Here is a 113839-nt window from a genome sequence, read left to right on the forward strand (position 1 = left end):
TCACCCGGGCCGTCGAGACAGGCAGGCGCGATCACTCGGGAGGCGTGCCGAACCAGGCCGCCTCTCCCGGATTCAGGGCGCACTCGATGCGGTGCTGGCTCAGCGGCTCCAGCGGTGGCAGGTCGCTGAGCGGGAACCACCCCACGGCCAGCGACTCGTCGTCGTTGACGCGCGCCTCGCCGCCGACCGCCCGGCACCGGAAGGCGATGTCGACGTACTCGCACTGGTGACCGTTGCCGTACGTGTGCGGCGGTTGCGTGAGCACACTGGTCACCCGTTCGGGGATGACGTGGACGGCGGTCTCCTCGAACACCTCCCGGACCACCGCCTCGGCCGGCTGCTCACCCGGGTCCATCACACCGGCGATCAGCGACCAGCGGCGGTTGTCGGCGCGTTCCCCGAGCAGGACCCGCCCGCGATCGTCAAAGACGATCGCGGACACCCCGGGCAGCAGAAGCAGCCGCGGCCCCACCTCGTCACGCAGATCCTTCAGGTACGGCGAGATAGCCATAACGGACAAGATAGGGCGCGCCCAAACCGTGTCAGTCGACCAACGGGCGGACCTCCCGGGCGACGAAGCGGACGTATTCCTCGGGGTCGGGCTCGTCCGGCGGGGGCTGGAGGATCACCTTTGTGGCGCCGGCGTCGGCGAACTCGCGCACGCCGGCGGCGATGTCCTTTGCCGAGCCGGCGAGCCCTGCATACTCGAGCTGGTCGTAGCGGGTGGCGGTCATGGCCAGGCGAGCGGCGGCCTCGTCGCCGGTCACGGCCAGGACGAAGACGACGATCTCGTGCGGGACGGCGGCGGCGATGTGTTTCTTGGCGGCCGCGACCGCGTCGGGTGACGTGCCGCCGGCCAGGACCGTGCCGTCGCCGATCGCGCCGGCCAGGGCCAGCGTCTTCGGGCCGCCGGCCGCCACGTACAGCTGGGGTGGTCGGCTGGGAGGCCAGTCGAGGCCGACGCCGTCGAGCTTGACGTATTCGCCCTGGACGGTGACGGTTTCGCCGTGCAGGAGAGAGCGCAGCGTCGTCCCGTACTCGCGTAAGAGCGTGAGCGGCGACTTCGGGCGGGCGCCGACCTGACCCATCCAATCCTGTACGCCGTGGCCGATGCCCGGCAGCGCCCGGTCGCCGAACATGCGGGCCATGGTGGCGATCTCCATGGCGGAGAGCGCCACATTGCGGAACGGGACCGGCATGATGCCGATGCCGACTTTGAGATTCGTGGTCCACGCCAAAGCCGCGGATGCCGCCGCCACGCCGCCGTTGAGGAAGCAGTCCTCCCAGAGCCAGAGCTCTTCGAGACCGGCCTCGTCGGCCGCGCGGGCGATGCCGCGGAGAGCTTCCGGCGGGTTCTGCGGCAGGGAGATCGCACCGAGGATCGTCATGGGGGTCATTCTTCCGGGACCCACCGACATTTTTCTGCCGTGCTCGTCAGCGCCTCCCGGAATTTCGTGAACTCTTATATAAGCCGCCACTTAGTTTCTCGGCAAAACTGTCAGAGGCGGCCGATAGCTTCATCACGCGGATCGGCGCCACGGGGGCGCCGATCCGTCCAAACCAGTCCGACCGGCGGGGAGAGACGCCGGTCAGGCGGCACCGCGGAGCAGGGTCTCGCCCGCGGCGCGGACGCGTTCGCGCAGCTCCGGCGGGGACTCGATGGTGAAGGGCGCGCCCAACACCCCGAGGACCATGACCGGCCAGCCGAGGTCGTCCACGCTCATCCGCAGCCGGCACGCCTGCCGCGTGCCGGCCGGCGTTCGGGGGTCGGCGGGCGTTCGGGGGTCGGCGGGCGTTCGGGGGCCGGCCGGCGTTCGGGGGCCGGCGGACTTGGTGGGATGGGCGGAGGATGCGGCTTCGCCGGCCTCGGGCAGGGGTTCCACCGTGCCCCAGTGCCCCACCACGCTGCGAACGCTGTCCGCGTCGGTCTCCAAGACGAGGGAGACCTCGTACCTGGTGGCGATCCCGGCGATCCGGGCGCGCAACCAAGCGACCGGATCCCCGCCCGGGATCTCGCGCGGCCGGAAGCGGGCCCCGGTCAACGCCGGCGCCGACAGGCGGTCCACGCGGAAGCTTCGCCAATCCGCGCGGTCCACGTCCCAGGCGATCAAATACCACCGGCGGCCCAGCGGGACCAGCCGATGCGGCTCCACCAGGCGCGCGGCAGCCGCACGATCAGGCGCGGCATACCGGAACCGCAAACGCTCCTCGCCCCGGCAGGCCAGCGCGATAGTGGTCAAGGCCGTGGCGTCCAGCGTCGGGCCGCCACCGAAAACCCCGGGCGTCGTCACCACCCGCAGCGCGTCGATCCGGCGGCGCAAGCGCGGGGGCAGCAGCTGGATCACCTTGGCCAGCGCCCCCACCGAGATCTCCTCGAAGCCGGACACGGCCCCGGCCGCGGCGGTCCGCAGACCGACCGCGATCGCCACCGCCTCGTCGTCGTCGAGCAACAGGGGCGGAACGGCGGCGCCCGCCTGCAACTGATAACCCCCGGCGACACCGCGGCTGGCGTCCACCGGGTAGCCCAACTCGCGCAACCGGTCCACGTCCCGCCGCAGCGTGCGCGGGCTTACCTCCAGCCGGTCGGCCAGCTCCGAGCCGGGCCAGTACCGATGGGTCTGCAGCAGCGACAGCAGGCGGAGCATCCGGGCGCTCGTGTTGGCCATGACCCAAGACTTTCGTGAATTGCGGTCAAGAACTGTCCGCAACGAACCCTAGCGTGAAAACCATGATTGAGACGCGAGGACTGACGAAGCACTTCAAGGACGTCCGCGCGGTCGACGGCATCGATCTGTCGGTCCGGCGCGGGGAACTCGTCGCGCTGCTCGGGCCCAACGGCGCCGGCAAGTCGACCACGCTGCGGATGCTGACCACGCTGATACCGCCCACCGCGGGCACCGCCACCGTGGCCGGGCTCGACGTCGTGAAAAAGCAACGAGAGGTCCGGCAGCGGATCGGCTACATCGGGCAGGGCAACGGCGCGGGCCACAGCCAGCGCGGCCGGGACGAGCTGATCAGCCAGGGCCGGGCGTACGGGATGAGCGTGCGCTCCGCCCGCACCCGGGCCGCCGAGCTGACCGAGTCGCTGGGCCTCGGCGACGTGATAGACCGGACCGTCTCCACGTTGTCCGGCGGGCAGCGGCGCCGGCTGGACATCGCGATGGGCCTGATCCACGAGCCGGACATCCTGTTCCTGGACGAGCCGTCCACCGGTCTCGATCCGCAGAACCGCGCCAACCTGCAGGACCACATTCTGCGGCTGCGCGCCCGGCACGAGACCACGATCGTGCTGACCACGCACTACCTGGACGAGGCCGACTCGATGGCCGAGCGGGTGATCGTCGTCGACCACGGACGGATCATCGCGGACGACACCCCGGAGCGGCTCAAGGCCAAGCACGTCGGCGACAAGATCACTCTCGGGTTCGCCACGGACGAAGACGCGGCCCGAGCGGCACGGAAACAGGGCGGCGAGGCGTACGGGAGGGAATTGCAGATCACCACCGAGCAGGCGCCGCGGCAGGTGCTCGAGATCGTCGACGACCTGCGCGCCGACGGCCTGACACCGACCGAGGTCGAGGTCACCCGGCCGACGCTCGACGACGTTTTTCTCACCCTGACCGGGCGTAGCCTGCGCGAAGGAGCAGCATGATCACCGACACGCTGACCGTGTTCAGCCGCGAACTCAGGCCCACCCTCCGCAACCCGTTCACGATCATCATCTCGATGGTCCAGCCGCTGGTCTTTCTCGCGCTGTTCGCCCCGCTGCTGCCGAAGACCGACGGCGGCGCCCTGCAATGGTTCGTGCCCGGCATCGTCGTCATGTCGTGCCTGTTCGGGGCGTCGATGACCGGCTCGAACCTGCTCTTCGAGATCCAGACCGGCTCGCACGAACGCATGCTGGTCACCCCGCTGCGCCGCCCGGCCCTGCTGGTCGGCCGCGCGCTCAAGGAGATCGTGCCGATGTTCGCGCAGGCCGCCCTGATCGTGCTGGTCTGCCTGCCGTTCGGCTTCGACCTGCATCTCGGCGGCGCCCTGATCGGCATGCTCATCCTGGCCGTCTTCTGCACCGGGCTCGGCGCCCTGTCGTACACGCTCGCGCTCGCCTCGAAGAACCAGGAGTGGCTGTTCTGGACGGTTCAGCAAACGCTGCTGTTCCCGCTTCTGCTGCTGGCCGGCGTGCTGCTGCCGCTCGACGACGGCCCCGGCTGGCTGCGCACCCTCGCCGCTTTCAACCCTTTGCGGTACGTGGTGAACGCCGAGCGCGCGTTGTTCTCAGGTGACGTGTGGGCGTCGACGACAGCGACCGGTCTGGTGGCCGCGGCCGTCGTGGGTGTCCTGGGAATCGCCGTCGGTGTGCGAGCGATGCGCCGATCGGACTGAGGCGGATACCGTCACCCCGGTCACACGAGACAGGGGGCGACGGATGTGGGGAAAAAGGACGATAGGGCGACTCCTCGAGGGGATCGCCCCTCGCCCGGAGCGCACGCCGCAGCGACGCCACAATCCGGACGCGGTGGTGGACTGCGCGGTCTACACCGGCGGGACGCGCGGAACCGGGACGAAGCACTACGCGGAAGCGGCGAAGGAGGCCCGGCGGCACCGGGACGCGTTCCTCTGGCTGGGCCTGCACGAGCCCGACCGGGCGACGATGACAGCGGTCGCGCGGGTCTTCGGCCTGCACGAGCTGATCGTGGAGCAGACCGCGGGCAGCGGCCACCGGCCGGCGTTGGAGACGATCGGTGACGTCACCCGGCTGGTCCTGCGCACCGCGCGTTACGTCGAGCACGACGCGCTCACCGAGACCACCGAGGTCGTCGACACCGGCGACGTCACCGTCCTGATCGGCCCCTGGTTCGTCATCACGGTGCGCAACGGCGGGGCGGGCGCGTTGTGGCCGGTGCGTCAGGACATGGAGAATCGGCCCACGGTTCTGCAGCAAGGGCCATGGTCGGTCGCGTACGCCATAACGAGTCGGATGGTTGACGAATACCTCGGCGTCGCGGCTGCCGTAGAACGTGATTTGGAGCGCTTGGAAGAGGAGACCTTCACCACCGAACGCACCCCGGAAATCGCGCACTTCTATCAATTGAAGCGCGAAATGGTGGAGTTCAAAAGAGCGGTCCTGCCGCTCGCCGAACCGATCGACCAACTGCTCGATCAACCGGCCGCCCCGGCGTCGCTGCGGCCCTATTTCGTCGATGTCCGCGGTCGGCTCGCGCGGGCCACCGATCGCATCAGCGCCTTCGACGACCTGCTCAATTCCATTCTTCAAGCGCGCCTCGCCCAGGTGTCGCTGGACCAGAACAACGACATGCGCATGATTGCCGCGTGGGCCGCGATCGCCGCCGTGCCGACCGTCATCGCCGGTGTCTACGGAATGAACTTTTCGCACATTCCGGGGCTGGGCTCGCCGTACGGCTTCGCCGTGACCATCGCCGTGATCGTGGTGATCTGCGGAACTCTTTATTGGCGGCTCAGGCGGGGCGGATGGCTTCGATGATTTACATCACCCTACGTGACCGTAGCTTAATGGATAGCGTGGAACCCGGCCGAAAAACCGGGGCCTCATAAGCGCACAGCGACTGAGCAGCCCATTACTTTGCGTAAGGGAGGCTCAGTGACCGCCGAGGCCGTCGGTTCCCGGAAAGCCCTCCTGACGGCTCTTAAGGGACATCTCGATCTGTTCCTGAACGCCGGATCGCTGATGGCGACCACCGCGATCACCTCGCTGTTCGGCTTCGCGTACTGGTGGGTGGCCGCCCGCACCGCGTCGCCGGAGGCGGTCGGCCAGGCGTCCGCGGCGGTGTCCGCGATGACGCTGATCGGCACCATCGGGATGTTCGGGATGGGCACCATGCTCATCGCCGACCTGCCCGCGCTGCGCGGACCCAAATGGGAGCTGATCTCCACCTGCCTGCTCGCCGCGGACGCGGCGGCCACGGTCGGCGGTCTCGTCTACGTCACGGTGGCCCGCCTGGCCATCCCGGGTCTGCAGGACGCGCTCGGCGGCAGCTTCGGCACGATCCTGCTGATCGCCGGCATCGCGATCAACGCGGTCACGCTGGTCCTCGACGAGGCCCTGGTCGGCCTGCTCAAGGGCCCGCTGCAGCTGATGCGCAACGCCTGGTTCTCGCTGATCAAGCTGGCGCTGCTAGGTCTTCTCGCGCTCGCGCCGTTCACGCTGGACGGCGACGAGCTGCTGCTCACCTGGGTGGCCGGGATCGTGCTGTCGACCGCGGTGCTAGGCCGGGCGTTGCGCCGCCGACACCTGATCGACTCGCTGCGGCCGCGGATCTCGCTGCTGCGCGGCCGGGCCCGCGCGACCGTCGACCACAACGTGCTCAACCTGGCGGCCTACCTGCCGCGGGCGGCGCTGCCGCTGGTCGTGACCGCGGTGCTGTCGGCCCAGGCGAACGCGTCGTTCTACACCGCGTTCATGGTGCTGTCGTTCCTGTCGATGGTTCCGGGCAACGTGGCGCTGACCCTGTTCGCGGTCACCAGCGGGGACAAGCAGGCGCTGCGGTCCAAGGTGCGCGTCGGGCTGCTGATCTGCCTCGGTCTCGGCCTGCCCATCTCGCTGCTGGTCGCGGTGCTGGCGCATCCGATCATGCGGGTGTTCGGCAGCCAGTACGAGGCGTCGGCCGGCACCGCGTTGTCGATCCTCGCGCTGACCTACGTGCCGTTCGTCTTCCACCACTTCTTCCTGGCCATCTCCCGGGTGCAGAACCGGGTCCGCTCGGCCGGCGTCTTCTGTGCCATCGCCGGCCTGGCCGAGCTGGGCGCCGCCTGGTACGGCGGGTCGCGGGGCAGCCTGACCGACCTCGTGGCGTACGTGGCAATTGTCATGGGTGTCGAGACCGTGCTGGTGGCGCCCAAGGTTCTCGGCGTCGTGGTGACCCGGACGAAGTCCACAAAGGATGCCAACGCCACGATCATGACGTTGCACGAGCGCGCGTGGCTGCCGCTGGAGTACATCCGTACCGTCGGTCCTTTGTACGGGGTCACCGTCGACGGCCTGCGCCGCGCGCTGATCGGGCTGCACGCCGCCGACCCGAGGCATCGCGCGGTGTCCAAACTGGACCGCGACGGCGCGCGCTGGGTGCACATGGACGCCGCCGAGTTCGCCGCGTTCATCACCCGGGCGATCACCGACTCCGGCGACTGGTCCCTCGACCACGACGGGATGACCCGCAAACTGCAGTCCGAGCCGCGCGGCGCGTACCCGATTCGGATCCTGGTCGGCGCCGGCTACGTGGCCATGAAGGTCTCGCACGCGTACGGCGACGCCGGCCCGGTGAACGATCTGCTGCACGAGCTGCTGGCCGCCGCCGCGCAGGGCCGGGCCGCGTCGATCCCGCCGCTGGCCCGCAGCCGGTTCGCGCTGCCCAAAGCGTGGTGGAAGCAGTTCGGCACCAAGCCCGGCCGGTGGCGCGACGGCCTCGACATCAACCGCGTGCCGGCCCACCCGGAGACCCGGACCCGCAGCTGGGAGCCGGCCCTCACGGTGCGGACCGCGCGCTCGGCCGAGGTGCTCGACATGATGCGCGCGTGGCGCGACGAGCACGCGCCGGGCGTCACCACCGCGGCGATCACGTTCGCGGCATTCACCTCGGCGCTACGCGAGATCGGCCTCAACCCGGACACCGGCGGCGCGACCTTCCTCGCCGACGGACGCCGCTACCTCGACAAGAACGTCCGGATCGACAGCAACTTCTTCTGGGGCTCGTATCTCTCCCCCGACGACATGACCGACCCGGCGTCGATGCACCGCACGATGAAGGCGGAGCTGGCCAGCGGCCGCATCCTCACGATGATCCTGTTGCGCGAGGGCCGCATCGCTCTGGACGGCGCGCCCGGCATGCCCGAGCCGTATCCGTCCGAGCTCTCGGTGCCGCCGCGCCCGCGGCTCACCTTCAGCAACCAGGGCCGGCACGACCTGCTGAAAGACCTGCCCTGGTCGGTCGAGCCGGCCTGGCGGATCAACCTGAGCGTGCCGACCCTCAACGTTCCGGAGGGCGTCACGCTCACCACCAGCGAGATGAACGGCGTCCTGCACCTGGAGGCGACGTTCCACCAGTCGACCTTCGATCCGGCGCTGATCGCCCGTGCGCTGGAGATGGTCTGCCAGGACCCGGCCCGGCTCGTCACGGCCGGCCGCGAGTTTCAGCCTGTTGCCAGCGGGCTGAATTAAGGTCTGCGCCCGGCCGGTTTCGTTGCCACCGGCCGGCCGGGCGCAAACCTGTCCCTCTTTATGTATCGGCGAGTTGATCGCCGCTATCGCGCTCCGCAGAGCGTAAAAGCAATGCCGCTGTCGCGCGGCCTTTCCGGATTCCTCAGGCGCCGGGGCGGGTTCCGGTTGCTTTTCCCGTACGCCCGTACGCCCGTACGCCCGTTCCCCGTACGCGGTCAGCGACGGTTACGGTCGCCGCGCTGGTGATCGCCGTCCTGCTGAGCCGGCGGCGCCACGGTGAGGCTGGTCGTGGGCGTCGGAGCGGTCGTGGTCGGCGTGACCACGGCCGGGGTCGTGGTCGGAGCCGTCGTCGTCGGCGTGGCGGTCGGCGTGGCGGTGGGCGCCGGGCGGTTGTTCGAACCGGGGCGACCGTTGTCGTTGCCGTGCCGGTCGTTGTCGTTGCCGTGCCGGTCATTGTCGTTGTCGTTACCCGGGCGGCCGTTGTCGCTGTCGTTGCCAGGGCGGCCATTGTCGTTGCCGGGACGCCCGTTGTCGTTGCCGGGCCGGCCGTTGTCGTTACCCGGACGGCCGTTGTCGTTGCCAGGCCGGCCATTGTCGCTGTCGTTGCCGGGGCGGCCGTTGTCGTTGCCCGGACGCCCGTTGTCGTTGCCCGGACGCCCGTTGTCGTTGCCCGGACGCCCGTTGTCGTTGCCGGGGCGGCCGTTGTCGTCGTCGTCGCCGCGGCCGGGGCGGCCCGGGCGGTCCTGGCGCTGCTGCACCGGCAGCGTCAGCGTGAACGAGCGGCTGCTGAGCCGCGCCTTGCGCCCGCACGTGTTGTACGTGATCACAGCCCGCAGCTTGGCCAACGTGGACCGGTCCACGTCGGGGTTCACCTGGATCGTCGTGTAGTCCACCCGGCCCGGGGCCAGCGAGACGCCCCGGGAGAACGTCGCCGAGCGGCGCTTCCCGCCGCGGTAGTCGATGTCGACGTCCTGGCTGTAGTACTTCACCGACGCGTCGCAGATCCGCTGCCTCGTGCGCCAGCTGATGTCGATCCACGTGTCGGTGTGCGCCCGCACCGGACGCAGCCAGGCGGAGACCGGCTCGGGCCCGCGCGCGTCGGCGGTCGCGGGTGCGATCGCGCTCGCGCTGATCATGCCGATGGTGGCGGTCGCCAAAGCGATGACCGCTCCGATTCGCCGGCTCTTGTTCATCCGATTCCCCCTCGATGACTGATGAGACGGCCGGTCCGGGAAGCCCCCCTCAGACCGACAAAACGGACACTAGGGGCAAGAGCGCTGCTTTTGGTGGGTTTTGTACGGTGTTTCGGGCGTACTTATTCTTTATTGGACAAAATTGCGAGTTATGCCCGACCGAAAAGTTGATGTTGGTACGACCGGAGGAGGAGACCCGATGTCACTCAGCGGAGCCCACAAAACGGCGTTTCACCGTGAGGTGACGCAGGAGGGGCGGGTCTACACGATCCGCGACGGGACGGGCTTCCCCGCCCCCGCGGACGCCGACGGACGCCGCGCGGTGCCCTTCTGGTCGAAGACGACGCGCGCTCAGCGGGTCGTCGCGCTCGTGGAGGCGTACCGGGAATTCGCCGTTGTGCCGATCTCCATGCGCGAGTGGCTGGACCTCTGGATGCCCTCGCTGGAGCGCGACGGGCTGCTCGTCGGGGTGAATTGGGCGGGCGCACGGGCGACCGGATACGACATGACGCCGGCCGAGATGATTCGATGGTTCTCCGAGACGGAAGTCGCCGTCGAGCAGACGACCCGCCGGTAGTTGGCGCGGGCCCGTGCCCCTATGCTTGCGACACGGCAAATAAAGGGGGCCAGAGCCGTGCGCAGTCTTCAAATCCTGGTTGTCGACGACGACGACGCCGACGCCCTGATGATCTCCGAGGCGCTCGAGGCCACCGACAGCAACGCGACGGTCGAGCGCGTCTCCGACGGCCGGGAGGCGCTGGACTATCTGCGCCGCGAGGGCAAGTTCGGCGACGCGCAGCGACCCGACCTCATCCTGCTGGACCTCAACATGCCGCGGATGGACGGGCGCGAGACGCTCGCCGCGATCAAGGCCGACGAGCGGCTCAAAGCCATCCCGGTGGTCATCCTGACCACCTCAGGCGCCACACCGGACATCGTCTCCAGCTATCAGCACCGCGCGAACGCGTACGTCACCAAGCCGTTCGGCCTGGACGACTTCGAGCAGACCGTACGCCAGATCGACCGCTTCTATCGCGAGGTGGCCACCCTGCCGACGAGCAACGACTGAGCCGTGTACGGGCGGGGATGCGCGGGTAACCCCCGTACATGACCGACAAGCAAGCTCCCGAGGATCTCGGCGCGCCGGTGGCGTACCTGGTGCTCAAGGACGGGGTGCCGGTGTACGACCGGTCCGGTGATCGGGTGGGCGAGGTCGAGCACGTGCTCGACGACGAACGGGCCGACGTGTTCCACGGGCTGATCATCGCGACCGGGGCGGGCCACCGGTTCGCCCGCGCCGGCCAGGTGGACGGCCTGTTCGAGCGCGGCGTGATCATCTCGGTGCCGGCCGATCAGCTCGCCGAACCGAGCTCCGACCCGGCCGCGCAGCAGTCCGAGGACGAGAACAACGTCCTCAAGCGGGCGTGGGAGTGGCTCGTCCGGCCCCGATAGGCAGCCCCGCGGGGTGCCACCAGCGCAGCAGACAGGCGCCGACCGACATGCCGCCGCCGAACCCGGCCATCAGCACCAGGTCGCCGTCGGCGAGCGCGCCGGACCGCGCGGCCTCGTCGAGGGTCACCGGCACCGAGGCGCTGCCCAGATTGCCGTAGCGGTCCAGCGTCAGATGCGTGCGCGCCGAACCCAGACCGGCCTTCTCCACCAGGTCGGCCAGCATCACCCCGTTGGCCTGATGCGGCACGAAATGCCGGACGTCCTCGGCGGGCACGCCGGCGCGCTTGAGCATCGTCTCCAGCGCCGGCGGCACCTCGCTGGACACGAAACCGCTGACCGCCCGGCCCTGCATCCGGAAGTAGTGGTCGCCGTGCGCCACCGTCTCCGCGGTGGCCGGCATCCGGCTGCCCCCGGCGTCGACGTGGATGAGATCGGCCGCGTCGCCACGCGAGACCAGTTCCAGCTCGCGAATGCCGTAGCCGTCCGGCACGGCACCGAGCACTGCCGCGCCCGCCCCGTCGCCGAACAGCACCGCCGTGCGGCGATCCGCAAAGTTCAAGATGCGCGAGTACACGTCCGAGGCGATGACCAGCACCTTGGCGCCCGGGTTCACGGCGACCAGGCTGTTCGCCACGCCGACCGCGAAGACGAAGCCGGCGCAGACCACGTTGATGTCGAAGCAGGCGGCCCGGGTCGCGCCGATCGCCTGCTGCACCAGCGTGGAGGTGGGCGGCTGCGGCGAGTCCCCGGTCGAGGTCGAGACGATCAGGAAGTCGATGTCGCGGGCATCGAGTCCGGCGTCGCCGAGCGCTTCGCGGGCCGCGGCGGCCGCCAGATCGGAGGCGGCCTCCTCGGGAGCGGCGAAGTGGCGCGCCTCGATCATCGTCTTCCGGCTCACCCACTGCGGGTCGGCGTCCGGCACCAGACGCACCAGGTCCTCATTGGTCACCACCTCGGCCGGCAGATACGACCCGGTCCCGAGAATGCCTGCGCCCATTCCTCGCCCCCTAGATCAATTCGTCCCGGCCTCGACGTTAATCAGGACGCAGAGTGACGGCCAGTAAAAGATCCGACGACGTGAGCGCGGTTACGGCCTTAAGACATTCCCGACCATGACTACCGAGAGTGAAGTCACTGAAAACGAAAGAACGCGGTAACACCCGGCTGAGGGTGTTACCGCGTTCCGAGTGGATCAGCCGGGTCAGGGCGCCTTACGGACCGGTGAGTGGTAGGGCGTACCCGTTACCACCCGGCCGGGGTTGATGACGATCGTCGCGTTGTCGTTCGTCTTGTCGATGTCGTGAGAGAACCGGGAACACTCACACGGCGGGTTGACCTCGATAAGCCCTTGCGCGTTCGTGACGTTCGCGACCAGCTTCACCCGGAAGTCGTACGTCACGACCGACCCTGCCGGGAACAGCGAGGAGCTGTAGCAGGCGTACTGGACGGCCTTCGGGTTGGTCTGCTGGCTTCCGTCGGTGGACCGTTCGCAGCCGGCCGGGACGGTCGTCACCTGAGTGCCGGCCGGAATGGTGACGATGACGGCCGCGGCGGGATCCGCGGACCGGCTCCAGTCCAGGGTCGCCGGACCGTTGTTGCGCACGCCGACCGGCAGGTCGACCGTGCCGCCCATGGCGCCCTTGGCGGTGACGGGCATGGCGCTGAAGTCGGTGCCCTGGTTGCCGACCGACGTGACGGTCACGTTCTGCCAGTTGTCGTCCGGGTTCGTGTCGGTCTGCTTCGTCAGCGCGCGCACGGCCGGCTTCGCCGCCAGCGGCAACGCGTCCCCAGTGCCCGGGTCCCCCAAGCCGGGGAGGCCACGGTCGGCCAGCAACTTGACCAGATCGTCGTAGTCACCGGCGGTCAGCCACTGGAACTCGCCGAAGACCTCGTCCGGGGCCGCCGTGTCCTTGCGCAGCAGGTACGGCACGGTGACCTCGTACGTGGCACCCGGCTGGAGGTCCTGGCCGAACGTGCAAGCTCTGAGCTGATCGGCACGGTAGAGGCAGTTCGAGAACTCGTTCGGCGCGGCGTACCCGTAGTCGGTGGCGAAGATGAGCGAGGCGCCGTGCACGACCTTGTCGGTGTTGTTGGTGACCTGGAGCTTCGTCGTGAAGTTGTCGCCAGGTTTGGCGCTCACCGTCGCCTCGTTGCCGGCGACCAGGTCGACGCCCTCGGCGACGGTCAAGTCGGTGCTGGTGGTCACCGTGGTGATCCCAGCGCCGGTGAACGTCGCGGTGAGCTTGCCGGTCCTGCCGAGCGCGGCCTCGGACGCGGCGATCTCCGGCGTGAACGCGGTCCCGGTCACCGTCGTGCTGAGGTCGAACGTGAAGGGATCCGTGCAGGTCAGCTTCTGCGGGCTGTCGACCTGGCAGTCGGCGAACTCGTCGGCCGGGTCGACGAACGCGACGCCGTCGAGGTCACCGGTCAACTCGAGGGTCATCGCCCAGTCGTCGACACTGACCTCGCGGTCCGCCCACAACAGGGGTTCGACCTGGGTGGCGGCTCCCGCGGCGACAGTGACACCCGGGACGAGCAGGCTGACGGTGGGGGCGGCGGCGTGTGCGGGGGCGGCGAAGGTGATTGCCGCGGCTGCGGCGACGGCGCCGAAGCCAAGGCGCCGGCCGAGGGAGCGGTGCATGAAGGGGCCTCCCGTGAAGGGCTCCGTGAATGGAGCGGATCGCAGCCTAAGTGCGATCCGCTCCCCGCGCCGCCCCGTGGGGACGCTCCCGTATCGTCGGTGCCGAATCTTGATCTTGCTGGCCGGCAAGCATTCGTTCAGCGGCCGGCGGAGCGGTCCCGGTAGGTCCAGGAGCCCGAGCTCAGGCCGGACTTGTTCGGTCGCGCGGATTCCTGCTGCGATTCCCGGTTGCCGCCGAATGTGGACTGCGAGTCCCCGTTACGGCCCGACCGGTTGCCGCTGCCGTCCCCGTTGCCGCCGCCGTCGCGATAGCTGCCGTCGCGATTGCCGCCGTCGCGATTGCCGCCTTGACTTCCGCCGCGCCAGCTGCCGGCATGGATGCCGCCCTCGCGGTTGCCGCCGAAGGTCTCGCGTGGACCGCCGAACTGCGGGCGTGCCTGCGCCTGCGCCTCCGCGGCCGCTTCGGCGGCGGCCAGGCCGTCGCGACGCGACGCCAGGTAGGCGGCCGCCGCACGGTCCTCTTCGGTGGGCGCGGCCAGCAGGGCGTACGCGAGACCGATGATCGCGAAGACCACGCCGAGGCCGATGGCGATGATCATGCTGGAGGCGGACGCGCCGCCCGGCTGGCTGGCGGTGGCCTCCACCTGGACGCCCATGGCCGACATGCCGGTGAAGTGCATGCCGTTCACCGCGACGCCCATGACCAGGGCGGACACGAAGATGATGAACGGGGTGTGCACGGTCACCGCGAGCCACAGCGCGACCGTCGCGGCGACCACCGCGATCGCGATCGACAGGCCCACGCGCGCCATCCCGTACGAGATCTCGCCGTTGAGATGCATCGCCGCCATGCCGGTGTAGTGCATGCCCGCGACGCCGAGCCCGGAGATGACGCCGCCGGTGACGATGCGGGCGTTGCGGGCGCCGGTGCCGAGCGCCGCGATCGACAGCCCGACCGCGACCGCCGCGACCGCGATGATCGCGCTGGCCGCGGTGAGCCCGACGTCGTAGCGGATCGGGCTACCGTCCACACTGAAGCCCAGCATGGCTACGAAGTGCATGCTCCAGATCCCGGTGCCGCCCAGCGAAACCGACGCTAAGACGAGCCACCAGATGCGCTCGCCTCGTGTTTTCGCCGCGCGCAGCCGGACCGCGCAGGTGAGTGCCAGCATCGAGCCGAGCACCGACAACACGTAGCTGATCGTCGGGGTGATCCACCCGTGGTCGAAGTGATGGATGTGGGCCATCCCGGTTCCCTCCACGACGCTGTCGCGGCCTGAGTCATCGGGATGCACCTTGCGTCACGAATCGGATTCCCGGCACGAACAACGCGAGTCGTCTTCGCGTTGCAAGCTATCCCAGGTCAATGTGCATAGACACCGATCTTCCGGCAATCGATCTAGACGGTCCGGACCAATGATCACAAGATTTCGGCCAGACATCGATGACCTCGCGGTGCATGCGCGAATCATCCCAACGGCGTTGTCCATAGCCGACTCGGACGTTTCTCACGACCCGCGGGTGAACACTTCGAGGTCAGCCCGCCCGCAGCGGCCCGCCACTATCGTAAATTTCCGATATGTACGCAGGGTCGGTATTGATTCCGGCATCGGGAGTCAGCGTATTCTCAGCGACTTCCCAATTTCCCGTCAAGCGCGGCGCCTTTGCCGGGTGGGGCGAAATTCCGGCGTACGGGGGACGGAAAAGGCCCGGTCGTCGCCGACCGGGCCTGCAGAACTCAGCGTGCCGATGTGCTCAGAGGTATGAGCCCTTCTTGTACTGGTCCCAGCTCATGTTCCAGTCGGTCCAGCCGTCGCCGTTCTTCAGTTTTTCCGGGGTGCCGGCGACGATGACCGGGTCGCCCATCAGCGTGCGGTCGAAGAGCCACTTGCCCATCGCCTCCGACACGTTCACGCAGCCGTGCGAGACGTTGACGCGGCCTTGCTGACCCTCCGACCAGGACGCGGCGTGAACGAACTGGCCGCTCCACGTGATCCGCTGGGCGTAGTCGATCGGGGTGCGGTAGCCGGCCGCGCCGTCCGTGTCGGTGGTGTCGAAGACGGTGTGCTCCTTCTTCTCCATCACCACCATGGTGCCGCTCGCCGACGGGGTGCTCGGCTTGCCCAGGCTCACCGGGATCGTCTTGATGACCTTGCCGTTCTGGGTGACGGTCATCCGCTTCGTCTTGTCCTGCACCGTCATGATCATCGAACGGCCGATCTTCAGATCGACGGTGACGTCGGAACGGCCGTAGTAGCCGCTTCCCAACGGCACGCCGGCCAGCTGGATCTTGTAGAAGACCTTCGAGTTCGCCTTCCAGTAGACCTTCGGCCGGTAGTGCACCTCGGTCGGGCTGATCCAGTGCCACGTGCCCACCTGGGCCGGGGTGGCGGTGACCGTCATCCGGCGCTCCACGTCGTCGCGGTAGCTCTCCGGAATCGAGCGGCTGAACTTGACGATCAGCGGCATGCCGACGCCGACCGTCTGCCCGTCGCCCAGGAAGCTGGTCACCCGGATCTGCTTCGTCGGCTTCGACATTGTGGTGAAGCTGCTGGTCGTGGTGCCGCTCTTACCCTCGGTAGCGGTGCCCTTGACGGTCACCGTGTACTTCGTCTTCCAGGCCAGCGCCTTCGCCGGTGTCCACGTCTTGGTGTCCTTGTCGAGCGTGCCATCGACCTCCTTGCCGTCCGGCCCGGTGACCGTGACGGTGGTGTTCGATGGATCGTCGCTCGTGTACTTAACGTCGGTCGCGGCGATCACGTCGGTCGCCTCCGCCTTGGGTGACGTGACCGCGACGGTGCTCTGGGTCGGCGCCGGCGCCGGATTGCTCGAGGCGCCGCCGGTGGCGCCCGCCTGCCAGGACGACGACTTCTTGTCGCCGCCGCCGCAGCCGGAGCTGAGCAGCACAGATCCCGCGATCAACGCAATCGCGGCGATCCGCCACCGCTGTTTCACTCCGTTGATGTTCATGGTCTCCTCATGGCGTCGTCGTTCCAGGCGCCCATCTTGCTCTATAGATTGCCCTGTCAAAAGTCCCGGAATCGTGCCGTTCTAGGGTCTCTCGTATCCCAGACGTAACCGAGGTCACTCTGGTTGCCTGTCATCGCAAACTTTCCGGAACCGGAAGCGCGCTGCCCTTGATGAACTCCGCCCAGCTCACGTTCCATGCGGTCCAGCCGTCGCCGTAGGCCAGCTTCACGCCGGTCCCCTTCACCACCACAGGATCCCCCACGAGGGACTTGTCGAACAGCCATCGGGCATTCGACGGGGACACGTTCACGCATCCATGAGAGACGTTGGTCCGGCCCTGGGAACCGACCGACCACGGCGCGGAGTGGATGTACTGTCCGCTCCAGGTCAGACGCTGTGCGTACTGGATTTCGGTGCGGTAGCCGTTGACCGGCCCGAGCTCGGCGGTGGTGTCGAAGACCGTCTGCGCGAGCTTGTCCATCACGACCATCGTTCCGCTGTCGCTCGGCGTGCTCTTCTTGCCCAGGCTGACCGGCATCGTCTTGACCGTCTTACCGCTGTCCTGGACGGTCATCTTCTTCGTCTTGTTGTCGACGGTCATGACGAACTTGCGCCCGATCTTCGAGGTCGCGGACCGGTCGCGGTCGCCGTACCGCCCGCCGCCGGTGGGCAGGCCACCCACGGCGATCCGCACGGTCAGCTTGGTGCCGGTCTGCCAGAAGTCGCGGGACCGGTAATAGGCCTGGGTGCCGTTCGCCGTCCACGCCCAGACGCCCGGCTGCGGCGGGTCGGTCTGCACGAACATCCGCTTCTGCACGGCGGCCCGGTCGGCCTTCTTGATGCCCGGGTTGAACTCGACCACCACCGGCATGGCCACGCCGTACGTCTTGTTGTCGAAGAGGTAGAGCCCGGTGCCGGTCTTCTTGCCCGGGGCGCCCATCGTGGTGAAGCTGGTGCTCGCCGTCTTGGTCTGACCGTTCTCGGCGGTGGCGACGACGCTGGCCGTGTATTTCTGCTTGGTCTTCAGCGGCGCCTTGGGCACCCACGAAGACCCGTCCTCGCGCAGCCCGCCGGAGACCGCCTTACCGGCGGAATCCTTGAGGGTGACCGTGGTCACCTTGGCGCCGGACACCTTGAAGCCGATCTCGGTGCTGACGGGAAGGTTGGTCTTTCCCGCGGCCGGAGTGACGGCCAGCTCGATGGGGGCGGCGGCGACCCCCTCGGTGGCCGGCCCACTGGACGTCGGCGTGGCACCGGCCGCCGCGTTGGGCGTGTCGCTCTTGTCGCTCTTGCCACTCTCGTCACCGCCGCAGGCGGACAAGGTGAGCGGCGTGATCACCGCTAACGCCACGATCGCCACCAGCGTGCGCCGCATGCTGACCATCCCTGTTGATTTTGATGGGGGACATCTGTTCGGGGGTGTGCGGGGGACATACTGCCTCATGCATGCAAGGACGCGAATCCATCCCAGGGTGGATTCCCGGCCCGGGCGGGGCGATTTCGGGGCGCGCCGGGGCGCGTGCTAACGTTTCCGTCGTTGCCAGAGAGCGCGCCGCTAGCTCAATTGGCAGAGCAGCGGACTCTTAATCCGCGGGTTGTAGGTTCAAGTCCTACGCGGCGCACCACGCTTCACCAGGCCGTATAGCTTCCGGGCTATGCGGCCTTGATGTTTGCGGGACGTGTGTGGGCGCCCCGGTTTCCCACCTCGGCGGTGCCCCGGTTTCCCACCCCGGCGGTGCCCCGGTTTCCCACCCCGGCGGCGGCCCGAATTCCTGCTCACCGGCCGGCTCGCGCCCCGGCCTCGCGCGAAGTAAGCGATCGCTGCCGCCGCGAAGCCCGGCTACGGTGATCACGGGCGCACCACCACACCATAAACACCACACGGATGAGACTGATCAGCAAACCGCGCACCATGCGGCGGACCCGTGCACCTGACCATGAGTGGCAGACCGACCTCCCCGCTAGCTAGCGGCCGGGGGGGTGGAGTCCTTCGCGTCAGAGGCCTCGGCGCCGGTCGAGTTGTTGCCACGCCCGCTGGTTGTTGCTCGTCGTCGGGGCGGGGTCGGCTCTGCCGATGGCAGCCCAGGGTCGTTTCGTGCCGCCGGCGACCGGGATCGGGGCGGGCATTGCTGCGCATCGCCGGGCGGGTCGCGTCCCACCGTCGACCCGACCGGAAGCGCCATGGAAGCCATGCAACGCCCCCCTTCAATGCCATCATGTGGGATCCCCGTCCGCTGTACGGGATTGGCGACCACATGGTGGCAGCGGGTCCACAACCTGAGAATTACATCCACAGTGGAGCATCGTTTCTCAACTTTTGTCCCTGTTTGGTCGGCCGCCTTCCCTGCCGTTTCGTAGACCTTGGATACTTAGGGCTCGCATGTGGGCGTAACTCTCCAAGGTCTCGACCAAATCCAGAATGTGGAACTGTTCAGCTGGTTCTCGCGCCGCTCACCCTCCGATGCGGTGGCCTTCCGTGGCGGACCTGAGGGCCGTCGCTGTGGGGAGCGGGGACGTTCCGGCCGTGACGGTTCCCCACACCCGCTGTGGGTCGCCACGGTGTGGGGAGCCATCGCCTCCCCGGCGTCGCGACTTTCCACACGTGGGTGAGGGTGGCCGCGGTGTGGGGAGCTACCGCCTCCCCGGCGTCGCGACTTTCCACACGTGGGTGAGGGTGGCCGCGGTGTGGGGAGCTACCGCCTCCCCGGCGTCGCGACTTTCCACACGTGGGTGAGGGTGGCCACGGTGTGGGGGGCTATCGCCTCCCCGGCGTCGCGACTTTCCACAGGTGGGTGAGGGTGGCCGCGGTGTGGGGGGCTACCGCCTCCCCGGCGTCGCGGCTGCCCACACCCGGGTGGGGGCGCCCGCTGTGGGGAGCTGGGACCTGGCCGGGCCTGGCGGCGTCGCCTCGCACGGGGACTCCCGGCCGACGGAACCAGCTGAACAGTTACAGAATGTGGTCAGAATCGCCACATAGTGGGATGGATGGACGATGCGCGCGTCCCGCCAGGCACGCTGCGCGTCGATCTGCGGACATGTGCGGCTCGTCGGGCATCTCGGCGGCGGATCTCGGTCGCGAGCTGCTAGTCGCAGAACGAGTTGGCTGCCCGGGGCCCTCGCGGCAGCACAAAGCCAGGAACGAGATGTCGCATGCGGGCCAGAAGCGGGAGACCGGGTCGGTGCGGCGGCTTGCCCTTCGCCATCAAATGCCTCCTTGAACGTGACGCCCGACTCCGGCGGGCGGGTCGGGCGCCGGGCGACGCACGCTCCGGACTTGTATGAAGACCATGCACGAGCGCGTCCTTCTCGGCGTCGATGTCGGGACCACCGCGGTCAAGACCGCGGCCTTCACCGCCCGGGGCGAGTTGCTCGCCGACCACACCGTGCCGATCGGGACGGCGCGCCCGCGCGAGGGCTGGGTGGAGCAGGACCCGGAGGAATGGTGGCGGGCGGTCACGGCCGGCATCGCCGCCGTAAGCAAAACGCTGCCGAGCGGCTCGGTCTCGTCGATCGGCGTGGTCAGCCAGGTCAACACGCACCTGCTGGTCGACGCCGACCTGCGGCCGCTCGGGCCGGCGATCGTCTGGCAGGACCAGCGCTGCGCGGCCATCGCCCGGGAGCTCGACGGGCGGTTCGACGCGGCGGCCAAGACGCGGCTGTGGGGTGCGCCGGTGACGTTGGACGCCTCGTTTCTGCCGGCCCGCGCCGCCTGGTTCGCGTCTCAGACGCCGGACGCGTGGGCGGCGGCGCGCTGGGTGCTGAGCCCGAAGGACTTCATCAACGCGCGGCTGACCGGCCACGTCGCGACCGACATGCTCGCGTCGGTGCGGTTGGTGGACGGCTCCGGGGCGTACCTGGAAGAGGTTTTGACCCTGGTCGACGGTCTGGCCCGACGGCTGCCGCCATTGCGCGACCCGACGCACCCGCTCGGTGCCGGCGTGGTGGTCGGCACCATGGACGCGTTCGGCAGCATTTTCGGCTCGGGGCTGACCGTGCCGGGCCGCGCGATGGTCTCCTGCGGCACGTCGCTCGTGGTGGCGGGCTCGTCGTCCGGCACGACCGGGCGCGGCCGTGGGGTGGTGGCGTTCCCCGAGGTGGGCGGCACCTACATCCATGCCGGTCCCACTCAAGCCGGCGGGGATGCCTTGCGGTGGTGGGCGGCGACAGCGGGCGTACGCGTCGAGGACGTCGTCGCCGAGGCGGAGCGCGCGCCGGCCGGATCGTCGGGTGTCGTCTTCACCCCGCACCTCGCGGGCGAGCGTGCCCCGCTCTGGGACTCGGCGGTGCGCGGATCGTTCTTCGGGCTGGGGTCGGACACGACCCGCCCCGACATGTCGCGGGCCGTCCTGGAGGGTGTGGCCATGTCGGCACGCCAGGTTTTCGCGGCGGTGGCGGAGGCCGGTGACCATCCACTGCCGACGGTGCGGTTCTGCGGCGGCGGGGCGCGCAGCGACCTCTGGGCCCAGATCCACGCCGACGTACTGGGTGTGCCGGTCGAGCGGCTCGCCGTGCGGGACGCCGGGGTGCTCGGCGCGGCTCAGCTCGGCGCGGTGGGCGCCGGGATATACCCGGACGTGAGCGCGGCCTCCGAAGCCACCGTGCGAACCGAGCGGATGGTGGAGCCGGACGCCGGCGCGGTCGAACTCCTCGAACCGCTGTTCCGTGTTTATACGGCGTCGTACACCGCACTGCGCGAGGTGCATCGAATCCTGGCCGAACGCACGATGAAGTCGTCTATTTAACGAGGCGAAGTCCTACCTAGACGAATATGTAATCAGCGTCTCCAGGTCCATCGGCTATCCTCCGAACCCTCGCGATCATTGTGGAGGACCCGGGTGCCGAAAAAGCCTCGTAGTGAACGCCGGAAATCGCCGGTCTGGGCACGTATCTCGCTGGCTGCCGGGATAGTCATCGCGCTTGCCGGTGGCGGCACGGCGACGTCACTGACCGTGGCGGAGCACCAGGTGAACGCCGCTCTGCCGGACCAGGATCTGCTCGGCTCGGTGCAGGGATCGAGTCAGAAGGCGCACGCGGACGTCAAGGGCGCGAAGAACATCCTGCTGGTCAGCCTCGACACCCGGCCCAGTTGGACGAAGTCGCACGAGCCCAGCCGCTCCGACTCGATCATCATCCTGCACATCCCGGCGGACCACTCGACCGCTTACATGCTGTCGATCCCCCGGGACACGCTGATCGACATTCCGGCGTACGACAACGGCGCCCAGAAGTACGGCGGCGGCGCCAACAAGATCAATTCGGCGTTCGCCTTCGGCAGCCGGGGCCTCGACGGCGACAAGGCCATCCAGGACGGCACCAAGCTGCTCGCTCTGACGATCCAGAAGAAATTCGGCATCGTGCCGGACGCCGCCGCGATCATCGACTTCTCGGGTTTCCAGAAAATCCTGCAGGTGCTCGGCAAGGTCTGCATGTACGTGGACGAGGACGTGACATCGATCCACGTGGGCCACGACAAGAACGGCAAGCAGGCGGTGCCGTACACGACCGACTCGGCGGGCGCCCACCCGAAGAAGGTCCCCGGCGTCACCGCGAACAAGTACACGGTTGGCAACCACTGCTTCACCCCGGTCGAGGCCCTCGACTACGCCCGCCAGCGCGACCTGCTCGCGAAGGGCGACAGCGACTACGGTCGCCAGCGCCATCAGCAGCAACTCCTCAAGGCCATCATGAAGACGGCCGTCAGCAAGGGGCTCAGCTCCCCCACCAAGCTGCCCGGCCTGATCAGCGCCGTCGGCAAGGCGATGGTGGTCAGCACCGGGGGCGTCTCCCTCGAGGACTGGGTGCTGAGCATGAAGTCCATCAACCCGGACAACCTGATCACGCTGCGGACGAACGCCGACTCCGGCGGCTTCCGGACCGTCCCGCAGGATCAGACCCCGCCCGGCGTCGGCGAGGCGCAATATCTGGACGACCAGAGCCTGCAGATGTTCCGCGCGGCCAAGAACGACACCATCGACGAGTTCGTCATCAACCACCCGACCTGGCTGGCCGCCAACTGACCGGCCTACGTCCCGAGGGCGCGCGACCGCAACGCGCGGCGACCGCGCGTCCGGCGAAAGCCCGCTAACGCCGTGCCGCCTCGCCGGGAGGCGGCACGGCGACGGCTCAGGCCGGGACGTTCCACTTCTGGTTGGCGGCGCCGGTGCAGGTCCAGATCCGCACCTTGGTGAGGTCGGCGGACGTGTTGCCGGTCAGGCCGAGGCACTTGTTCGCGTTCGGGTTCACCAGGTCGCGCCCGCTGGTGTAGAGCCATTGCTGCGCGGCCGTGCCGTTGCAGTCGTACAACTGCACCTTGCTGCCGCTCGTGGTGCCGGCGCCGGCGACGTCGAGGCATTTGCCGCTGTTGCGGATCGTGCCGTCGGTCGCCATCGTCCATTGCTGGGTCGCCGAGCCGACGCAGGCGTACAGGTCGACCGCCGTGCCGTTGCTGGCGACGCCGCCGGCCGCTCCGATGCATTTGCCGGCCAGGCCGGTGATCTGCCCGGTCCGTCCGGCGGGCGGCGGCGTGCTGCCCCCGCCACCGTTCCCATTGACAAACTGCCAAGTCAGATTGAGTACGCCCGGAGTTGTCGCCGGATCGGTCGAGGCGAACTGCCCGAACGCGGCCTGGCTGAGGTCGATGTGCGAGGCGTCGCAGGACGGGCACTTGTCCTTCACCGGCACGGTGATCGTCTTGCCGTTGTACGTGACCTGCACCGAGACACTGCTGCATAACGGGTCGGCGTTCGGGTTGGCGGCGGTGAACCACTGGTACGAGACGGCGACCAGCATCTGCGTGGCGGCGTTGATCGAGGTGCCGCAGGCACCGAACCCGGAGTCGTTGTAGAACGTGGCGATGCCGGACTGGGGTTGCCCGAAGGGAATGGCCGCGGCCGCCGCGTTCGCGGGCGCCGAAGCGATACCCAGAATTGTCATCAGGCCGATGGTGACAGCGAGGACAAGCTTGCGCACGGAAAACAAATCGAGCCCTTCTTGGTATAGATGTCCAAGAATATTGATCATCACGATAAGGCTGAGTGTTGATCTAGGTCAACGGCGACTTGACCAGGCACCACGTTGGTGAATATGGACAAACTGTCAAAAATGAACCGTCCCGGCCACCGAGCGTAAATATGTCGTTCACCAGCCCGGCCGGGCGACCACCCCGCACTGGATGGCCGCGCGAATCTGAGTCGCGCGTTGGCGGGTGCCGTTGCGAACCTGACGCGACGGCACCACCCGCATGGGGACCGATGACCGATTCACGAGTTTTCGACCTTGCTTCGCGGCGTTCCAGAAGAGCCCCATTAATGCGAAACCGCACCGCTTTAAATCGCTCGTCGAGCACTGCGGCATTTGTTTCATCGACGATCCCCGCAAGTGGGCTGACCTGCGATTCTCGCGGTTAGCTGCCGGACCTCGTGGGTATGCGTCGACAATGCGGCATTGCAGCCGCTCCAGGTGATCATCCTCTTTGGATGAATGGAGCCTACCGCGTTAGGAGACAGCGATGGGATCTAACGCACGAATCGCTATGGCCGTCGGATTGGGATATCTACTGGGTCGGCGCAAGAAATTGCGTACGGCGATGGCCGTCGGCAGCGCGCTTGCCGTCGGACGCTTCAGCCGCGATCCCGCTTCACTGTTGAAAGCCGGCGGTGAGTTGCTGGGCAATTCCCCGATTCTGGGTCAGGTCAGCGGGCTGGCCAAGCCGCTCACGGCCGCGGGCAAGGCGGCCGCGGCGGGCGCGGTCACCCGCGGAATCGACTCGATGGGCGACCGGATCAAGCGGCGCACCGACGCGTTGCGTACGGACCAGCAGGCCGAGCCCGACGAGCAGGATGACCAGGACCAGCAGGACGACGAGGACCGGCAGGACGAGCGCGCGCCAGCCCGGTCGCGCCGCGCCACGGCGGACGCCGAGGACGAGTACGACGACGACTACGAGACCGACGAGAACGAACCGGACGACGAGCCGGAGGAAGAGCCTCGCCCACGGCCGCGCAAGGCCCCTGGCCTGCGTCGCAGGCCGGCTCCCGCGGACTCCGGAGGCGACAACGGCAACGGCGCCGGGGCGCGCGCACGCCGATCCGACGGGGAGCAGGCCGACGGAGGCGGCGCACCAGTACGTCGGCGGGTGAGTAAGCGATGACCGACACGGCGAAAAAGGTCGCTGGTGGCGGGCTGCGCAAGCAAGCCACCGACATTCTCACGAACGAGCTCCGCAACTTGGTCGTGGCCATGGGAGAACGCGCCGCCAACAACGTGGTCGGCCGCATCGGCGGTCTTACCGACCGGTTGACCGACATCGCGGAAGGCCGTGGGAAGCCGGGCGAGATCGCCGCGGCGACCGGAGCCAAGGCCATGGCCGATGGCAAGTCACCCGTGAAGTCAGCGTTGAAAGCGGGACTGGCCGGCGTCAAAGCCAAGATCACCGGTGCCTTCGGCGGGGGTGGCGGCGGAGGAGGCGGAAAGAAGATCAAGGTAGTGAACATCATCGAGTCCGTCGATGTCGGCGTGCCGGTGCGGGTGGCGTACGACCAATGGACGCAATTCTCGGACTTCCCCAGCTTCATGAAGAAGGTGGAGAGCGTCGACCAGGAATCGGATGAGAAGGCGAACTGGAAAGCACAGGTGTTCTGGTCGCACCGCACCTGGGAGGCCACCATCGTGGAACAGGTGGCCGACCAGCACATCACCTGGAAGTCGAAGGGCGCGAAGGGCTCGGTCGACGGAACGGTCAGTTTCCACGAGCTCGCCCCGTCCCTGACCCGGATCCTGGTGGTCCTGGAGTACCACCCGCAAGGCCTCTTCGAGCGCACCGGGAACATCTGGCGCGCGCAGGGGCGCCGGGCCCGGCTCGAGCTCAAGCATTTCGTCCGCCACGTGATGACTCACACGATCATCGAGCAGGACGAACTCGAGGGTTGGCGAGGCGAGATCCGCGACAGCGAGGTCGTCGTCAGTCACGAGGACGCCATCCAGCAGGAGCAGGAGCAGGAGCAGGGGCAGAAGCAGGAGCAGGGCGAGGAAGACCAGCAAGAGCCGGAAGAAGACGAATTCGAAGAGGAAGAAGACGAAGAGGAAGCGGAAGACGAAGAGGAAGAGGAGCGTCCCCGGCATCGACCCGCACGACCGCGCAATGGTCAGCGAGCGCGCCCGGCGCGCAGCACCACCCCCGGGAGGTCCCGCCGATGACAACCGCAGTCCAATCATCCTCGCCGCTCGGTTCGGGTGACTCCTCCTCGCTGGTCGACGTCATCGACACCATCCTCGACAAAGGTCTGGTGATCGATGCGCAGGTCAACGTTTCCATCGTCGGGATCAACCTGATCAGCATCGATGCCCGCGTCGTCATCGCGAGTGTCGACACCTATCTGCGATTCGCCGAGGCGGTCAACCGGCTCGACCTCACCGAGAACCAGGGCGCGGGCCTTCCCCAGGTCGTCGAGGGCGTCGGAAAGAAAAACATGATTTCGAAGGCCGGCGACATTCTCGGTGAACTGACCAACAGCAGCGAGACCCGCCGACGGGAGCGTTAGCCATGACCGAGCAAACAGCCACTTTCCTGTACGGCGTGGTGCCCTCCGACATCGAGCCGACCTCGGACGCGCGGGGCATCGGCGACCCGCCGGCCCGGGTCACGATGGTGACCCATGGCGACGTCGGTGCCCTGATCAGCGAGGTGTCACTGGACCGTTCGCTCGGGCGTCCGGAGGAACTGCGCGGCTACCAGAACCTGCTCGACGGCACGGCCGCGTTGGCGCCGGTGCTGCCGGTGCGTTTCGGCACCGTGTTCACCGACGAGGACGCGGTCGCCGCATTGCTCGCCGAGCATCACGACGATTTCCGCGCCGCGCTGGACGAGTTGGACGGCCGGTTCGAATTCATCGTGCGCGGCCGTTACGACCAAGCCGCGCTGCTGACCGAGGTGCTCGACGAGAACCCGGAATTGCGCCAGCTGCGGGACGAGGCCCGGCAGCTGCCCGAAGAGGTATCGGTCGGGGTGCGTACCCGGTTGGGGGAAATCGTCAACCAGGCCGTCGAGGCGAAGCGAAACGTCGACACCCAAGCCCTGGCCGACCTCCTGCAGCCGGTCGCCGGCCAATTGCTGATACGCCAGCCGACCAGCGAGACGGACGCGGCGAACATCGCCCTGCTCGTCGACACCGAGCGGCAGGACGACCTGGAGAAGGCGGTGCACCGGGTCGCCGAGGACTGGTCGGGCCGGATCAATCTGCGACTGCTCGGCCCGCTCGCGCCGTACGACTTCGTGGCCACGCTGCAGCCGCCGACGGAGGGATAGGCATGGGCGGAATCATCAGCGGAATCGTGACCGCTCCGCTCGCCCCCGTTCGATTACTCACGAGCGTCGCGAGGGTTCTGCAACGCGAGGCGGAACGAGAGTTGTACGACCCGGTGCGGCTGCAGCGCCGGCTCGAGGAACTGGAGGAGGCCCACGACGCGGGTGCCGTTTCCGACGACGAATTCGAGCGCGGGCAACAAGAAGTCCTGAACCGCATGATCGACCAGCGCGGTCCTCGCCCATGACGGCCTGGACCCGCTGGAGAAAGGGGGTGCGAGATGCCTGCCGGCCGACGCGAAGGACAAGTTGACGTCACCCGGGACGTGTCGCCCGAAAAGCACGACCAATACGACGACGAGGAATTCGCCGAGGAAATGTCGCCGGCCGAGGTGGTCGGCGCGGCGCTGCAATACATCACCGAGTTCACCGGCAAGGACCTGCGGGGTGTGGTCTCGCTGGAGCCGTCGGAGCACGGCTGGGTCGTCGGCGTGGAGGTCATCGAGGACCGGCGAATTCCGTCGTCCAACGACGTGCTCGGGTTGTACCTCACCGAGATCGACGCCGATGGATACCTGCGCACCTATCGACGCACCAAGCGGTACCCGCGGGGTCGCGGGGAGAGCGGCGAGGTGAGCTGATGACCTACCCGCAGACGGCCGAGGCGCGAGGCCATCAGCCGGCGAATCTGGGCGACATTCTGGAACGCGTGCTGGACCGCGGCATCGTGATCGCCGGCGATATCCAGGTCAATCTGCTCGACATCGAATTGCTGACGATCAAGCTGCGGCTGCTCATCGTCTCGGTGGACACCGCGCGGGAGATCGGCATCGACTGGTGGGAGCACGATCCGTGGCTCACGTCGCGCGCCACCAAGGCCGCCGTCAAGCCGGGGCCGGGTACGCCGTACGAGATTGAGAACGCCCCCGTGCTCGACGGATCGGAGCGACGCGATGACCGGCAGTACTGAGGGCGTGTGGCTGCACGCGGTCGTCCCGCACATCGATCCGGCCACGTTGGACGGTGTGCCCGGCATGGACGGGGTCCGGCTGTCGGTGGTCCGGGCGGCCGGGCTCACCGCGGTGGTCAGCAAGGTGCCGCTGTCGCGCTACGGGGAGGAGCCGATGCTGCGCAACCTCGAGGACCTGACCTGGCTGGAAAGCGCGGCGCGGGCGCACCACGTGGTGGTGGACGCGCTGTCCCGGGTCGGCCCGGTGGTGCCCGCGCGGCTCGCAACCGTCTATCTCGACCCGGACGGGGTGGCCACATTGCTGACCGATCGGCGTGACGACTTCGTCGACGGGCTGGACCGGGTGGCCGGGCGTGCCGAGTGGGGCGTCAAGGCGTACGCGATGGAAAGCGTGACCGAAACGCCCGGCGCGGCCGAGTCGGGGACCGCGTATCTGCGCAAACGCCGGGCACAGCTCACCGCGCACAGCGAGGGTCTGGAGAATGCGGCGCGCGAGGCGTCGGCGGTGCATGCCACACTGGCCCATTTCGCGGCCGGCGCGCGGCGGCACGCCCCGCAGGATCGGCGACTGTCCGGTGCTGAGACGGCGATGGTCCTCAATGGCGCCTATCTGGTGGATCAGGACCGGGTCACCGAGTTCACCGAGCTGGTCTCCGCGCTGTCGAAATGTCACGCCGCGGTACGAATAGAGCTGACCGGGCCGTGGCCGCCGTATTCGTTCATCGCCGGAGAGACATCATGACGGACCTTCTCTATCAACCTGTTCCGCTCGTCGATCTGCTCGACCGGGTGCTGGCCACCGGGGTGGTTATCACGGGCGACGTCACGATCTCCATCGCGGAGGTGGACCTCGTCCGGATCTCGCTGCGCGCGCTGGTCGCGTCGGTCGGCGCACTCGCCGAGGACGGGGAGGGGTTCGATGTCTTCGGATCGGCATCTCTCGGTTGACCCGGATTCGGTCGGGCGCGGCCTGGCCGCTCTGGTGCTCACCATCGTCGAGCTGATTCGTCAGCTCATGGAACGGCAGGCATTGCGACGGGTCGATGTGGGCGATCTCAGCGACGACCAGGTGGAACGGATCGGCAGCACACTCATGGCGCTGGACGAGCAGATGGTCCTGCTCCGCGAGCATTTCCACCTCGAGCCGGAGGACCTGAATCTGGACCTCGGCCCGCTCGGCCCGCTTCTCCCCCGTTCCGGAGATGGAACGCATTGAGAACCATCTCCGCATAATGCTGCCAGAGCGCCGGGTCGTTCAACTCCAGCACGATGAGCTGGCGGACGGCGCCGCAAAGCACGACGCGTACGTCGATCATTCCGGCATCCGGCCGGATCGGCCCGTACGCCTTGGCCTTGTCCAGCAGTTCGCTGATCTGCTCGAGAATCTCCTCGGCCGGCAGGATCGTCCCGTTGAAGAACGCGTCGGCCAGTACCCGATCCGCGGACAGCGCCTGGAAAAGCGCGGGCACGTAGTCAAGGAGCTCCCGATACGGATCGAGGCCGTCGAGCGCTGCCCGGGTGCGTTCCGCCAGCGCCTGAAATTGCTCGCGCGCGACGGCCAGCACGAGATCCTGCTTGGTCGGGTAACTGCGATAGACCGTGGCCTTCCCGACACCGGCCCGCGCCGCCACCTCGGGCACCGTCACACCGAGTCCCTGCTCGGTGAACAGGTGCCGGGCGGCGGCGATGATGCGCGCGTGGTTGCGGACCGCGTCGCTGCGCTTGGCCTCGTTAGTCACGCTCTCAGTGTTGCGCACGCGCCCGCGGGATCAGCGCCGCCGCGACCATGGCCACGACCGTCGCGGCGACGCAGAACACGTACGCGACGACGAACGAATGATCGTCCGGCAGCACCGTGGCGGCGGTGACCCCGGCGGCCAGGATTCCGGCGATGACCTGGGTGCCGACCGAGGACCCGACGGACCGGACCAGCGCGTTGACGCCGGCCGCCTCCGCCGCCCGGGCCGCCGGTTCCGCGTCGACGATGATCGTGGGGATGACGGCCAGGGCCAGACCGACGCCGATCAGCGCGACGAACGACCAGGCCAGCACCGACAGCTGGCTGCCGCTGGCGGCGGCGAGCAGGGCGGTACCGAGCGCGGTCACCCCGGCCGCGGCGGCGAGCGTGGTGCGGCCGCCGACACGCCGGTACAGGAACGCGGCGAGCGGCCCGCCTGCCATCATCACCAGGCTGCCGGGGGCCAGCAGCAGACCGGCGCGGGTGGCGTCGACGCCGAAGCCGTAGCCGGTGCTGCCGGGTGCCTCGGCAAACTGCGGCACCAGCACGAACACGCCGAACATGCCGCAGCCGACCAGGAACGTCGCGATGTTCGTGATGAGCACCGGTGGCCGGGTCAGCAGTCCGAGGTGGATCAACGGTTCGGCGCTGCGCCGCTCGAACAGCACGAACACCACCAGCACGAGCAACCCGCCGATGATCAGGCCGAGCGTGCGTCCCGAGGTCCAGCCCCAGTGGCTCGCCCGGCTGATCGCGAGCAGCGGAAGCGTCACGCCCACGCCGAGCAGCAGCGCGCCGACCACGTCGATCCGCCCGCCGTTGGCCTTCCCCGGCTCGGGCAGGACGAGGCCGACCGCGACCGCGGACAGGGCGGCCATCGCCGCGGTGATCCAAAAGATCCAGCGGTACGAGGTGTGGTCGACGATCAGCCCGCCGACGACCAGGCCGAGGCCGCTGCCCACGCCGAAGACGGCGGAGATGATGCCGATCGCCCAGGCGCGGCGCTCCGGTGGGAAGGCCACCCGGGCGATGCCGACGCCGAGCGGGATCACGCCGCCGCCCGCGCCCTGCAGCACCCGGCCGGCGACGACCAGTGCCAGGTTGGTGGACAGGGCGCTGACCAGCGATCCGACCGCGAACACGACGAGCGCTACGACGAGCAGCCGGCGCCGGCCGTAGAGGTCGCCGAGCCGGCCGAGAACCGGCGTGAGGACGGCGGAGGCGATCAGATAGGCGGTGAGTGCCCAGGTCACGCTCTGTGCGTCGGAATGCAGAGCGGCGGCCAGCGCGGGCAGCGCCGGCAGGATCGTGGTCTGTGCCAGCGCGTACGCCAGTGTGCCGAGCCCTATCGCGGCAAGCGCTTTCATGGTTCCCCGTTCTCGTCGTGTCCCGCCGCCATTATCCGGACCCATGGGTCCGTTTCGGCAACGTGGCGATGAACACGTACGGGGAAAGGGGTGCCCTACCGGGGGCGGCTGTCGTACTCCTCCTGGGCCCTCTCCACCTCGGGCATCTGGCCCTGGAGGTGGCTGAAGAAGTCGAGCAGGCGGTCGGCGAAGCTCTGGCCCATCGGGGTCAATGAATACTCCACGTGCAGCGGGAACGTGCTGTGCACGGTCCGCTTCACGAAGCCGTCGCGCTCCAGGGTCTGCAGCGTCTGGGCCAGGATCTTCTGACTCACGCCGTCGACCCGGCGGCGCAGGTCGTTGAAGCGCCGTGGGCCGTCGGCCAGGGCGCCCAGGGTGAGGCTGCCCCATCGGCCGGTCACGTGCTCGAGCACCGGGCGCGACGGGCAGGTGCTCGCGAAGACGTCGTAATACTCCGCGTTCCGGGTTTCCGCTGCCGCCATGGCTCGATGTTATCTCTTACACAGCGGGATCTTTTGGTTTGCGGTTTCTTCTGGAAACTGCAAACCTGGAGAAACCAAGCGACAGCAAGCAAGCTTTCGGACATAGGAGACGATCATGAAGGTCGCAGTCATCGGTGCCGGGGCGTTCGGGGGCGCGTTCGCCAAGGCCGCGGTCGCGGCGGGGCACGACGTATCGATCACCGCACGTAACTCCGAGCACGCGACGAAGGCGGCGGCGGACAGCGGCGCCACCGCTCGCACGAACGACGAGGCGATCGACCGGGCCGACGTCGTCGTACTCGGCATCCCCGGACTGATCGCGGCGGAGTGGGCCGACGAGTTCGCCGCCAAGTTGTCGGGCAAGGTCCTGATCGACGCCACCAATCCCGTTAACGCCGACATGTCGGACACGTTTACCGCGGGTGCGTCCTTTGCGGAGGAACTCCAGAAGAAGGTGCCGACGGCGCACGTGGCCAAGGCCTTCAACGCGATCCTGGCCAGCCGGATGAGCGCACCTCGGGAGGCCGGCACGCCGCTCGACGCTTTCGTGGCGGGCGACGACGCCACCGCGAAGCAGGCGGCCGTGGAGCTCGCCGGCAGCCTCGGCTTCGGGCCGCGCGACATCGGGGGCTTGCGCATGGCTCGCTCGCTCGAGGAGATCGCCTTCTTGAACATCGCCCTGAACAAGACCAACGGCTGGCAGTGGCAGAGCGCGTTCCAGCTCGTCGGCCCGACCGCGGCCTGACGCCTTGGGGGCTGCGCCGTCACAGGGCTCGGCGCAGCCACTCCTCGACGCCCGCGATGTGGATCGTGGCCCAGGCCCGGGCCCGCTCCGGCTCGTGCGCGGCCAGCGCGTCGTGGATCGCCTGGTGCTGCTCGCGGGTCTTCTCGACGGCGCCCTCCTGGGTCAGGCCCCGCCAGATGCGGGCCCGCGTCGTCGGGCCGGACAGGCCGTCGATCAGTGAGCTGAGCACGGTGTTGCCGGCGCCGGTGGCGATCCGGCGGTGGAACTCCAGGTCGTTGGCCACCAGGGCCTCGACGCTCGGATCGGCGCCCAGCTCGTCGAGCAGCATCTGTAATTTGTCGATGTCGGCGTCGGCCATCCGCTGGGCCGCCAGGGCCGCGGCGGCCGGCTCGAGAATGCGGCGGACCTCCAGGAACTCGAGGACCGTGTCGTCGCGCTGGAAGTCGACGACGAAGCTCAACCGATCCAGCAGCAACGCCGGGGCGAGGCTCGTGACGTACGTGCCGTCGCCCTGCCGGACGTCGAGCACGCGGATCATCGACAGGGCGCGGACCGCCTCGCGCAGTGAGTTGCGCGAGAGTCCGAGGCGTTCGGCCAGGTCGGATTCCCTCGGCAGGCGGTCGCCCGGACCGAGCTCACCCGACGTGATCATGCGCTTGATCTTGTCGATCGCCTCGTCGGTCAGCGCCACTGGACCTCCCCGCGCGCCCGTCTGCCGCGTCCCCTCATCTGACAGACTAATCACGGGTTGACCAGGAAGAACATCGCCGATTCAGGGCGCGGACCCACCCGGCACCGGTAAACCGGCGGAAAGCGGGCGGCGCGAATCAGCGGCGCGGAGCACGCCGTACGGGCTCATCCATCAGTTGCACGCGCAGCTTCCGGACGGCTCGCGCCAGCAGCCGGGACACGTGCATCTGGGAGATGCCGAGCTTTTCCCCGATCTCGGACTGGCTCATCTCGCCGTAGAAACGCAGCTTCACGATGGCGCGCTCCCGATCGTCGAGCGTCGCCATCGCGGACGGCAGCGACGCGCGGTTCTCGGTGAGCTCGAAGTTCGCGTCGATCTCGCCCAACGTGTCGCTGAGCTCGATGGCGCCCTCGTCGTTGACCGGCGCGGAGAGGCTGGTGGCCGTGTAGGCCCGGCCGCCTTCCAGCCCTTCCAGCACCTCTTCCTCGGTGATCTTCAGGTGCGCGGCGATGTCGGCGACCGTGGGCGCGCGGCCGAGCGTCTGGTTCAGGTCGTTGTTCGCGCCGCTGATCGCCAGCCGCAGTTCCTGCAGCCGGCGTGGGACGCGAACCGCCCACGTACGGTCGCGGAAATGGCGTTTGACCTCGCCGACGATCGTCGGGATCGCGAACGCGGTGAACTCGATGCCCCGCGAGGCGTCGAAGCGGTCCACCGCCTTGATCATGCCGAGAGCGGCGACCTGGTAGAGGTCGTCGGCGGGTTCGCCGCGACCGTTGTAGCGCCGGGCGAGGTGCTGGGCGAGCGGCAGCCACGCCTCGATCACCTGCTCCCGCAGCCGGGCCCGTGCGGGATCGGCCGGATCCGCCGTCGCATAGGCCTCGACCAGCCCGGTGGCGACCTCGTCGGCGGCCGTACGTCCGGATGCCACGTGAGCGTGCACGACGCGTCTCCCTCGGTCCACGGATTACTTGCCCTGCGGCAAACATAACCGAACGCCGGGGAACCGCAATCCGAACGGAGTCAGCGACCCACCATTCGGTGCATCATGTACAGCGCGGTCAGCCCGAGACCGATCGCCGTGGCGACGGCGGGCCGCACGATCGCCAACCAGACCATGCCGCCACTGGCGCCGATCAGCACGAGGACGCGTACATCAAAAAGCTGTTTCTTGGGCATGACGAACTCCCGACCCCTGGAAACCACTGAGAGTGACTCCGATACCCCCTTTGCCCCGTTTGGTTATACACAGAGGGTAGCTGAATCGCTACATAATGGAAAGATCGGTCCCGAGTCACACTTTCGCCCTCAGCATCGTCAAACAATCGATGAGGGGAGACATCTTGCGCGCGATCATGGGCGAACGCCGGCAGCTGATCAACATGGCGTACCGGATGCTGGGTTCGGTGGCGGAGGCCGAGGATGCGGTGTCCGAGGCGTACACACGCTGGTATGCGATGTCGCCGGAGCAGCAGGAGGCGATCGAGACGCCGGGTGCCTGGCTCACGAAGGTCACCGGGCGGATCTGCCTGGACGTGCTCGGCTCGGCGCGTGCCCGCCGCGAGCGGTACGTGGGCGAGTGGATCCCGGAGCCGTTACCCGAGCGCCAGGAATCGACCGACCCGGCCGATCGGATCACCCTGGACGAGTCGATCAACATGGCGTTCCTGGTGGTCCTGGAGTCGATGACCCCGGCCGAGCGGGTCGCGTTCATCCTGCACGACGTCTTCCGCTACTCCTTCCCGGAGGTCGCCGAGATCGTCGGCCGGACGCCCGGGGCCTGCCGGCAGCTCGCCGCCTCGGCTCGCCGGCGCACCAGGGCGTCGCACGTGCCGACCACGCCGTCCGCCGACCAGGCCGGCATCGTCCGCGACTTCAAGCGCGCGTGGGAGGCCCGGGACATCCCGTCGCTGGTCGGGCTGCTCGACCCGAACGCCACCGCGACCTCGGACGGCGGCGGCATCGTAAACGCCGCGCTGCGCCCCATCAAGGGCGCCGACGACATCGCGCGCTACGCCATGTGGATCTCCGACCGGGTCGGCGGCATGACGCTGCTGGAGCGCGCGGTCAACGGCCAGCCGGGCCTGATCCTGCAGCGCGACGGCGTCACCGTGTCGGTGATGGCCTTCGCCGTCGAGAACCACCGGATCACCCACATGTGGGCGATCCGCAACCCGGAGAAGCTGCGCCCCTGGACCTAGAGAAGTAAGTCCTGATCCGACCCGGCGGCCGTCGGGGCACCCGGCCCACCACGGGCATATCCGAAATTTCCGATAGCCAGGGTGGACCGGCTGGGCCGCTGGACCGCCGGGGCTCCCCCGAGTGACCCGCGGGCGCTTCCACTTCGTGAGACTCGCGGCCACCTACTGAGACCGGCGACCACGTCCTGGACCCGGCGTCCGCGATGTGGGATTCGGGTCCATTGTGGAGTGGCTTTTGCCCCGTGATGCGGCTTTCGCACGGCGGGTTTTCCCGGCCAGATGTGAACCTTGGAGAGTTATGGCTCGTATGTGGGCGCAACTCTCCAAGGTTCGCGAAAAGTCCACGATGTGGGCACGATGTCCACACTGCGAGAACGCCGCCCCGCCGTAGAGAGCCGCGCGACCCATGGCGATCTCTACGGCCGCGGCGGCCCGGGTTGCGCAACGGGGCAGGCCGCAGCTGATCGCGGTTGCCTATCCGGTCGGCGGAAGCAGAACCGCAGCTCAACATGGCTGCTGCAGGCCGGTCACCCGGCGGGTCAACCTCCAGAAAGTTCAAAGTCGGCCAGGATACAACGACCCTGCTGCTTCAGGCGCAGGCGTCGTCGATGCCGAACGGGGTGTCGCAGCTCGGGAGGCGCACGGTGAAGGCCGTGCCGAAGTGGTGGCGGCTGCGGACCTCGATGCGACCGCGGTGGTCGCTGACGATGCGGTGGGCGATGGTCAGGCCGAGGCCGGTGCCGCCGGTGGCGCGCTGGCGGGCCGGGTCCGCGCGCCAGAAGCGGTCGAAGACGTGCGGGAGGTCGCCGGCGGCGATGCCGACGCCGGTGTCCTCGACGGCGAACACCGCCTCGCCCCATTCGACCCGCGCCCGGACGACGACCCGGCCGCCGCGGTCGGTGTAGCGGAGCGCGTTGGTGAGCAGGTTGCCGATCACCTGCCGCAGCCGGTCCGTGTCGCCCTGCACCCAGACCGGCGTCGACGCGTCGGCGTGCACGGTGACACCGGCCTCGGTGGCCGCCACCTGATGGGCCATCACGCTGGCCGCGACCAGGTCGGACAGGTCCGTCGGCGACGTGTCGTAACGCAGTTCGCCGGCCTCGGCCAGCGCGAGAACCTGCAGGTCGTCGAGGATACGGCCCTGCAACAGGGTCTCCTCGTGCAGCGACGCGAACAGCTCCCGGCTCGGCTCGACCACGCCGTCGGACAGGCCTTCGAGGTAGCCACGGAGGTTCGACAGCGGCGTACGCATCTCGTGCGCGACGTCGGCGATCAGGCGGCGCTGGCGTTCCTCGCTGCGTTGCACCGCCTCGGCCATCGCGTTGAACGACGCGGACAGCCGGGCCAGTTCGTTGCGGCCGCGAGCCGGGACGCGTACGTCGAACCGGCCGTCGGCAAGATGCCGGGACGCATCGGTCAGCAGGCCGACCGGACGGCTGACCCGGCGCGCGATCAGGGCCGTGCCGACCAGCGCGACCAGGACCAGCCCGGCGATGCCGAGGACGGCCGGGCGGCTCAGATCGCCGATGTCCGCCTCGACCGTGCCGCCGCCGAGGTAGAGCTGCAGTGGCGCGGCCGAGGTCGTGGTCACGCCGGTCGTGTAGGCCCGGATCAGGCAGTCCTGGGTCGGCTCGCCGCCCGCCTTGAGACAGCTCAGGTAGCCGCCCCACAGGTCGTTGAACCAGTTCTGGTCGGCGAGCACGCTACGCACCGCCGCGTGGACGCAGTCCGGATATTTCTGGATCTGTGCCTGCGTGAGGTACGGCGCCGTGTCGGCCTGCAGCACCGGATCCGATTTGGTCCGGCCCCCGATGCACCGGACCGTGCCGAGCGCGGCGCGGTACTGCGCGATCTGCCGCACCGCCAGCGCCGACGGGGAGCCCAGCACGTGATCGGTCGGTGCCGGTCCGAACAGGTTCCGCGCGATCGCCTGCTTGGGCGGCCGCCCGGTGCCGGGACCGGAGGCCAGCCAGGCGATCTGCGGGTCGAGCTGGGGCTGCGGGTCGATCGTGATGGCCGAGGCGCGCACCAGGCCGGACGGCCGGTTCGCCATGGTGTCCGAGTCGACCAGCACCTGCCCGTCCGAGGTGCGCAGCTGGATGTGCAGACCGGTGCGCTGGGCCAGGCCGGCGACCACCACGTCGACGCCGGGCCAGTGACCGTGCCGGAGCCCGTACCGCTGAACCGTGTCGACGATCTCGGCCTGATGCCGCACCTGAGCCTGCCGGGAACGCGTCGCCTGGCTCTGCGACAGGCTCAGCATGAGCCAGGCCGTGGCCCCGATCGCGGTGACCGCCACGGCCATGGCCAGCACGAAGATGCGCAGCCGGAAACTCACAGCTCGGCCATCCGGTAGCCACGGCCGTAGACCGTCTGCACATATCGCGGCGCGGCCGGGTCCTCCTCGATCTTGCGGCGGAGGTTGACCACATGCGCGTCGACCGTACGGGCCGAGACGTCGTGATCGAAGCCGAACGTCTTGTCGATGATCTGCCCACGGGTGTAGACCCGGCCGGGTTCGCCGGCCAGCAACTCGAGGATGGCGAACTCCTTAGCGGTCAGATTCACCGGTACGCCCTGGACCCGCACCTCGAACCGGCCGGCGTCCACTTCGAGATCGCCGACGCGCAGCACCGCCGCCGGGCCGTCGTTCGTGCCGGCGCGTCGCAGCAGGGCCCGCACCCGGGCGGTGAGCTCGCGCGGGCTCACCGGCTTGGACAGGTAGTCGTCGGCGCCGATGTCCAACCCGAGCAGCATGTCGTTCTCCGACGAGCGGGCGGTGACCAGCAGGATCGCCACGTTGGACTCGGCGCGCAGGATCCGGCACACGTCCAGCCCGTCGACCAGCGGCATCATCACGTCCAGCACGATCAGGTCCGGCTTGCGGGCGCGGGCCTGCTCCAGCGCCGCGCGACCATCACCGACGGTGAGCACCTGGTGGCCCTCGCGCTCGAGGTACAGGCGGACGATCTGGGCATGCTTCGGATCGTCGTCGGCCACCAGGATGCGCGCTGTCACGCCGTGGATTTTTACTCAGCGCCGCGCGACGACCAAGGATTGTCGGGTTCCTGTGAAGAACCGTTCAGATTTCGGTGGGAGTAAACATCTCAGCGACTTCCGCACAAGTTCTTCACCATCGCGGACACAAACTTCCGCGCATGTGTGGTCTCAGTGTCTTCGTGAGCAGCAGGCCCAACGCGGGGCCGCCGGACGCCGAGGCGATCGCGACGTTCACCCGTGCCCTCGAGTCGATGCACCACCGCGGGCCGGACGACACCCGGGTGGAGTTCACCGACGGGATGGCGTTCGGCTTCAAGCGGCTCGCGATCGTGGACCGGGAGGAAAGCGCCCAGCCGGTGCACTACCCGCCGGACGGGCCGCAGGCGGGGCGCTGGACCGTCGTGTTCAACGGCGAGATCTACAACTACAAGGCGCTGCGCTCGGAGCTGATCCGCGAGCACAACGCCACGTTCGGCACGCAGGGCGACAGCGAGGTGCTGGCGGCGGCGATCCATTACTGGGGTACGTCGGCGCTGCCACGGTTGCGCGGCATGTTCGCCTTCGTGGCGTACGACCATTGGACCTCGACCTTGTACGCGGCGCGCGATCCGTTCGGCATCAAGCCGCTCTACCTGCTGGAGAGCACCGACGGATTGTTCCTGGCCAGCGAGCGTAAGGCGCTGAAGGCGTTCGGCGCGGACGGCGACGCGGTGCTCGACACCGACGCGCTCGCGCATTACCTGAGTTTCCAGTTCGTGCCGGAGCCGATGACGCTGCACCGGCAGGTACGCCGGCTGCCGCCCGGACATCGGCTGACCTGGACGGCCGGCGGCGGACTGCGGATCGACCGTTACTTCCGGCCGTCGCTGCGCCCGTTGCATCTGCAGCCCGAAGCCGCGTTCGCCAGCATTCAGGACGCGCTGCGCGACAGCGTACGCAAGCACATGCATGCCGACGTGCCGGTCGGCGCGTTCCTGTCGAGCGGGGTGGACTCGTCGGCGGTGGTGGCGCTGGCCCGGGAGGTGAAGCCGGACCTGCACGTCTTCACCGCGGGCTTCGCCCAGCAGGGCTATTCGGAGATCGACGTCGCCCAGGACACCGCGAACCAGCTGGGCCTCCGGTGTACGCCGACGGTGGTCACCGACGAGGACGTGATCCGCGAGCTGCCCCGGATCGTGCAGGTGCTCGACGACCCGAGCGGCGACCCGTCGCTGATCCCGCTCTACTTTCTCGCGCAGACGGCCTCCCGGTACGTGACCGTGGTGCTCTCCGGCGAGGGGTCCGACGAACTGTTCGGCGGGTACACGATCTATCGCGAGCCGATGTCGCTGGCCGGCATCGGCCGTCTGCCCGGCGGCATGAAGCGCGGCCTGCGCAATCTGTCCCACGTGATGCCCGAGGGGATGCGCGGCCGCAGCTTCCTGGAACGCGGCACGACCCCGATCGAGGAGCGCTACTACGGCAACGCGCGGATCTTCGACCCGGCGGAGAAGGCCGAGATCATGCGATTCACCGCCGAACCCCACACCGCGATCACCGGGCACCTGTACGCCGAGACGGCCGATGTGGACGACGTGGCGTCGATGCAGTACGTGGACCTGCACACCTGGCTGCCCGGCGACATCCTGCACAAGGCCGACCGCATGTCGATGGCGCACTCGCTGGAGCTGCGGGTCCCGTTCCTGGACTCGGCCGTGTACGCCGCCGCGGCCGGCCTGTCCACCGAGCTGAAGCTGCCCGCGCACAGCCGCACCACCAAGCACGCGCTACGCGAGGCGATGCGCGGGATCGTCCCCGAGTCGGTGCGCGAGCGCCGCAAGCTGGGCTTCCCGACCCCGACCCGGGTCTGGCTCAAGGGCATGATCGGCGACTGGGTCGGCGCGCTGTTCGCCGACTCGCAGGCCGGTCACCTGCTGGACCTGAACTACGCGCAGAAGCTGCTCGCCGACCACCGGGCCGGCGTCGCGGACAACTCTCGCAAGGTGTGGGCGGTGGCGATGTTCTGCCTCTGGTACGCCGTCATGATCGAGAAGTCGATCACCCCTCAGACCAGCTTCACCTCGCGGTCGACGACGGCCGACCGGATGTCGGCCATGTAGGCCTGGCGTCGCTCGTGCGCCTGCCGATAACCGTCGGTGTCGAGGGCCTCGCGCATCGCCTCGGGAGAGTCGAAGCTGATCTCCACAAACGCGTCCATCGGGTCGGCGGGATCGGTCGCGAGGTCGGTCACGTAGCGCTGGACGTAGTGCCGGACCTGCGGCATCGCGACGTAGGCCGGGCCGTACTCGTGCTCCAGGAAGTGCCGGAAGTCCTCGGTCGAGACCTCCGGCTTTTTGCGGAGGACGGTCATGAGGGTGTACATGGCAGGAAAGCTACCCCGGCCGTCGCGCTGCCGTCGCTAGAGATCGTCCCAGGGGCGCAGGCTCGGGCGGGCCGGCGGGCGCTCGGCGCGGGCCGGCTCGGGAACGTCGTCGGCGTAGGCGTCCCACGGGCGGTCCGCGTGCCGGGACTGCTCGGCGTGCCAGACCTGGTCGGGCTGCCAGGCCTGGCCGGACTGCCACACCTGCTCGGCGTGCTGGGCGTGTCGTGGCGTCAGCGGAACGGCGTCGTGGTCGGCGCGGCGCGGCGGGGTCCAGACCGGCTGCCGCTCGGCGGGCGTCCAGGTGAGCTGCGGCTGCGGCGTGGCGCGGCCGGACAGGGCGGGCGCCGGAACCGAGGGCGAGGCCAGCGCCGACCTGGTGCGGGTGGGTGGGGTCCAGATCGGGGGCGGACCCCACCAGATAACCCGTTCGGTGGGGACGGACAGCGGCGGAAGTGGCTGGGCGGGACCGACCTCGGGGGGCAGGGCGGTCGAGCTGGTCGCGGGGGCGGTGGCCAGCAGGATGGCGGAGGCGACCGTGACGACGCCGGCGATCGAGGCGGCGAGGCCCCAGCCGGGACGGACCGTGTCACCGAGCAGGAACAGCGCGATCGCGGACGGGACGACCACCTCGGCCGTCCAGTGGATCGCGGTCACCGGGCCGACCTCGCCACGGCCCAGCGCGTTGGCGTACAGGAGCATGCCGGTGAACGCGAAAGTCAGCAACGCCAGCGTGAGGGGATCGGTGAGCGCGTGGTTCATCGGCAGCGCGCGCCCGACCAGGGCGGCACTGCCGAGGCAGAGACCGCCCAGGGCGGCGATCGCACCGGCCGGAACGGCGAGCTTCGTGAGGGCGACACCCACGATCACCACACCCACGGCGGCGGTGCAGAAAGCCCAGCGCATCGTGCTCGAAGCGTGCACGTCCTCCTGCTGACCGGCCGAAAGGGACAACACGGCCAGTGCGGTCAGCGAGATGATGATCGCGGAGACATCACGCGGACGCAGGCGGGACTTGAGGATGAACCGGGCGGCGATGACGGTGATGGCCAGCGAGCCGGCCAGCACGGACTCGACAACGTAGACGGCCAGCTCGCGCAACGCGTACATCGCACCGACCCAGGCGAGCATGTCGCAGAGGATGCCCAGCAGGTACAGCGGATGCCGCATGGTCTGCACGGTGCCGTTGCAGCGGCGGGCCGCGACGGCCTGGAGGATCGACGCGGTCGCGTAGCTGAACGCACCGAAGACGACGATGCCCAGCGCAACCCAGAACGCAGCGGTCATCGTGTATCACCGGCCTTCGTGACGCTACGGAGTCATGCCATCACGCTCCGAGCATATGCCCCGGCCGCACGAAAACCTAGACGGGAACCGATACGAGGATTTGACCGGCGTAAGTCTCTGCCTGAACGCGCGCCACCGACGCCGGGTCCATCAGCGCCGCACCGTCCACAACGGCGGTGTCCGCCGAGGTCAGCCAGCTTCCGGCCGGCTCACGTGTGCCGTCCGGGGCCACCACGACCAGGCGGCACTCCTCGCCCGCCGGTACCGCGCCGACCTCCGCGTGCACCCGGACCCAGCCGGCCGCGGGCCGCACCGAGACGCTCATGGTGGCGCCGGTGGCGGGGTCGGTCGCGGCGCCGGTGCGGGTGCCGGGCAGGGTGGGCGTGGCGGCCGTGCCGGTGGTGATCAAACTGACGTCCGGTGTGGTGAGACGCCCGGCGATCAGGCCACCGGCCAGGGCCAGCAGCCCGGCCGCGACACCCACCGCGATCCGGATCGTGCGTCGCTGCCGGGCCCGGTCGCGGTGCTCGTCGCGTACCTGTCGCAAGGTTTTCTGCAGCAGCAGCTCACCGTCCGGCGGCGGGCCGTCGAGAAAGGCCTCGGGCGGGATCTCGCCGAGCGCCGCCTCCATCTCGCGCAGGTCGTCGACCTCGCGGCGGCACGAGGCGCAGTCGTCGAGATGGACCCGGAGCACCTCCTGCTGCTGCCGATCAAGAACACCCAGCACGTACGCCCCGAGGAGTTGCGAACTCATCCGGCCCCCTCGAAGACGGCACCCCGCAGGCCCAGCAGTGCCTGATAGCTGCGCGACATCACGATGCCCGCCTCGAGGCCGAGCGACCGGGCGGTCTCGTCCACGTCGCGGCCCTGGAAGTAGAGCGCGTCCAGCACCTGACGCTGCTCGGCCGGCAGGGAGTCGAGCGCGGTCAGCACCGCCATCGGATCGGGCTGGCCCACGACCTGCCCGGCGACCCGGGCCCGGAGCAGCACGAACAGGTGCGCGCGTCCGCCGCTCAGCGCCTCCGGGTCGTGCGCGGCCGCGACCAGCGTCTCCCGCACCACGTCCTCGGCCAGCCCGCGGTCACCGGTCAGTCGCGTGGCGAAGGCGACCATCGCCGCCCCGTGCTCCTGGAACAGCCCACGGACGAGCACCTCCTCGGCCGTGGCGTCGCGCGGGCTCACGCACCCACCTTCAGCACGGAGACCGTGTTGTCGTCGCCGTTGGACACGTAGGCGAATCGGCCGTCCGGGGACACGCCGACCGTACGGGGGCTGCGGCCGACCTTGACCGTCGAGGTCACCTTGCCGGTGCGTCCGTTCAGCACCGAGACGGTGTTGTCGCCCTCGTTGACCACGTACGCGTGCTCGCCGTCGGCCGCGAACGCCACCGACTGCGGCTCGGTGCCGACCTTGACCGGGTCTCCGCGTTTCAGGGTCAGCGCGTCGATCAGGTTCGTCGCGTTCGCCTCGTAGCCGGCCACGATCACCCGCCGCCCGTCCGGTGAGACCGCCAGGCTGTGCGGCGCCTTACTCACCGGAATGGTCTTGAGTACCTTGTCGGCCCGCATGTCGATCACGGACACCACGTTCGACTCGTGGTTCGGGGTGAACGCGCGCATCAGATCGCCGGAGAAGCCCACCGCGTGCGGATTCGCCACCACGGTGATCTTCGCGTCCCGGCGGGTGCCCGTCGCGTCGTACACCTCGATGTTGCCCTTGCTGTGGATCGGCACCCAGAGGCGGCCGTCCGGGCCGACCGACAACGCGTACGGCTGGACGCCGGTGTCCAGGTTGCGCAGCACCTTGCGGCTCGCCGTGTCGACCACCGCGACCCCGCTGCCGTCCAGCAGGTCCTCGTACATCGAGACGAAGACCAGCTTGCCGTCGCGCGAGACGGCCACGAACCGCGGTGTGTTACGCAGCTGGATCGAGCTGACCTGGCGAGTTTGCGCGTCCATCACGGACAGCACGTGCGAACTCTGGTTCGCGATGTAGACCGTGCTGCCGTCGGGGGAGACGACGACGCCTTCGGGTTCGGCGCCGACGCGTACGGTTGCGGCGATTGTCGGTTTGTCGACGCTGCGAATGCGGTTGGCCAGCGGAACCTGAGCCGGCCCGGGAGTGGTGAGAGCCTGCCCCTTGAAGGTGGACGGGGCCGGCGTCGGGCCGATGCCCTGCACGGCGGCCGGCGCGCTCGGTGGCCGGTTCATCGTGAACGCGACAGCGACACCGGCGCCGCCGAGCAGCACGAGCGCGGTCAGGCCGCCGACCAGCGCGGTCGCACCGAGACGGCGGCGGCTGCGCGGCGGCGGCGTGGGCGGCAGGACGGTCATCCGCAGGCCGCGCACGCCGGACGTCGTCGACTCGTACGCCTCGGCGACCGAGCGGGGCACCGGCGCGGCCTCGGTGACCTGGCCGGTGACGCGCACATCGGCCCAGCCGGCCGGACCGCGCACGGTGACCGAGCCGTCCAGCCAGTCGGTGCGCGGCAGCCAGACGACGCGCAGCTGACGGCCGGTGAGCATGGCCCGCAGCCCCGGACCGGAGACGGTGACGGTGGCCGCCGCGACGGCCAGCGGCGGCCCCTCGACCAGCACGTCCGCGACCAGGCGCGGGGTGCCGGGGGCGATCTGGCCGAAGTCGAGGCTGTCCGGGTTCAGGCGGATCGCCGTACGCTCCAGCGCCCGCGCGGCGGCGGACGCCACGCTGCGGCTGTCGTCGTCGGTGAGCCGTTGCAGCTCCCGGCGGGCGGCAGCCGCCATCGCGAGATCGGCCCCGAACGCCAGGCGGGACAACTCGTCCACCGCGGTGAGACGAGACTCCCGGATCGGGCTGTCGATCTCGGTCATCACATGCGACGGAAGGACCTGCTCACTCATAGTTCCACCACGATCATCATGCGTGACTATGGATGCGAGCGTAACCCATCGGGTCACCCGCCTCCATGATCCACTTTGTACGGTGGTCGCGGACGTCCCGTAAGATCGGCGATCCGGACCACTCCGCGAAGGGGATCGCCCGTGTCTGCACACTCCAGGATTGATACGTCCGTTCCCCATCCCGCTCGCCGATACAACTACTGGCTCGGTGGCAAAGACCATTTCGAGGCGGACCGGCAAAGCGGTGACGCGATCGAGCGGGCGTTCCCGATCGTGGTGGAGCTCGCACGCGCGAACCGGGCTTTCATGCGCCGAAGCGTGAAATTTCTGGCCGACACCGGCATCCGGCAATTCCTGGACATCGGCACCGGCCTGCCCGCGCCGGACAACACGCACGAGATCGCGCAGCGCGTCGACCCGTCGTCCCGGGTGGTCTACGTGGACAACGACCCGATCGTGATGGTGCACGCGCGGGCGCTGATGCAGGGTGATCCCCGCGGCCGGACGGCGTATCTGGAGGCCGACCTGCGCGACCCGGACGCGATCCTGGCGCACCCGGCGCTGCGCGACACCCTCGACCCGGAGCAGCCGGTCGGGCTGTTATTGCTGGCCATCCTGCATTTCCTGCACGACGACGAGCAGACCGCGGCGGTGGTGCGCCGCTTGGTCGACTCGCTGCCGTCCGGCAGCTATCTGGCGCTGAGTCACGGCACGATGGATTTCAGTACGCCCGAGGGTGTGGCCGCGTACGAGAAGATGTTCGCCGCGGGCGGGACGGATGTGCGCGCCCGGTCGAAGGCCACGATCGACGAGTATTTCGACGGGTTGGAGATCGTCGACCCGGGCATCGTGGCGGTGAGCGACTGGCGTCCGGAGGATCGGGCCGAGGAGCGTCCGGTCAGCACCGACCTGGGGATCTACGCCGTGGTGGGGCGGAAGGCTTAGGCGCTTGGAACGCGACCGGGCCGCCGCTCGGGCGCGACCCCGTCATCGCGATCCGTTCGCGGGCGGGTGGTCCCGCTATGTGGACAGTGCGGCCACATCGTGGATTTTTGTGAACCTTGGAGAGTTGCGCCCACATTCGAGCCACAACTCTCCAAGGTTCACATTCGGGCGGCGAACCTGGCCGGACGAAAGCCTCATCGTCTAACAAAAGCATCCTCCACAGTGGATGCGGGTCTCACATCCCGGACGCTGGGCCCAGGATGTGGTGACCCGTCTCGGCAGGTGGTCGGCCGTCCCACGGAATGGAAACCCCGCGCACCACCCGCCGGGTCAGCAGCCCTGCTGACGCGCCAATCCGAGCCTCGCGACCGGAAATGTCGGACATGTGAAAAGATGGGGGCAGCTCCCGACACGCTAACTTGAGGGCAGCGTGACGACGGGACCCGCTGGCGACTGTGTAACGGACGACGAGCGGCCGAGGACCTACTCCTTTCGGGAGGCTCGCACGTCGCCTGCGCCCGGCAAGCCCAGTGCCGCGGAGGCTGACGCCGCGTCCACCGTGGTCGAGCGCACCGCCTCCTTGGTGGCCGGGATCAGCGGCGGCGCCACGCTGAGTTCGCGCACGCCCAGGTCGATCAGCAGCGGGATCGCGATCTCGTCGGCGGCCAGCTCACCGCAGACGGCCACCAGCACCCGCTCCCCCGCGGCCCGGCAGGTCATCTCGATCAGGCGCAGCACGCCCGGATCCAGCCCGTCGGCCAGCCGGGCGAGCGCGGGATTGCCCCGCTCGGCGGCCAGCGTGTACTGCGTCAGGTCGTTGGTGCCGATGCTGAAGAAGTCGACGTGCGGCGCGAACGCGGCCGCCTTCAACGCGGCGGCCGGCACCTCGATCATGATGCCGACCTGCAGATCCTCCCGGACCGGGCCGGCCTTCGCGATCGCCTCGTCGAGCATCTGCCGCGCGCGTAGCAGCTCGTCGACCGTGCTGACCATCGGGAACATGACGCTGACCGGCACCTCACGGGCGACGGTGGCGATCGCCAGGAGCTGGTCGGCGAACAGTTGCGGATGATCGAGCGAGTGCCGCAGCCCGCGTACGCCGAGGAACGGGTTCTGCTCGACCGGACCCGGCAGGTAGCGCAACGGTTTGTCGCCGCCGACATCCAGGGTGCGCAGGGTGATCCGCCGGCCGCCGAGCGCGTTGGCGATCTCTCGATAGGTGGCGACCTGCTCGTCCACTCCCGGCGCGGCGTCGCGGTCCAGGAAGAGGAACTCGGTGCGCACCAGGCCGGCCAGGTCGGCTCCGATCGCGCCGAGGGCGTCGTTCAACGAGCCGATGTTCGCGCCGACCAGGATCGTGACGCCGTCGCCGGTCAACGCCGGGCCGGCAGCGCGGCCGAGGCTTTCCGCGCGGCGTTGTTCCTGGTCGCGGGCGCGCTCACGGAACTGCGCGAGGACCTCCTCGGTCGGTCCGGCGACGATCTCCCCGGTGCCGCCGTCAAAGGCGACCAGGGTGCCGTCGGGGAGATCCAGGAGGGCCGGTCCCAGGCCGACGATGGCCGGGATTCCCCTCGTACGCGCGATGATCGCCGCGTGCGAGGTCGGGCTGCCGTCCGCGAGCAGCAGGCCGGTCACGTTCGCGGGATCGAGCCCCGCGGTCTCGGCCGGGGTGAGGTCGGCCGCGATGAGCACACCGGTCCCGTCGAGACTGGTGGCCGCGACGCCGAGAATGGCCCGCAGTACTTGATCGGCGACGGCGCGGACGTCGGCGGCGCGGGCTTTCAGGTACGGGTCGGCGAGCGCGTCGAACTCACCGGCAACCCGTTCCGCGGCGCCCGCCCATGCGTTCGGCGCGGCAGCCCCGTCCGCGACCCGCGCCCGGACGTCGTCGAGCAGGTCATCGTCATCGAGCAGCTGGAGGTGCGCCTCGAAGATCCCGCTTTGATCGTCGATCCCCCGCAGCTCAGCTTGGACGGTGCCGATCGCCGCCGCGACGCGCGCCCACTCCGCGGCCGCCCCTTGCGACGATATTTCCGGAATTTCCACCGGGGCGGCCCGCGCTCGCCAGACAGCCCCGATAGCAACCCCCGGCGAGGCCCCGACACCGCGGGACGCCGGGCCCGATCCGAGGGCGGCCGATGGCGAGGCGTCGCCTTCCCAGGCAGCCGCACCCGATCCGACGGCAGCCCCTGCCGAACCGCGGCCTTCCTGCGCAGCCTCACCCGATCCGACGGCAGCCCCTGCCGAACCGCGGCCTTCCTGCGCAGCCTCGCCCGATTTAACGGATATTTCGTTAAAAAACGGGGGCGACGTTGGCGTTTGGGGTTCGGCCGACGAGGAAGAGGGTGCGGCAGACGGCGGCTGGCGATCGGACGGCACGGCGGACACGGCGGGGGCCGCGGACACGGCGGGGGCCGCGGACACGGCGGGGGCGGCGGGGGCGGCGGGGGCGGCGAAGCCCGGCGGTGAGTTCGGATCCGCCGCAACCCGCACGGTGGGTGACGCGGGCGTTAGGTAGGGCGCGGAGTTGACCGTGTCGGGGGACTCGTCGAAGGCTCGGGCCGCCAAGGCGAGCACCGCCTCGACCGCCTCCGTGGACTGCCGGCCGGTCGCGCGGACCTCGAGGTCGTGGCCCTTCAGCGCGCCCAGGGTGGCGACCCGGGACAAGCTCGACGCCGGGACCCAGGCCGAACTGGTGGTGCGGTTGCGGAGCTCCACCTTTGCGTCGAAAGCGCGAACCTCCGCTACCAGGCGAGCGGCCGGGCGGGCATGCAAGCCGTGCGGGTTGGTCACCGTCAAAAGGACGCCCTCGTGGCCGGCTGCGTCGTCCACCTGGCCGGCTTCAACCGGCGTACCCAATTGGGATTGTTTGCCTGCCAAGCCTGCGGCCGCCTCTGCTGCCACCTCGTCGCGGGAAGCGCCGGAAGCAGCTGCGACCGCGGCCGCGACGAGGCCCTCGACCAGCGGGGCCGGGCACAGCGTTACCCGGTCCCGCAGGGCGTCGTCGTCCAGCAGGTCCAGGGCCAGCTCGGCGGAGAGGACCGCGCTGCCCAAATCCATCAAGACGACCACGCCGTCGCCCCGATCGGCGGCGGTGATCGCCTCGGTGATGGCCATGGCGTCGGTGCCGAACGTCGTCTCGTCCAAGCCGGCGGCGATCTCCAGTGGCACGTCCTGGCCGTGCAGCATCTCGGCGGCCAGCGCGACCGCCGCCTCGGCCAGCGCGTGACTGTGGCTGACCACCACCAGACCGACCATCAGGCGGTCAGCGTTGTCGCGGCGGCGGCCAGCAGCATCGTCACGGAGGTGGCACCCGGGTCCTGGTGACCGGCGCTGCGCTCGCCCAGATAGCTGGCCCGGCCCTTGCGCGCGACCAGCGGGACCGTCGCGTCCCGGCCTTCCTCGCCGGCGCGCAACGCGGCCTGCATGGCGTCCGGGAACGGCATCCCGGCGGCGAGCGTGGCGTCCAGCGCGTCGACCGCGGGGGTCAGCGCGTCCACCATCGTCTTGTCACCGAGCTGCGCCTTGCCGCGGGCGAGCACCCCGTCCAGCCCGGCCCGCAGCATCTTGGCGAAGGTGCCGTCGTCGAGCGTCTCGGCGTCCCCGGCCGCGGCGGCCATTCGCAGGAACGCCGTGCCGTAGAGCGGGCCGCTCGCCCCGCCGACCGTGCTGACGAGCGTCATGCCGGTGCGTTTCAGCAGCGCGGAGGGGGTGTCCGGTTTTTCCTCGTCGAGCATCTTGACGACGGCGTTGAGGCCGCGGGTCATGTTGGCGCCATGATCCGCGTCCCCGATCGCCGAGTCGAGCTCGGTGAGGTAGTCCTTGTTCTGCCCGACCAGCCGGGCGAACTCCCGGATCCACGCCGAGAAAGCGGCAGTGTCCATCAGATCCCCCACCGCAGCCCCGGCGTACGCACCGGCGCGTCCCACAACCGCAGGATCTCGTCGTCGGCCTTCAGCAGCGTGACCGAGCAGCCCGCCATGTCGAGGCTCGTGATGTACGGCCCGACCAGCGACCTGGCGATCGGGATGCCGGCCTTGCCGAGGATGTTGGCGACCTCGTTGTACATGACATAGAGCTCGATCAGCGGGGTCGCGCCCATGCCGTTCATGAAGACGATGACGCCGCCGCCACCGGTGAAGTCGTAGTCCGAGAGGATCGGGCTGACCAGCATCTCGGCGATCTCGTTGGCCGGCGCCATCGGGACGCGGCGGCGGCCGGGCTCGCCGTGGATGCCGATGCCGACCTCCATCTCGGCCTCGGACAGCTCGAACGTGGGCTTGCCGGCCGCCGGGACCGTGCAGGAGGTGAGCGCCAGGCCCATGCTCCGGCCGTTCGCGTTGACCTTGCGGGCCACCTCGGCGACCTCGGCCAGCGGGCGGCGTTCCTCGGCGGCGGCGCCGGCGATCTTCTCGAGCAGCACGGTGATGCCGACCCCGCGGCGCCCGGCGGTGTAGAGGCTGTCTTCCACGGCGACGTCGTCGTTGGTGACCACGGTCGCGACCTGCACGCCGGTCTCCGCCTCGGCCAGCTCGCCGGCCATCTCGAAGTTCATCACGTCGCCGGTGTAGTTCTTGACGATGTGCAGGACGCCGGCGCCGCCGTCGACGCCCTTGGTCGCGGCGGCCATCTGGTCCGGCACCGGCGACGTGAAGATCTCGCCCGCGCACGCGGCGTCGAGCATGCCGAGACCGACGAAACCGCCGTGCAGCGGCTCGTGCCCCGACCCCCCGCCGGAGATGAGCCCGACCTTTCCCTGGACGGGCGCGTCACCGCGGAAGATGATGCGGTTTTCGTGATCCACTCGCAGCTCCGGGTGGGCGGCGGCGATGCCGCGCAGCGCGTCGGAGACTACGTTCGCCGGGTCGTTGATGAGCTTCTTCATCGGTGGGCTCCTCGCTGCCGTTGCCAAGAACTGCCGTGACGAGAACTGCCAGTGAACAAGCTACGCCGGAGGGTGCCGGCGTCGCCCGGGTCGATCGTCATCCGCGCGAACGCGTTTTCACCAGGCACGCCGTTCGGCATTACCGAACACGCGCGAAGGGCCGGCGGCTGGTCGGCACGCGCATGTCCGACATTTCCGGCGGGCGCGATTTTGACGGCGCGGAGGGCGGCGGTGCGCGGCGAGGTGTGGTCGCGGCTCCGGCGGCCCCGGGCGCGGTGGAACGCGCCCGGGGCCATTGGTTGGTCCCGCCCGGCCCGGAGGGGGGTAAGGACGGGCGCGGACGGGACCGGAGCCGGTGGGACTCGAGGGGGTACGAACCCACCGGCGTTATCTCCCTACGAAACGGTAGCCCGTTCTTCCGCGCTCGACCCTTGCCCTTCATCAACCATCGTGGACTCGTCGAACGGCTCCGCGCCCGAGAGCACGGACAATGCCCGGTCGCGGTCGAAGTCGCCGGTCCAGGTGCCGACCAGAACCGTTGCCACGGCGTTACCCGCGAAGTTGGTCAAGGCCCGGGCTTCGGACATGAACCGGTCGATACCGACGATCAGGCCGACGCCGTCGACCAGGGCGGGCTGGTGCGCCTTCAGGCCGCCGGCGAGCGTGGCCAACCCTGCCCCGGTCACCCCGGCCGCGCCCTTCGAGGCGATGATCATGAAGAGGAGCAGGCTGATCTGCTGCCCGGCGGACAGCGGGCGGTCCAGCGCGTCGGCCACGAACAGCGACGCCATCGTCAGGTAGATCGCCGTCCCGTCCAGATTGAACGAGTACCCGGCCGGCACCGTGATGCCGACGACCGTGCGGGACACGCCGACGTGCTCCATCTTCGCGATGAGCCGGGGGAACGCGGTCTCCGACGACGACGTCGACAGGATCAGCAGGAACTCGCGGCCGAGGTAGCGCAGCAGGCTGAGCAGGTTGATCCGGGCCACCACCCAGAGCAGCGCCCCGAGGATCAGGAACACGAAGATCGCGCAGGTGGCGTAGAAGCCGAGCATGATCTGGGCCAGGCTCTTCAGGGCGTCCACACCGGTCGCCCCCACGACGGCGGCGATCGCGCCGAACGCGCCGATCGGGGCCAGCCACATGATCATCGACAGCACCTTGAAGACGATCCGCTGGAAGATGCCGATGGCGTTGAGGACCGGAGGCGTACGGGAACCCAGGGTTTGCACGGCGAAGCCGACGAGTAGCGCGACGATCACCGTCTGGAGCACCGAGTCGCCGGTGAGCGGGGACAGAAGTGTTGTCGGAATGAGACCGAGCAGGAAGTCGGTGGCGCCTTCGGACCCGGTGTCACCGACCGACTTCTGGCCGGCGGCCGCGGTCGCGGCGTCGAGATGCAGGCCGGCGCCCGGGTGAATGATGTTGCCCACTATCAAACCGATAGCGAGTGCCACCGTGGACATCACCAGGAAGTAACCGAGGGCGAGCCCGCCCACCTTGCCGACCTTGGCGGCCTGCCGCACCGAGCCGACGCCGAGAACGATGGTGCAGAAGATGATCGGGCTGATCATCATGCTGATGAGATCGACGAAGCCCGTTCCGATGGGTTTGAGCTCGACGGCGAAGTCGGGGACGAGGAAACCGACAGCGATGCCGAGCAGAACCGCGACGATCACCGCTGGGTAGAGGTAGCGAATCCGGTCCCTGCGGGCCGGCGGGGATGCCTGTGTCTCCATGCGAGGACTGTGGCCTGGATCTCACTATCGGGCACCATTACGGTCATTCTGTTCACGCCGAGGAATGACGATGACCCGACGCTGGAGTATCGCGGGGCAACTGTTCGCCCTGCAAGTGCTGGTCGTGACGCTGCTGGTGGGCAGCTGCACGGCGGGCGCCGTCCTGCTCGCCCGCCGCGACGCCCGCAACGCCGCGACGCTCGAGGTGACCGGGGTGGCCGAGGCCATCGCGCGCTCCCCCGCGGTGGCCGACGCGCTGCGCAGTCCAAACCCGACAACCTTGCTCCAGCCGTACGCCGAATCGACTCGCCTGGCAACGGGCACGAACTTCATCGTGATCATGGCACCGGACCGCACCCGGTACACACATCCGACACCGAGCCTGATCGGCCGGCCGTACGCGGGCACGATCGACGCGGCCCTCGCCGGCGGCACGGTGACCGAGCAGTTCCGGGGCAGCCTGGGCGACTCGGTCCGGACCGTCGTCCCGGTGCGCGCGCCGGACCGCAGAATCATCGGCCTGGTCTCGGTCGGCATCACCACCGCCGCGATCAACCACAGTCTGCGCACCCAGATACCCGCGGTCGGCGGCGCCACGGTGGTCGCGCTGCTGCTGGCCGGGCTGGGTGCCTGGTTACTCAGCCGGCGACTGCGCCGCCAGACGCACGGGCTCGGACCGGCCGAGATGACCAGGATGTACGAGGCGTACGACGCGGTTCTGCACTCGGTCCGCGAGGGGCTCGTCGTCGCGGACCGGGCCGGCCGGATCACGCTCGTCAACGACGAGGGCCGGCGTCTGCTGGGCGAGGAGTTGCCGGCCGAGGCCCGGGACCTCATCGCCAGCCGGCGCACCACCCTGGACGAACCGATTCTGGCCGGCGACCGCGTGCTGATCGCGAGCCAGCGCGAGACCCGGTTCTCCGGCCGCGTGCTGGGCACCGTGCTGACCCTGCGTGACCACACCGAGCTGCGGGCGCTGACCGGCGAGCTGGACTCGGTGCGCGGCCTGACCGAGGCGTTGCGGGCACAGGCGCACGAGGCCGCGAACCGCCTGCACACCGTCCTGACACTGGTTGAGCTGGGGCGCACCGGGGAGGCGGTGCGGCTGGCGACCGCCGAGATGGCCCGCGCGCAGCAGCTCACCGACCAGGTGGTGGGCGCGCTGGCCGAGCCTGCCTTGGCCGCGCTGCTGCTGGGCAAGTCGGCGCAGGCCGACGAGCGGGGCGTGGAACTGACCGTGGACGACGACTCCCGGCTGGACAATGACATGCTGCCGAGCCGGGACCTGCTCACCGTGGTCGGCAATCTGGTCGACAACGCGCTGGAGGCGGTCGCGTCGGCCGCGGCGCCGCGACGGGTGCGGGTGCTGGTGCGCCAGGAGGAGAACGACGTGCTGGTGCGGGTGAGTGACAACGGTCCGGGCCTGACCGACGAGCAGGCCGCCGCCGCCTTCGGACGGGGCTGGTCCACGAAGGAGGGTCCGGGACGCGGCATCGGTTTGTCGCTGGTCCGGCAGGTGGCGGACCGCTACGGCGGTGCTTACGCCATCACGCGCGCTCCCGGCGGCGGTGCGATCTTGACCGTACGCCTCCCGGTGTCACGATGAGCACGCCGCCGATCGGGGTGCTCGTGGTCGACGACGAACCGTTGATCGCCGAGGCCCACAAGGCGTACGTGGGAAAGGTCGAAGGTTTTGACGTCGTCGCCGTGGCGCACACCGCGCGCGAGGCGATGGCCGCGCTGCGCCACCACCGGGTCGACCTCGTGCTGCTCGACCTGCACCTGCCGGACATGCACGGCCTGGAGATCGCGCGGGCGTTGCGCACCGCGGGCAGCGGCACCGACGTGCTTGCGGTGACCTCGGCGCGCGACATCGCGATGGTCCGGCAGGCGGTGGCCCTGGGCGTCACGCACTACCTGCTGAAGCCGTTCACGTTCGCGGCTTTTCGCGACAAGCTCGACCGGTACGCCCGTTACCGCACCCAGGTGCAGCAGGCCGGCGAGGTCGCGGCGCAGCACGAGATCGACCGGGTGTTCGCGACGCTGCGCGGCTCGCAGGACTCGCTGCCGAAGGGCTTGGACGCGCACACGCTGGACCGGGTGCTGCTCTCGTTGCGGTCGTCGGCGCCGGCCGGGCTGTCCGCCGCCGAGCTGGCCGCCGGCACCGGCATGTCCCGGGTGACCGCACGGCGCTACCTGGAACACCTGGCGGACACCGGCCGGGTGCTGCGGGCGCCGCGCTACGGCGGACCGGGCCGCCCCGAGGTCGAATATCGCCCTTCGTAAAGGCCGAGGACCTTGATCGTCTTCGAGGTAGTGATCGGCGGCAGCTTCCGGGCCGCCCAGGTTGGAGGTCTTGAGCAGTGGCGCCCCCTCGGGTGGTCTGGTCCGCGCCGGTCCCACTATATGGACATTGCCACCGCATCCCGGGACTATCGGAGACCTTGGAGAGTTACGCCCATATTCGAGCCATAACCCTCCAAGGTCTACATTCTGCCGGGAAAAGCACTGGAGTAAAAGCCGCAATGTCGGGCGAAACTCCGTCCAAAGTAGATGGAAATCCCACTCTGCGGACTCGGATTCACCATGTGGACACCGGTCCCGCACAGCGGACGGCCCTCCCGGATAGTGGAAGCGGCGGGGTACGTTCCGCGACCGCGCACGCCCACACGGTCCAAGCTTCGCCGGAAATGTCCGAGCCGCATAGGTGGCAATGCCCGAAGGTGCTACCGCCGAAAGCCCCGCTCCGGACGCCAACGCAAAGGCAGCCGACGCCTCGGCCAGAGCGGATGAACAGGGGTCGTCGGTTCAGCGCCCGTTATAGACGGGCAGTATCGGGTGCGTGTTTGATCTTGGGACGACCCTTATCGCGGTGGTGCTTTTCGCACTGCTGCTCCCGCTGCTCGTGTTGCCCTGGATCCACGCGGAGTACGAGCGGCACGGCCGTCTGACCGGGTGGACGGCGGTGCTGTCGGCGGGCGAAGTGCTGTATTTGTGCGGGATCGCGGCGTATACCCTGTTTCCCTTACCGCGGGAGACGGCGGCGTTCTGTGCGGCCCGATCGACCGGCGACTTCCTCGTGCTCAACCCGGTCGCCAGCATCGACGGGACGGTCACCGGCTATCTGCAGTTGGTGTTGAACGCGCTGCTGTTCGTGCCGCTGGGATACGCGCTGCGCTACCACTTCCGGCGCGGGATCCTGGTCGCCGGTCTGATCGGGCTGGGTGTCTCGCTGCTCATCGAGGTCGCCCAGGGCACCGCGGTGTTCGGGGCGTTCGGCTGCCCGTACCGGGTGGCCGACACCGGCGATCTGGTCACGAACACGGTCGGGACACTGGTGGGCTGGCTGCTCGCGGTGGCGACCGCGCGGCTGCTGCCGAACCCGGTTCCGGCGCACTCCGCCGACCTGGCCCGGCCCGGACTCACCCGGCGGGGGCTGGCCGTCCTCGCTGACCTGCTGATCGGCTGGTTGATCACGTCGCTGATCCTGGCCGTGGTGGTGGTCAGCGGTGGCCCCGACAGCCGGTGGCTGGCACTGCCCGTCTATGTCAGCATTTATGCTGTTACGACGCTCGTGCTCCCGATGCTGCGGCACGACCACGCGACGCTCGGCCAGGTCACCTTCTTCCTCCGGCCGTCGACCGGCCGGCGGGTGCCGTTGCGCTGGCTGATCTGGTGGCTACCGGTCGCCGTGTTGCAGGCCACCGGCCACCTGTCCGTGGTGCTGCTCGCGGCCGCGGTGATCGGCGTCCTGGCCCGGCTGCGCAAGGACCGCCACAGCGTGCTGGAGTTGGTCACCGGCACGACGACGGTCACCCGAAACGCTCCGGAGCAAGAGCCGTAGAGCGTCCATCTGGGGGTTTTGCAGGGATTTTCCAAAGGGTGGGCGATCTCGCGGACCGGGAACCGGCCATCCGCACCAGGGCAATTTCGCGGAAACGACCCTAGTCTCGATGAATGGACAGCCTGGAGGTTCGGCCGCTCGGCGTTCCCGGCGACCGGGACCCTGCGCCTGCCCCCGAAGAGCCGAAACGCCGGTGGAACACGCCGGTGGTCCGGCGCCGCGTGTTCCTCGCGGTCGTCGCCGTCTGGGCCGTCGTCATCACCGCGGTGGTGTTGTTCCGCGGCGGCGGGGGAAACGACAAAACGCCCGCGGCCCTCCGCCCGTCCGCGTCGCCGTCGGCGTCGGCGGGTCCGTTCACCGCCAAGCAGATCTACCAGACGCTGCTGCCCTCGACCGTGCTGATCCAGACCACCGGGCCGGTCAGCCCCGGCACCGGGATGGCCGAGTCGGCCACCGGCAGCGGCACGATCATCAACGCCAACGGGCTGATCCTGACCGCTGCGCACGTCGTCGAGGGCGCCCGGAGCATCAAGGTCAGCTACACCGACGGCACCTCGTCGCCGGCCCGGGTCGCGTCCTCCAACGCGCAGCAGGACATCGCCACTCTGCAGCCGGACACGCTGCCGATGACCGTGGTGCCGGCCGTGCTCGGCGGCGGGGTCGAGGTCGGCGACGACGTGGTGGCCATCGGCAACCCGCTGGGCCTCGCGATGAGCACCACGGCCGGCGTGGTGTCCGGCCTCGACCGCACCATGAACCGGGACAAGCCGGGCCCGATGACCGGGCTCATCCAGTTCGACGCGGCCGTCAACCCGGGCAGTTCGGGTGGGCCGCTGATCAATGACCGCGCGGAGGTGGTGGGTGTCGTCGTGGCGCTCGCCAACCCGACCGACGCGGGCACCTTCATCGGCATCGGTTTCGCCGTCCCGATCGGGGCGGCGCTGGCCGGCGGTCCGGGCGGCAACGGCCCGGCCGCACCACCGCTCTGACGCCCTAAGGACGGTTTGATGAACTGGAGCGACACCACCGCCCCGCCGGCCTCCGCGGGCCCGGTCGAGAAGGTGCTGTACGAGGTCAAGAAGGCCATCGTGGGGCAGGACGTGCTGCTCGAACGGCTCCTCGTCGCGTTGCTGGCGCGCGGGCACATCCTCGTCGAGGGCGTGCCCGGCCTGGCCAAGACGCTGGCCGTGAAGTCGCTGGCGCAGGCGATCGGCGGCGACTTCCACCGGGTCCAGTTCACCCCCGACCTGGTGCCGGCCGACATCCTCGGCACCCGCATCTACCACCAGCCGACCGGCGAGTTCCAGGTGTCGCTGGGCCCGGTCTTCACCAATCTGCTGCTCGCCGACGAGATCAACCGCGCGCCGGCGAAGGTGCAGAGCGCGCTGCTCGAGGTGATGCAGGAACGTCAGGTCACGATCGGCCGCGAGACGCACCCGGTGCCGAACCCGTTCCTGGTGATGGCCACCCAGAACCCGATCGAGACCGAGGGCACGTACCCGCTGCCCGAGGCGCAGGTCGACCGTTTCATGATGAAGGTGATGGTCGGCTATCCCAGCGTCACCGAAGAGTTCGTGGTGGTCGAGCGCGCGCTCACCCCGGCCGCGGTCATCCAGCGGATCATCGACCCGGCGACGCTGGTGGAGCTGCAGGAACAGGCCGACCGGGTGTATGTGGATCCCTCGCTCATCGAGTTCGCGGTGCAGCTCGCGCACAACAGCCGCGAGCCGGGCCGGGCCGGGCTGAGCGATCTCGCGCGGTACGTGACCTTCGGCGCCAGCCCGCGCTCGTCGATCAGTCTGGTGCTGGCGGCACGCGCGCTGGCGTACATCCGGGGTCGTGAGTACGTCGTCCCGGAGGACGTCAGCGACCTGGTCCTGGACGTGATGCGGCATCGCCTCGTGCTCTCCTACGAGGCGCTCTCCGACGAGATCACCCCGGACGTGATCCTGTCGAAGATCGTGGCGAACACACCGGTTCCGGAACCGGCCGGACGAGGCCGCTGACCCATGGCGAGCGCTCCCGACCGTCTGCTGCGACGCCTGGAGTGGCGGCTCGGCCGCCGTCTCGACGGGCGACTGCACGGCGCCTACCGCACGGTCTGGCACGGCACCGGGATCGACTTCACCGACCTGCGTCTTTACACGGCCGAGGACGACGTACGCCACATCGACTGGAACGTCACGGCCCGGCTCGACGAACCGTACGTCCGGCAGTACACCGAGGACCGTGAGCTGACGTCCTGGCTGGTGATCGACCGTTCCGCGTCGATGCGGTTCGGTCGCGAGGCCGGCAAGGAGTCGGTGGCGACCGAGCTGGCGATCAGCCTGGGGCGGCTCGTCTCGCAGGGCGGCAACCGGGTCGGCGCGATCCTCTACGACAACGACGCCCACCAGCTGATTCCGCCGCGCACGGGACGCGACCAGATCCTGCGGATCACCCGCGAGCTCACCAGGCCGGCGTCGAACCGTCGCGGGCGATCGACGACCGATCTGTCCGCCATGCTCCAACTGGCCGCCACCACGACTTCCCGCCGCCGCAGCCTCATCTTCGTGATGTCCGACTTCATCGGCGAGCCCGGCTGGGACCGTCCGCTGGCCCGGCTCACGCACCGGCACGAGGTCGTGGTGATCCGGGTGGTCGATCCGGCCGAGCTCGAACTGCCCGACCTCGGCATGATCATGATCGAGGACGCCGAGACCGGTGAGCAGTTGCTGGTCGACACCAGCGATCCGATGCTGCGCAGCCGGCTGACCGCCGAGGTCGGGGCCCGCGAGGAGGCGCTTGCCGAGTCGATGCGCCGGGCCGGCGTCGACCCGCACCGGATCGCCACCGATCAGGATCTGCTCGCCGCGCTGGTCGACATGGTCCGCCAGTCCGGACGGAGGCGCCGATGAGCTTCCGGGACCCGCTGATCATCGTGATCGCCGCGCTGGTCACCGCGGCCGCGATCACCGGCTACGTGCTGATCCAGCGGCGGCGCACCGCGGCGTTACGCGCCACCGGGTTCGCGTCGCTGGCCGGCGGCGGGATCCGGCGCCACCTTCCGTACGCCCTGTTCCTGGCGGCCCTGCCGATCCTGCTGACCGGCCTGGCCCGCCCGGAGGCCCGATTATCGGTGCCGCACGTGTCCGGCACCGTCCTGCTCGCCTTCGACGCCTCCAACAGCATGAAGGCGAAGGACGTCACGCCCAGCCGGCTCGCCGCCGCCCAGGCCGCCGCGACCGGCTTCGTCAAGGATCAGCCGTCCACCGTCGACGTCGGCGTGCTGGTCTTCGGCGACCAGGCGCTGCTCACCCAGGAACCGACCGACGACCACGAGTCCGCGATCGCCGCGATCCGGCGGGCCAGTCCGGGCGGCGGCACCTCGCTGGGGCAGGCCATCCTGGTCGCGCTCGGCACGATCACCGGCAAGCAGGTCACGCTGCCCGAGGACGGTTCGCCGCCGCCCGCGCTCGGCTACTGGCCGTCGGCGACCATCGTGGTCTTCTCGGACGGTCAGGAAACCGGCGGCCCGGACGTCGAGGCCGCCGCCGAGCTGGCCGCCTCGGCCGGCGTGCGCATCCAGACCGTCGGGGTCGGCACCGCGCGCGGCGCCACCGTCGAGGTCGACGGCTACCAGCTTGGCACCGCGCTGGACGAGTCGCTGCTCACCCAGGTCGCGCAGACCACCGGCGGCGCGTACCACCAGGCCGGGGACGCCGCCACGCTGGCCCAGTCGACCAAGTCCATCGACCTGCGCCTGACCACGAAGAAGGAGCCGGTCGAGCTCACCGCGCCGTTCGCCGCGGCCGCCCTGGTGCTGCTGACCCTGGGCGGGCTGCTCGGCCTCCGCTGGCACGGAAGGATCGTCTGATGTCGCTCAGCTGGCCGTGGGCACTGCTCGCGCTCCTCGTCGTCCCGCTGCTGCTGGCCGCGCGCTGGTTGCTCAACCGGCGGCGCAAGCGGGCCGCGATCACGGTCTCCAGCGTCGCGCTCATCAAGGCGGCACTTCCCGGCCGTACGGCGTGGCGGCGCCGTATCCCGGCATGGCTCTTCCTGGCCGGCCTGCTGGTGCTCGCGGCCGGGGCGGCCCGGCCGCAGGCGACGGTTTCGGTGCCGTCCAACAACACGTCGATCCTGCTGGCCGTCGACGTGTCCGGTTCGATGTGCACGACCGACGTACCGCCGAACCGGCTGGCGGTGGCGAGCGACGCGGCCCGCAAGTTCATCCGCGGCCAGCACGACGGCACCAAGATCGGTCTGGTCGCCTTCTCCGGCATCGCCGGACTGCTGGTACCGGCGACCACCGACAAGCAGAAGCTGCTCGACGCGATCGACACACTGAAGACCGCCCGGGGCACGGCGATCGGCCAGGCCATCCTGACCTCGATCGACGCGATCGCGGAGACCAACCCGGAGGTCGCCAAGACCGGGGTGGAGCTGGCCGATCCCCCGCCGAACACGACCGGCGAATATCAGCCGGACACCATCGTGGTGCTGACCGACGGCTCGAACACCACCGGCGTGGACCCGGAGACCGCGGCCGAGCAGGCGGCGGCGCGGCGCATCCGGGTCTTCACGATCGGGTTCGGCGGAACCACCCCGGCGCCCATGGTCTGCACCGCCGACCAGCTCAACGGCGACTCGTACTTCGGCGGTCAGTCCGGTCCCTCGTTCGGCGGCGGCCAGTTCGCCGGCCGGGTCCAGGAGATCGACGAGGAAGCCCTGACGAAGGTCGCGGACGTGACCGGCGCCAAGTACTTCAAGGCGCAGGACTCGGACCAGCTCAACGGGGTGCTCAGCGACCTGCCCAAGAACATCGGTCTGCACCAGGAGAAGGCCGAGGTCACCGCGTGGTTCGTGCTGGGCGGCGTGCTGCTGGCGTTCACCGGAGCCGGCCTGGCCCTGTGGTGGAACCGGGGTCCGCGAACCATCGTGCCCGCACCTCGCTCAGGTAACCAGGATCGCTCTGCGCGACCTTAGGAAACGACGACAGCCGCTCCCACGGGCGGCACGCGTCGATCACCGCGCGGCTGGTGAACGGCGGCGCGCCCGGCGCCAGCATCGGATCGAGCCGGCTGCCGCGTTGCCGGCGCAGGATCTCGATGTCGTCGGCCGGGTCGGTGCGGGTCGCCATCGCCCACATCAGCTCGTCCAGGTTGGCCGGGTCGATGTCGTCGTCGACGACCACCACGTAGCGGTTCATGTACGAGACCGCGGGCAGCTGGGCGGTCAGGTGGCCGACCTGGCGGGCATGGCCGGCGTAGCGCTGGGCGATCGACACGGCCACGAACAGCCTGCCGCCGGCCGGCTCGTGCGCCCAGGCCATGACGACGCCGGGCACCCCGGTGGCGACCAGCTCATCGTGGATCATGGCGGACTTCATCACCGTACGCATGTAGGAGTAGTCGTGCGGGGGACGTCCGGGCGGGGCGCCGAGCATGATCGGGTCGTCCCGGTGGTAGAGGCGGGTGATCTCCATGCACAGGTCTTCGCGGCGCGCCCCCGAGTAGTAGCCGGTCCACTCGCCGAACGGGCCCTCCTCGCGCACCTGGCCGGGGCGTAGCCAGCCCTCGATCGCCAGCTCGCTACCGGCCGGGATGGGCAGCCCGGTGTCCGGGCCTAGGACGACCGGGATGCGGTTGGTGACGACGCTCCCGGCGTACGCAAGCTCGGAGACGCCCAGCGGAACCTCGGTCCCGCCCAGCGCGAGCAACAGCGGGTGATGTCCGAAGGACACGGTGACCGGCGCCCGGCCGTGCCGATCGAACCAGGCCTGGATGTGCTGCGCGCCGTGCTTGCCGGGGACCGCGGCGATGGTGACCGCGCGCCCGCCGTCCTGCACCTCCATGCGATAGCAGCCGCCGTTGTGGACGCCGGTCTCCGGGTCGCTGGTGACCACGAGGCAGCCGGTGCCGATGAAGCGGCCGCCGTCGTGGGCGTGCCAGCGCGGCACCGGGAAGTCGAGCAGGTTGATCTTGTCGCCGGTGATCTCGTTCGCCAGCAGCGGCGCGTCGGTGACCGGCAGGATCGGGTAGTTTTTCGCGTCGGCGGCCCATTGTGTGGGTTTGCCGCGAAGGGCCTGGACCAGGCTCTCGCCGGTGTGGTCGCCGCCCTGGCCCAGGGTGAGGCCCAGGCGGCCGGGCGAACCGGTGCTGCCGGTCAGTACCCGGCCGGACGGATAGCCGGTGATGTCGCGGAACAGCAGCGCGGGCGGCATCGCGAGGCGATAGCTCAGCTCGGCGATCGCGCCCAGCTCGAGGTCCCAGTGGGCGCCGCGCACCTCGCGCAACTCGCCTCGCGCGTCCACTTCGTCGAGAAAGCTTCGCAGGCTCAGTAACGGTTCGTGATCCGACACTCGCACACCTCCCGTCTGGGATTAGCATCGATGAAATTCGATGTCAATCTTTCGTACGGGGAAGGCGGCCGTCATGGCCCGTTGGTCTCGAGTGCTCGTGGTGGCGGTGGTGGTCGTCGCCGGCGGCTGCTCCTCGTCGGCCCCTTCGTCGTCGTCGGCGCCGGTCGACCACGTCACCTACATGACGGGGTTCGGCGCGGTCGGCCGGGACTCGTTCGTCTGGGTGGCGCGCGAAAAGGGCTGGTTCAAAGAAGCGGGCATCGAGGTCGACATCCAGAAGGGCGCCGGCAACACCCCGAACCTCACGGCGCTCAAGTCGAACCAGGCACAGTTCGCCGCGATGGACTTCTCCGGCGCCGAGATCCTCGCCGCGCAGGGCAAGTTCACCGAGTGGCGGGCGGTCGCCGCGGTGCACCAGCAGACCCTGGTTTCGATCATGACGACGAAGGACACCGGCATCACTACGCCGGTGGCGTTGAAGGGCAAAACCATCGCCACCGCCAGCGGCTCGGTGAGCGAACTGCTGTTTCCCGGGTACGCCAAACTGGCCGGTCTCGACCCGGCGACGGTGAAAATGCAGGGGACGCAGACCACGGCGCTGAACGGGCTGATGGCGAAGGGCCAGGTGGACGCGGTCAGCACGTTCCTGCTGAGCAAGAAGGCCTTGGAGACGGCCACCAAGAAGGAGGTGGTCGTGATGCCGTACAGCGACTACCTGAAGAACCTCTACGGCAACGTCATCGTCACCCGCTCGGATCTGCTCGCCAAGGATCGCGACCTGGTCTCCCGGTTCACCGGGGCGGCGTTGAAGGGCTTGCGGTACACACTGGACCATCCCGACGAGGCCGCGGCGATCCTGCACGCCGCGGAGCCGACCGCCGCGATTCCCGCCGCGGTGGGCGAGATCACGGCGATGAAGCAGTTCTCGACGCCGGTGGGCCATCTGGACCAGCAGCGGGTGACGGCCGGGATCGCCGAGCTCGAAGCGGCGGGCCTGATGCCGACCGGCCTGACCCCCGCGCAAGTGGCGGATTTCTCACTGGCGTGATCCGTCATCTGCCGGATGAGACCAAGACATTGATGCCTTAACATGCGTCAATGTCACGAAGGCTTGTCCTGGCCGTCGTCGCGGCACTGGGGGCCACCCTCGCCCTCACCGCCACGCCGGCCCATGCCGGAAATGTCCCTCACATCCGTGGCACGGAGACCGTGCCCGCCTACTCCTACGCGGATGCCGTCCGCGAAAGCGTCTGGGTGCAGACCAACCTCGACAACGATGCCGACGGCGTCCGCGACCGGGTGGCCGTCGACATCGTGCGGCCGCGCGCCGGACACGTTCGCGTGCCGGTGGTGATGGAAGGCTCGCCCTACTACAAGTGCTGCGGACGCGGCAACGAGAACGAGAAGAAGACGTACGACGCCAACGGCGTGATCGCGTCGCAGCCCCTGTTCTACGACAACTACTTCGTGCCGCGTGGCTACGCCTTCGTGGCCGCCGACCTGGCCGGCACCAGCCGGTCCACCGGCTGCGAGGACGTCGGCGGGCGCGAGGAGGTGCAGAGCGCCAAGGCGGTGATCGACTGGCTGAACGGCCGGGCCAAGGCGTTCCACGCGGACGGGTCGCCGGCGGTCGCCACCGGCTGGACCAACGGCAAGGTCGGCATGATCGGCAAGTCGTGGGACGGGTCGGTCGCCAACGGCGTGGCGGCGACCGGGGTCGAGGGCCTCGAGACGATCGTGCCCATCTCGGCGATCTCCAGCTGGTACGACTACCAGCGGTACAACGGCATCCTGCGCAGCGAGGACTATCCCGAGTACCTGCACGGGTACGTCAACGGGCGGCCGGCCGAGGCGTGCGCGGACGTGCTCGCCAAGCTGGACACCGGCAGTGACGACGCGACCGGTGACTACAACGCGTACTGGGCGCAGCGCAACTACCGTCCGTCGGCGCGATCGGTGCACGCCAGCGTGTTCCTCGTGCACGGCATCAACGACACGAACGTGACCACGACCCAGTTCGGCCAGTGGTGGAACGACCTGCGGGTGCCCAAGAAGATCTGGCTGTCCCAGATGGGCCACGTCGACCCGTTCGACATCCGCCGTGACGAGTGGGTGGACACGCTGCACCGCTGGTTCGACCGTTACCTGCAGGGCCTGCACAACGGCATCGACCGCGAGCCGGCCGCGAGCATCGAGACCGCCCCCGGCACGTGGGAGAACCAGCGCACGTGGCCGGTGCCCGGCGCGCACCCGGTGCGGGTGGCGCTCGGCGACGGCGACGGCACGACCGGCACGCTGGGCGGCTCGTCCGGCAGCGGCTCGTCCGACAGCGGCTCGTCCGGCGGCGGCTCGCGCACCTGGCTGGACGTCCCGACGCTGCGCGAACGCACCGCGGTGGCCACGCCGAACGTGGCGGTGGCGGGCCGGCAGGCGTTCCTGTCCGCGCCGCTGACCGGTGACGTGCGGTTGTCCGGCACGCCGTCCGCCACGCTGCGCGTCAAGGTGGACAAGCCGACGACGTCGCTGACCGCCCGGCTGGTCGACTACGGCAGCGCGGCGCGGATCAACTACCAGGCGTCCGGCGAGGGCATCACCAAGCTGACCACCGAGTCGTGCTGGGGCGAGTCCACCGCAGCGGACAACGCCTGCTATTTCGACACCGCCGAGAACGTGGTCACCGCGAACCAGGCGATCCTGACGAGGGGCTGGCAGGACGCGGCCCATCACGTGTCGCTGCGGTTCACCACCCCGTTGAAGCCGGACCGCTGGTACTCGATCACCGTCCCCATGCAGCCGACCGACCAGATCGTCAAGGCCGGCCACACCCTGGGCCTGATCCTGCAGCAGACCGACAACGACTACACCTCGCCCACCCCGACCGGCGCCACGGTGACGCTGGACCTGCGGGGGAGCTCGCTGTCGTTGCCGCTGGTCGGCAAGTCCGGCCTGCCCAAGCCGTCCGCGGTCCCGGCCACGGTGCAGGCGCCCGCTCCGGCCGAGAAACTGGCCCCCGCCCAGCCGTTCCGCCCGATCGTCCCGTAACACTCCGCAAGGCTGAGCTGCCTACCGCGCGCACGGCCGCGCGGTAGGCGGCGAGCCCACGCCGCGCGGCGAGTCGCGCGCGACCGTGCTCTCTTGGCGCCTCCCGTCTTCTGATCCAGCTCCTCGGGCTGCTGTTGATGCCGTTCGCGCCGAGCAAACCGCCGTCGCACGGATGCCAGCCGAACTCGCGCCCATCGCGGCAACCCGCAGGTCACCGACGCCGTTCATCGAAAACGACCCGACCGATGTGCGCGATCGCCGCGCAGCCCACCGCAAACCACAGCGCGGTCGGCATCATGACCGAGTTCACGCCCTGTCCGGAGGCGCGCGGGACTTCGAAGCCGTATCCACGCGACCGGCCCAGTCCCCGTCCACCGTGGCGGGCTCACCGCCGTGCTCTGGACTGGCCTCATCGTTGTGCCCTGGTCCGGCCACGCGACGACTGCGATAGCCGAGTCGCCGACTCTCGGCCGAGCCAGCCAGATCGCTGCTCGCAATACTCGACGCGGCGGGCAGGTCGACTTCGGAGCGATCCGCGCGGCGTCTCGCCCCGTTCGGCCGCCGGCCCGCGGCGAGGCGCGACCGGTGGGCTTGGCTGTCATGCGACTGCGGCGAGAGACGGGGGCTGGCCGCGGCCACCGCTGGTGCGCTGCTCGCGGCCGACTCCTGATCGTGGCGCGGCGGTTGGGCACCTCGGCGGTGCGGCAGCGTGTGGGGTGTGCGCTCGCGGCCTCGGGCACGGCCACCTCGGGCACGGCCACCTCGGACGCGGCCACCTCAGCCTCGACCGACTTAGGCGCGGCCACCTCAGCCTCGACCGACTTGGGCGCGGCCACCTCAGCCTCGACCGACTTGGGCGCGGCCACCTCAGCCTCGACCGACTTGGGCGCGGCCACCTCGACCTCGACCAACTTGGGCGCGGCCACCTCGACCTCGACCGACTTAGGCACGACCACCTCGACCTCGACCGACTTAGGCACGACCAGCTCGGCCTCGACAGCACGAAGCTCACGGTTGGCGGGGACGGCCTGTTCGACCGACTTGGGCTCGACCGACCTGTAGTCGGCGGACGTCTGCCCGAAAGGCTTCTGCTCGGCTGGCCTGCCGTTGGGCTGCGACGCTTGGGGTTGGGGGCGTGGGCTTAGAACTTCTGCCAGGTTCGTCGCGCGTGAGACTCTGGCCGCGTCGGGAGGTCGGGTCTGGGTGGACGGTCGCGCTGGGCCTGTGCGGCGCGGCTCGTCGTTCTCGGAACGCCCTGGGTCTCGGGAACTATCGCGGATGCGGCGAAGCTTTCGGGCGTGCCGCTGTTGCAAACCCCAGATGCGATGGCGCTCATGATCGCGACGGAATTTCTCGCTCTCGGCAGAATAATTGCGCGACAGTGTCCGGTCGCGCATTACCGCCAATTCTGCTCTGGTGAAAAGACTTAGCTGTCGCACAATGAAAAGTGTGTCACGCGAGGTCTCGTGATCGCCAGTCGGCCGGTGATTTATCAAGCCTGAATAGAACAATATGCCGTTCGGCTTAAACGGCATCGGACGTTCGGCTTAAAACGCCGAGGTCGTATTCCGGGAGCCACGTCGGGGTCGCAGCCGAGCGCCGGCGGCGCGCCCGCGACGGGGACGGACGGACGACCGACGGACGGACGGACGGACGGACGGACGGACGGACGGACGGACGGACGGAGCAAAAGACTCGAAAACGGACGAAAACCGGACGGATGCAGGCAGGCAGGACGGGCGGAGGTGGGAGGGAAATGTGAAGGGAGGGAAGCCTCGGTCACGGCGCGGCCATGTGCGGACCGAAAGAGTGAAGGGAGGAAAGGAAGGGTGAAGGGAAGGAATGACGGAGGAAAGGACGGCCGGAGGAAGGAGACCGCGGAAAGAGACCACGGAAGGAAAGAGCGAGGAAAGGACGGGCGGAGGACGAAACGAAGAGGAAACGACGCGCGGGAGGAAACGAAGAGGAAACGACGGGCAGAGCGAGGAAAGGAATGAGGCAGGGAGGGAGGAAAGGAGGGGAGGAAAGGACGGAGGGAGGCGCCGGCTGACTACGGACGTCCACCATGCGGAGATTTGGGGATCGTCTTGCCTGGACGCCGCTGGCCGTCTGCGGTAATGCGGAGGCATGCAGCAGATCAGCCTCGCGCCGGTCGACGGCGTGCATATCACGATCCTGATGGACAACGCGGCGGACTGGTTGCTCTCCGACGAGGAGGGCCTGGTCCGCCGCTGGGGCATCGACGGCACCGCCGGGCCCCTGCCGGTGATCCCGGCCGAGCTGGCGGTCGACAAGCACAGCTTCGACTTCCTCCGGGCCGAGCACGGCTTCTCCGCGATGATCGAGGTGGTCACCGGCAGCGGGACCCGGCGGGTGCTGTTCGACACCGGTGTCACCCCGGACGGCATGGTCGGCAACCTCGACCGGCTCGGCATCGCACCGGACTCGTTCGAGGCGCTCGTGTTCAGCCACGGGCACTTCGATCACGTGATGGGCCTGCACGGGTTGACCCGCCGGCTGGGCCGCACCAACCTGCCGATGCTGCTGCACCCGGATTTCTGGCTGCAGCGCCGCATCGTCGGGCCGGACCGCACCTTCGAGATGCCGCAGCCCAGCCGGGCGGCCATCGAGGGGGCCGGCTTCACGATCGTCGAGGACGAGCAACCCTCCTTCCTGCTGGACGGGATGCTGCTGGTCACCGGCGAGGTGGACCGGACCACCCCGTTCGAGAAGGGCATGCCGCCGGAGCATCAGGCCTTGCGGGACGGCCGGTGGCAACCCGATCCGCTGGTGCACGACGATCAGGCGGTGGTGCTGCACATCCGCGACAAGGGCCTGGTCGTGCTCACCGGCTGCGGGCACGCCGGGATCGTCAACATCGTCCGGTACGCGAAGCGGCTCACCGGCGTCGACCACGTGCACGCCGTGCTCGGCGGTTTTCACCTGCGTGGCGGTGACGTCGTGCCGGCGACGGTGGCCGCCCTGGCGTACGAGCAACCGGATTTTGTGGTCCCGGCGCACTGCACGTCGTGGCTCGCTCACCAGGCACTCGCAAAAGGGCTGCCGGACAGCTACCGGCCCAACGCGGTCGGCAGCCGTTACGAACTCTGAGCGATCACCGCGAGCGGCGGCAACCCGTTGAAACCCACCGAGGAGTAGGTCGCGGTGTACGCCCCGGTGCCGACGATCCGCACCACGTCGCCGGCGCGCAGATCCAGCGGCAGTTCGTACGCCGTGTGCTGGTAGAGGATGTCGACGCTGTCGCAGGTCGGCCCGGCCAGGATCACCGGCCCGGCGGGTCCGCCGTCGCGCGCGGTCACCAGCCGGTACTGGATCGCCTCGTCCTCGGTCTCGGCCAGCCCGCCGAACCGGCCGACGTCGAGGAACACCCAGCGCTGTTCGTCTCCGTAGGACTTGCGCGACACGAGCACGACCTCGGTGTGCAGCACCCCGGCCGGCGCCGCCACATAGCGCCCCGGCTCGATCATCAGCTCCGGGCGATCCTCACCGAAGTGCCTGCTCACGGCCGTTTCAATGCTGCTTGCGTACGCCTCGATCGGCGCCACCGCCGTGCGATAGTCCACCGGGAAGCCGCCGCCCGCGTTGAGGATCCGCGGCCGGATCCCGTCCGCGCGCAGTTCGTCGAAAAGCGCTGCCGCGGTCGCGATGCTGGGCTCCCAGCGCCGCGGGTCGAGCTGCTGCGAGCCGACGTGGAACGACACCCCGGCCGGGTCGAGCCCGAGCCCGGCCGCGCGGCGCATGAGATCGGCGGCCATCTCGGGCACGCACCCGAACTTGCGGCTCAGCGGCCACCGTGCGCCCATGCTGGACGCGAGCAGCCGGCACAAAACCTCGGAACCGGGGGCGTACGTGGCGATCTTGTCCAGCTCTTCGGCGCTGTCGAACGCGAACATGCGCACCCCACGGGCGTACGCATAAGCGATGTCCTCGGCTTTTTTGATCGTGGAACCGTAGGATAGGCGCGCGGGATCCGCCCCCGCCGCACGGCAGAGGTCGATCTCCGGGCGGCTCGCCACGTCGAACAGGCAGCCGGCGCCGGCCAGCTCGCGCAGCAGCGCCGGTTCCGGATTGGCCTTCACCGCGTAGTGCACGTGGGCACCGGCGAAGGCCCCGGCGATCCGGCGATACTGCGCGACGGCCGTCGCGACATCGATGATCAGACATGGCGTCGGGGCGGTGACCTCGGGGGCGGTCACTGCGGCGGTCGCTGTCATGCTCGCTGTCCTCCGTGTCGGGGGGCGTGCGCGGGCACTTAGCGTATGACGTCAATTACCGATCGTCACTATGGAGCTTCCCGGCGGACAACCGCAGCCGCCGGGTCACCCCGATCTCGCGCAGGAACCGCTCGTCGTGGCTGACCACCACAAACGCGCCCTCGTACGCGGTGAGCGCACCCTCCAGCTGACCCACGCTGACCAGGTCGAGATTGTTTGTCGGCTCGTCCAGCAGCAGCAGGTGCGGGGCCGGATCGGCGAACAGCACGCAGGCCAGCGTGGCCCGGAGCCGCTCGCCGCCGGACAGCAGGCCGGCCCGCAGATGCGCCCGGCCGCCGCGGAACAGGAAGCGGGCCAGCCGGTTCATCCGCTCGGCGTCGGGCAGCTCCGGCGCGAACCTCGCCAGGTTCTCCGCCACGGTCAACGCGGGATCGAGCAGGTCGAGCCGCTGCGACAGGTAGGCGATGCGCCCGTCGGCCCGGGTGACCGTCCCGCCCGCGGCCAACTCGCCGGTGATCACCCGCAGTAACGTCGTCTTCCCGGCGCCGTTCGCACCGGTCAGCGCGATGCGTTCCGGGCCGCGCACGATCAGATCCACGCCGGTTAGCACATCGCCGACCGTGATCCCCTCGGCGTGGAACAGCGTGCGGCCCGCGGGCACCCGGGTGTCCGGCAGATCGACGACGATCCGCTGATCGTCGCGCAGCTGATCCAGCGAGGCGCTGAGCCTGTTCTGGGCGTCCCCGAGCCGGCTGGCGTGCGTATCGTTCTGCCGGGCCGCCGACTCCTGGGCGTCCCGCTTCATCTGACCCGCGAAGATCCGCGGCAGCCCGGCGTTCTTCAGGTTGCGCGACGCCGTGCTCGCCCGGCGCGCGGCGCGTTCCCGCGCCTGCTGCATCTCCCGCTTCTCGCGCTTGACCTCCTGCTCGGCGTGCCGGACGGTGCGCTCGGCGACCTCTCGCCCGGCGCGGACCGCTTCCTCGTACGCCGTGAAGCCGCCCCCGAACCAGCCGATGTCGCCGCCGTCCAGCTCCGCGATGCGGTCCATCCGGTCGAGCAGGTCGCGATCGTGGCTGACCACGAGCAGGCAGCCTTTCCACTCCTGCAGAGCGTTCGCCAGGCGGTCGCGGGCCGAGCGGTCGAGGTTGTTGGTCGGCTCGTCGAGCAGCAGCACGTCCGGGTTCTTCAGCAGCTGCGCGGCGAGCCCGAGCGACACGATCTGGCCGCCGCTGAGCGTGTCCAGCCCGCGGTCGAGCGAGACGTCCGCCAGGCCGAGACGGCCGAGCTCGTACCCCGCCCGTTCCTCGACGTCCCAGTCCGACCCGATGACCGCGAAATTCTCCTCGCTCGCATCGCCGGCCTCGATCGCGTGCAGCGCCGCGATCTTCTCGTCGATGTGCAGGACCCGGGCGACCGTGCGGTCCGCGATCATCGGGAGGTCCTGCGGCAGGTAGCCGAGCACACCGTCCACGGTGATCGTTCCGGCGGTGGGGGTCAGCTCACCCGCGATCAGTTTGAGCAGCGTGCTCTTGCCGGCGCCGTTGGGGGCGACGAGCCCGGTGCGCCCGGCCGGCACGGCGAACGACAGGCCGTCGAACACCGGCGTGTCATCGGGCCAGGAGAAGGACAGATTGGTGCCAACGATGGAAGACATGCTTGAGGAGACCTTTTCCGGGCGCGAGACGACGCCCATCGGTGTGCGGGAATGACGACATGGCCACGCGGCGCGTTCAGCGCCGGCGGTGGTCCTCCGGGCTCTCACCCGGAGATGTCGTCGTCACCTGCCACAGCGATCTCCTTAATCACCGCAACTGTACGCCCTCAGCCGGTGACGGTGAGAGCGGAAGCCAGCACCACCACCCGGGCGCCGCCGAGGGCCAGCTCACCGGCCAGCATGAGCCCGGTCGGGCCGGCCCCGGCGACGATCACGTCGGCGCTCATGCGCGCAGCCCCCGCGTCTTCGTGTAGTACAGGTGGAACAGCAGGGTCGGCACGGCCAGGACCGGCCAGCTGGCGTTGAGCACGGCCGGCGCGAGGTCGAGCGGCAGTAGGTAGGCGGCGGCCAGCGTGACGACGACGTTGACCAGTCCGACGCAGCCCCAGACCAGGGTCAGCACCCGCAGGCCGTGCCGGAACTCCGCGTCGGTGTCCCACTTGGACTCCCAGTCGCGTAAACCCTCGGGACCGACCTTGGCGAGCACGAAGGCCCGGAACAGCAGCATCAGCGCCGGCCGCCCGACGAACACCGAGGCCAGCAGCCATGCTGAGACCAGGCCGAAGAGCAGGCCACCCCAGGCGTCGCGGATCAGCATCGTGCGGGCGTCCCCGGTCATCGCCGAGACGCCCAGGCTGAGCGCGACCACCGACAACACGAAGACGGCGAGGAAATCGACGGTGCGGGTGCGGACGAACTTGACCAGCACGGTGACGACCGGGACGACCGCGGACAGCAGCAGCGACCACCACTGGTCCACCCCGGCGGCGCGCAGGCCGTAATACACGATCAGCGGCAGCCCGAAGTCGACGACCATCGGGATCAGCAGGGCGGCACGGTTCATCGGCTTGGCAGGGGCGGTTGTCGTGGTCATGAGGGGTCCTTCCGGGTGGCGCGCAGGAAAAGGCCGACAAGCTCTTGCCCGTACGCGTGGGGGTCGAGATCGGTCCGGGAAGCGGCCGCGTCGATGGCGGCACGCACGGTAACGGCCATGACGATCGGATCGAAGGTGCGGAACTCGCCCGACTCCTGGCCCTGGCGGAAAAGCGTGGCCAGCCGGGACACCGGGTCGTCGACGTCCTCGGCGCGCAGCAGCGGGCGGCCGTCGTCGGTGCGGGCGTTGGTGGCGATCTCGACGACCGCCCGGATCGCGGTGGGGTGTTCCGCGATGAATTCCAGGTTGGACTCGAGGTAGGCGGTCAGCTGCTCGGTGGGCGTGGTGGCGGCGCGCAGCCGCTTGCCCATGTAGTCGGCGGCCTCGGCCAGCACGGCGCCGGCGACCGCGCGGACCAGCTCGGCCTTGTCGTCGAAGTGGTAGGAGATCAGCCGGGTGCTGCTGATGCCGGCCCGCTTGGCGATGCGGGCGAAGGAGGCGTTGCCGTAGCCCAGCTCGGCGATCGTGTCGATCGCGGCCAGGACGATCTGGGCCCGTCGGGCCCCCGTGGTCACCGTGTCGTTTACTCGCACGAGTAATTTTTTACTCGTGCGAGTAACATTCGTCAAGGCCTATCTTGAAGCGCGGTCTTCGGCGGCCCTTTTGGACGCCGACTCGATGCGGCGGACCTCGGCCCGGGACACCTTCGGAGCGCCGTAGTGGCGGGCCGCGCGGTAGTAGACGCCGGCCAGGACCGAGCAGACCGGCCGCAGCAGCAGCCCGTAGGTGGCGCACTTGCGGCGCAGGTCGGCGAGGAACGCCCGATCGATCCGGGCCCGGTTCGCGGCGAATCCGCCGATCGCCTTGTAGTTGCGATAGCCGAAGTCGTGCCGCGCGCACGCCAGCCGGAAGTCGAAGCCGATCGGCCGGTCCGGGCCATCCGTGCAGTAGTCGGTGGTCCAGATGAAGCGGTAATCGGACAGGCGATCGGGGTGCAGGCGGGCCTCGTTCCAGTCGCGGTAGCTCTCGGCGCCGGGGTCGGTCAGCGCCCTCAGCACGGCCGGCTTGCTCGGCGGCGCGACCCGGGCATCCGACCCGGCCATGGCACCCGGCGCGGCCATCGCGGGCACGGCGGCCGGTGCGGCCAGGACCCCGGTTACGCCGACGACCACGGCCGTGATCACGAAAGACCTACGCATCAGTCACACCCCACTTTGCCCGACAAATCGGGCAAATCCTACAGTGGGCCTTCCGAGGGAGATCGACTTGCTCCTAGCCTGTGTCGCGTGTCCGATGTTGTTGAGCTGCTCAGCGCCGCCGAACAGCACGCCTACCGGCTGCTGGTGCGGCTGGCCGGGGCCGGCCCGGCGGAGCTCGCCCGGCAGGCCGGCATCTCGGCGGCGGAAGCGGCCGAGCTCCTGGAAGCGTTACGCCGCAAGGGACTGGCCAGCGCCGGCCCGCCGTTTCACGCGCTGCCGCCGGATGTCGCGCTCGGCGAACGCTTGCTCCGCGAGCAACAGGCCCTGGAGTCGGCGCGGCAGATGGTCGCCGCGCTCAGCGACGAATACCGCAGCAACACCCGCCGCCGGCACGCCGACCACCTCGTCGAGATCGTCGTCGGCGCGACGGCCCTACGGGACCGGCTACGCGAGATGCAGGAGTCGGCCCGCGAGGAGATCCTCTGGTTCTGCCGGGCCAACCCGATTGCCATGCAGGGCCCGGACAACACCGAGGAGACCTCGGCCCTCGAACGCGGCGTCCGGTACCGGGCCATCTACGAGCTCGAGCTGCTGGAGAAGCCGGGCGAGCTGGACAGCATCGTCGAGGCCGTCAAACTCGGTGAGCACTCCCGGACGCTGCCGGCGCTGCCGGTGCGGCTGGCCATCGCGGACGGGTCGCTGGCGATCTGCCCGCTGGTGCCGGACGCGTCGCGCGGCGTGGGCGAGCCGAGCGCCGCGCTGATCCGGTCGAGTGAGTTGCTCGACGCGCTCAAGGCACTCTTCGAGTCCTATTGGGAGCGTGCCACGCCGCTGCTGGCCGACGACCGGGACGACCCGGACAAGCTGCTGCTGTCGCTGTTCGTCGCCGGCATGCCGGACAAGTCGATCGCCACCCAGCTCGGTGTCAGCCGCCGCACGGTGCAACGCCGGCTCGACCGTCTGATGACGGTGGCCGGCGTCGACACCAGGGCGGGGCTCGCTTTCCAGGCCGGCAAACGCGGCTGGTTATAAGGAAACCCTCAGGACCGCCCGTACGCCGAGAGCACCGTCTGCCGCACGCTGTCACCGGCCCGATCGTCGGCCGTGACCCGCAGCGAGACCTTCCCGTGGCCGGCCGGAACCAGGAACTTCGAACCCACCGCGGGCGCTGTCGTCCAGTGCGCACCGGCGTCCGAGGACACCTCGACGCGTACCGAATGGGCACCTGGAACCGAGACGCCCAGCAGGTGCGCCCGGGAGGTTGCGGTGCCGTCCAGCGCCACCGGGGCCGCGTACGAGATCTGGAGCAAAGGCAGCGAGCCGGAGCGAGCCGACCGGAAGGACCACTCGGTGGTTGTGGACGTTCCGTAGATCCACTCCGCGCCGCCGCGGCTGGTCGACAGCGTCAGCCGGTACGCGGCGTCCCCCCTCGGCACCGTCACGTCCTGCCACGCGTCCGGCAATGCGGTGAGTAACGTGCCGTTGCGATACAACCGCGCCGACGCCGTGCTGTCACCGCCCACCGGACGGATCAGCGAGTGCTTGCCGGTGCCGTCGACATACTGGGCGATGCGCAGGTTCAGCACGTTCCCGGTGCGGGTGCTGCCGGAGCCGGCCGGCCGTACGACCGGGCCGTACCAGGTATCCGTCGACGTGCCGGCCGTCCGGTACGAGACCGGCTCCTCCACCACGCCGCCGTCCAGCGGGCCGCCGATGAAGTTCTCCGGATACGCGTGGTGCACCTGATGCTGCCAAATGGTGTCGCCGGTGGAGACCCATTCCTCGCGTACGGACGGGGTCCGCACATAGCGATCGGTGTCGTTCCACGCGTAGTCCTGCCACGGACGCCAGCCGAACCGCTGCTCCTTCGCCCAGTCGAGCCCGCCGTTGTCCGCGTACCGTGCCGTGATCCGCTGCGAGTTCGCCGCGGTCACCCGGTAGACGATGTGCTGCGGCACGCGATCGTGGGCGACCTGGAAGACGTCGTAGAGATACGGGGTGTTCGGCGTGAGCGTCAGCGTGAGCGAGCCGCGCTTGGTGAGCAGCCGTTGGCCCTCGTCGTGCGTGACGACCAGTGCCACCGTACCGAGCCGCTCCCCCGCCGGCGTCCACGCGGACACCGCCGGGATGCCGGGTTCGCGCACCACGACCGCCACCGCAGCACCGGCTTCGGCAGCAGCGGCGACCAGCGAATACTCGTCGGCGTCGGGCCCGGCCCGCAAGACAACGGCCTTCCCCCGTACGCCTCCGCCCAGCCCCGCCACCAGGTCGAAGCGCTTGGTCCCTTGGAAGACGGGTGAGTTGTTCATCAGGCGAAGGGGCACCGCCGCGCCCGCGACCGTCGCCTCGCTGAGCGGCGCCGCGAGCTGCCACCGGGACGAGAACTCGAAGCTGCCCCGGCGCACCTTGCCGGTCGGCGTGACGTTGAGCCGCTGGATGTTGCTCGCGTCCTGGTATCCGTTGGCGATGGCCCGCCCGGAGCCCAGCACCCGGTACGTGTAGTAGCTGAGGACGGTGCGCGTCTCGGCCGGCTTCGGTGTCTCGATCGTGACCGGGTTGGCCTTGCGCGCGTCCAGCACCACCGAGATGTCATGGTCGACGTGCAGCTCGGGCATCGTGACGAGGGTGTCCTCGGTGGCCGTGCCGATCGAGGCGTTGAGCAGGTAATCGCCCTCGGTCACCTCGAGCACCGGGTGCTGGCCGGCGAACATCGAGCCCAGCACGTCGAAGCGCGGGTCGTCGCCGAACATCAGCAGCACCGGCACGTCGGCGGGGTTGCCGTCACGGTCCACGGCGGACAGCGTGACCTTGCGGTGCGGGAGGTCCAGGGTGCCGCCGATCGCGGTGGTCAGCCGGATGCCGTCCGGGCCGGTCGCGGTCAGCCAGCCGCCGAACTGGCCCTGATCCGACTTGCCGGGATCGAAGGTCAGGGTGACGTTGGTGCTGCCGCCCGCCGGGATGGTCACCGTGGCCACGTCCGGGGCGACCGCGGCGAGATCGTCCTGAAGCGACAGCGTGACCGATTTTTCGGAAAAATTGGTGTAAGTCACGGCGCGGGTGTTGGCCTTCTCGCCGACCGCGCGTAACCCGAAGTCCGCCACGCCGGTAGCGGTGACCCGCTGCGTCACGGCCCGTGCCACATCCACCCGGCCGGCGCCCTGCCCGTACACGCTCGTCCCGGCCACCGTCTTCGCCGTACTGACCAGCGCGTTCTTGAGCTGCGCGCCCGTCCACGATGGATGCTGCTGCGCGAGGATCGCCGCCGCGCCGGCCACGTGCGGCGTCGCCATCGACGTGCCGGAGGCGCTCGTGTAAAGGTCGTCGACCGGGTCGCCCATCGTCGTGCCGGCCGCCCGGGCCGCCACGATGCCGACACCGGGCGCGGTGATCTCCGGCTTGAGCCCGTGGTCGCCGACGCGCGGGCCCCGGCTGGAAAAGTCGGCGAGCGCGTCGTCGCCGTCGACCGCGCCGACCGTCAGCGCGGACGCGGCCGATCCCGGCGAGCCGATCGTGTTGTCCGCGCCGGAGTTCCCGGCCGCGATCACGAACAGCGTGCCCTTGCTCGCGCTGATCTCGTTCACCGCGGCGGCCAGCGGGTCGGTGCCGTCGGTCGGGTCGCCGCCGAGGCTCATGTTCACCACGCGGGCGCCCTGGTCGGCGGCCCACTGCATGCCCTCGATGATCCCGGACTCGAGCCCGCTGCCGGTGTCGTCGAGAACCTTGCCGATGAGCAGCTTCGCGCCCGGCGCGACACCCGGATGCGCGCCGGCCGCGGCCACCGTCGACGCGACGTGGGTGCCGTGGCCGACGTGGTCGGCGATGTCCGGGCTGTCGCTGAAGTCCTTCTCGCCGACGATCTTCCCGGCTACGTCCGGATGCGTGGCGTCGATGCCGGTGTCCAGCACGGCCACGGTCACGCCGGTGCCGTCGAGACCGGCCTGCCAGGCGGCGGGCGCGCCGATCTGCTCGGCGCTGCCGTCCAGCGCCGCGGTCACCTTGCCATCCAGCCAGATCTTCTGCGTGGCGGCGACCCGGGCATTCGCCTGCGTACGCCAGAACGCCGCGAGACTGTCCTTGCCCGGGCGCACGGCGACGGCCCCGATGCTGGGCAGTGCCGTGGAATCCGACACCCGCATCGTCGAGAGACCGGCCGGGGACTGCACGATCAGCGGGAGGGTCGCGCTCGCGGCGTCGCCGTATCCCTCGTCGATCAGGTGCCGGACGTCGAACAGTTCCATGTCGAGCCGGCCGTCGGCGAGCATCGGCACGGCGTCGGCGGGGATGACGCGTACGCCGTCCTTGGTCTCGATGGTCTGGAAGTTGATGTTCGCCCGGCCCGGACCTGGCCGCACCGAGGCGGCGAAGCGTCCGTCACCCGCCGGGGAAAGCGAGACGACGTCGCCGGTGATGAGGGTGACCGACTGCCCGGTGACGGCAATCGGGCCGGCCGGCTTCACGGTGGCCGCGGCGGCGGTGGGGGAAAGCGCTGCGGCTCCGAGCAGGACTCCGGCGAACACTGCGGTGATGCGCGGGGATGGTGGGGACACGGTCGGCTCCTTAGCGTTGCCGCCACCTCGCAGACGAGGCGACGACACGCATTCTTAAGCCGGCCGATGTCCTCCCGACAGTTGCTCGCGCTGCCGCAGAGACGACATGACGCGAAGTGGACAACCCGTCAGCGCGGGTTGAAGTCCGATGTCTCCGCCAGCTTCTGCCACAGCTCGCGGTCCGCCTTGGAGAGCTTCCGCGGGGCCACGACCTTCAGCTCCGCGTAGAGGTCGCCGGCACCACCGCGCGGGTTCGGCAAGCCCTTGCCGCGCAGCCGCAGCCGCCGTCCGGATGCGGAACCCTCCGGGACGCGTACGTCAAAAACGCCGCCGGGAGTCTCGACCGGGACCTTCGCGCCGAGCACCGCCTCCCAGGGCGCCACCGGCAGTTCGACGGTGACGTCGCGGCCCTCGATCAGGTACCGCTCGTGCGGGATGAGCTGGATCACCAGGTAGACGTCGCCTTGCTCACCCTCGCCGGCCGGCACCCGGACCATGTCACCGTCGGCGATGCCCGGTGGCAACTCCACGTCGATCTCGCGGATCCCGCTCAGGGTACGCAGCGTGAAGTGGCGCGGCCCACCGGCGTACGACTCCTCGACGCTCAGCTCGAGCCCCACCTGGATGTCCGCGACCGCCGAGGCGAAGCCACCGAAAAGGCCGCCGAACAGGTCCTCCAGGCGGATCCCGGGCGCGGCCGGCGGCTCGTCGTACTCGGCCCGCTTCTTCGGGTTCGAGAGCGTCTCGTAGGCCTCGTTGACGCGCTTGAACGTCTCCTCCGCCTCGGGGTCGGCGTTCACGTCCGGATGCCACTGCCGGGCCAGCTTCCGGTACGCCCGCTGGATGTCCGGCTGCGACGCGTCCCGCGGCACACCCAAGATCTCGTAATAGTCCGTCGTCGTGCTGGGCACCTGCGTTGCTCCTCTCGTGCAAGGTAGTGAGCAGCAACGCGCGGCCCGCTATTCCCGCACGTCGATCGCGGCCGGGCTGGCGGCCGCGCACGCGCAGGGCCTGGTGCACCGCGACATCAAGCCGACCAACGTGATCCTCGTGCCCGGCGGGGCGAGAGTGGTCACCAAGACCGTGACGCTGGGCACTCCCTCGCCGTCGGCACCGCAGCGGTCCGCGTCACAGTCGCCGTCGAGCCCGCCGCCGCCCACTCGCGCGTCGCCACCGGTTCGCACGTTCTCCGCGGAAGCCGGCTCGATCCAGGCATCTTGCCCCACCCCTGGAGCCGCGCGGATTCTCGACGTTTCGGCAACGCCGCCCTACAAGATCGACGACTCTGACCCCGGTCCGGCGGCGGCCGCGTTCGTCATATTTCGGCGCGGCAAGACCCAACTCACGATGACCGTCACCTGCGACGGCAATGAACCGACAGTAACGAGGACCACATCCCCGTAAACAGTTGTAAATGCTCCCAGATGACATCGACCCGGCAAGGGGTGTAATCTTCGCGTACGGACCGGCACCTTCCCCCGTGGGTGCCGGTCCTTCTATGTCCAGGCACCGATCCTTTTTTGGCCCGCGTCGGCGTGCCGACCTGCGCTTGTGGCGGCGGATCGATACGGTAACGCCGTGGCATCGACCGACCGGCGCATCGTGGTGCGGTCGCTTCCTGCCCTCATCGCCCTGCTGGTGGCGCTCTTCGTCGCCCCGCGGGCCACCGCTGCGGTCGCCGGCCCCGATGCCCGTCCGCTCACCCATTCCGCCCTCGTCCAGGCCGATCCCCCGGCCGCCGCGACGAGCGAGGCGAGCTCCACACTCGACGACCAGTCCGGCACCGTCGTCGCCGACACCACCCGCGTTCTTCGCAGCCAGCGCGTCACCGGCCCGGCCGGCTCGCGCGCCCCGCCCGCCGCTCGCTGAGGCGCCCGCGCGCGCCTCGATCGGGTGTGGCCGGCAGACCTTCGAACACGGGCGGGAATTCTTTCATGAACATCGTTGCGAACATGCTGTTGAACGAGCCGGCCCCGGCGGCGATCTGGGCGGTTCTGATGGTTCTGACGCTGCCGGCGCTGCTGTTGCTGGGCAGTCCGCACGGGGTGCGCAGTCCGCGGCGGGCGCTGCGCGACATCGTCGACATGGTCCGCGAGCGCGGTGAGCACCGCCGCCGCCGCGACGAAGACGCCCGGCAGGCCAACCGGTACGCCGACGAGGTGCGGGCCGCGGCCGACCGGGCCTCGCTGGCCGCCGACCGCTGGCAGGAACACTGGGAGCGGGCCGAGCACGACCGGGAGACCGCCTGGTACGCGTGGCTCGACGCGGATGAGCGGCTGCGTGCGGCCCGCGCGGCGGCGGCCTGGGGCACGCCGTGGTCGCCGCGGACCACGAGCGAATACGCGGCGCGCGAGACATATCTGCATCGGGTGGTCACCGCCGCCGCCGGGCGTGGCGAGCTGCCCGCCGGCGCGGTGGCCGACGCACTCGCCGGGCGGGGCGGCTGGGATGCCCGGCTGCACCCGCTCGAGCAGGATCTCGCGGTGCGCCAGGCCGCGGCTGCTCACCTGCGGGAGGCGTACGAGGAAAGCATGGGGGTGGAACTCGCCGTGCGGCACGACGCCGAGCTGGCCGCCCGGGCGCGCGAAAGCCTGCGCCGGGAGGCGGCCGATGCCCTGACGGTGCGGCCCGCAACCGGCGAAACGATGCCGGCCGTGGCACTGCTGGCCCACGCCTGATTCGGATTCCGGCAACGACAGCGCCACCGCCCGCGCCCGATCCGGCCAAGTGCAGTGGGATGATCAGGCCACCCCGCAGGCGACAGCGCCACCGTCTGCGCCTCATCCGGCCTACCGCAGCGACAGCGCCACCGCCCGCGCCTCATCGAGATTGGTGAGTCCCTCCAGCCGATAGGTCACCGACCCGTCGATCCAGATCAGCGTCGGGGTGGCGAGCCGGGCGGTCTCGGTGTGCTGCTGCCCGTCCCGTCCGACGTAGGTGACCGCGTGCGGCTTGGGCAGCCACGCCCCCAGCACGTCGGTGCTCAGGATGACCGGCTCGGCGTCGGGCGTCGTCTTCAGGAATGAGAACTCCACCCGCCCGTCGAACTGATCGAGCCGCACCGCACCGCCGCGATAGATCAACGTGACCACGCGGGGAGCGCCGGACGCGTCCTGATCGGCGAACTGCACCCGGTCCGGTGCGCCCAGCGCCGCGGGGACGCGTACCGGGAAAAGGGCGACCCGCCGCGCCTCGTCCAACGCTGTGCTCCGCAGCGACGGCAGCGGGCTCGGATGGGCGGGCAGCGGCGCGGATTCCTGGTTCACCTCGATGCCGGCCGCCCGCAGCAGACCGCCGACCACGTCGACGACCGCGGCCCGGGCCGGAGCCACCGCGACGATCGTGCCGGCCACCGCCGCGACGACGGCGGCGATCCACCCGCGTACGCGCCGGCGCTGCCGCACCGACCGGCGCAGACGGTCCCGCACCGCGGCCCGCTGATCGGCCGCGTCCGGCACCTCCAGGAAGGTGCCCAGGCCGCGCAGTTCGGCGATGAGCTCGTCGTCAGGCACCGGGCACCTCCCCCACCGGCAGAAGCTCCCGCAGCCGGGCCAGCGCGCGGGCGGTACGTGACTTGACCGTGCCCTTGGCCACCCCGAGCGCCGCGGCCGTCTCCTGCTCCGACAGGTCCAGCAGGAACCGGCAGACCAGCACGTCACGGTCCCGGTCGGCGAGCCGGCGCAGCTGCTCGACGAGTTGCGCGCGGCGTTCGTGGGCGATCGCCTCGTACGCCGGATCCGGGACGTCGGCCTCCGGACCGCCTCCGGTTGCGGCGCGCAACACCAGGCCCTCCCGGCGTTTGCGGGAGCGGTGCAGGTTGCGGGTCTCGTTGGCGACGATCGCGAGCAGCCACGGTCGGAAGCCGGACTCGCCGCGGTACCGCGACAACTGGCGATACGCCTTCACCAGGGCCTCCTGCACGACGTCGTCCGCGTCGTCGCCGGCGCCGAGCAGCACGGCGGCCCGGTGCGCGGGCACGGTGTAGCGGGCGACCAGGACCTCATAGGCCGCCAGGTCGCCCGCGCGGGCACGGCTGACCGCGACCGCGTCGGTCAGTTCGCCGGACTCGTCCAGCCTCGCCACCTCCATCAGCACCGACATTGCATGGACACCGCCAATCGCGGAATGGTTCCGGGAACCTTTCCTTCGTACGCGGTGTCGACCGGACATGATGACCAGACGAACCCTGCTCGGCGGCGTCGTCGCCACGGCGGCGCTGGCCGGATGCCGGGAGCGTGTCGTTTCGGCCGCTCCCACCGGCGTACGGGATGTCCTGCTCGCCTCGACCCGGCAGGGCCTGGCCCGGATCGACGCCGCCGGGGTCCGCGGACTAGGTGTCGCCGAGGCGAGCCGGGACGGCCGGTTCGTCTACGCGCGGTCCGGCGACACGGGTCTGCTCCAGCTCGACTCGGTGGCCGGTGCACCCGTCCGCAGCACGACGCTCGGGGGCGGATGGGTACCGCGCGTGGTCTCCGACGACGGCCGGTCCTGCGCGCTGACCCGACCGCGGGCCGGCGGCCGCACCCCGTTGCTGATCGCCGGTCCTCTCGGCGAACGAACATTCGATTTATCGGGCACCATCGAGCCGGACGCCTTCACCCAGGACGGCACCGGCCTGTTCGTGCTGGATTGGCTGCCACCGACCGCGCCCGACCGTTACCGTGTGCGCCTGCTGAACCTCACCACGGGTTCGCTTGAGCCACTGTGGACACGCGAGAAGCTGCCGATTCCGCCCGGCGCCGAGGAGGAGATGCGCGGGGAGGGCAGGCAGGCCGTGCTGTCCGCCGACCGCCAGATGCTCTACACGCTGTACACGCACCAGCCCGGCCACCAGCACACGCGAAACCTGCTGGCCGGGACGCGCGCGGACGTGCACGCGTTCGTCCACTGTCTCCACTTGATGCTGCGCTGGGCGTACTGCCTGGATTTGCCGCATCCGTTCGGCTCGGGCCCGCCGTCCGCCTACGCTCTGGCGGCCGACGACCGGCACATCGCGGTCCTGGACGCCAGTTCAGGTTCCCTCGCGTACGCCTCGACGACCGACCTGACGCTGCAAAGCGTGACGGAGGTGCCGTTCCCGGTGCGGTCCGGGCCTGCCGGGTTGGCGCTGTCCCCCGACGGCCGGGTGATGGCGGCCGCCGGACGCTCCGTGACGGTCCTCGAGAAGGCGTCACCGGGGGTGAAGGCCCGCTGGACGCTGCCGGGCGGCGTGCAGGGGATGGCGTTGTCGGCGGACGGGGCGCGCTTGTACGCCGGCGCCCCCAACGCGGTGACCTGGCTGGACACAGCGACCGGCACCGAGGCCGGAACCACCAGAGTCAACGGCCTGACCGCCCTACGCCACGTCACGTGACCAGTGGCGACGGCGGTCGCGCCCTCAGGCGGCATCCGCGACGTGCAGGTCAGCGGCGTGGCCGCGACGTCCAGCTCAGCGACGCGACCACGACATCCAGCTCAGCGACGCGACCACGACATCCAGGTCAGCGACGCGACCACGACATCCAGGTCAGCGACGCGACCACGACATCCAGGTCAGCGGCGTGGCCGCGACGTCCAGGTCAGCGGCGCGACGGCGACGTGCAGGTCAGCGCTGCGACCGCGATGTGCAGGTCAGCGGCGTGGCCGCGACGTCCAGGTCGGGGGCATGACCGCGACGTGCGCGTCGGGGGCGCGCGAGGTGCCGCCGGTTGCGCGGCGGTTGTGGTTGCGCTGGGCTGCCATGGCGGCGCGGCTGCCGGGTTACGCTCGCTGCCGCCAGTCCCGGCGGGTGCAAGACACGCTCGGCGGCCGTCGCCGCTCAGCCACCTCACAAACGCCCACCGCCGCCAGGCTCCTCGGCTGCACACGAAACCTCGGATGCCATCGCCGTCCAGCCACCTCACAACGCGCGCCACCACCAAGCCCCGGCCGCCCACGACACCTCGGGATGCCATCGCCGCTCGGCGGCCGCTTGACGCTCCCACTATGTGGATATCGCTACCGCATCGTGGATCCGTTGCAGACCTTGGAGAGTTGCGCCCACATATGAACCACAACTCTCCAAGGTTCACGTCGAGCCACCAAAAGCCCGTGAACAAAAGCCTCACCGAAGGAGAAATCAGTCTCCACAGTGGATGAAAATCCCACATCGCGGAAGCGGATTCACGATGTGGGAGCCGGTCCTAGATAGCGGTCACCTGTCCCAAATGGTGGCACCAAGGCTGCCCGCAAACGACCGCAACCGTAGACATGGTGCCGCATGGCCCGGTCGGCGAATCCGGACAGGAATACATTGGGGAAATATCGGATATATGCGAATATTACTAGAGCAGGACTCAGAAAGCGTGATCGGCGCCGCTTATGGTTGTCGGCGACCACGCTGCCATGGCGGACCGAAATCGCGATGCGCTACCCACGCCCGGCCACCTCGACATAGCCAGAAGCCGCAGCGCCTTCCGCAGATCGCTCGGCCATCTCCGGCCCGCAGTCCGCCGGAAATATCGGATATGCGTGAGGTCAGGTTGACGGCACGCCTGGCTTCACAGCACGCCCCGGATTGACGGCACGCCCGCACGTTATGCCAGGGACGGCACGCCCGGCTTGGCGGCGCGCCCGGCTTGGCGGCGCGCCCGGCTTGGCGGCGCGCCCGGCTTCTTGGCGCCGGCGGTGCTACGAGACCACGCCTACGATTCCGCCGCCCTCTACCAGGATGAGCTTGGTGGGAGTGACGGACAGGATGATGCGGACGTCGGCGTCGTCGATCGGGTAGACGATGCCGTAGCGGTGCTGTAAGCCCTGGTAGAACGACGCCGTCGCGTCGTCCTCGGTGATTGTTACGGTGCCTCGGACCTCGATGGAGCGCAGCGGGTCCGCCGGGTCGATGATTGACAGGGCGATCCGCGGGTCGCGCTCCAAGTTGCGGAACTTCTGGCGCTTGCTGGTGTGCGTCATGCGGATGTGGGTGCCGTCCCAGTCGAACCACATCGGGCTCGACTGCGGGCCGCCGTCGGTGCGGACGGTTGCCACGTGGGCGTACAGCGGCTTCTCCAGCAGGTCGGCATGGCTGGCGGGTGGTTTCATAAAAAGAAGCCTACCCACGGTGATTCGGAGCGCCTGCCAGCAGCTGGTTCAGCGCGGCCAGGAGCTGCTCGGTCTGGAACGGCTTGTGCAGCAGCGGGGCGTCGGCCGGCATCTCCTGGCCGCCGGGGGCGGGGCCGCTGGTGTAGCCGGACATGAACAGCACCGGCAGCGTGGGGCGGGTGCGGCGCAGCTCGGCGGCGAGCTGGGTGCCGGACATCCCGGGCATGATGACGTCCGTCAGCAAGGCGTCTAGCTGCAAGTCTTCCGCGGCGCACAGCTTCAGCGCCTCCTGCGGGTCGGGCGCCGCCCGTACGTGGAAGCCGGCCTTGGTGAGGATGCGGACGACGATGTCGCGTACGCCGGGCTCGTCCTCGACCACCAGGATGCGCCGGCCGCCGCCGTGTGTGGAGGCGCCCTTGGCCGCGAGAGGTGCGGCGGGAGAGGCGACCGCGGCGGCGGGCAGGCAGACACGCACGGTAGTGCCCCGGTCCACTCCGGACTCCAGGCTGATCGTGCCGCCGGCGTCGGTCACCACCCCGTACGCGGTCGCCAAGCCCAAGCCGGTGCCCTTGCCGCGGCCCTTGGTGGTGAAGAACGGCTCGAAGGCGCGCGCCGCCACCTCGGCCGGCATGCCGCTGCCGTTGTCGGTGATGGTCAGCGTCACGTACGGGCCGTCCACGCCGGTCTCGATCGTGAGCCGGCCCCCGTGCGGCATCGCGGCCCGCGAGTTCATCACCGCGTTCATCAGCACCTGTTCGAGCTTGGACCGGTCCATCACGATGGGTGGCAGGTCGAGGCTCAGCATGGTGGTGAGCTCGATGTCCTCGCCGAGCGTGCGGGCCAGCAGGCGTTGCATGTCGGCGGCCACCACGTTGAGGTCGAGCGTCTCGGGGCGCGACGGTTCCAGGCGGCTGAAGATGAGCAGCTGCCGGGTGAGTCCGCTGCCGCGCGCGGCCGCCTGTTCGATGGCCTGCGCGTCGGCGTGCAGCGAGCCGTGCGGTTCCAGCTCCTCGCTGAGCATCGCCGCGTACCCGGAGATGACCGCCAGGATGTTGTTGAAGTCGTGCGCGATCCCGCCGGCGAGCTGGCCGAGCGAGTCGAGACGTTCGGATTGGCGCAGTTGCTGTTCCATCTCGGCGCGGTCCTGTTCGGCGCGGACCCGCTCGGTGATGTCGCGCATGATGCCCTCGACGGCGCGGCCCTCGACCGCGCTGGCCCGCTGTTCGATCCACACCGGGCCGCCGCCGCGCCGGTGCCAGCGGATCGCGAGGGTGCCGGGTTGCGGCGACGACCAGGACTGTTCGAGCGCGCCCTGGTCGGCCGGGTCGACCAGCCGGAAGATCAGGCCGGGGTCCGCATAGAACTGTTCCGGCGGATATCCGGTGATCGACTCGACGGCGGGGCTGAGGTATTCGAAGCCGGGCGGGTCCAGCCGGTACCGGAAGATGACGTCGTGGGCGTGCTCGGCGAGCAACCGGAACCGCTCCTCGCTCTCCCGTAACGCCTCCTCCGCGCGCCGCCGGTGCCGCCGTTCCGCCGCCTCGTGCAGTTCGCGCTGCACCGCGGGGGCGAGCCGGGCGAGGCGGTCCTTGAGGACGAAGTCGCGGGCACCGGCGCGCATCATCGCGGCCGCGGTCTCCTCGCCGACCTGGCCGGACACGAGCAGCAGCGGAATGTCGGCGTCGTGCCGGCGTACCTGGTCGAGCGCATCCTCGGCGCGCAGCCCGGGCATGTTGTAGTCGCAGATGACCACGTCGGGGGTGCGGGTGGCGAGCGCGTCGGCGAGGTCGGCGGCGGAGTCGGCTCGCGCGTAGGTGACCGGCAGCCCGGCCCGGGTGAGACGGCGGATGATCAGCACGGCGTCGTCGTCGTTGTCGTCGACCACGAGCACGTGCACCTCGGCCGCCGACGAAGCCGCCGACGAAGCCGCTTGCGAAGCCGCCTGCGAAGCCGCCGGAGAAGACGCCGCCGGAGAAGTGGTCATCGCGCACCGGCCGGGATCAGCAACCAGTACACGCCCAACGCGTTCACCGCCGCCACGAACTCCTCGAACACCACCGGCTTTCGTACGAAGCTGTTCGCGCCCAGCCGATAACTGGTGACAATGTCGCGCTCCTCATTGGACGTGGTCAGCACGACAACCGGGAGGTGGCAGGTGCGTTCGTCGTCGCGGATCCGGCGCAGCACCTCCAGACCGTCGACCTTGGGCAGCTTCACGTCGAGCAGCACCAGCGCGGGATGCAGCCCCTCGGATCCGTCCTCGGGCAGCAGGTGAGCGAGCGCCTCGGCACCGTCGGAGGCGACCACGATCGCGTTTCGGATGTGGTTCTTCTTGAAGGCCCGCCGAGTGAGCAGCACGTCGTCGGGGCTGTCCTCGACCAGCAGGATCGGCCTGTCGCTCATCGGATCTCCCAGTCGGCCGGGGACGGGGTCAGGCTGAACAGGAAGGTGGCGCCCTCGCCGGGCACGCCGTCGGCGCGGATCTGACCGCCGTGCCGGGTGATGATGCGGTGCACGATCGCGAGGCCGATCCCGGAGCCTTCAAACTCGCTCGCCGCGTGCAGTCGCTGGAACGGATCAAACATTTTACTGGCATATTTCATGTCAAAACCGGCACCGTTATCCCGTACGGAAAAAATCTCGACGCCGTCGCGCACCAGCGATCCGACCTCGACCGTCGCGTCCGAGCGATGCCCGGTGAATTTGAACGCGTTACCGAGCAGGTTCTGCAGCACGAGACGGATCAGGTGCGGATCGCCCTGGGTGCTGAGCCCGTCCGGGATGCGGAACTCGACCGTACGGCCGGGCTCGGTGGTGGCCAGCTCGTGCGCGACCTCGCGGGCCAGAGCGCTCAGATCGGTGTGCTCGCGCCGCAGTTGCGAACGGGTGGCCCGGGACAGATGCAGCAGGTCGTCGATCATCTGGGCCATCCGCCCGACGTTGGCCTGGATGCGCCGCAGATAGCCCTGCGCGTCCTCGTCGAGCTCCTCCGCGTAGTCCTCCAGCAGCACCTGGCTGAAGCCTTCGAGCGAACGCAGCGGGGCGCGCAGATCGTGCGAGACCGAATAGGCGAACGCGTCCAGCTCACGCGTCGACGCCTCCAGCTCGGCGGTGCGCTGCCGGACCCGCATCTCGAGCTCGTCGTTGAGCCGGCGCACCTCCTCCTCCGCGCGCTTGCGCTCGGTGATATCGGTCGAGATGCCACAGACCGCGTACGCCCGTCCGACCTCATCATGCAGCGGAAACTTGACGGTCACGTACGTGTGCAAGCCGTCCTCGCCGGGCGCCTCCTCCTCCACCTGTACGGGCACACCGCGCGCGATCGCCTCGAGGTCGTTGTGCCGGAACTCGTCCGCGATCGGCCGCGGGAAGAGATCATGGTCGGTGAGCCCCACGATGTCCTCGCGACGCAGCCGGAACAGCCGCTCGTACTCGTGGTTGACCAGCAGGTAACGGCCGTCGGCGTCGCGCATGTAGATCACCGCGGAGGTGTGGTCGATGAGCGCCATCAGCTGCTCGTGACCGACCTCGACGCGGGGTCGGCCGCCCGCCGTCCCGGTGCTCATCGCGCCCTCATCGCCGCTCCCCCGCCCACGTCAGCCCACCAGGGCGACCGAGATCAGCTCAGGATGCGACCGTACGCCGTCGCAGCGGTTGATTTGGGGGAAATCGGCCACTACGGCGCGCAGCGGGGCCAGCGGGTGGTCCTGGCGCGCCCGGGTCAGCCGCTCCAGGTACGTCTCGTTCATGCCGGTGGTACCGGACCGGTTGGACACCAGCCGCCGGTCGCCGGCACCCGCCTCGTCGCGTCGCCGCTGCGGCTTGAACAGGAACTTCTTGCTCAGCATCAGATGCGCACCGGCCGCTCGGGCGTGCGCGGTGAGCAACCGGTACCAGTCCGCCAGGGCGGGGTCCTCGCCGAGCAGCTGGCGCAGCCGCGCGGGCGGGGCGGCACGGAGCTCGCCCGGGTCGATGCCGAGCCCGGTGAGCAGGCGAAACGGCAGCGTGTCCCGGGCCATCAGGTCCTCGATGGTCGTGCGTTCCCGGGACAGCAGCGCGGGGAAGAGCCGGCGCACGTTGTGCTCGTAGCCGGGGATGGCGATGCCGAGCAGGAAGTCCCGTTTGAGCGCCTCCGGGTCGAGCGCGCCGCTGGGCGGGATGTCGCCGACGGTCCAGTGCACCGCGAACTGCCGGAACACGTCCATGAACTGCTCCGGCGGCATGCTGCGCTCGGGCGGCAACACGGCGAAGTCGAGAAACAGCTTGCGGAGCGCCATCATCAGGTCGGCGGCGAGGCGTACGCGGCAAACGGCATGCTCACCCACCAGGCCGGCGCCGTCGTGGGTGAGGGGTTCGAGCACCTCGTTGACCGCGAGCTCGATCGCCTCACCCTGCTTGACCAGCACAAAGAAGCGTTCCTCGCCGGACGTTCCGGTGTAGCTGCGGACGTGGCGGTCGTCGAAGACGCCGGGCAGGACGGACAGCACCTCGTCGCCGCGCCGCACCTCGATGGTGCCGACGTTCCAGCGGACCAGCGACGCGTAGCTGTCCCGCCCGTAGTGGCCGTCGCCGGTGTGCTCGGCGAGCGCCGCGAAGTAGTGCCGGAACGGGATCTCGTCGCTACCGGCCGGTAATCCGTCGAAGGCGCGTTCCGGCAGCTCTTTCCCGCCGGGCGTCCATTCCTGGTAGTGCCGGGCCACCGAGGCGCCCAGGAAGCCCAGGCGGACCACGAGCCGGCGGGCCTCGTCCCGGCTGAGCCGGGTGATCGACGGGAGCCGGGGAAGCAGCACCTCACGGGCTTGTCCGGCGAGGGATCCGGGCGGGATAGCGCCATCGAGAATCGCCTGGTTAAGCCGGGGAAGTTCCGCATCGACCCATTCGTCCACCTGGCGCAGAAGCAACAGTCCACCACCTTCGCAGGCTTTCCGGTCCTGTCGGCGGCTATAACGATTTTCTTAGCGGGCCGGGCGCCCGGTGTTGAGATGGTCGCCCCAGTTGCCATGCCTCGTCCGGCGCGTCCGATAAACAGCGTCGTCGGGGGGTGGTTCCTTTTTGTACGCCGGTGCGCAAATATGAAGATCTGAATATCGACGCATCTGGATGGCGACCATGCTCGAACAGTTCCGGATCGTGACCGACCCCGTCGGCGACTCGGTGGGCGTCTCGGCGATCTTCGCGGTTCTCCCCCTGCTCACCCTCTTCCTCCTGCTCGGCGTCCTGCGCATGAGAGCGTGGCTCGCCGGCGTGATTTCCCTGGTGGTCGCCCTGGTGGTGGCGATCGTCGTGTATTCGATGCCGGTCGGGCAGGCCCTGCTGTCGGCGAGCGAGGGCGCCGCGTTCGGCTTCTTCCCGATCCTGTGGATCGTCATCAACGCGATCTGGGTCTACAACCTGACCGTCGTGAGCGGTCATTTCGACGTGCTGCGCCGATCGATGGAACGGGTCAGCCCGGACATGCGGATCCAGGCGGTCATCGTCGCCTTCTGCTTCGGTGCGCTGCTGGAGGCTCTGGCCGGATTCGGTACGCCGGTGGCGGTCACCGTGGTGATGCTGATGGCGCTCGGTTTCCGGCCGATCAAAGCCGCCGCCGTGGCACTGATCGCGAACACCGCGCCGGTCGCGTTCGGAGCGTTGGCCACGCCGATCGTGACGCTGGGCACGGTCGCGTCGGGTGCCGGTGACGATCCGCGATTGAACACGGACACGCTCGGTGCGATGGTCGGCCGGCAGACACCCGTACTCGCGGTGATCGTGCCGTTGGTGCTGGTCTTCGTGATCGACGGGCGTCGCGGGGTGCGGCAGACGTGGCCGGCCGCGGTGGTGGCCGGGTTCATCTTCGCGGTGGCGCAGTTCATCGCGTCGAACTACATCTCGGTGCCGTTGACCGACATCGTGGCGTCGCTGGTGTCGGCCGCGGCGGTCGTGCTGTTGTTGCGGGTGTGGCGGCCGTCGGCTTCGCCGGATCTGGCCGCGCCACCATCGGAAGCTCCAGCGTCCGCCGGCTGGTCGTCGGCGCCGTCCGACACGTCCGGGCCGCCCGGGGCGTCCGGGCCGTCCGGGGCGTCCGGGCCGTCCGGCTCTTCTCCCGGGTCCGCGCCGCGGGAGCCCGTCGCGGCCGGTGGCGGCCGTGGCCGTGGCGGTGGCCGGGTCGCCGTCGTCGAGCACCGGGATCCGCCGGCCGAGGTGGTGCGCGCCTACGCCCCGTACCTGATCATCATCGCCATCTTCTCGATCGCGAACATCGGGGCGGTCAAGGACGCGCTCGCCTCCTCGCCGTGGACGGTGACGTTCCATTGGCCGGGGCTGGACGTGCTGGGCGCCAACGGCAAGCCGCTGTCGTCGACGACGTTCGCGCTCGGGTGGCTGCCCGCGGCCGGAACCCTGATGATCCTGGCCGGCATTCTCACCGCGATCGTGTTGCGGATCCGGCCACGGGCGGCGCTACGGGCGTACCGGAAAACGTATGTGGATCTGCGCTATGCGATCGTCACGGTGATGGCGGTGCTGGCGTTGGCGTACGTGCTGAACCAATCGGGCCAGACCAATACGTTGGGCGAGTTCCTGGCACAGGCCGGTGGATTCTTCGTGTTCCTCTCCCCGATTCTCGGATGGATCGGCGTGGCGGTGACCGGCTCGGACACGTCGGCCAATGCGCTGTTCGGGGCGTTGCAGGTGCAGACGGCCACAAAGGCGGGTCTCGATCCGCTGTTGCTGGCGGCGGCGAACTCGTCCGGTGGCGTACTGGGGAAGATGATCAGTCCGCAGAATCTGGCGATCGCGGCGTCCGCGGTGGGCATGGCCGGCAAGGAGGGCGACATCTTCCGGCGGGTGGTCGGGTGGAGCCTGCTCCTGCTACTCATCATGTGTGTGCTGGTGGCGCTGCAGGGCACGCCGGTTCTGGATTGGATGATCCCCACGTCCGCTCGTTGACATTGATTCACGCCGATGCGAGGGTACGGCTATTCCGGCGCGGCGGGCGGTAATCCGGCTCGTCGCGCCGTCATCTCGGCGGTGGGTCCCCTCGACCGGCTGCTCGCCGCCCGGCAGAAGGGATCGTCATGCGTTTTCGTCGGGCATTGGCGGCCGTCGGCACCGCGATCGCGGCCGTCACCGCCGTCCTCGTCGGGCCGGCTCCCGCCCAGGCAGCCGTCACACCCACCCTCGCCAACACCATCGCGCTGAGCAATTGCTCGGCGTCGCTGGTGCGTTATGCGAGCTCGGTCAGTTCGGACCGGGCCATGATGCTCACCAATGGGCACTGCTACGAGGGTGGATTCCTCTCCGCCGGGCAGGTGCTGCAGAACCGTACGAGCAGCCGGTCGGGCACGCTTCTCAACAGTGCCGGGCGAGCGGTCACGACGGTGCGGGCCGACCGCGTCCTGTACGCGACGATGACCGGCACGGACGTGACCCTTTACCGATTGACCAGCACCTATTCGACGTTGCAGAGCCAGTACGGTGCGGTGGCGTACACCTTGTCGGCCGCCCATCCGGCGAACGGCGCGACGATCGGCATCCCGTCGGGCTACTGGAAACGCATCTGGAACTGCAAGATTGACGGCTTCGTCGGCACGCTGCGCGAGGACGTGTGGACCTGGCACGACTCGCTCCGCTACGACGTGAACTGCGACACGATCCACGGCACGTCCGGCTCACCCATTGTGGACACCGCGACGGGCCAGATCGTCGGCATCAACAACACGGGCAACGACAACGGCCAGATGTGCACGCTGAACAACCCGTGCGAGGTGAACGCGAACGGCACGACGACGGCGCATCAGGGGCAGAGTTACGGCCAGGAGACGTACTGGTTCAACACGTGCCTGACCAGCACGCGAACGATCGACCTGAATAAGTCGGGCTGCCTGCTGACGAGGCCGTAGCCACCCGCCCAGACCCGCCGGCCGGACTAACTTCGGCCGGCGGTCCAGCACTCGGAACGTTTAGCATATGCTAAACTCGCCCGATGCCACGCGATGAATGGGACATCTACGTCGTCGACGAGGTCCGCGACTGGATCGGCAGGCTCGACCCAGCGACTCGCGTCCGCATCGCCCAGGCCATCGACCTGCTGGCCGAGGCCGGCCCGGGCCTCGGTCGGCCGCTGGTCGACTCGATCCGCGGCTCTTCAATCGCCAACCTGAAGGAGCTGCGCCCCGGCACCGTGCGCATCCTGTTCGCCTTCGACCCCTGGCGTGCAAGCATTCTGTTGGTCATTGGCGACAAAGCTGAGTTGTGGAACAAGTGGTATGAGGAAGCCATCCCCCTGGCCGAACACCGGTACCAGACCTATCTGAAAGAACGCGCCGAGGAGGAGGGCACGCTATGAGCGGCTACACGCGTTGGAGCGACATCCGCAGCGCCTACGTCGAGGAAGCCGGGGGCGAAGAGGCCTTCGAGGCCGGCAAGCAGGAACTGCTCGCCACGGTGGTGGGGCACCGCCTCTCGCAGATCCGCCGCGACCGCGGACTGACCCAGCAGCAGGTCGCCGACCGTATGGGCGTCACCAAAGGCCGCATCTCGCAGATTGAGCAGGGCAAGATTTCCGGGCAGGACGTGCTCGCCCGCTACGCCGCCGCCCTCGGCGGACGGCTGCACCAGGCGATCTACTTCGACGATGGGAACATCGCCGCTATCGCGTAGCCGTTCGCTAGCTGTCGCGGCGGGTCAGGTGGGCCTCCACATGCGCATGCCCGTTGGATGAAGCTTCAATGATCGGACCGGAGAAGTTCGTCTGTGCGTCATTCTCGCGGCAAACGATCGCCGCGTGTCTGACTCGATCTTCCTGAGCCGCCGGGCGCTGTTGCGCGCCGCGGCCACCACCACCGCCGGGTTCGCGGTTCCGTCGCTGCTCACCGGTCGCGCGAGCGCCGCCGCGGCCGCCCCGGCCACGGCAACCGGCAAGGCCTTCATCGACGACTACCGGACCAATGTCGCGGCCAACGAGACCGTTGACACGAACGCCGCGGTCCGCATCCTCGACGACTTCCAGCGCCTCTGGCGTACCGGCACGGCCTGGAACAACGGCACCGTGCTCGACTCGGTCGTGCTGCGCCGGAGCATGCGGTACGCCGCCCAGGTCACCACGCACCGCACCGACGCCGAGGCCGCGGACGCGTTCATCCACGACCGGCAGAACCAGAGCTACGGGGCGATCAGCGGGCTCGGTCCGCTCGACCCGATCTTCAAGGCCGGTTCGCTCGCCGTCACCAGCATCACGAGTGCTCCCACGGGCACGCCGCCCACCACGATCGACGACGTGGTGCCCGCGGACGCCGCGCCCGGATCGGCCCTCGGCGCCGGCTCCACCACCTCGGCCCTGGGCCAGGTCGTGACGCTGGTGAACACGCTGCGCGGCTCGTTCTCCTCGGGTAATCCGGCGAAGTCCGCCTACAACTACCCGCGTCCGTGGCGCATGCGCGAGGACAGCAAAGTGGTCGACACCGGCAAGGTCGACGCGTTGGGGTTCCCGGTCTACGACTCCGACGTGGTGGTCGCGCCGCAACTGCTACGCCAGCGCAGCCTCGACCCGGCCAGCGACGGGGGTTTCCCCAGCGGCCACACGAATGCTTTCCACCTGGCCGCGCTCGCCTTGGCGTACGCGATCCCGGAACGTTTTCAAGAGCTCGTCACCGCGGCGTTCGACCTGAGCGAGTCGAGGATCGTGGCCGGCATGCACTCGCCGGTCGACGTGCTCGGCGGCCGGATCCTCGCGACCGCGCTGGCCGCCGCCATCCTCAGCGACCCGGCCAACGCCGATCTCAAGAGCAAGGCGCACGAGCAGGCCGGCGAATACCTCAGGTCCCAGGCGAGCGATGACCTTTTCGCGTACGCCCATAGTGGCACCACCCGCACCGACCGGTACGCGGATCGGGCCGCCAACCGCCGTCTCGTGGCGCCGAAGCTCACCTACGACCTGCCGCGTGGCCGTTCGACCGCGCCGATGACCGTGCCGGCGGGTGCCGAGGTGCTCCTCGAGACCCGGCAGCCGTATCTGTCCGCGGCGCAGCGCCGGGAAGTGTTGCGGACCACGGCGTTGCCGGCGGGTCATCCGCTGCTGGACGGCCCGGAGAACTGGGGACGGCTGGACCTGTTCGCGGCCGCGGACGGCTACGGGTCGTTCGACCAGGACGTACACGTTTCCCTCGACGCGTCAGCCCGCGGTTTCGCCGCGGCCGACGCGTGGCGCAACGACATCGACGGACGCGGCGGCCTGATCAAGTCGGGCACCGGGTCGCTGACGCTGACCGGCGACAACTCGTATCGCGGCGGGACCACGGTGGCCGACGGCACGCTGATCGCGGGATCGGACGACGCGCTGGGCGGCGGCGACGTCGTGCTGGCCGGTGGCACGCTGCGGGTGGCGGCGGCGCTGCGGCTTCGCGGCGAGTACCGGCAGTCGGCGAGCACGCTGGCCGTGTCGGGTCACCCGCTCGTGGTGGCCGGCGACGTCGTCCTGGGGCACGGCAGCGTGCTGAGCGTCGACGGGCATGGCGGCACGGTGCTGCGGGCTCGGCGAGTCACCGGTCGCTTCGATCGCGTCGTCGTCGAGCCCGGGTACCGCGCGACCGTCCGGTACGGGCGTACGAGTGTGGGGGTTGAAGTGTCCCGCCGCTGAGCCGGCGCGGCGGCCACCCTGTCGCTGTGGGTGGACGTGGAATCGCCTTTCGCGTTCACCTACGGCGTTCACCTTCGAACAGCGGTTCACACCTCGGACACGGTGATCGGCGGCTCGATCAGGTGGACGCGCAGCGGCCTGGACGGAACCAACGTGTCGCCGTCCGGGCGCCACGCGTGGCCGGCCCGGGCCACGCCCAGCGGATAAATGGTGAGCGTGCCGTCCGCGGCGAAATGCATGCGCAGGAAGCTCTTGTAGCCGGTGATGCCCTGAGCGGAGAACAACTCCTCCACATTGACGCCCAGCCCGCCCGCGACGTACAGATACAGGGCTACTACCTCGGCCGCCGCGAATCCGGAAACCGTGCCGTAGATGACGACGGCGGCGAGCAGTGACCACGGCCAATGCCAGTCGTGCGGGGGCAGCGCGTGCCAGGCCCACGTTCCGGCGGCGCCCAGCGCGAGGTGCGCCAGCGCGTGCGAGATTCCGGCCGTCGTTGCCCGCGGCCGGCCGGACTTCAGCAGGTCCATGTGCGCGAACGCGTTCCACGCCGCGACCATCGCGACCACAAAAATGATCAACGGCACCACCGCGATGCGCTGGACCGCGCTGTCGAAACCACTGAACACGACCGCGCTGGCGATGAGCATCAGCAGCAGGTGCGCGCCGCCCATCAGCGCCACGAATCCGGGATTGCGGCGCGGCAGGTTGGCGAAGATGCCCGCCGAAAGCTGCCGCGACCGCCGCTTACTGGGATAGGTTTTCGCCAATTCGTATGTGTGCCGGGGATCGTCGCTGACCGTCTCCGGCGGGGGCACCTGGATCGTGTCCGGCTGGGTGTGCGTGGCGAACAGGAAGGCACCGCCGCCACCGCAGGTGATCAGCTCGCGCGACGGCCCGGAGTAGCGCGCGTAATGATGGTTGTCGCCGGAGAGCATCACCCGGACCTGCGCTCCGGTCGGGGCGATCACCTTATCCACGAGGTAATCGACCGACGCATAGATGCCAGGCATGTCCACCACCTCGACCCAGGTCGGGCTCGGCGGCGCGATAATCACCTTCGAGCGCGGGGTGAGCCGCTGGGCGACCCGGCGGAAATAGGCGAGCTGCGGGTCGTCGATGTAGGTCGAGGCCTGGTCGTCGATCGCGAACAGCCACCAGTCCCCCGGCAGCTCGACGGCGAAATACGACCGGCTCTGCGGGATTTTCCAACCCCCGATGTCCGTACGCCTGGTGCCCGTGAAAATCCGCAGGAACGAGGTGAGCCCGTCGTACCAGTCGTGGTTGCCCGGGATCGCGTACATGCTCGGCGGCTCGCCCTCGGCCTTGGGGAAAGCCGTCTTGAACGGTCCGAGGAACTTGTTCTCGTACGCGTCCGGACCGGGCGTGGGGTAAACCTCGTCGCCGCCGAGGAACAGCATGCCGCCGCGGGGCAGGCGATGGCCCTCGACCTCGAGTTCCGGCCGGGCCACCAGATGCGCGATCGTATAGGTGGCGTCGAATCCGTCACCGGTGTCCGCCACGTAGTCGAGCCACAACTCACCGTCCGGGCCCACCTCGCGATGCACCTGATCCGGAAAGGCGCTCTGCAGCTCACGCTTGTCGAGGAACGAGCCCTGCACGGAGTTGAGCGCGACCCGGATGCCGGTCTTGGCCAGCTGACTGGGGGAAAGCCAGGCGACCGGCTTCTGCGGTTCGAAGTCCACGGCACTATTGACGGACGGCGGGGACGTTAGTTCACTTGCGTCGGCAAACAAGGCGGTTTTCTACTTCGGACTCGACGGCCTCTGCCATGGGGCGTGATCAGGCGATCAGCCTGGCGACCGCTTCCATCACGGCGTCGCGCCGGTGCTCACGGTCGCCCATGTGGCCGGTCCGCGCGAACTCCGGATTCAACGTGTTCCACGAAGCGGCCATCGCCTGAATCAAGGTGAGCAATTCGCCGGGCGTGAACCTCGTCGTGACGAGCCCGTCGGCCTGCGCTCCGGCCAGCGCCGCGATCCGCGCCTCATTCGCCTCGATCACCGCGTTCAGGCCCGGACCGGTCGGCCTTTCCAGCCGGTACCAGATGGTCAGGCGCTGGCTGTCCGGGTTGTCGGCGAAATAATCGAACATCCTTCCCACGTACGCCGGGAGGTCGTGGGCGTTGAATTTGACAGCGTCGAGCGTGTCCCGGATCGACGCGGTGTAGACGATGTCGAACAGCTCGTCCTTGTTCCCGAAATACGCGTAGATCCGTTCCTTGCTGCTGGTGGCCCGCTCGGCCACGCGATCCATCCGTGCGCCGGCGATGCCGTGGGCGGCGAACTCGGCGGTGGCGGCGGCAAGAATGCGGCGTTTTGCGTCCTCGGGGTTGCGTGTGACCACGTGTTCTACGTTACCCAACCGTCCAGTTGGTTGATGGGCGGGCGTTCCGGAGGTGATACTCGGGCTGAACCAACCAACCGGTAGGTAGAGGAGCACACCGATGCGCACCTGGCTCATCACCGGCGCCTCCCGTGGTTTCGGCCGGGAGATCGCCATCGCCGCACTCGAAGCCGGCGACAACGTCGTGGCCACCGCCCGCCGCCCGGAACTGCTGGCCGACCTGGTCACGAAGTATGGCGAACGAACGTTCGCTTTTCCGCTGGACGTCACCGACCCGGCCTCCGCCGCGCAGGCCGTGCAGCGGACGGTGGACACCTTCGGCCGCCTCGACGTCGTGGTCAACAACGCGGGTTACACCAGCACGGGCGCGCTCGAGACCATGCCGATGGAGGACTTCCACGCGCAGATCGAGGCCAATTTCTTCGGCACCGTGTACGTGACGCGGGCCGCACTGCCGATTCTCCGGGCGCAGCGGTCCGGCCATTTCCTGCAGTTCTCCTCGGTCGGCGGCCGGGTCGGCGGCACCCCCGGAAACGGGGCGTACCAGAGCGCCAAGCACGCCGTGGAAGGGTTCTCCAAGGTGCTGCGAAACGAGGTCGGGCCGCTCGGCGTCAAGGTCACGATCGTGGAGCCCGGGGCTTTCCGCACCGACTATGGAAACGAGACCAACTTCCCGCCGGTCATTCCCGACTACGAGCAGACGGTGGGCCGGATGAACGAGTTCCGGCGCACCACGGCCGGCACCTGGGCCGGGGACCCGGCGCGGGCAGCCCGCATTCTGGTGGACGTCGTGAACAACCCGGAACCACCGTTGCAGTTGGTGCTGGGTGCGGCCGCGGTGGAAATGGTCGAGCGGGCGACCGAGGAACGGCTGGCCGAGCTCAGGAATTGGGCCGAGGTGAGCCGGGCGGCGGACTTCCCGGCCAGTTCCGAATAGCTTGCCCGACCGCGGGATCCAATTCGTCGAGCAGCTTCACGACCTCGTCGAAGCCGAGTTCCGGACCCCGCATGGCGCCCACCAGTCGCTGGAGTGCTTTCGCGCCGGCGGTTTCCCACAGGCGTTTCGCGAGGACCAGAAGGCCGAACTCGAACCACACATAGTTCGATCCGTCGCCCTCCAGACCCTTTTCCATGTGGGCCAGATCCCGTACGGGCCAATGGTCGTTCGGTGCCGACCAGGTGACCTCGAAAATGGTCGTCAGTCGCATGGTCTGCTCGGGCTCGACCTCGGTGACATAGCCGTGCAGGCCCAGGTTCGCGACGAGCTCGCCGAGCCAGAAACCGACCGGTCCGGGCGCCCACTCCCGATCGGTGAGGTGGGTCAACTCGTGGGCGACCAGCAGGTCCGCGAAGAGCCCGATGTCGATCGGGTTTCCGTAGACGTCGTGCAGCCGGCGCAGGCCGCCGCCCTCGACATGGCCGACGACGGTGCCGATCACCGCGTTCCAGAATGGTGCCGGTTGCTGGCCGACGACGATGCGGTCGGTTTCCACGTGCGGCATTCCGTACAGCGGGGTGGTCGCGACTTTGTCCCAGTCGTCCGGCCCGAGAACGAACAGCGGCGGCGTCTCCGGCAGGCCGACCACTCGATCGAGCCAGGCGATCGTCCGCGCGGCGCGCTCGGCCACCATGCGGGCGCGCTCCGCACCACCGGCGCTCGTGAACACCGGAAACGGGAACCCGGCTACCGGCGTGAGCCCCTGCACATCCATGCGGCGATCTTATGGTTCCGGGTGGGATCGTCCTATGTCCACGTTTATGGACGGGTCACGGCCTACCGAAAAGGCTCGGTCAGAGCCCTTTCGCCAACCCATGCAATGGGGTGATCGACGGGATTCGAACCCGCGACCCCCGGGACCACAACCCGGTGCTCTACCAACTGAGCTACGACCACCATGCGCACCTCAGGGGAACCCCGTGGTGCCGAACAATCATAGCCGGACGCCTGGACCCCTCGTCGAGCGGGTTCGGTAGCGCGGCCGGGTGACTCTAGAGCTCGGCGGCGATCGCCTTCGCGGTCTCGACGTCCGGGCCGGGCAGCGGCACGAAGATCGTCCGCCGGTAGTACTCGAGCTCGCGGATGCTCTCCCGGATGTCGGCGAGCGCCCGGTGCGCGAGGCCCTTGGCCGGCTGCCCGAAATACACCCGGGGGTACCAGCGGCGGCAGAGCTCCTTGATCGACGAGACATCGATCATCCGGTAGTGAAGGAAATCATCGAGCGCGCGCATGTCACGGGCGAGAAAGCCCCGGTCGGTGGCGATCGAATTGCCGCAAAGAGGCGCTGTGCGGGGGTTTGGCACAAATTCCCGCACGTACGCCAAGACGGCCTCCTCGGCTTCCGCCATGGTGATCGTCGAGCGCCGCACCTCTTCGGTGAGCCCCGATTTGGCGTGCATGTCGCGAACCACCGGGGGCATCGCGTCGAGCGCCTCGTCGTCGGCATGAATGACCAGGTCGACGCCCTCGCCCAGCACGTTGAGCTCGGGATCGGTGACCAGGGCCGCGACCTCGATCAGCTTGTCCTTGCCGAGGTCAAGCCCGGTCATCTCACAGTCGATCCACACCAGAAGATCAGCCACGCCGACAGCCTACGCCCGCGCCCGGCGTGTTGCGTTCTCGTCCTTGGTCGCCGGTCGTGCGGCCCGTTCCCGCTTGCGGTGGGGTTTTGTCCGCTTTAGGGGGAGGAGGTCGCAGTTGTGCCTGAGTGGGGTTAAACTGGGCTTAACGGACGAAGCCCCCCTTCGGTTACTCCGTTCCCCCGGTAAAGGGCCCTCCGCGTCGGCAGCGCGGAGGGCCCTTTCGCGTACGGGGTGCGGCGGATCCGATGAGGCTGGCGCAGCCCGGTGCCTTGGTGCGGGCCGAGTGGCGGCTTGTTGTGGCCGATGACGGCTTACTGCGGGTCCGACGGGGGCGACGAACGCCGGCGGCGGATCGGTTCGGACGTGGGCGGGTGGATCTCCGGGATGAGCGGGAGGTCGCCCACGTTGGTTGTCCGGCGGCGGCGTTGGGCCGAGGCGAACAATTCGGCCGCCTCCTTCTGATAGCCGGAGAGGCTGGTCGTGGTGGTGGGCGGCGTCTTGGCGGCGGCTGCGACGGGCCCGGTCGTCTTGCTCGCCGTTCCGGTTTTGGCGGGCTTCGGCTTGGGCGCGCTCCCGGCCGGTTTTGCGGGGGTCGCCTTCGCCTTCGCCGCGTTCGCGGGAGTGGCCTTCGCCGCGTTCGTGGAGGCCGTCTTTGCCGCGCTCCCCGGCGTTGACTTCGTCGCGCTTGCGGGCGTGGCCCTCGTCGCGCTCGCGGAGGTGGCCTTCGCGGCCCTGGTCGGTGCGGCTTTTGCCGGGGTCGGTTTTGTCGGTGTCGGGGCTGCTGCCGTCGTCGACTTGGCCGGACCCGGCCTGGTTGACGTGGTTGCCGTTGCCGAGGTCGACCCGTCCGCAGGCAGCACGTCGGCCGCGGGTGTGGCACCTAGTGGTTCCGGCTTCGCCGGGGTCGCCTTCCGAGTCGGCGACGCGGCTGCAGAGACGCTCTTGGGCGACGTCGAGCGGGTGGGCGACGTGGTGGTGTCCGGAGTTGCCTTGGCGGCCGGCGCCTTGGACGTCGTCGCGGACCTGGTCGATGACTTCGCGGCCACCGAGGCCTTCTTGGCGGGGACCGCCTTCTCCGGGTCCTTGCCGGCGGACTTGGCGCGCGTCGTCTTCGGAGCCGCTGCTGTCGTTGGCTCGGACTTCGTGGCGGTCTTAGGCGTGGACTTTCTGGCGGCCTCTGGCTGGGGCTTTGCGGCCGTTCCTGGCTCGGGCTTCGCGGCCCTTGCCGCCACCGACTCCGCGGCCTTGCGCCATGCGGCCGGGGCGGGGCGTCCCGCGGCGAACGATGGCAGCTTGCCCGAGGATGCCGTCTCCAAGTTGCCTTCGACGCGAGCCTGCGCCTGGGCGAACAACCGGCCCGGTCGCTCGGGCCCCCGCGCCGAACCGGCTTCTTCCCCGGCGTCCAGCTCGACGGCTTCGGCCGTGTTGGTGGGCGTGTGCACTACCGCTGCTTCGCCGGTCTGGAACTCCGGCACCGGGCCGTGACGCTGCGCCGGGGCCTCGCTCGGCCGAAGTGACTCGGTGACCCGGGCCCCGTTGCCATGCTGCGCCTCGGACTGGGCCGGCCTGCCCGCTGCGACGACCTCGGACTGCGCCGACCTGCCCGCAGCGACGGTCTCGGACTGGGCCGGCCTACCCCCAACGACGGTCTCGGATTGCGCCGACCTGCTCCCAACGACGGTCTCGGACTGGGCCGGCCTGCTCGCGGCGACGCGCGGTGCCCGGCGGCTCTGGTCGTCGGCTCCGCTTCGGGCCTGCCCCTCTGCGGCTGCCCGCATGGTGGGGCTCTGCGGCTGCGATTCCGGGTCTTCGGCCGAGGCGGCGCCGTTCAGCGGTACGACCTCGGGGCTGAGACGCTCGCGGCGCGCCACGGACCGCATGGCCGCGGTGACCTCGGCCGGGGCCGGGGTGACGAGCGCCGGCGAGGAACTGACCGGACCCGGGGCATGTCCTCCCGGGGTGATCCCCGATACGCGGGGTGCGTGCGGGTGCGCTTCGGCCGTGGCCGGTTCACCGGCGGCGGTCGCGGCCGCCGGCTCGGGGCTCGTCGGCCGGTCCGGCGTGGAGGGCCGCGCCGGAGCCGGGACCACGGGACGCGTCGGCGCTGGCCGAGGCACTACGGGCCGAGGCGGCGCCGGAGCAGTGGAGCCGTCCTGTCCACTACCGGAGGCCGGGCGCGCCTGCCCGCCAGTCGAGGCCGGGCGCGCCGGTCCGGCGTTGGAAGTCGGGCGCGCCTGCCCACTAGCGGAAGCGGGCGGTGCCTCGGCGCCGGATTCGGCCCTGGGCCGCCTGGTTCCGGTGGAGCCTGTGCGCGTCGCCGCCGGAGCCGAAGCGCTCGCGTTCGGCGAGCTCTCGGAGAGGTCGGCGGTGGCGGCAAGGTCTCCACGCTCGGCTCCGTCGCTCAGCGCGGCGAGATCGGACGAGTCGGCCGGGCGAACCGAGGCCGCAGCAGAGGCAACCGCGGACTCCGCGGCGGAACCGGGTGCCGGCGCCCCTGCCCGAAGTCCAGATGCCGGCACGGCTCCGGCGGAGCCGGGTGCCGGGATGGCCGTCGCTGAGCTCGATGTCGGCACGGAGGCAGCTGCGGCTGGCGCGGCTGCAGCAGAGCCGGGCGCCAATGTGTCCGCTGCAGAGCCGGATGTCGGCGCGGAGTCAGCCGCGGCTGCGGCGGGCGCGGCTGCGGCGGGCGCGGCTGCGGCGGGCGCGGCTGCGGCGGGCGCGGCCGTAGCGGAGCCGGGTGCCGGCGCCGTGCGACGGCGGCGCGCGCCGCCGGACCCGGCGTCGGCACCCGTGGCTGGCCTGCCCCCACTGGCGGTTGGAGGTACGGCCGGCCGGAGGCCGGTCTGGGTAGCCGCGGGTGACTTACCCCCGGCGGCCGGGCTGATGCCGGTTTGCGGCGCCGAACCACGAGACGATGGGCCGCCCACCCGGGGCGAGTCCGCTCGGGTCAGGCCGGTGGCCATCCAGTCGGTGGCGTTGGGGCCGGTCACCACCGAGACGCGCTGGACCGCCAAGCGCGGGTCGCGCGTCACTTCGGAGGTGACCTCCGGCGTGGGCTCGGCCGCGACCACGTCGCCGCGGATGGCCCGGGCGTCGGCGGCACCCGCCGCATAGGCGGCCGCGACGGCGTCGACCGGCGGGATCTCGGAAGCCTCGGCCGAATGGCGGGCGGTGGGTGCGTCTGCCGGGGCATCGGGGGTGCGGCGCTTCGCGGCCTCGGCCATCCGGGCGGCCGCGCGGGCCTCGGTCTCGCGTGCTCGCTCCGGCGCTGTCTCGGCGACCCACGCTCCGACCGCGGCGGCCTGGAACATCGGGAGGTCGGCCGTCTCCGGTGCACGACGGCGGCCACCCCGCGACGGCTTGCCACCGAACAGCGGGTCATCACCGGCCGCGTCACCCAACGAGCCGGGGAAGCTGAGCGGCTCGCCCGGCCCCGACTCGGCATGCCGTGGCGAGCGCGCCAGGAAATTGGCGGCGGAAAGGCCGCCGGCCTCGGGCGAAATCGGCTCCACAGCAGGCACCAAAACGGGCCCAGCGGAGGTCATCGGAACAGGAGCCACGGAAGGCGCCGAAACAGGCCCGACGGGAGGCGTCGAAATCGGCACGGCCGAGGGTGCGAAAACACGCGCAACGGACGCCGGCGAAACCGGCGCAATCGATGGCGGCGAAACCGGCGCGGCATCCGAAGGCGTCGAAACCGGGCCACCCAAAGGCGTCGAAACCGGCACGTCCGAACGCTCCGAAACGGACGGAGCAGATGCGGCCGAAGGCGACGACCCAGGCTCAGCCGAAGGCGACGACCCAGGCCCGGCCGAAGGCGACGACCCAGGCCCGGCCGAAGACACCGGAACAGACTCACCCGCGGGCGACGAAGCGGGCTCAGCCGAAGACGATGAAGCTGGCGCAGCCAAAGGGGACAAAACAGACCCCGGCCGATCCCCGGACAACGCCGAAGCCGCCGGCGACACCACATCATCCGCAACAGCGCCGGACCCCGCACCGGCCCCGACCAGCGCCGGCGTCCGCACTGGCGGCCAGCTCAACCCCGCTGGCGAGATCGACGCCAGCGGAGGCGACGCGGGCAGCGCCGGCCGTGCCGCGTCCGCCAGCGTCTCGGGCCGGTGCGCCCCGACCACCCGAGACCCGGACTTCTTCACCGCGACCGGCAGCGGCGCGCCGATCTTCGCGACCAGGTCCTGCACGTGCTGCGGCTCGACCACGTAGATGACCTCGCGGCGGCGCGCCGGCCAGGCCAGCACGACCAGCCCGACCATCACCAGCAGCGTGCCCAGGGTGAGCAGGCCCCACGTGCTGGAGTTCAGCCAGCCGGGCCGCAGCTCGACCGACGTCGTCACGTGCAGCACGGGGCTCGCGGCGGGGCTCATCACGACCAGGCTGTACGGGCCGCCGCGCACCGATCCGGGCGACCAGGCGATGCTTCCGTCCACGTCGGTACGCGTCCAGAACGCGGCCTGCGCCGGGTACAGCACCGGCGGATGGGCGCCGGGCACCACCGTCGTGGTCACCGGCAACGCCCCGGTGCCGATGTCGACCGAGCCGACGGTGCTGTGCGGGACGCCGGACAGGTACGCGGCGACCGCGGCGCTCGGGCCGATGCCGACGAAGGCCGGCCCGTTCGCGGTCCGGGCCGTCAACCGCAGCTGCGTGTCGCCGATCCGGGTGAACGGTGCGTCCGAGCGCAGCAGCCGATCCACGTCCTGGACCACCACGGCGTACCCGGGGGTGGAAAGGTTTTGCAGTTCGCCGCTGAACGCGCCGCCCTGGTCGCGGTGCTGCAAGGCCACCCAGAGGGCGGCTCCGGCGACGAGCGCCGGCAAGCCGATGGTCAGCAGCAGCATCCCGAGAATCGTGCGGAACAACCGCATCTGTTTCTCCCCCTAGTCTCAGGCCATACTTTGTTGACCATACAGATCCAAATACCCCTAAAGTGGTCAAAACGCTGATAACAACGGCCCGGCCCTCATAAAGAGGACCGGGCCGAATAAAGCCGGAGAAGCTACTTGACCGTTGCCGTCATCGTCACCGTGGACTCGTCGATGTCCGAGGTACGGGCGGTGAACTTGAACGTCCAGTCGCCGGCCTGGGGCAGCGCGATGTCGCCGACCGCGTGGAAGTCGGTGAGGCGCAGCAGCGGGATCGCAATGGGCTCGATCCCCTTGGCCGGGAGCGCCGCCGTCCCGCTCCATTCCACGACGGTGAGCGGTTTGTTGTCCGGCGTGTAGGCGTACAGGTGCATGGAATTGTTGCCCACGGTGGCCGGGAAGATGTCCACCTGCAGCGCCATGTTCTGGCTGGTCAGGGTGCGTGAGACGGTGGTGTCGGTGGCGCTCTGCTCGGCGGCCTCGGCGGTGCGCGGCGGCGGGATCTGGACCAGCGCCGAGGTCACCCCGATGATCACCGCGGTGACCGCCAGCTCGGCGAACACCAGGCGGCGCAGACCTCCGGAGCGCCGTTCGGCCGTACGCTTCACCACCGAACGCCGGGAGAACCAGGCGACCCCGAGCACCGATCCGGCGAGCGCGACCTTCACCAGAATCAGCAGCCCGTACGTGCTGGTGAAGAACCCGGTCAGCGAGGACACCTCGATCAGCGCCTGCACGACGCCGGCCAGGATCAGCGCGGACACCGAGGTGGCCGCCCAGCGCGACCAGATCGGCAGGATCGCGCCCAGCTCACGCTCGTTGGCCTGACGCAGCAGGAACAGGCCCAGCATGATCAGGCCGCCCACCCAGATCGAGGCCGCGGCCAGGTGGATCGCGTCGACCACCACCGAGACGCCGGCCACCGGGGAGGCGGTCGGGTGCCCGGTCAGCGGCCAGGTGGCCAGCGCGCCGACGCCGAGCACGCCGAGCAGCGCCAGGTCGGTCTTGGACTCGTTGCCGTCGCCGCGCAGCAGCGTGCGGAGCAGGAACGCGGCCGCCGCGATCACGCCGAGCCGGACCAGCATGACCGCGCCGAATGTGCTGCCCAGCACGTCACGGAGGTCACCGAGGCGTACGTCCCAGAGCTTGGTGCCGAGTGTGTAGGGCACCTGCAGCCAGATGGCCACCAGCGTGCTGAAGATGATCAGGCCGACGCCGGTCCAGACCAGGCGGGCCGGGCCGCGGCGGCTGAGCCGGTGCGGCCAGAGCAGCGCGAGCACCAGGGCCGGGCCGATGAGCAGGATCAGGCCGGCGTACCCGAGGTATTTGCCGACCGGGATCAGCCCGCGGACCACCGGGTCGACCTTGGTGTCGTTCACGGTCGCGGTGGGCGGCGTGGACGCGGCCCCCACCGAGAAGGTGATCGTGCCGCCGACCGGGTGGCTGTCCGCCGAGACCACGCGATAACTGACCAGGTACGTGCCGCGCCCCCCACCCGACCGCAACGGAATCGTGACGGCCGAACCGTCGGAGGTCGGGTTACCGGCGTCGGCGCGCGAGCTGTCGGGCGCCAGCACCTGGATCTTGCCGGGGATGAGCTGGATGGATTCGCTGAAGGTGAGGGTCACCTTGTTGGGCGCGTCCGGCACGATCGTCCCGTTCGCCGGATCGCTCGCGACCAGCGCGGCGTGCGCGCTCGCCGGACCGGCCGGGCCGAAGAGCACGAACAACAGCCCTATCAGGGAGCCCCCGAGGGCCGCGAAGAGCCGGCGTCGATCAACCGTCATGGTGGTCATGCTGCCCGTTCTGCTGAGTGTTCCTCGACGGTGGGTAGTCGGCCGAAAGGCGGGGATGGTTCCCAGCACGCATCCGCGTACCATCTCCGTTCATGACCGTGGGTGACGATGGCCTGGACGAGACCACCGAGCTTGCCCTGGCGGCGGCCGAAGGCGACCCGATCGCGCAGTCGGCCTTCGTGAAGGCCACGCAAACGGACGTCTGGCGGTTCACCGCGGCCCTGGTGGACCCGGGCGTTGCCGACGATCTCACCCAGGAAACTTACCTAAGGGCGTTCCGGTCTTTAAGCGCCTTTGAGGGACGATCGAGCGTACGCACGTGGTTGCTCGGCATCGCGCGACGGACTTGCGCCGATCATCTGCGGGCCGTGATCCGCCGTCGCCGGCTGGACGCCCGGCTGGCCGCGCAGGCGTGGACCGATCTGCCGGCCCCCGACCCGGCGCACCGGTTGACCACCGCCGATCTGCTGAGCCGGTTGAGTGAGGACAGGCGTACGGCGTTCGTGCTCACTCAGGTCATGGGCCTGTCGTACGCCGAGGCGGCCGAGGTGGAAGAGGTACCGGTCGGCACGATCCGGTCGCGGGTGGCGCGGGCACGCGACGAGCTGGTGACCCTGGTCGCGGAGGCACAAGCCGTCTGACAGCCAGTCTCCAGGACTTACACAGGAACCCGCGCACAATGGAGGGGAACCGGCACCACCGCGGCACCGACTAAGTAGGCGTGACCATGGAAACGAGGCAGTCTGCCCGGGTGACGGCCGCTTGGCCGTGGATCTCGACAGTTGCCCGAATCGGACTCGCGGCGGTATTTCTCGTCGCGGGCGGGCTGAAAGTGACCGACCTCGCAGGCTCGGGGCGCGCCGTCAACGCGTACCGCCTCATGGATTTTGACACCGCACGTGTGATCGGCGCCATCCAGCCGTTCGTGGAGATCGCCATCGGCCTGCTTCTGCTGGTCGGGATCGCGGTGCGGCTCAGCGCGATCATCGGGGCGATCGTCATGGTGATCTACATCGCGGGCATCGCCTCGGTGTGGGCCCGTGGCCTGCAGATCGACTGCGGCTGTTTCAGCAAGGGCGGCTCGCTGGCCGCCGGGCAGAACACCCAGTACGGCTCGGACATCCTGCGCGACGTGGGGTTCCTGGTCCTCGCGTCCATAGTGCTGATCAAGCCGCGGACCCGGTTCTCACTTGATGGTGCTTTGTTGGGAGAACGATGAGCAAGACTGCCGCGCGTCAGCGCGCTAACGCTCGGCGGATAGTCGAGCAGCAAAAGGCCGCCGATCGACGCCGCCGGGTAACGCTCTGGACCACGGTGGCGGTCGTATTAGTGCTGGTGATCGCGGGACTGGTCGGCTGGAGCCAGTTCTCCAACCAGCAGAGCGACACGGCGGCGAAGCTGGTCACACCCAGCGTGGCGGTCGATCAGGGCACCGCGTTCAAGGTGGGGACCGGACCGGTGCAGGTGGATCTGTACGAGGACTTCCAGTGCCCGATCTGTAACGAGTTCGAGCACTCGACCGGGGCCACGGTGGCGCAGCTGGTCAGCCAGCACAAGATCACTGTCTTCTACCACCCGGTGTCGATCTTGGACCGTGAGTCGAACGGCACCGAGTACTCGACCCGGTCGGCCGGGGCCGCGGCCGCCGCCGCCGAGGGTGGCAAGTTCATCGAATACCACAACGCGCTCTACCAGAACCAGCCGGCGGAGGGCAGCGACGGTCTCACCAACGCGCAGCTGATCGACCTCGGCAAGACGGTGGGACTGGGCACCGCGTTCGCGAACGCCGTCAACAACAAGACATACGACGCGTGGGCCGCGAAGGCGACCGACACGTTCTCGGCCCGCGGATACAACGGCACCCCGACGATCCTGGTCGCCGGCAAGGTCGTGCAGGGTCCCAACCAGACGCTGCCCACGACCGCGGTCTTCACCCAGGCCGTGACCCAGGCCGGCGCGTGAGGCTCCTTCTGCTGGCGGGGGTCGTCGGTGCGATTGTCGCGCCGGCGACCCCCGCTTTCGCACACGGCGGGGACACGCCGTCGGCCACCGCGTATCGGACCGCGGTCACCGGGGTCACGCTGGACGGTGTGTCGGTGCGGGTGGTCGAGGCCGGAGCGCGGCTCGAACTGCGCAACACGACCGGGCACTCGGTCGAGATCCTCGGGTATTCCGGCGAGCCGTACCTCGATGTCCGCGCGGACGGGACCTGGCAGAACGTGAACTCGCCGGCGGCGTACATCAATGAAACGCTGAGCGGCGACACGTCCGTGCCCGCGTCCGCCGACCCGACCGCGCCGCCCGCCTGGCGCAAGATCTCCTCGGCGACCACCGTCCGCTGGCATGATCAGCGGACGCATTGGTTGTCGGCCGTTCCGCCCGTCGCCGCCGCCGACCCCTCGCAGAGTCATCGGTTGCGCGATTGGGAAGTGCCGTTGCGCGTGCAGACCTCGGCTTATTCGATCCGGGGGACGCTCGATTGGCTGCCCCCGCCGCGTACGTGGATGTGGTGGGTTGGCGCCCTTTTTGTCTTTGCTGTCGCTTTTTTTGCCTTTTTCCGGATATCGCCGCTGATTGTCGGTCTTGCTCCTCTTGCGTACGCCTTGACGCGCGCGCTGGACGGCGGCAGCACACCGATCGTGGTGGTCCTCGCGGGGGTGCTCGCGATCGCCGCCGCGTACTGGAATCCGCCCTTCTACGTCGCGCTTTCCGGAGCGGCGGTGGCCCTGTTCGGCGGCTTCGCGGAAGCCGGCGTGCTCGGCGCCGCGGTGGTCCCGCACGCCGGTCCCGGCTGGCTCGCGCGGGTCTTCGTCATCGTCGCGATCGGGGGCGGCGCGGCCATGGCATTGAGGGGCGTGTTGCGGCTCCGCGCTGCCCTCAACGACACAACAGTTGCGGGATATCGTCTGTCGCATGACTGACTCCGTTCGACTGTCCCCCGGCGACGCGGCCCCCGAGTTTTCGCTGCCCACCGACAATGGCGACCGGCTCACGCTGAAGGATCTGCGTGGCCGCAAGGTCGTGCTGTACGCCTACCCGGCCGCCATGACCCCCGGGTGCACCACCGAGGCCTGCGACTTCCGCGACAACCTGGGCTCGCTGCAGGCCGCCGGCTACGAGGTGGTCGGCATCTCCCCCGACAAGCCGGCCAAGCTGGCCGAGTTCCGCGAGCACGACGCGATCACGTTCCCCCTGGTCAGCGACGAGGACAAGAGCGTGCTGACCGCGTACGGGGCGTGGGGCGAAAAGCAGTCCTACGGCAAGACGGTCACGGGTGTCATCCGCTCCACCTTCGTGATCGACGAGGACGGCCAGATCGAGCGCGCGCTGTACAACGTGAAGGCGACCGGCCACGTGGCCAAGCTGCGCCGCGATCTGGGAATCGACTGAGCCGTTTCCACTCCTGAAGGCCGCTCCTCTGCCGATAGAACCGGCAGAGTCATCGCCACAGGTCCCGGTCCCACGGCGGCTGTCATGCGGCTCGATCCGCAAGGCGGCCGCCGTGTCGGTCATGCGGTCGGCGCTTCACGGGCCGGTCTGCAACATCAGGTTCATGGGATGTGCGGCTGAGGAGCGGGTCGGCCGCCCGTGTCGGCGGAGCTTATGTCCCTTACGCACCGCCCATACGTGACGCCTTCCCGGCCTGCCCCCCGCACGTCCCGCGTTGAGCGTGCGGCCCGCGGCACCCTGATCAGGGCGGTGCGGGCAACCACCGACGGCAATGTCTTGGCAGGTGCCGGGCCACGTAGTTGCCGGGTTCGCAAGCTGAAGTGGCCGACCAACCACGAGCACGACCGACCGTCTAAACTCTTGTCAACGCTTTGTCCTACGGGGCAAAACGGGCGGGAGTGGCGAAATAGGCAGCCGCGCGGGTTTTAGGTGCCCGTGCCCGAAAGGGCGTGGGGGTTCAAGTCCCCCCTTCCGCACTCGGCTGGGGCCGGAGTGTGTCCACGGAGTGCGTGGACCTGGCAGCCTCGTTCCTGTGCGCGACTTCGTCGCGCGAAGCGGGGGCTTCGCCACCCGCACCCCCCGAACAAAACCCCGTCACGTGGCGGGGCGGGGTGACCCGGCGACTCACGAACCCAAAACCCCGTCACGTGGCAGGACCGGCGGCACCCGGCGACTCACGAACCCAAACCCCGTCACGTGGCAGGGCGGGCGGTACCCGGCGACCCACGAACCCAAAACACCGTCGCGAGACGGGGCGGGCGGCACCCGGCGACCCACGAACCCAAAACACCGTCGCGAGACGGGGCGGGCGGCACCCGGCGACCCACGAACCCAAAACACCGTCGCATGACGGGACGGGCGCGGCCGGGAGACTCGCAAACCAAACCCGGTCGCGTGGTGGATCAGGTGCGTGCCGAGGCACATCCAAAGGCGTCACGGCGGTGACTCGGTGCGGCCCGGAGGACGTCAGAAACCAAACCCCGTCACGGCATCGACGCGGCTTGACGCGGAGCAGGGTTGCAAGAACGAGTCCGTCGTCTGGCGAGCGGCGCGACCCCGAGCACAACCGCAAACCAAAGCCGTCACGTGGCGACTCGGCGCGACCGCAACCAAACCCGCCACGGCACCGACTCGGCTGGTTCTTGCGGCCGTGCTTCGGGTCGAGCCCGTCATGTGGCCGGCGCGACCCGGAGCGTGCCCGCAAACCAAACCCGTCGCGGGGTGAATTTGGTGCGGCCCGAGCCACGCCCGCAAACCACGGCCGTCGCGGGGACTTGGCGCGAGCCGGGGCACAGTCGGGGTGGCTCGCGGCGGTCGGGGTGTGGGGGTTCGCGATGATGGCTGCATGGGGCTCGAGTTTGTGCTTGATCCGGGGCTGGACGATGGGTTGCGGGAGCGCGTCGTGGCGCTCTGGACCGAGGTGACCAATGCCGGTGGTGCGGTGGGGTTCGTGGCGCCGGTGACGGCGGAGCGGGTGCGGCCCGTTGCGGAGGCGGCCTTCGCCGGGGTCTCCGAAGGGATCGACCACCTGCTGGTCGGGCTCGACGACGGCGAACTCGTCGCGCTGCTGTTCGTCGTGGACAACCGGTTCGCGCTGAAGGATCACTGGCGCGTCCTCAAGCGCGTCATGGTCACGCCGGCTAGTCAGGGCCGGGGGTACGGGGCCGCGCTGATGCGTGAAGCCGAGCAGGTGGGCCGCAAGCTGGGGCTGGTCGGCCTGCAGGTGACGGTCCGCGGGGGCATGGGAACCGAGAAGTTCTACGCCCGGCTCGGCTATCGCGAAACCGGCCGCCTGCCCGGCGCGCTGCGGCTGGCACCCGGCGACGACCGTGACGAGATCTCCATGTGGCGAGACCTCGCAAACTAGAGACTTTCGCGTTAGAGGCCTTGGCTCGGACCGGCTTGCCGCGCGCGCAGCCTGGGTGCATCGCATTGCCGCGTGTTCAGCCCGGGTGAATCGCTTCGCCGCGTACGCAACCCGGGCACCGCCGGCTTGCCGCGTCCCTAACCCGGGCACCGTCGGCTTCGCCGCGTCCGCAACCCGGGCACCGTCGGCTTTGCCGCGTCCACAACCCGGGCACGGTCTGGCTTGCCGCGTGCGCGGCCCGGATGCCTCGAGTTTGCCATTGGCGGCCCGGGTCGTTCCGTGGCCGAGCACCAAGATCGCGGGACGGCGTAATGCTGCGTATTCTGGCGAACCGGGCTGGTCAAACCGCTATTCACCGCCCTCCCAGTTTCGTTATGTGTAGCTGTTCAGCTGGTTCCGTCGGCCCGTAGTCCCCGTGCGAGGCGGCGTCGCCAGGTCCCAGCTCCCCACAGTGGGCGCCCCCACCCGGGTGTGGGCACTAGCGACGCTGGGGGGCTGTGGCTCCCCACACCACGGCCACCCCGACCCACGTGTGGGGAATCGCGACGCCGGGGGAGGCTGCGGTTCCCCACACCGCGGCGACCCACAGCGGGTGTGGGCACCTGTAACGGCCGGAACGTCCCAGCTCCCCACAGCGACGGCCCTCACACGTCCGCCACGGAAGGCCAAAGCATCGGAGGGTGAGCGGCGCGAGAACCAGCTGAACGGTTCCGTTATGTGGGACCGGCGTCCGTTGTGTGGGACTGGTGACCACATCGTGGCTGCGGGTCCGCGATGTGGGATTCGTGTCCACTGTAGAGGACACTTTCGTCCTCTCTTGCGGCTTTTGTTCCCTTGCTTTACGCGATGTTTCGTGGACCTTGGATACTTATGGCTCGCATATGGGCGTAACTCTCCAAGGTCTCAAGAGGGTCCACGATGTGGTCGCGATCGGCACATAGTGAGACCGGTGACCCGGGCTTGTGGCCACCGCAGACGCGTACCGGAACGCCGGACCGTTTCCGCCCAAAAATCGCGGCGCGGGCGGCGGTGCATGGGGGGCGCCGGCTTTGAGGGCACGTGACAGGGTTGGGGTATGCGTATTACCGGGGTCTTCACGCATCCGATCAAGGGGTGCCACCGGGTTGAGCAGGGCTCGGCGCGGGTTGAGCCCTGGGGGCTTGAAGGTGACCGACGGTGGATGATCGTGGATGCCGACGGTGTGGGGATCACGCAGCGCGAGGCGCCTGAGCTCACCCAAATTTCGGTACGCCCGCGCGAAGGTGGCCTGGAGTTATCGACACCCGGCCGGCCCCCGCTCGACGTCAACGAGCCGCACGATGGGCCCAAGGCGTTCGTGCGCGTCTTCCGGCACAAGGACCCGATCCCCGCGCGGGTCGCCGAGAG

Annotated in this window: 102 protein-coding genes, 3 tRNA genes and 2 pseudogenes (1 of these 107 cut by a window edge); 58 read left to right on the forward strand and 49 right to left on the reverse strand. The window is 69.5% G+C overall.

The window, feature by feature from the left end; genetic code table 11:
* Positions 1-31: 31 nt before the first annotated feature.
* From HH310_RS05775 to HH310_RS05785, 3 genes are all read right to left on the reverse strand, one after another.
* The gene (locus tag HH310_RS05775; protein WP_169174372.1) at positions 32-511 is read right to left on the reverse strand and encodes an NUDIX domain-containing protein; all 480 of its coding nucleotides are present in this window, start codon (positions 509-511) and stop codon (positions 32-34) included.
* A gap of 31 nt (positions 512-542) precedes the next feature.
* The gene (locus HH310_RS05780) at positions 543-1388 is read right to left on the reverse strand and encodes an LLM class flavin-dependent oxidoreductase (protein WP_169174373.1); all 846 of its coding nucleotides are present in this window, start codon (positions 1386-1388) and stop codon (positions 543-545) included.
* A gap of 201 nt (positions 1389-1589) precedes the next feature.
* On the reverse strand, positions 1590-2666 hold the full coding sequence (locus tag HH310_RS05785) for a YafY family protein (RefSeq protein WP_169174374.1): 1077 nt from the start codon (positions 2664-2666) through the stop codon (positions 1590-1592).
* Positions 2667-2728: 62 nt separating this feature from the next.
* On the opposite strand from HH310_RS05785, the gene HH310_RS05790 reads away from it, so the two are divergent.
* The 4 genes from HH310_RS05790 to HH310_RS05805 all read left to right on the forward strand — a co-directional run bounded on the left by HH310_RS05790 (position 2729) and on the right by HH310_RS05805 (position 8194).
* Positions 2729-3652, forward strand: a complete 924-nt coding sequence (locus tag HH310_RS05790; protein WP_169174375.1) for an ATP-binding cassette domain-containing protein — start codon at positions 2729-2731, stop codon at positions 3650-3652.
* Complete coding sequence (locus HH310_RS05795; protein ID WP_169174376.1) at positions 3649-4383, forward strand: ABC transporter permease; 735 nt, start codon at positions 3649-3651, stop codon at positions 4381-4383. Before HH310_RS05790 ends, HH310_RS05795 begins: the two co-directional genes overlap by 4 nt.
* Before the next feature lie 43 nt (positions 4384-4426).
* Positions 4427-5503, forward strand: a complete 1077-nt coding sequence (locus HH310_RS05800; RefSeq protein WP_169174377.1) for a magnesium and cobalt transport protein CorA — start codon at positions 4427-4429, stop codon at positions 5501-5503.
* A 117-nt stretch (positions 5504-5620) separates the two neighbouring features.
* On the forward strand, positions 5621-8194 hold the full coding sequence (locus tag HH310_RS05805) for a lipopolysaccharide biosynthesis protein (protein WP_169174378.1): 2574 nt from the start codon (positions 5621-5623) through the stop codon (positions 8192-8194).
* Positions 8195-8409: 215 nt separating this feature from the next.
* On the opposite strand, the gene HH310_RS05810 is transcribed toward HH310_RS05805, so the two are convergent.
* The gene (locus HH310_RS05810) at positions 8410-9387 is read right to left on the reverse strand and encodes a hypothetical protein (protein WP_169174379.1); all 978 of its coding nucleotides are present in this window, start codon (positions 9385-9387) and stop codon (positions 8410-8412) included.
* A 199-nt stretch (positions 9388-9586) separates the two neighbouring features.
* Here HH310_RS05810 and HH310_RS05815 point away from each other — a divergent pair, with 199 nt between their 5' ends.
* Genes HH310_RS05815 through HH310_RS05825 form a run of 3 tightly spaced genes read left to right on the forward strand, consistent with a single transcriptional unit; the run spans position 9587 to position 10839 of the window.
* The gene (locus HH310_RS05815) at positions 9587-9964 is read left to right on the forward strand and encodes a DUF2750 domain-containing protein (RefSeq protein ID WP_169174380.1); all 378 of its coding nucleotides are present in this window, start codon (positions 9587-9589) and stop codon (positions 9962-9964) included.
* 57 nt (positions 9965-10021) lie between these two features.
* Positions 10022-10456 carry a response regulator gene (locus HH310_RS05820; RefSeq protein ID WP_312033857.1) on the forward strand — a complete coding sequence of 145 codons (435 nt, stop codon included), beginning with the start codon at positions 10022-10024 and terminating at the stop codon, positions 10454-10456.
* Between the two features lie 38 nt (positions 10457-10494).
* Positions 10495-10839, forward strand: a complete 345-nt coding sequence (locus HH310_RS05825; RefSeq protein WP_169174382.1) for a PRC-barrel domain-containing protein — start codon at positions 10495-10497, stop codon at positions 10837-10839.
* On the opposite strand, the gene HH310_RS05830 is transcribed toward HH310_RS05825, so the two are convergent.
* From HH310_RS05830 to HH310_RS05850, 5 genes are all read right to left on the reverse strand, one after another.
* Positions 10802-11836, reverse strand: a complete 1035-nt coding sequence (locus HH310_RS05830; RefSeq protein ID WP_169174383.1) for a 3-oxoacyl-ACP synthase III family protein — start codon at positions 11834-11836, stop codon at positions 10802-10804. The two genes, HH310_RS05825 and HH310_RS05830, sit on opposite strands and share 38 nt — an antisense overlap.
* 204 nt (positions 11837-12040) lie before the next feature.
* Positions 12041-13480, reverse strand: a complete 1440-nt coding sequence (locus tag HH310_RS05835; RefSeq protein ID WP_169174384.1) for a hypothetical protein — start codon at positions 13478-13480, stop codon at positions 12041-12043.
* Between the two features lie 137 nt (positions 13481-13617).
* A complete protein-coding gene (locus HH310_RS05840; protein ID WP_169174385.1) occupies positions 13618-14727 on the reverse strand; it encodes an MHYT domain-containing protein in 1110 nt (369 codons plus the stop codon).
* A gap of 508 nt (positions 14728-15235) precedes the next feature.
* Entirely contained in the window at positions 15236-16450 is a 1215-nt protein-coding gene (locus HH310_RS05845; protein WP_169174386.1) for an Ig-like domain-containing protein, read from the reverse strand.
* A 130-nt stretch (positions 16451-16580) separates the two neighbouring features.
* Positions 16581-17834 carry an Ig-like domain-containing protein gene (locus tag HH310_RS05850; RefSeq protein WP_169174387.1) on the reverse strand — a complete coding sequence of 418 codons (1254 nt, stop codon included), beginning with the start codon at positions 17832-17834 and terminating at the stop codon, positions 16581-16583.
* 165 nt (positions 17835-17999) lie between these two features.
* Between HH310_RS05850 and HH310_RS05855 the strand changes: the two genes are divergently transcribed.
* From HH310_RS05855 to HH310_RS05865, 3 genes are all read left to right on the forward strand, one after another.
* Positions 18000-18075: transfer RNA gene (locus HH310_RS05855), tRNA-Lys, on the forward strand.
* Positions 18076-19737: 1662 nt separating this feature from the next.
* Positions 19738-21192, forward strand: a complete 1455-nt coding sequence (locus HH310_RS05860) for an FGGY-family carbohydrate kinase (protein WP_169174388.1) — start codon at positions 19738-19740, stop codon at positions 21190-21192.
* 93 nt (positions 21193-21285) lie between these two features.
* The gene (locus tag HH310_RS05865) at positions 21286-22467 is read left to right on the forward strand and encodes an LCP family protein (protein WP_169174389.1); all 1182 of its coding nucleotides are present in this window, start codon (positions 21286-21288) and stop codon (positions 22465-22467) included.
* A gap of 106 nt (positions 22468-22573) precedes the next feature.
* On the opposite strand, the gene HH310_RS43080 is transcribed toward HH310_RS05865, so the two are convergent.
* Positions 22574-23383, reverse strand: coding sequence for a cysteine/serine endopeptidase inhibitor (locus HH310_RS43080; protein WP_211191825.1), 810 nt, complete (start codon positions 23381-23383; stop codon positions 22574-22576).
* Between the two features lie 598 nt (positions 23384-23981).
* On the opposite strand from HH310_RS43080, the gene HH310_RS05875 reads away from it, so the two are divergent.
* From HH310_RS05875 to HH310_RS45235, 10 genes and pseudogenes are all read left to right on the forward strand, one after another.
* The gene (locus HH310_RS05875) at positions 23982-24599 is read left to right on the forward strand and encodes a hypothetical protein (protein ID WP_169174390.1); all 618 of its coding nucleotides are present in this window, start codon (positions 23982-23984) and stop codon (positions 24597-24599) included.
* Positions 24596-25645 carry an SRPBCC family protein gene (locus tag HH310_RS05880; RefSeq protein WP_169174391.1) on the forward strand — a complete coding sequence of 350 codons (1050 nt, stop codon included), beginning with the start codon at positions 24596-24598 and terminating at the stop codon, positions 25643-25645. Before HH310_RS05875 ends, HH310_RS05880 begins: the two co-directional genes overlap by 4 nt.
* Positions 25642-25845 (forward strand): annotated as a pseudogene (gvpJ, locus tag HH310_RS45720) (gas vesicle protein GvpJ); the annotation flags it as partial. The gene HH310_RS05880 and the pseudogene gvpJ (HH310_RS45720), both read left to right, overlap by 4 nt.
* Positions 25846-25991: 146 nt before the next feature.
* A complete protein-coding gene (locus tag HH310_RS05890; RefSeq protein ID WP_169174393.1) occupies positions 25992-26753 on the forward strand; it encodes a GvpL/GvpF family gas vesicle protein in 762 nt (253 codons plus the stop codon).
* A gap of 2 nt (positions 26754-26755) precedes the next feature.
* Positions 26756-26998 carry a gas vesicle protein GvpG gene (locus tag HH310_RS05895; RefSeq protein ID WP_169174394.1) on the forward strand — a complete coding sequence of 81 codons (243 nt, stop codon included), beginning with the start codon at positions 26756-26758 and terminating at the stop codon, positions 26996-26998.
* A gap of 33 nt (positions 26999-27031) precedes the next feature.
* Positions 27032-27391 carry a gas vesicle protein GvpO gene (gene gvpO, locus HH310_RS05900; RefSeq protein ID WP_169174395.1) on the forward strand — a complete coding sequence of 120 codons (360 nt, stop codon included), beginning with the start codon at positions 27032-27034 and terminating at the stop codon, positions 27389-27391.
* Positions 27391-27720 (forward strand): gas vesicle protein GvpJ, encoded by a 330-nt coding sequence (gene gvpJ / locus HH310_RS05905; RefSeq protein ID WP_169174396.1) that lies wholly within the window; start codon positions 27391-27393, stop codon positions 27718-27720. The genes gvpO and gvpJ (HH310_RS05905) overlap by 1 nt, the downstream gene beginning before the upstream one ends.
* A complete protein-coding gene (locus tag HH310_RS05910; protein WP_169174397.1) occupies positions 27704-28462 on the forward strand; it encodes a GvpL/GvpF family gas vesicle protein in 759 nt (252 codons plus the stop codon). Before gvpJ (HH310_RS05905) ends, HH310_RS05910 begins: the two co-directional genes overlap by 17 nt.
* Positions 28459-28668, forward strand: coding sequence for a gas vesicle protein (locus tag HH310_RS05915; RefSeq protein WP_169174398.1), 210 nt, complete (start codon positions 28459-28461; stop codon positions 28666-28668). Before HH310_RS05910 ends, HH310_RS05915 begins: the two co-directional genes overlap by 4 nt.
* A complete protein-coding gene (locus HH310_RS45235) occupies positions 28640-28936 on the forward strand; it encodes a gas vesicle protein K (RefSeq protein WP_169174399.1) in 297 nt (98 codons plus the stop codon). Before HH310_RS05915 ends, HH310_RS45235 begins: the two co-directional genes overlap by 29 nt.
* 349 nt (positions 28937-29285) lie before the next feature.
* Here HH310_RS45235 and HH310_RS45240 read toward each other — a convergent pair.
* The 3 genes and pseudogenes from HH310_RS45240 to HH310_RS05935 form a co-directional block, all read right to left on the reverse strand.
* A pseudogene (locus HH310_RS45240) lies at positions 29286-29477 on the reverse strand (helix-turn-helix domain-containing protein); the annotation flags it as partial.
* Entirely contained in the window at positions 29464-30870 is a 1407-nt protein-coding gene (locus HH310_RS05930; protein ID WP_396027492.1) for an MFS transporter, read from the reverse strand. The pseudogene HH310_RS45240 and the gene HH310_RS05930, both read right to left, overlap by 14 nt.
* Before the next feature lie 50 nt (positions 30871-30920).
* Positions 30921-31307: a helix-turn-helix domain-containing protein gene (locus HH310_RS05935; protein ID WP_169174401.1), complete on the reverse strand. Its 387-nt coding sequence runs from the start codon at positions 31305-31307 to the stop codon at positions 30921-30923.
* 115 nt (positions 31308-31422) lie between these two features.
* Here HH310_RS05935 and HH310_RS05940 point away from each other — a divergent pair, with 115 nt between their 5' ends.
* Positions 31423-32052 carry an NADPH-dependent F420 reductase gene (locus HH310_RS05940; RefSeq protein WP_169174402.1) on the forward strand — a complete coding sequence of 210 codons (630 nt, stop codon included), beginning with the start codon at positions 31423-31425 and terminating at the stop codon, positions 32050-32052.
* A gap of 19 nt (positions 32053-32071) precedes the next feature.
* Here HH310_RS05940 and HH310_RS05945 read toward each other — a convergent pair whose 3' ends face one another.
* The 3 genes from HH310_RS05945 to HH310_RS05955 all read right to left on the reverse strand — a co-directional run bounded on the left by HH310_RS05945 (position 32072) and on the right by HH310_RS05955 (position 33919).
* Positions 32072-32743 (reverse strand): FadR/GntR family transcriptional regulator, encoded by a 672-nt coding sequence (locus tag HH310_RS05945; RefSeq protein ID WP_169174403.1) that lies wholly within the window; start codon positions 32741-32743, stop codon positions 32072-32074.
* A gap of 136 nt (positions 32744-32879) precedes the next feature.
* On the reverse strand, positions 32880-33683 hold the full coding sequence (locus HH310_RS05950; RefSeq protein ID WP_396027493.1) for a SigB/SigF/SigG family RNA polymerase sigma factor: 804 nt from the start codon (positions 33681-33683) through the stop codon (positions 32880-32882).
* 80 nt (positions 33684-33763) lie between these two features.
* Positions 33764-33919 carry a hypothetical protein gene (locus HH310_RS05955; protein ID WP_169174405.1) on the reverse strand — a complete coding sequence of 52 codons (156 nt, stop codon included), beginning with the start codon at positions 33917-33919 and terminating at the stop codon, positions 33764-33766.
* Between the two features lie 149 nt (positions 33920-34068).
* Between HH310_RS05955 and sigJ the strand changes: the two genes are divergently transcribed.
* Positions 34069-34941, forward strand: a complete 873-nt coding sequence (gene sigJ, locus HH310_RS05960) for an RNA polymerase sigma factor SigJ (RefSeq protein WP_169174406.1) — start codon at positions 34069-34071, stop codon at positions 34939-34941.
* Positions 34942-35530: 589 nt separating this feature from the next.
* Here the strand turns inward: sigJ and HH310_RS05965 are convergent.
* Both HH310_RS05965 and HH310_RS05970 read right to left on the reverse strand, forming a co-directional pair.
* Positions 35531-37279, reverse strand: coding sequence for an ATP-binding protein (locus HH310_RS05965; protein WP_169174407.1), 1749 nt, complete (start codon positions 37277-37279; stop codon positions 35531-35533).
* On the reverse strand, positions 37276-37968 hold the full coding sequence (locus HH310_RS05970; protein WP_312033897.1) for a response regulator transcription factor: 693 nt from the start codon (positions 37966-37968) through the stop codon (positions 37276-37278). The genes HH310_RS05965 and HH310_RS05970 overlap by 4 nt, the downstream gene beginning before the upstream one ends.
* Positions 37969-38099: 131 nt before the next feature.
* Between HH310_RS05970 and asnB the strand changes: the two genes are divergently transcribed.
* Entirely contained in the window at positions 38100-40040 is a 1941-nt protein-coding gene (gene asnB, locus HH310_RS05975) for an asparagine synthase (glutamine-hydrolyzing) (protein WP_169174409.1), read from the forward strand.
* Here the strand turns inward: asnB and HH310_RS05980 are convergent.
* The 5 genes from HH310_RS05980 to HH310_RS06000 form a co-directional block, all read right to left on the reverse strand.
* Positions 39986-40303 (reverse strand): EthD family reductase, encoded by a 318-nt coding sequence (locus HH310_RS05980; protein WP_169174410.1) that lies wholly within the window; start codon positions 40301-40303, stop codon positions 39986-39988. The genes asnB and HH310_RS05980 overlap by 55 nt on opposite strands.
* A gap of 36 nt (positions 40304-40339) precedes the next feature.
* Complete coding sequence (locus HH310_RS05985; RefSeq protein WP_169174411.1) at positions 40340-41587, reverse strand: hypothetical protein; 1248 nt, start codon at positions 41585-41587, stop codon at positions 40340-40342.
* 76 nt (positions 41588-41663) lie between these two features.
* A complete protein-coding gene (locus tag HH310_RS05990) occupies positions 41664-42341 on the reverse strand; it encodes an anti-sigma factor (RefSeq protein WP_169174412.1) in 678 nt (225 codons plus the stop codon).
* A complete protein-coding gene (locus tag HH310_RS05995) occupies positions 42338-42769 on the reverse strand; it encodes a sigma factor-like helix-turn-helix DNA-binding protein (protein WP_312033860.1) in 432 nt (143 codons plus the stop codon). Before HH310_RS05995 ends, HH310_RS05990 begins: the two co-directional genes overlap by 4 nt.
* Positions 42766-44466 (reverse strand): beta-propeller fold lactonase family protein, encoded by a 1701-nt coding sequence (locus HH310_RS06000; RefSeq protein ID WP_169174413.1) that lies wholly within the window; start codon positions 44464-44466, stop codon positions 42766-42768. The genes HH310_RS05995 and HH310_RS06000 overlap by 4 nt, the downstream gene beginning before the upstream one ends.
* A gap of 141 nt (positions 44467-44607) precedes the next feature.
* On the opposite strand from HH310_RS06000, the gene HH310_RS06005 reads away from it, so the two are divergent.
* Positions 44608-45411, forward strand: a complete 804-nt coding sequence (locus HH310_RS06005) for an SAM-dependent methyltransferase (RefSeq protein WP_312033861.1) — start codon at positions 44608-44610, stop codon at positions 45409-45411.
* 483 nt (positions 45412-45894) lie between these two features.
* Here the strand turns inward: HH310_RS06005 and ptsP are convergent, their stop codons facing one another.
* From ptsP to HH310_RS06025, 4 genes are all read right to left on the reverse strand, one after another.
* Positions 45895-48669: a phosphoenolpyruvate--protein phosphotransferase gene (gene ptsP / locus HH310_RS06010; RefSeq protein ID WP_211191827.1), complete on the reverse strand. Its 2775-nt coding sequence runs from the start codon at positions 48667-48669 to the stop codon at positions 45895-45897.
* On the reverse strand, positions 48669-49295 hold the full coding sequence (dhaL, locus tag HH310_RS06015; RefSeq protein ID WP_169174414.1) for a dihydroxyacetone kinase subunit DhaL: 627 nt from the start codon (positions 49293-49295) through the stop codon (positions 48669-48671). Before dhaL ends, ptsP begins: the two co-directional genes overlap by 1 nt.
* The gene (gene dhaK, locus HH310_RS06020) at positions 49295-50296 is read right to left on the reverse strand and encodes a dihydroxyacetone kinase subunit DhaK (RefSeq protein ID WP_169174415.1); all 1002 of its coding nucleotides are present in this window, start codon (positions 50294-50296) and stop codon (positions 49295-49297) included. Before dhaK ends, dhaL begins: the two co-directional genes overlap by 1 nt.
* A 395-nt stretch (positions 50297-50691) precedes the next feature.
* The gene (locus HH310_RS06025; protein ID WP_169174416.1) at positions 50692-52038 is read right to left on the reverse strand and encodes a cation:dicarboxylate symporter family transporter; all 1347 of its coding nucleotides are present in this window, start codon (positions 52036-52038) and stop codon (positions 50692-50694) included.
* A 70-nt stretch (positions 52039-52108) separates the two neighbouring features.
* On the opposite strand from HH310_RS06025, the gene HH310_RS06030 reads away from it, so the two are divergent.
* The 8 genes from HH310_RS06030 (at position 52109) to HH310_RS06065 (ending at position 60847) form a co-directional block, all read left to right on the forward strand.
* Positions 52109-53644, forward strand: a complete 1536-nt coding sequence (locus HH310_RS06030; protein WP_169174417.1) for an ATP-binding protein — start codon at positions 52109-52111, stop codon at positions 53642-53644.
* The gene (locus HH310_RS06035) at positions 53641-54324 is read left to right on the forward strand and encodes a response regulator (RefSeq protein ID WP_169174418.1); all 684 of its coding nucleotides are present in this window, start codon (positions 53641-53643) and stop codon (positions 54322-54324) included. Before HH310_RS06030 ends, HH310_RS06035 begins: the two co-directional genes overlap by 4 nt.
* Before the next feature lie 586 nt (positions 54325-54910).
* Entirely contained in the window at positions 54911-55882 is a 972-nt protein-coding gene (locus HH310_RS06040; RefSeq protein WP_169174419.1) for a VanZ family protein, read from the forward strand.
* Between the two features lie 113 nt (positions 55883-55995).
* The gene (locus HH310_RS06045; RefSeq protein ID WP_169174420.1) at positions 55996-56871 is read left to right on the forward strand and encodes a S1C family serine protease; all 876 of its coding nucleotides are present in this window, start codon (positions 55996-55998) and stop codon (positions 56869-56871) included.
* 18 nt (positions 56872-56889) lie between these two features.
* Positions 56890-57888, forward strand: coding sequence for a MoxR family ATPase (locus HH310_RS06050; RefSeq protein WP_169174421.1), 999 nt, complete (start codon positions 56890-56892; stop codon positions 57886-57888).
* 3 nt (positions 57889-57891) lie between these two features.
* Complete coding sequence (locus HH310_RS06055; protein WP_169174422.1) at positions 57892-58779, forward strand: DUF58 domain-containing protein; 888 nt, start codon at positions 57892-57894, stop codon at positions 58777-58779.
* Positions 58776-59738, forward strand: a complete 963-nt coding sequence (locus HH310_RS06060) for a VWA domain-containing protein (protein WP_169174423.1) — start codon at positions 58776-58778, stop codon at positions 59736-59738. The genes HH310_RS06055 and HH310_RS06060 overlap by 4 nt, the downstream gene beginning before the upstream one ends.
* On the forward strand, positions 59738-60847 hold the full coding sequence (locus HH310_RS06065; RefSeq protein WP_169174424.1) for a VWA domain-containing protein: 1110 nt from the start codon (positions 59738-59740) through the stop codon (positions 60845-60847). Before HH310_RS06060 ends, HH310_RS06065 begins: the two co-directional genes overlap by 1 nt.
* On the opposite strand, the gene HH310_RS06070 is transcribed toward HH310_RS06065, so the two are convergent.
* The gene (locus HH310_RS06070; protein WP_312033863.1) at positions 60750-62222 is read right to left on the reverse strand and encodes a UbiD family decarboxylase; all 1473 of its coding nucleotides are present in this window, start codon (positions 62220-62222) and stop codon (positions 60750-60752) included. The genes HH310_RS06065 and HH310_RS06070 overlap by 98 nt on opposite strands.
* Positions 62223-62295: 73 nt before the next feature.
* Here HH310_RS06070 and HH310_RS06075 point away from each other — a divergent pair, with 73 nt between their 5' ends.
* The 3 genes from HH310_RS06075 to HH310_RS06085 all read left to right on the forward strand — a co-directional run bounded on the left by HH310_RS06075 (position 62296) and on the right by HH310_RS06085 (position 68375).
* On the forward strand, positions 62296-63270 hold the full coding sequence (locus HH310_RS06075; protein ID WP_169174426.1) for an ABC transporter substrate-binding protein: 975 nt from the start codon (positions 62296-62298) through the stop codon (positions 63268-63270).
* A 50-nt stretch (positions 63271-63320) separates the two neighbouring features.
* Positions 63321-65264 (forward strand): Xaa-Pro dipeptidyl-peptidase, encoded by a 1944-nt coding sequence (locus tag HH310_RS06080; protein WP_169174427.1) that lies wholly within the window; start codon positions 63321-63323, stop codon positions 65262-65264.
* Positions 65265-67391: 2127 nt separating this feature from the next.
* Positions 67392-68375 (forward strand): MBL fold metallo-hydrolase, encoded by a 984-nt coding sequence (locus HH310_RS06085; RefSeq protein WP_169174428.1) that lies wholly within the window; start codon positions 67392-67394, stop codon positions 68373-68375.
* On the opposite strand, the gene HH310_RS06090 is transcribed toward HH310_RS06085, so the two are convergent.
* From HH310_RS06090 to HH310_RS06110, 6 genes are all read right to left on the reverse strand, one after another.
* Positions 68363-69499: a type III PLP-dependent enzyme gene (locus tag HH310_RS06090; protein WP_169174429.1), complete on the reverse strand. Its 1137-nt coding sequence runs from the start codon at positions 69497-69499 to the stop codon at positions 68363-68365. The genes HH310_RS06085 and HH310_RS06090 overlap by 13 nt on opposite strands.
* A 55-nt stretch (positions 69500-69554) precedes the next feature.
* Positions 69555-71153, reverse strand: a complete 1599-nt coding sequence (locus HH310_RS06095; RefSeq protein WP_169174430.1) for an ABC-F family ATP-binding cassette domain-containing protein — start codon at positions 71151-71153, stop codon at positions 69555-69557.
* Positions 71154-71320: 167 nt separating this feature from the next.
* Positions 71321-71440 carry an FAD-dependent monooxygenase gene (locus HH310_RS43085; RefSeq protein WP_396027494.1) on the reverse strand — a complete coding sequence of 40 codons (120 nt, stop codon included), beginning with the start codon at positions 71438-71440 and terminating at the stop codon, positions 71321-71323.
* Positions 71437-72087: a VC0807 family protein gene (locus tag HH310_RS06100; protein WP_169174431.1), complete on the reverse strand. Its 651-nt coding sequence runs from the start codon at positions 72085-72087 to the stop codon at positions 71437-71439. Before HH310_RS06100 ends, HH310_RS43085 begins: the two co-directional genes overlap by 4 nt.
* Positions 72084-72680: a TetR/AcrR family transcriptional regulator gene (locus HH310_RS06105; protein ID WP_169174432.1), complete on the reverse strand. Its 597-nt coding sequence runs from the start codon at positions 72678-72680 to the stop codon at positions 72084-72086. Before HH310_RS06105 ends, HH310_RS06100 begins: the two co-directional genes overlap by 4 nt.
* 39 nt (positions 72681-72719) lie before the next feature.
* Positions 72720-73286: a phospholipase gene (locus tag HH310_RS06110; protein ID WP_211191828.1), complete on the reverse strand. Its 567-nt coding sequence runs from the start codon at positions 73284-73286 to the stop codon at positions 72720-72722.
* Between the two features lie 87 nt (positions 73287-73373).
* Between HH310_RS06110 and HH310_RS06115 the strand changes: the two genes are divergently transcribed.
* Entirely contained in the window at positions 73374-74318 is a 945-nt protein-coding gene (locus tag HH310_RS06115; protein ID WP_169174433.1) for a helix-turn-helix domain-containing protein, read from the forward strand.
* 8 nt (positions 74319-74326) lie between these two features.
* Here HH310_RS06115 and HH310_RS06120 read toward each other — a convergent pair whose 3' ends face one another.
* Together HH310_RS06120 and HH310_RS06125 are read right to left on the reverse strand one after the other, a co-directional pair.
* Positions 74327-77833 carry a S8 family serine peptidase gene (locus tag HH310_RS06120; protein WP_169174434.1) on the reverse strand — a complete coding sequence of 1169 codons (3507 nt, stop codon included), beginning with the start codon at positions 77831-77833 and terminating at the stop codon, positions 74327-74329.
* 128 nt (positions 77834-77961) lie between these two features.
* On the reverse strand, positions 77962-78744 hold the full coding sequence (locus HH310_RS06125; protein ID WP_169174435.1) for a DnaJ C-terminal domain-containing protein: 783 nt from the start codon (positions 78742-78744) through the stop codon (positions 77962-77964).
* Between the two features lie 16 nt (positions 78745-78760).
* Between HH310_RS06125 and HH310_RS06130 the strand changes: the two genes are divergently transcribed.
* From HH310_RS06130 to HH310_RS06140, 3 genes are all read left to right on the forward strand, one after another.
* Positions 78761-79237: a hypothetical protein gene (locus HH310_RS06130; protein ID WP_169174436.1), complete on the forward strand. Its 477-nt coding sequence runs from the start codon at positions 78761-78763 to the stop codon at positions 79235-79237.
* 174 nt (positions 79238-79411) lie between these two features.
* Complete coding sequence (locus tag HH310_RS06135) at positions 79412-79702, forward strand: hypothetical protein (protein WP_169174437.1); 291 nt, start codon at positions 79412-79414, stop codon at positions 79700-79702.
* Positions 79703-79767: 65 nt separating this feature from the next.
* Positions 79768-80511 carry a hypothetical protein gene (locus tag HH310_RS06140; protein ID WP_169174438.1) on the forward strand — a complete coding sequence of 248 codons (744 nt, stop codon included), beginning with the start codon at positions 79768-79770 and terminating at the stop codon, positions 80509-80511.
* A gap of 111 nt (positions 80512-80622) precedes the next feature.
* On the opposite strand, the gene HH310_RS06145 is transcribed toward HH310_RS06140, so the two are convergent.
* Both HH310_RS06145 and HH310_RS06150 read right to left on the reverse strand, forming a co-directional pair.
* Positions 80623-81345 carry a hypothetical protein gene (locus HH310_RS06145; protein ID WP_169174439.1) on the reverse strand — a complete coding sequence of 241 codons (723 nt, stop codon included), beginning with the start codon at positions 81343-81345 and terminating at the stop codon, positions 80623-80625.
* Positions 81338-81934 carry an RNA polymerase sigma factor gene (locus HH310_RS06150; protein ID WP_169174440.1) on the reverse strand — a complete coding sequence of 199 codons (597 nt, stop codon included), beginning with the start codon at positions 81932-81934 and terminating at the stop codon, positions 81338-81340. The genes HH310_RS06145 and HH310_RS06150 overlap by 8 nt, the downstream gene beginning before the upstream one ends.
* A gap of 67 nt (positions 81935-82001) precedes the next feature.
* On the opposite strand from HH310_RS06150, the gene HH310_RS06155 reads away from it, so the two are divergent.
* Positions 82002-83186, forward strand: coding sequence for a YncE family protein (locus tag HH310_RS06155; protein WP_169174441.1), 1185 nt, complete (start codon positions 82002-82004; stop codon positions 83184-83186).
* A 1295-nt stretch (positions 83187-84481) separates the two neighbouring features.
* On the opposite strand, the gene HH310_RS06160 is transcribed toward HH310_RS06155, so the two are convergent.
* From HH310_RS06160 to HH310_RS06180, 5 genes are read right to left on the reverse strand one after another with little or no spacing between them, the layout of a single operon-like run.
* Positions 84482-84892 carry a PPOX class F420-dependent oxidoreductase gene (locus HH310_RS06160; RefSeq protein ID WP_169174442.1) on the reverse strand — a complete coding sequence of 137 codons (411 nt, stop codon included), beginning with the start codon at positions 84890-84892 and terminating at the stop codon, positions 84482-84484.
* A gap of 10 nt (positions 84893-84902) precedes the next feature.
* On the reverse strand, positions 84903-86876 hold the full coding sequence (locus HH310_RS06165) for a response regulator (RefSeq protein WP_169174443.1): 1974 nt from the start codon (positions 86874-86876) through the stop codon (positions 84903-84905).
* On the reverse strand, positions 86873-87295 hold the full coding sequence (locus HH310_RS06170; RefSeq protein ID WP_169174444.1) for a response regulator: 423 nt from the start codon (positions 87293-87295) through the stop codon (positions 86873-86875). Before HH310_RS06170 ends, HH310_RS06165 begins: the two co-directional genes overlap by 4 nt.
* Positions 87292-88458, reverse strand: coding sequence for an ATP-binding protein (locus tag HH310_RS06175; protein ID WP_169174445.1), 1167 nt, complete (start codon positions 88456-88458; stop codon positions 87292-87294). Before HH310_RS06175 ends, HH310_RS06170 begins: the two co-directional genes overlap by 4 nt.
* A gap of 30 nt (positions 88459-88488) precedes the next feature.
* Entirely contained in the window at positions 88489-89793 is a 1305-nt protein-coding gene (locus tag HH310_RS06180) for a hypothetical protein (protein WP_211191829.1), read from the reverse strand.
* Positions 89794-89992: 199 nt separating this feature from the next.
* Here HH310_RS06180 and HH310_RS06185 point away from each other — a divergent pair, with 199 nt between their 5' ends.
* The 5 genes from HH310_RS06185 to HH310_RS44715 all read left to right on the forward strand — a co-directional run bounded on the left by HH310_RS06185 (position 89993) and on the right by HH310_RS44715 (position 95510).
* Positions 89993-91822: an L-lactate permease gene (locus tag HH310_RS06185; RefSeq protein WP_169174446.1), complete on the forward strand. Its 1830-nt coding sequence runs from the start codon at positions 89993-89995 to the stop codon at positions 91820-91822.
* Between the two features lie 128 nt (positions 91823-91950).
* Positions 91951-92775 (forward strand): serine protease, encoded by an 825-nt coding sequence (locus HH310_RS06190; protein WP_169174447.1) that lies wholly within the window; start codon positions 91951-91953, stop codon positions 92773-92775.
* An 83-nt stretch (positions 92776-92858) separates the two neighbouring features.
* Positions 92859-93221 carry a type II toxin-antitoxin system RelE/ParE family toxin gene (locus HH310_RS06195; RefSeq protein WP_169174448.1) on the forward strand — a complete coding sequence of 121 codons (363 nt, stop codon included), beginning with the start codon at positions 92859-92861 and terminating at the stop codon, positions 93219-93221.
* Positions 93218-93535 carry a helix-turn-helix domain-containing protein gene (locus HH310_RS06200; protein ID WP_169174449.1) on the forward strand — a complete coding sequence of 106 codons (318 nt, stop codon included), beginning with the start codon at positions 93218-93220 and terminating at the stop codon, positions 93533-93535. Before HH310_RS06195 ends, HH310_RS06200 begins: the two co-directional genes overlap by 4 nt.
* Positions 93536-93659: 124 nt before the next feature.
* Positions 93660-95510, forward strand: a complete 1851-nt coding sequence (locus HH310_RS44715; RefSeq protein ID WP_312033866.1) for a phosphatase PAP2 family protein — start codon at positions 93660-93662, stop codon at positions 95508-95510.
* A gap of 86 nt (positions 95511-95596) precedes the next feature.
* On the opposite strand, the gene HH310_RS06210 is transcribed toward HH310_RS44715, so the two are convergent.
* Entirely contained in the window at positions 95597-97216 is a 1620-nt protein-coding gene (locus HH310_RS06210) for a metallophosphoesterase (RefSeq protein ID WP_169174450.1), read from the reverse strand.
* Between the two features lie 97 nt (positions 97217-97313).
* Positions 97314-97994 (reverse strand): TetR family transcriptional regulator, encoded by a 681-nt coding sequence (locus HH310_RS06215; protein WP_248293773.1) that lies wholly within the window; start codon positions 97992-97994, stop codon positions 97314-97316.
* Here HH310_RS06215 and HH310_RS06220 point away from each other — a divergent pair.
* Positions 97978-98814, forward strand: coding sequence for an SDR family NAD(P)-dependent oxidoreductase (locus tag HH310_RS06220; RefSeq protein ID WP_169174452.1), 837 nt, complete (start codon positions 97978-97980; stop codon positions 98812-98814). The two genes, HH310_RS06215 and HH310_RS06220, sit on opposite strands and share 17 nt — an antisense overlap.
* Here the strand turns inward: HH310_RS06220 and HH310_RS06225 are convergent.
* From HH310_RS06225 to orn, 3 genes are all read right to left on the reverse strand, one after another.
* Positions 98759-99589, reverse strand: a complete 831-nt coding sequence (locus HH310_RS06225) for a hypothetical protein (protein WP_169174453.1) — start codon at positions 99587-99589, stop codon at positions 98759-98761. The genes HH310_RS06220 and HH310_RS06225 overlap by 56 nt on opposite strands.
* Positions 99590-99695: 106 nt before the next feature.
* Positions 99696-99771: transfer RNA gene (locus HH310_RS06230), tRNA-His, on the reverse strand.
* A gap of 95 nt (positions 99772-99866) precedes the next feature.
* On the reverse strand, positions 99867-100457 hold the full coding sequence (gene orn / locus HH310_RS06235) for an oligoribonuclease (protein WP_169174454.1): 591 nt from the start codon (positions 100455-100457) through the stop codon (positions 99867-99869).
* A gap of 480 nt (positions 100458-100937) precedes the next feature.
* On the opposite strand from orn, the gene HH310_RS06240 reads away from it, so the two are divergent.
* The 4 genes from HH310_RS06240 (at position 100938) to HH310_RS06255 (ending at position 105359) form a co-directional block, all read left to right on the forward strand.
* Positions 100938-101942, forward strand: coding sequence for a hypothetical protein (locus HH310_RS06240; protein ID WP_169174455.1), 1005 nt, complete (start codon positions 100938-100940; stop codon positions 101940-101942).
* 1470 nt (positions 101943-103412) lie between these two features.
* Positions 103413-103571: a hypothetical protein gene (locus tag HH310_RS06245; RefSeq protein WP_169174456.1), complete on the forward strand. Its 159-nt coding sequence runs from the start codon at positions 103413-103415 to the stop codon at positions 103569-103571.
* Positions 103572-103925: 354 nt separating this feature from the next.
* Positions 103926-104681, forward strand: a complete 756-nt coding sequence (locus tag HH310_RS06250) for a hypothetical protein (RefSeq protein ID WP_169174457.1) — start codon at positions 103926-103928, stop codon at positions 104679-104681.
* 69 nt (positions 104682-104750) lie between these two features.
* On the forward strand, positions 104751-105359 hold the full coding sequence (locus tag HH310_RS06255) for a hypothetical protein (protein ID WP_169174458.1): 609 nt from the start codon (positions 104751-104753) through the stop codon (positions 105357-105359).
* 115 nt (positions 105360-105474) lie between these two features.
* On the opposite strand, the gene HH310_RS06260 is transcribed toward HH310_RS06255, so the two are convergent.
* A complete protein-coding gene (locus HH310_RS06260) occupies positions 105475-107136 on the reverse strand; it encodes a copper resistance CopC/CopD family protein (RefSeq protein WP_169174459.1) in 1662 nt (553 codons plus the stop codon).
* Positions 107137-107228: 92 nt separating this feature from the next.
* Here HH310_RS06260 and HH310_RS06265 point away from each other — a divergent pair, with 92 nt between their 5' ends.
* The 8 genes from HH310_RS06265 to HH310_RS06300 form a co-directional block, all read left to right on the forward strand.
* A complete protein-coding gene (locus HH310_RS06265) occupies positions 107229-107777 on the forward strand; it encodes a sigma-70 family RNA polymerase sigma factor (RefSeq protein WP_169174460.1) in 549 nt (182 codons plus the stop codon).
* Between the two features lie 86 nt (positions 107778-107863).
* Positions 107864-108355 carry a DoxX family protein gene (locus tag HH310_RS06270; RefSeq protein WP_169174722.1) on the forward strand — a complete coding sequence of 164 codons (492 nt, stop codon included), beginning with the start codon at positions 107864-107866 and terminating at the stop codon, positions 108353-108355.
* Positions 108352-109098, forward strand: coding sequence for a thioredoxin domain-containing protein (locus HH310_RS06275; protein ID WP_169174461.1), 747 nt, complete (start codon positions 108352-108354; stop codon positions 109096-109098). Before HH310_RS06270 ends, HH310_RS06275 begins: the two co-directional genes overlap by 4 nt.
* Positions 109099-109232: 134 nt before the next feature.
* Positions 109233-110057, forward strand: coding sequence for a hypothetical protein (locus HH310_RS06280; protein WP_312033869.1), 825 nt, complete (start codon positions 109233-109235; stop codon positions 110055-110057).
* Positions 110050-110526 carry a thioredoxin-dependent thiol peroxidase gene (gene bcp, locus HH310_RS06285; RefSeq protein WP_169174463.1) on the forward strand — a complete coding sequence of 159 codons (477 nt, stop codon included), beginning with the start codon at positions 110050-110052 and terminating at the stop codon, positions 110524-110526. The genes HH310_RS06280 and bcp overlap by 8 nt, the downstream gene beginning before the upstream one ends.
* Before the next feature lie 452 nt (positions 110527-110978).
* Positions 110979-111062, forward strand: a tRNA-Leu gene (locus HH310_RS06290).
* A gap of 869 nt (positions 111063-111931) precedes the next feature.
* A complete protein-coding gene (locus HH310_RS06295; RefSeq protein ID WP_169174464.1) occupies positions 111932-112453 on the forward strand; it encodes a GNAT family N-acetyltransferase in 522 nt (173 codons plus the stop codon).
* A gap of 1075 nt (positions 112454-113528) precedes the next feature.
* Positions 113529-113839 carry the 5' end (the start) of an MOSC domain-containing protein gene (locus tag HH310_RS06300; RefSeq protein ID WP_169174465.1) on the forward strand. The gene runs 502 nt beyond the window's last position, so the window shows 311 of its 813 coding nt (coding positions 1-311); the start codon lies at positions 113529-113531; its stop codon lies beyond the right edge, outside the window.

The organism is Actinoplanes sp. TBRC 11911 (assembly GCF_012933445.1).
GTDB lineage: Bacteria > Actinomycetota > Actinomycetes > Mycobacteriales > Micromonosporaceae > Actinoplanes.

What these genes read in the sequence shown, in the direction of transcription:
- HH310_RS05775 (WP_169174372.1), bottom strand. Translation starts at nt 511, where the DNA reads ATGGCTATCTCGCCGTACCTGAAGGATCTGCGTGACGAGGTGGGGCCG.
- HH310_RS05780 (WP_169174373.1), bottom strand. Translation starts at nt 1,388, where the DNA reads ATGACGATCCTCGGTGCGATCTCCCTGCCGCAGAACCCGCCGGAAGCT.
- HH310_RS05785 (WP_169174374.1), bottom strand. Translation starts at nt 2,666, where the DNA reads ATGGCCAACACGAGCGCCCGGATGCTCCGCCTGCTGTCGCTGCTGCAG.
- HH310_RS05790 (WP_169174375.1), top strand. Translation starts at nt 2,729, where the DNA reads ATGATTGAGACGCGAGGACTGACGAAGCACTTCAAGGACGTCCGCGCG.
- HH310_RS05795 (WP_169174376.1), top strand. Translation starts at nt 3,649, where the DNA reads ATGATCACCGACACGCTGACCGTGTTCAGCCGCGAACTCAGGCCCACC.
- HH310_RS05800 (WP_169174377.1), top strand. Translation starts at nt 4,427, where the DNA reads ATGTGGGGAAAAAGGACGATAGGGCGACTCCTCGAGGGGATCGCCCCT.
- HH310_RS05810 (WP_169174379.1), bottom strand. Translation starts at nt 9,387, where the DNA reads ATGAACAAGAGCCGGCGAATCGGAGCGGTCATCGCTTTGGCGACCGCC.
- HH310_RS05815 (WP_169174380.1), top strand. Translation starts at nt 9,587, where the DNA reads ATGTCACTCAGCGGAGCCCACAAAACGGCGTTTCACCGTGAGGTGACG.
- HH310_RS05825 (WP_169174382.1), top strand. Translation starts at nt 10,495, where the DNA reads ATGACCGACAAGCAAGCTCCCGAGGATCTCGGCGCGCCGGTGGCGTAC.
- HH310_RS05830 (WP_169174383.1), bottom strand. Translation starts at nt 11,836, where the DNA reads ATGGGCGCAGGCATTCTCGGGACCGGGTCGTATCTGCCGGCCGAGGTG.
- HH310_RS05835 (WP_169174384.1), bottom strand. Translation starts at nt 13,480, where the DNA reads ATGCACCGCTCCCTCGGCCGGCGCCTTGGCTTCGGCGCCGTCGCCGCA.
- HH310_RS05840 (WP_169174385.1), bottom strand. Translation starts at nt 14,727, where the DNA reads ATGGCCCACATCCATCACTTCGACCACGGGTGGATCACCCCGACGATC.
- HH310_RS05845 (WP_169174386.1), bottom strand. Translation starts at nt 16,450, where the DNA reads ATGAACATCAACGGAGTGAAACAGCGGTGGCGGATCGCCGCGATTGCG.
- HH310_RS05850 (WP_169174387.1), bottom strand. Translation starts at nt 17,834, where the DNA reads ATGGTCAGCATGCGGCGCACGCTGGTGGCGATCGTGGCGTTAGCGGTG.
- HH310_RS05860 (WP_169174388.1), top strand. Translation starts at nt 19,738, where the DNA reads ATGCACGAGCGCGTCCTTCTCGGCGTCGATGTCGGGACCACCGCGGTC.
- HH310_RS43080 (WP_211191825.1), bottom strand. Translation starts at nt 23,383, where the DNA reads ATGACAATTCTGGGTATCGCTTCGGCGCCCGCGAACGCGGCGGCCGCG.
- HH310_RS05875 (WP_169174390.1), top strand. Translation starts at nt 23,982, where the DNA reads ATGGCCGTCGGATTGGGATATCTACTGGGTCGGCGCAAGAAATTGCGT.
- HH310_RS05880 (WP_169174391.1), top strand. Translation starts at nt 24,596, where the DNA reads ATGACCGACACGGCGAAAAAGGTCGCTGGTGGCGGGCTGCGCAAGCAA.
- HH310_RS05890 (WP_169174393.1), top strand. Translation starts at nt 25,992, where the DNA reads ATGACCGAGCAAACAGCCACTTTCCTGTACGGCGTGGTGCCCTCCGAC.
- HH310_RS05895 (WP_169174394.1), top strand. Translation starts at nt 26,756, where the DNA reads ATGGGCGGAATCATCAGCGGAATCGTGACCGCTCCGCTCGCCCCCGTT.
- gvpO (WP_169174395.1), top strand. Translation starts at nt 27,032, where the DNA reads ATGCCTGCCGGCCGACGCGAAGGACAAGTTGACGTCACCCGGGACGTG.
- gvpJ (WP_169174396.1), top strand. Translation starts at nt 27,391, where the DNA reads ATGACCTACCCGCAGACGGCCGAGGCGCGAGGCCATCAGCCGGCGAAT.
- HH310_RS05910 (WP_169174397.1), top strand. Translation starts at nt 27,704, where the DNA reads ATGACCGGCAGTACTGAGGGCGTGTGGCTGCACGCGGTCGTCCCGCAC.
- HH310_RS05915 (WP_169174398.1), top strand. Translation starts at nt 28,459, where the DNA reads ATGACGGACCTTCTCTATCAACCTGTTCCGCTCGTCGATCTGCTCGAC.
- HH310_RS45235 (WP_169174399.1), top strand. Translation starts at nt 28,640, where the DNA reads ATGTCTTCGGATCGGCATCTCTCGGTTGACCCGGATTCGGTCGGGCGC.
- HH310_RS05930 (WP_396027492.1), bottom strand. Translation starts at nt 30,870, where the DNA reads ATGGGTCCGGATAATGGCGGCGGGACACGACGAGAACGGGGAACCATG.
- HH310_RS05935 (WP_169174401.1), bottom strand. Translation starts at nt 31,307, where the DNA reads ATGGCGGCAGCGGAAACCCGGAACGCGGAGTATTACGACGTCTTCGCG.
- HH310_RS05940 (WP_169174402.1), top strand. Translation starts at nt 31,423, where the DNA reads ATGAAGGTCGCAGTCATCGGTGCCGGGGCGTTCGGGGGCGCGTTCGCC.
- HH310_RS05955 (WP_169174405.1), bottom strand. Translation starts at nt 33,919, where the DNA reads ATGCCCAAGAAACAGCTTTTTGATGTACGCGTCCTCGTGCTGATCGGC.
- sigJ (WP_169174406.1), top strand. Translation starts at nt 34,069, where the DNA reads ATGAGGGGAGACATCTTGCGCGCGATCATGGGCGAACGCCGGCAGCTG.
- asnB (WP_169174409.1), top strand. Translation starts at nt 38,100, where the DNA reads ATGTGTGGTCTCAGTGTCTTCGTGAGCAGCAGGCCCAACGCGGGGCCG.
- HH310_RS05980 (WP_169174410.1), bottom strand. Translation starts at nt 40,303, where the DNA reads ATGTACACCCTCATGACCGTCCTCCGCAAAAAGCCGGAGGTCTCGACC.
- HH310_RS05985 (WP_169174411.1), bottom strand. Translation starts at nt 41,587, where the DNA reads ATGACCGCTGCGTTCTGGGTTGCGCTGGGCATCGTCGTCTTCGGTGCG.
- HH310_RS05990 (WP_169174412.1), bottom strand. Translation starts at nt 42,341, where the DNA reads ATGAGTTCGCAACTCCTCGGGGCGTACGTGCTGGGTGTTCTTGATCGG.
- HH310_RS06000 (WP_169174413.1), bottom strand. Translation starts at nt 44,466, where the DNA reads ATGAGTGAGCAGGTCCTTCCGTCGCATGTGATGACCGAGATCGACAGC.
- ptsP (WP_211191827.1), bottom strand. Translation starts at nt 48,669, where the DNA reads ATGGTCGGTCTGGTGGTGGTCAGCCACAGTCACGCGCTGGCCGAGGCG.
- dhaL (WP_169174414.1), bottom strand. Translation starts at nt 49,295, where the DNA reads ATGGACACTGCCGCTTTCTCGGCGTGGATCCGGGAGTTCGCCCGGCTG.
- dhaK (WP_169174415.1), bottom strand. Translation starts at nt 50,296, where the DNA reads ATGAAGAAGCTCATCAACGACCCGGCGAACGTAGTCTCCGACGCGCTG.
- HH310_RS06025 (WP_169174416.1), bottom strand. Translation starts at nt 52,038, where the DNA reads ATGGAGACACAGGCATCCCCGCCGGCCCGCAGGGACCGGATTCGCTAC.
- HH310_RS06030 (WP_169174417.1), top strand. Translation starts at nt 52,109, where the DNA reads ATGACCCGACGCTGGAGTATCGCGGGGCAACTGTTCGCCCTGCAAGTG.
- HH310_RS06035 (WP_169174418.1), top strand. Translation starts at nt 53,641, where the DNA reads ATGAGCACGCCGCCGATCGGGGTGCTCGTGGTCGACGACGAACCGTTG.
- HH310_RS06045 (WP_169174420.1), top strand. Translation starts at nt 55,996, where the DNA reads ATGGACAGCCTGGAGGTTCGGCCGCTCGGCGTTCCCGGCGACCGGGAC.
- HH310_RS06050 (WP_169174421.1), top strand. Translation starts at nt 56,890, where the DNA reads ATGAACTGGAGCGACACCACCGCCCCGCCGGCCTCCGCGGGCCCGGTC.
- HH310_RS06055 (WP_169174422.1), top strand. Translation starts at nt 57,892, where the DNA reads ATGGCGAGCGCTCCCGACCGTCTGCTGCGACGCCTGGAGTGGCGGCTC.
- HH310_RS06060 (WP_169174423.1), top strand. Translation starts at nt 58,776, where the DNA reads ATGAGCTTCCGGGACCCGCTGATCATCGTGATCGCCGCGCTGGTCACC.
- HH310_RS06065 (WP_169174424.1), top strand. Translation starts at nt 59,738, where the DNA reads ATGTCGCTCAGCTGGCCGTGGGCACTGCTCGCGCTCCTCGTCGTCCCG.
- HH310_RS06075 (WP_169174426.1), top strand. Translation starts at nt 62,296, where the DNA reads ATGGCCCGTTGGTCTCGAGTGCTCGTGGTGGCGGTGGTGGTCGTCGCC.
- HH310_RS06080 (WP_169174427.1), top strand. Translation starts at nt 63,321, where the DNA reads ATGTCACGAAGGCTTGTCCTGGCCGTCGTCGCGGCACTGGGGGCCACC.
- HH310_RS06085 (WP_169174428.1), top strand. Translation starts at nt 67,392, where the DNA reads ATGCAGCAGATCAGCCTCGCGCCGGTCGACGGCGTGCATATCACGATC.
- HH310_RS06090 (WP_169174429.1), bottom strand. Translation starts at nt 69,499, where the DNA reads ATGACAGCGACCGCCGCAGTGACCGCCCCCGAGGTCACCGCCCCGACG.
- HH310_RS06095 (WP_169174430.1), bottom strand. Translation starts at nt 71,153, where the DNA reads ATGTCTTCCATCGTTGGCACCAATCTGTCCTTCTCCTGGCCCGATGAC.
- HH310_RS43085 (WP_396027494.1), bottom strand. Translation starts at nt 71,440, where the DNA reads ATGAGCGCCGACGTGATCGTCGCCGGGGCCGGCCCGACCGGGCTCATG.
- HH310_RS06100 (WP_169174431.1), bottom strand. Translation starts at nt 72,087, where the DNA reads ATGACCACGACAACCGCCCCTGCCAAGCCGATGAACCGTGCCGCCCTG.
- HH310_RS06110 (WP_211191828.1), bottom strand. Translation starts at nt 73,286, where the DNA reads ATGCGTAGGTCTTTCGTGATCACGGCCGTGGTCGTCGGCGTAACCGGG.
- HH310_RS06140 (WP_169174438.1), top strand. Translation starts at nt 79,768, where the DNA reads ATGAACATCGTTGCGAACATGCTGTTGAACGAGCCGGCCCCGGCGGCG.
- HH310_RS06150 (WP_169174440.1), bottom strand. Translation starts at nt 81,934, where the DNA reads ATGTCGGTGCTGATGGAGGTGGCGAGGCTGGACGAGTCCGGCGAACTG.
- HH310_RS06155 (WP_169174441.1), top strand. Translation starts at nt 82,002, where the DNA reads ATGATGACCAGACGAACCCTGCTCGGCGGCGTCGTCGCCACGGCGGCG.
- HH310_RS06160 (WP_169174442.1), bottom strand. Translation starts at nt 84,892, where the DNA reads ATGAAACCACCCGCCAGCCATGCCGACCTGCTGGAGAAGCCGCTGTAC.
- HH310_RS06165 (WP_169174443.1), bottom strand. Translation starts at nt 86,876, where the DNA reads ATGACCACTTCTCCGGCGGCGTCTTCTCCGGCGGCTTCGCAGGCGGCT.
- HH310_RS06170 (WP_169174444.1), bottom strand. Translation starts at nt 87,295, where the DNA reads ATGAGCGACAGGCCGATCCTGCTGGTCGAGGACAGCCCCGACGACGTG.
- HH310_RS06175 (WP_169174445.1), bottom strand. Translation starts at nt 88,458, where the DNA reads ATGAGCACCGGGACGGCGGGCGGCCGACCCCGCGTCGAGGTCGGTCAC.
- HH310_RS06185 (WP_169174446.1), top strand. Translation starts at nt 89,993, where the DNA reads ATGGCGACCATGCTCGAACAGTTCCGGATCGTGACCGACCCCGTCGGC.
- HH310_RS06190 (WP_169174447.1), top strand. Translation starts at nt 91,951, where the DNA reads ATGCGTTTTCGTCGGGCATTGGCGGCCGTCGGCACCGCGATCGCGGCC.
- HH310_RS06195 (WP_169174448.1), top strand. Translation starts at nt 92,859, where the DNA reads ATGCCACGCGATGAATGGGACATCTACGTCGTCGACGAGGTCCGCGAC.
- HH310_RS06200 (WP_169174449.1), top strand. Translation starts at nt 93,218, where the DNA reads ATGAGCGGCTACACGCGTTGGAGCGACATCCGCAGCGCCTACGTCGAG.
- HH310_RS06220 (WP_169174452.1), top strand. Translation starts at nt 97,978, where the DNA reads ATGCGCACCTGGCTCATCACCGGCGCCTCCCGTGGTTTCGGCCGGGAG.
- HH310_RS06215 (WP_248293773.1), bottom strand. Translation starts at nt 97,994, where the DNA reads ATGAGCCAGGTGCGCATCGGTGTGCTCCTCTACCTACCGGTTGGTTGG.
- HH310_RS06225 (WP_169174453.1), bottom strand. Translation starts at nt 99,589, where the DNA reads ATGGATGTGCAGGGGCTCACGCCGGTAGCCGGGTTCCCGTTTCCGGTG.
- HH310_RS06260 (WP_169174459.1), bottom strand. Translation starts at nt 107,136, where the DNA reads ATGACCACCATGACGGTTGATCGACGCCGGCTCTTCGCGGCCCTCGGG.
- HH310_RS06265 (WP_169174460.1), top strand. Translation starts at nt 107,229, where the DNA reads ATGACCGTGGGTGACGATGGCCTGGACGAGACCACCGAGCTTGCCCTG.
- HH310_RS06270 (WP_169174722.1), top strand. Translation starts at nt 107,864, where the DNA reads ATGGAAACGAGGCAGTCTGCCCGGGTGACGGCCGCTTGGCCGTGGATC.
- HH310_RS06275 (WP_169174461.1), top strand. Translation starts at nt 108,352, where the DNA reads ATGAGCAAGACTGCCGCGCGTCAGCGCGCTAACGCTCGGCGGATAGTC.
- bcp (WP_169174463.1), top strand. Translation starts at nt 110,050, where the DNA reads ATGACTGACTCCGTTCGACTGTCCCCCGGCGACGCGGCCCCCGAGTTT.
- HH310_RS06295 (WP_169174464.1), top strand. Translation starts at nt 111,932, where the DNA reads ATGGGGCTCGAGTTTGTGCTTGATCCGGGGCTGGACGATGGGTTGCGG.